Raw genomic sequence first — 115343 nt, 5'->3', positions numbered from 1 at the left:
GGTATTAACTATACAACCACAGAAACCATTTAATGGAGCTATCCTTGTTGCTAGAGGCGATAGTGTGGTATATTCTCATGAACAAGGGTATGCGAATTTTAGCAGCAAGAAACTTTTGGCGTTGACTGATCAGTTTGTGATAGGCTCTATTAGTAAGCAACTGACAGCTGTAGTACTATTACAAGCATATGATAAGGGATTGGTTAAATTGCATGTACCTATCCGAAGATATCTTCCGGAATTGACGCACTCTTGGGCTGACACTGTAACCATTCATCATCTGCTTACTCATATGCATGGTATTACAGCATTGGATAAGCCTGTAAAGTTCCCTGTTGGTACACAGTATGCCTATTCGCAGATTGGCTATAATCTGCTAGCTAGAATAGCTGAACAGGTATCCGGAAAGCCATTTGCTGAACTATCCAAAATACTTTTTCTTCAATGTGGTATGAGAAATACCTTCCATCCGGATACAAAAGGGTATCTGCATCTGGTTGAAGGCTACACTGAGCAGGCCAATGGAACGTTGGAAAGAGAAAAAGATACATTTGAGAATTATCCGGCTGCAGGTACATTTATCTCTACTGTACAGGATTTGTTACAATGGAACAGGTGTTTATATGGTGGCAAACTTTTGAAAAAGAAGACACTGGCATTGATGATGACTCCGCAGAAAGGAGCTGTGCGGCAACACCCATTGTTTGGCTTAACATTCTATGGATATGGTGTTACCATAGATCAGAAAGATAACATACGACAATATGGCTTAACAGGCTATGTGCCTGGTTTTATTTCAATGAATTTCTATTACCCTGACACAAAAACAAGTATCATTGCTTGGGAGAATACAGTGTATGATGTTGACGATCTGAAAAAGACTTTTCTTTATCATACAGGCATACTTCAGTCTGTCAGGAAATGGCAATCAGATAAGAAATAACAAGTTTATCATTATAAGTACATGAGTCACACCAATTTCTTTGTAGGTAGTCGTCAGCTTCAGATTCAGGATGAAGAAAATGGACTTTCCTATCCGGTTCTGGTACAGTATCCTACTTATACAGCCGCAACACCTACTTCTTTTGGCCCGTATGTAATGGAGGTAAGTGTTGATGCTGATATTGCAGAAGGAAAATTCCCATTGGTCATTATCTCACATGGCAATGGCGGTTCGCATTTGCTTTACAGAACCATCAGTATGCATCTGGTACGAAATGGATATATAGCAGCCATGCTGGAACATTATGGAAATAACCGAAATAATAATACGCTAGAAAATACTGCATTAAACTTGCAGTATCGGCCACGACATGTAAGCATGACCATTGAACAGTTACTTACTGAATCGTGGTTACAAGATTTTGTGGCACAGGATAAAATAGCTGTAATTGGGCATTCGATGGGAGGGTATACCGCTTTGGCTGTAGCAGGTGGAATACCTTGGTTGAAGGAAGGCGAGAAAATTGATGTAACATCCAATCCAAGAGTAAAGGCAATTGTATTACTAGCTCCTGGAACTGGGTGGTTCAGAGATTCATTGAGTAAGGTCACCATTCCGATTCTGATGTTTATGGCTGAACATGATCCGGTTACACCTGCATGGAATGCCGAAGTTGTATTGACCAGCATACCTGATGCCAGTCAGGTCATACATAAAGTAGTAGAAAATGCAGGCCATTTTTCGTTTCTTAGTCCATTTCCGGAAACCATGCGACGACCTGATTTTCGACCCTCTACAGATCCGCCGGGATTTGACAGAGACGCTTTTCATAAAGAGCTTCCTGTTGAAGTTCTGGCTTTTCTGGAGGATACTTTGAACAGAACTCCAAATGAAAAAAATAAAACAGACAACAAAATCGTCTCAAAGTAGTATCAGGTATTGTAAACTATTCACTCTTATTGCCTATGAATTTTACTACAGGAGATCTCTTTTATCTTCAATCAGACCAACAGTATCACCTGTATAAATTACTGATGGACGATGCCGCATTTAATTGCTATCATGTGTTAACCTATGCCCCTCTGGATCGGGTGCCCGTTCAGATAGATGTAGAAACACTGGATATCTGGATGTACCATTTGCCTATTGACAAAGAGGCATTTGTCAATGCTACGTTACTGACCAATCAGCCTATTATAGCAGAAGATTTAATTGGGTATCATGAGTATCTGCGTCAGACAAAAGCTCCGAAAGAATACATTCCTGTTGCTACTGCCTATTATAGAGACGGACTTCGTTTGACAGATGAAAAGAAGTATCCGGAAGCTATTGATGCCTATTCAAAAGCGGTTGATTTGTTTCCCCAATTTTATGAAGCAATTGATAACCGAGGTTTTTGTAAAATGGATCTTGGGTTATGGGAAGATGCTATCGACGACTTCCATCTGTCGTTAGAAGAAAACCCAAATAGTTTGCTAGCAGAGTTTTCTATGGGAGAGTGTTATTATAAAATGGGCGAATATGAAAAGGCGAAGCTGCATTTTGAAATAGCACATCAGATCGATCCCAATCATCAGGCACCTATACAGTTTTTAGCAAAAGTGAAGTCGATTCTAAATCAGTAAAGGTTTACTCTAAGATTTATATTTGGTTATCCAAACGTGAAAACTCTTTTAACAGTACACTACAGACTCTTACATCAGATTGTAATTGTACTACTCGGCATTGCGATTACAATAGACTTTTTTCATACGAATGAGTTTCTTCTGGAAGAGGTTTTTCTTGTTATGATATTAGTTGTACTCCTTATTCTTTTTATCAGGCAGTCTAATCAAAAGATCTGGCAAAAAAGGACATTAGGGCTTATTATAAATTTTTCACTGTTATTCTCTTCCATCTTTATCTTTTTTTTCCTGTTTCTGACATTTTGGGGGTATGGTTTTACTGGCCGTCACATACCTATAACCTGGTTGAGTGTAACCATATTGTATCTCGTATTTTTTATCCTTACTATAATTGACCTTTCAAAGTTTATTCTTGAAAAGACTCCACAGGTAGAAGATCAAAGTCAAAGAGGCTAGATGTGTTTTGCAACAATACAGTACATTTAAGTATAAAGAAAGAGGTTCAGGAAATTCCGAACCTCATATATCTCTTTGATTGTAAATAGCTTAGATTACTACGTTTACAATCCGTTTTGGTACTACAATCACCTTTTTCGGTGCTTTACCTTCCAGCCATTTCTGTACTGTTTCTTCTGCCAATACCGATTGCTCGATATCTGCCGGAAGAGCATCTGCCGGGAAGGTCATTTTGATACGTACCTTTCCATTGATAGAAATGGGATACTCAAAACTATCTTCTGTCAGGTAAGATGCATTGAACACCGGATAGGATGCCTTAGTAACGCTGGTAGCGTGTCCTAAGATAGACCACAGTTCTTCTGCGATGTGAGGTGCAAATGGAGACAAAATTACAACCAGATCGCTCAGAATAGCCCGTTTGCTGCATTTTTGAGAAGACAATTCATTCACACAAATCATAAAGGCACTGACTGTTGTATTGAATGAATAGTTTTCAATATCGTCGGCTACCTTTTTAATTGTTTTGTGCAGAGACTTTAGTTCTTCACGAGTTGGTTCTGCATCGGTTACAAGTAGATTACCATTATCTTCGTTATAGAATAACCGCCACAGCTTACGTAAGAAGTTATGTACACCACTGATGCCATTGGTGTTCCAAGGTTTGGCATCTGTCAATGGTCCCAGGAACATCTCATACATACGTAGTGTATCCGCTCCATAACGGGCTACAATGTCGTCAGGATTTACAACGTTGTAATAACGTTTTGACATCTTATCGATTTCCCAGCCACAAATATATTTTCCATCCTCCAGGATGAATTCTGCATTTTGGAAATCTGGTCTCCATTTTTTGAATGCTTCCACATTCAATTCATCGTTTTCAACAATATTTACATCTACGTGAATTGCAGTTGTTTCGTATTCTTTACGCAGATTATATGATACAAATACCGGGTTTTTTCCTTCTCCTTCAGAAGATTTCACACGATAGACATAATTGCTCCGTCCCAAAATCATTCCCTGATTAATCAGTTTCTTTGCATATTCCTTCTGCGGTACCATGCCCAGGTCATACAGGAAGTGATTCCAGAAACGGGAATATAATAAGTGTCCTGTCGCATGTTCTGAGCCTCCCAGATACAAGTCTACATTCTGCCAGTAGTCAACCGACTCTTTGGAGGCAAACTCACTGTCGTTCTGAGGGTCCATATACCGATAGAAATACCAGCTGGAACCAGCCCATCCAGGCATAGTACTTAACTCATATTCATACTGTCCTTTGTATTTCCAGTTCTCGGCTCTTCCCAGTGGTGGCTCACCCGTTTCAGTTGGAAGATACTTATCAATTTCAGGTAATAATAATGGCAAATCCTGCTCATCAATTAATTGAGGCAGGCCATCTTTATAATAAACAGGTACTGGCTCACCCCAATAACGCTGACGGCTAAATACCGCATTGCGTAGACGATATTGTACTTTGCCTTTACCCAAACCTTTTTCTTCCAGCCACTTAATCAGGGTAGCTGTAGCTTCTTTATACTCCATACCATTGATGATGTCGGAGTTGATATAGTGTCCCTCTTTGGTAGCATCTGCTTGCTTATCCATATCCTTTTGTGAATCCAGAATAGGAATAATCGGCAGATTAAAATGCGTTGCAAAGTTCCAGTCCCGCTGATCACCGGAAGGCACACCCATTACAGCACCTGTTCCATAGCCAGCCAGTACATAATCAGCGAGATAGATAGGTACTTTCTCTCCATTAAATGGATTGATAGCGTAACTTCCTGTAAATACTCCTGTCACCTTCTTTACTTCTGACATCCGGTCTACTTCTGAACGGGATGCTGCCCATTTTACATAGGTATCTACTTCGGTTTTCTGCTCAGGCGTAGTCAGGAATGACACAAACTCATGTTCAGGTGCCAGTACAATAAAGCTTACACCATAAATAGTATCTACCCTTGTAGTGAATACTTCAATCAGATTATCACTGTTTCCTTCAATCGCAAACTGTACACTCGCCCCCTGTGAACGGCCAATCCAGTTGCGTTGCTGTTCTTTGATAGAGTCAGACCAGTCAATCTCGTTTAATCCTTCCAGTAATCGATCTGCATAGGCAGTGATCCGCATAGACCACTGTTTCATCAGTTTACGCTCTACCGGATAGCCACCTCTTTCAGATACACCATCTTTTACCTCATCGTTAGACAATACACTACCCAGTGCCGCGCACCAGTTTACATAGGCTTCATCAGGCATAGTCAGACGATATTTAAACAACAACTCCTGTTGCTGCTTATCTGTCATTGCATTCCACTCTGCTGCTGTAAAAGCAGGCGTATCCTCATCACATACTGCATTAATGCCACTATTGCCCTGTTTTGCAAAGTGTTCGGTTAGTTTACTGATTGAAAGAGCCTTATCTGCATCCTTGTCATAGTAATGGTTAAACAGTTGCATAAAAATCCACTGTGTCCATTTGTAGAACTTAGGATCAGACGTACGTACTTCCCGGCTCCAGTCGTAGCTGAATCCTATTTTCTTCAGCTGACTGATATACGTATCAATATTATTTTCTGTTGTAACGGCAGGATGCTGTCCGGTTTGTATTGCATACTGTTCTGCTGGCAAACCAAACGAATCAAATCCCATCGGATGCAGCACATTGAAACCCTGCAGACGTTTATAGCGGGATACAATATCCGAGGCTATATAACCCAGTGGATGCCCCACATGCAATCCGGCTCCGGATGGATACGGAAACATATCCAGTACATAGTACTTGGGACGACTGGCGTCTACATCTGTACGATAGGTCTGCTGTTCTTCCCAGCGTTGCTGCCATCTTTTTTCTATTTCACGAAAGTTGTACTCAGACATACAGGTTATTTTCGGTTTAAGAGGTTCTAAACGAAGCGCAAAAGTAAGGATTTTTGCAGAAATGCAGGAGGGAGCAGAAAAATAACTGTACTTGCTATAAAATAGATTGGCTTGTATTAACAAATAAAGGCAATTTAGATACCGGATTCTTTGCCTGGGGTAAGATAAATGCGGAAGGTAGTACCTTTGTTTACTTCACTTTCAAGTTCAATACGACCTCCCAGAGCATCTACCTGTGTTTTGACAAGATATAGTCCCAAGCCTTTGCCTTCCACATGAAAGTGAAAACGTTTATAAAGCTGATATACATTTTTGCCATACGCCGTCAGATCTATGCCGAGGCCATTATCACTTACTTCCATGCCAATGGTTTGCTCCTGTTGCCAGGTTCGGATACGTATAATGGGTGTACGATCCGGATGTCGGTATTTGATCGCATTACTAATCAAATTATGGAGAATACTATCTATATAGGCTGGAATGGATAAAAACAGAAATGCTTCCGAAAAGTCTACTTGTAGTTCGGTTTCTGTATCCTGTATTTCTTTGGACAGATTAGCTTTTACCTTCTCAAGTTCATGGTAAAGATTGACTTCTGATAAAATTTTAGTGCTGTTCTTTTTGACTTCCAGAATTGCATTCAGGTCTTTAATGACTTGATCCAGATCATAGGCTGTTTTTATTAGTTTTTTTGTAATATCCTTAGGATCAATATCGGTCTGAGTTTCTGCCATTTCAAGCAAGGTACCCAGACCTTGGATACGGGCAACAGGTGATCGAAGGTTGTGGGCAGTAATAAAAGCGAACTGTTCCAGCTGTTGATTGTATTCTACCAGTTCCTGTGTACGTATGTCTACTTCTTTCTTCAGCGACTTATTGCGTTGTCGTATAGTTTTATTCTGCTCTTCTATGATCTGTTGAGCTTTTATGAGGTCCTCAAACTGGGCGCTTATTTTATCCCGTTGCATTGCAATCTCTTCCTGTTGCGAATGCAGTTCTTCGTTCTGAGCCAGTATCTCCTGGTGTTTATTCCAGATATCCTGCGTTTTGCTATCTATAATTTTGTTAAGCCGTAGTCTTTCGCGTTCATGTCGCCATGTATTTGCCTGCATAAGAATCCAGATCAACGCAATCAGAACAGCAAAATAAATACCATACGCCCAGGTTTGTTTATACCATACCTCTTCTATATGAAATGAGAATGTTAATGTAGGGCTCCAGTCATAACCACCTTTTCGGGCACGTATCTCTAGGGTATAATCTCCTGCTGGTAACATCTGATACGAAACGGTTTGTTGTGTACTGGGAGTAGACCATCTTTTTTCCAGATTGCGTAGTCGAAACCGGTATTCTATTGAGCCTGTAGGATAAGACAGGCTAACAAAGGCAGCTTTGAGATTTGTATGATAGGGAAACACAGACTCAAACGGAATAGTTTTGAATACTTTTTTATTGAAGCGTAGTTCCAGAAATAAAGGTTTGGGAGTAATAAGTGGTTTAGGTGCAGGTAAGAAAGATGCTGTATAACTTGTATTACTTCCCACCCAAAGTCGTTTTTGATTATCAATAAAAAGCCTGCGATACCAAAGTACGTTACTGGGAGGAGGTATTCCATTGTTAAGTGTATATCGTACAAATGCTCCGTTCCTAAAGCACAATAGTCCATAGGCATCTGTTGAAATCCAGATTTGTTTTCGATCATCCTGAATAATAGCCCGCATTTCTGCTGTAGTAATATAGGGCCCCAGTTCTACACGGGTAACATTATTTTTTACAGGATCATATTTTAACAAACCATGTGTGCTGGCCATCCATACATTCTCTTTTTCATCAATAATCAAGTCATGAACTTCAAAGTGGTTGATATCAAATGGAAGACGTTTACTTAGATTTTCAAAATAATCTTTGTCAGGATGGTATTTATATAAATAAGAATTATCTCCAATCCCACCCACATATATGGTTTTGGAAGAACTTTCTTTTACAGTGATGATACGACCTGTCAGACCTTTTTCTTTACCATAGTAATGTATGGAAAGGGTGGAATCTGTATAGGTGATTCCTGGTAATGGACTATGGGTATATACCTGACAGAACCAGGTTCTATGGCGAGAATCTGTGTAAATATTAAAAATAGGTCCACCACGATTACTCAGATTTAAGCCCGGGTACCAATGATCGTTTTCCAGATAGGATAGTTGTCCCAGACTACTACCAATCCAGACCCTGTTTCTGTCAGAAGCTGTTGTTGAGATTGAACCTCTGGGGAGCCGCATAACAGATATTGGGTTCTGAAAATGAGCGGATACCGGAAGACGTAATATCTCATTAATGGAACTGACATAGTAATTGCCGTTTTGTATTTGACAGATTGAGCCTAGCTCGTAGGGTAAAACTGCTGGATATGGATGATAGAAAAATTTAGGATAAAGCAGAGTTACTCCTTCTTTAGAAATAATCCAGATGGATGAGGCTTTGCCTTGGTAAAATTGTTTGACAGACTGGAAAGGAAGCGTATCAAATAAGGTGATCTGATTAGAAAATAATGTTTCTTCAAAATGATAAGGAGTTTCAGATAAATTTGTCCTCAATAGACCCCGATCGTTGGTTCCTACATATAGGTGATTATAATAATCCTGAAATAAACTGGTAATCTCACTTGTGGGAACATTCATTTTAGTGAGTTCAGCTTTTTGTTTTCCGGAGTTTAACAGCTTCATATCATATAGATCATGATTGGTTGCTGCCCAGAATGAATAGTCAGATCTTTGAATAACAGATACAAGACCTTTTAACTGAGGTAATTCATCTATCTGTTGGAAGGTGAGTTGATCAGATTGGATCTCAAATAGTTTTCCATCCTGTGACAATGCAGATATACCTTTTTGGGAGTTATTCCATAAAAATAAGGGTTGAGTGTGTGATGGCACCGAAAACAAAACGGAACGACCAAAAGTATGATGGAGAATATCACCAGATATCAATTGAATCCACCAGCCTGCTTTTGAATCTTCAAAGAAGCCTATAGGTTGCTGGCTGGATAATCGATTGTAGAATTTTATGGTATCTGGTAAACTGGTGATTTCATACACACCATGTAAGCCAAGTCCTAGTAGTTTGCCTGTATGTGTCTGAACAAGTTGAGTAAAGTAAGGTGCATGTCTTACTGGTGAGAATTCCAGTCCGTTAAAGCGGAATAAACCTTTATCTGTAAGAATCAGAACAAAACCCAGTGAATCCTGTACAACCGACTTAGGTGCAGAGCCTGGGGCAATCTGGTTGCTTGCATAGATTTTGAATTGTAGCTCCTGTGCTTGAGCAATGGAGGTAAAAATAATAGTCAATGAAAAACATACCAGAGCTTTGAAACAGAAATAACTACCTCTGTCCTTTATAAAGGGCAAAACCAGAATATTTTTGAAACATTTACTAAATGGAAAAAGCTGCTGTAACAGTTTCCTCATTCTGGTAGTAATTAAAAGAATATACAAGCCAACATATGGTCCATATTCTGCCAGTACTTTGCCAGATACCTTAGATTATGGTTGCTAACAACTATAGCGGAATGTACAAAATATAAATTACAAACATGATTTTTGCAATAAAAAATATTATTTTATAAACTGTAATGTGTATTGCTAACTGCTTGGAGACAAAAACAAAACCCCAAGCTAAGAAAGCTTGGGGTTTTGCACAAACGCCTAGTCTATAAAGTGCACTACTCTTATAACTCAATCTGGTTGATTATTTTACCATTAGCTTTCACCTCGAACCGATTTTTAGCTGATTTCATTTTACTTAAATCATAGGTTCTGATAAAGCTTCCTTTTTGTGTTAAAGTCTCAGTGTAAACAGGCAGATCAAACTGGTTATAGATTGTAACCTCAATAGATTCTGCCGAGCTACCTATCAGACGTAACTGATATTTATTGCTTTCCAGTGATTTGATCTCAGCCTTACGCACTGGGCTAAGCACTGTGTGAGCATAAGTCAATGATAATTCTGATTTGCCAGCTGCATCTTTTACTACCAGTGTGTAGCTTCCTGCAGGCATTGCTGTAAAGTTATATGGACGGATAAATCCTTTTTTATCTGATTCAATTTCCTCCTGCATTACAACAAGACCATCCTGATTTTTGATAGATACTGTTACCAGACCTGCTTTGGCAGAAGTATATACCAGATTGTAAACGGCTGCACGATTAGTTGTTGTAATTGTTGCTGAAGAAGTTTTTTTAGTGTCATCGATATTGTCCATGGCAAAAGCTGTAACTGAAAGAACAAGGGCAAGGGCGAATGACATTAGAGAGGTTTTCATAGTAATAATTGCTGATTGTTATTTTAGGTAATTTTTAAGATGGGTGATTTAAAGGTTATACTTTTATTGATTTGGTTTTGTATGGCTGATTGTGTAAATCAACGATACAAAGGTACGGCAGTTCTGTATTGAAAAAAGTACAATCATGATGTAATAATAGATTCGTAATAAAAGGGGAAAAAGCAAAAAAAAGCTGTTGAAAAAGTACTATTGGTATGTTTGAAAAGTACTATGAGCCAGAAAAAGTACAAAATATTGCATGCAGTTATCGGGAGATAACTGAAAGAGTACTCTCTTACATACTATAAGAAAAGTACAATATTTTTCGTGGTTATATTAAATAGGCGGGGCTTTTTATTGTATTATTCTGTGGCGATATAGATAATTAGTTAAGAAAAAAGCTATTATCGCTGCATTCAGAATATAAAAGAAAAATGAGTAATTGGACTTATGAATTTAATGGGTATTTAGTGAGTTAGGTGAGGAATTGGACTTATAGAAGCATGTAAGAAATTTGTGGGAAATTGCAGTTTTAATCTAAAAAAGAAAAAATATTTTTTTATTGAAAATAATAAGTAAAAATTTTATTAATTATAATATATTGACTTACAATTATTTATGCGAATTTTATACTTAAGAGAAGTATTCTGATGGACAATTTATGGATGTAAGAACTATTTTTAAGTATGTTTTTTAGTAATAGGTTCTATATTAGGTATTTACACTTTATATGCAATAGCGAATTTAAAGAAGCAGAGTGAAAGATTAGTTTTGTATGGATAAAAATTGGTTTTGAAAGTATGAGTTATTATTAAATGTTAATAGGATTTATTTTATAGGAAAATAGGATATTAGAGTTAAGAGCTGAAAAGTATATGAAATTATCTTTATTAGGCTGGAGATGCTGGACCTTTGTAAGCAATACGTAGGGCATTTACTGCATCATGTACTTTTCGGGTAGTTTCCGGAAGTCGATATTTGGTAATACATTTCTGCACTATCGTAACACTTTCTGCAAAGGTGATTTTGTGACCAGGAGATATGAATAGCGGTAGTGTGTTTCGCTTACTACGTAATACTATACCAATCTGATCCTGGCGATCCCATAATGGAGAGGTAGAACCTGGTTCATTATCTGGTAGGGTATAGGTACCTGTCAGCCGGCTTTTACCACAACCAATGGTGGGCATATCCAACGCCAGACCCAGATGGGTAGCAATACCTAGTCGCCTTGGATGAGCAATGCCATGACCATCTACAATTAAAAGATCTGGTTTAAAGGTTAGCTGTTCCCAGGCTTGCAGCAAAGCAGGAATCTCGCGAAATGACAAAAGACCAGGTACATAGGGAAAATGTGTTTCTGTTACAACCATAGAACGAGCTACTTCCTGCAAGGTTGTTAGGTCTAACACAACAATGCCTGCATATACAGTATCTGAGAATTTATTAAAGGAAATATCCGTACCTGCTACATATCGTATCTCTTTATCAAGAGGTGTGAGTTGTATTTGAGTACGTAGTTCTTTTTGTAACGCTATTGCTTCTGGTATACTCAGATCCCAGCTATGGTTTGCAATTGACATAATGGTATGAACAGGAATAAAGATAAAATAAGAAGTACATTACTGGCAGGTATAAACCTGTAGTAATGTACTATATAAATATAATGCCTGACTATTATTTGTTTTGAGGTTGAACAAGCCAACTGGCAGGAATGTCCTTAGGTGCTTCATTACCCAGACTGTACTGTAGTTTAAGCGCATAACCGCCCCCACCTTCAATAAAGTCAATCTCGATAGGCTGCAAGCCCTTTTTAAGCGCTACCTGTCCGCTTTTTTCAATAGCCGAATGCTGACCATCGTTATTGACTACTTCTCGACCTGCTACACGCAATACACCACCATCATCACATGTCAGATAGAAGCTATACACACCTGTTTCTGGTATGTTCAGATATCCTCTATAGGTTAGTCCAAAGCTACCTGCTGTAGCCTCCTGAGGTACAACTACTGTTTTAACTACAGAAGTACCAGCGGCATTCTTGGTTTTGATTTGAGTAGTATTCAGGAAATACTCAGGGTAGTAGGTACATTGTAGCCCCTGCACCGGATTGGCAACAGAAGCCGGTTCGGCGTACGTTTCCTGTTTGTAGGAAAGCGTGTAAATATCGCCACGGGATCCTGACTGAGTAAAGGCTGCTACTTTGATAGTAGAAGGTGTTTTAATGGTAAGAGAAGAAGGGAGTACAGAAGATGTCGCCTGAGGTAAGCTTCCATCTGTTGTATAGCGAATAGTTAACTCCTGAAGCGGTTTTTGAACCGTTAGTACAGCCTGATCCGTAAATACGTTTTCTCCTGTAAAACCTGTCAAATCCGGAATACGGTAGTGTACACCCATTGTTTCCAGTCGGCCGTAGTGTTGAATCAATCTGCTTTGATAAGACTTGTATAGATCCTTATGTGTCCATAGTACCTCTGCTAAGGCTGTCATACGAGGCATAAACATATAGTCAGCACGTTTTTCGGAAGGAATATATTCTGTCCACAGATTGGCTTGTGCACCTATGATTGCTTTTCCTTCTGCTTCACTTAGGCCTTTGGGTATAACCTGAAAATGATACACATTGTATACGGAATTTTTATCAGGAGGAGAGTCGAAATACAAAGGGGTGCCCGGTGTCATAATTACCTGATTTCCATTTTTGGCTGCTTTGATGGGTGCCTGAGGTACCCAACTGCGCCAGTACATCACAATCGCTGATGGATTAATTCCGCCTTCCAGAATTTCATCCCAGCCAATCAGCTTTTTACCTTTTGAGTGGAAGAATTTTTCCATGCGGTGCACAAAGTAGCTTTGCAATTCATTGACATTCTTGATTCCTTCTTTTTGCATAAGTTCCTTGCAAACATCTGCCTGTGCCCAACTGGTCTTTTCAACTTCATCAGCTCCAAGATGAACATATTCGCTTGGGAACAGATCTATGATCTCACTATACACATCCTGAGCAAACTGATATGTAGCTTCATTACAAGGACAAATAGGTGTCGAGAAATCTTTACCCCAGCCGGTATTTCCACTGCAACTCAGATAAGGATATGCCTTGATAGCTGCCATCATATGACCAGGCATGTCTATTTCGGGAATAATTTCAATGTGTCGGGCTGCAGCAAAAGCGATGATATCTTTCATTTGTTGCTGGGTATAAAATCCTCCGTACATTGTTTTTCCATCTTTTTGTACAATATGTTTCGTATCAATCTCAAAGTCAGGATTATCCTTGGCTCTTTTCATACAGGTTGAATCCTGGTTGTTGAATGTTCTCCAGGCTCCCTGTTCTGTTAGTTTAGGATATTTCTTGATTTCAATTCGCCAACCCTGATCATCTGTGAGATGCAGGTGCAGTTTATTCATTTTATAAAGAGCCAGCAGATCAATATATTTTTTGAGATATTCTACCGAAAAGAAATGACGTGAAACATCCAGATGCATTCCTCGCCATGTGTACAAAGGTTCATCTTTAATTTCTGCAGCGGGTATAGTAACAGATTGTGAAGATGAAGCTTTAACAGGCAATAACTGACGCAGTGTTTGGGTTGCCCGAAACATACCCGCCGGAGTTTTTGCTGTAATAGTTACTAGTTCTGGAGTAATTGTGAGGTGATATCCCTCTGGATTGGCAATGCCTGGGTCTTGCTGAAACAGGATAGCTGAGCCTCCTTTTGATTTTTTGGAAGACAACGTAATCCCTGTGGCATTTTTGATAATGTCTTTCAACTGGTTTGCTTCGTTGACAAATAAAGCTGCATTTTTAGCCAATGAAAGATTGGTTTTGGCCGTAATTGTAAATTGTCCTTCCTTCTCAACCAATGTTGTGGGGTAGGGAATAATGGGGTATTTCGTAGCTTGCGCCCAGCTGATCTGGCAGATGAGACCTGCTGTCAGCATGAGAAATACACGTTTTACTAAACAGAAACTCATTGAAATAAAGATAAATTAAATAAAACAAAACCGGATGATTCCGACAATCAAATGTAAGGCTAATATCGTTCTGATACATCCTGATTTATGCAGTTATTCGCATGCTAGCCAAAATGGGTTTGGATGTCAGTTAATTACTGTATATCAGATAAAAAACAGCTGTTTTTTCTGATAAACCCTATTTTGCTTCTTTTCTGCCAGTAATTTGTTCTTCTGCTGTTTGTGTAATTAATCCTGTCATTCTGAGTTGTTTATAAGTCTGTATAAGTGCTATATTGGAATAGTAAACCAGAAGATTAAACCTTGTGCAACTTTTGTGGTCTGATTGAATACAACTTTTAAACAAACGAATAATGAAAATAATAGTTTTTGCAACTTTACTGATAAGTCTGTTGACTTCAGTAGAGAGTGACTTGTTTGCTCAACGACATGCACACAGACGGGTAGAGCGGGTACGGGTTGTCAGAGCCAGACCTGTGCGTCGTTATCCGCGGGCTAAAGTAGTGGTAGTGAGGCCAAGACGTGTTCGAACTGTGACTGTTTTACCTGCTGGCCATGTAACTGTAGTATCCCGTGGACGTAATTACTATTATTACAATGGATTTTATCATACACAAGTCAACAATGTATATACCGTAATTGCTCCTCCCAGGGGTGTGCGTATTAGGGTTTTACCTGTTGGGTATACAAATATTGTTATTGGAGGTACTCCTCATTATTATTATCAGGGTGCTTACTACAAGCAGGTAGACAATGAGTATGAAACAATAGAGCCTGTAGTAGGTACAGTAGTACCCAATTTACCAGAAGATAATGTGGATGAAGTGACAATTGATGGAGAGAATTACTATGAGTTTGATGATCTTTTGTATAAACCTGTTGTGACTGCTTCCGGCACACAGTATGAAGTGGTTGGTAATCTGGATGATTAGACAATAACTTACAAAACAGAAAATGGTCAAACCTACACAATTGAAATTGCTGGTTTGACCATTTTCTGTTTTGTAATACTTTTATCAGGCAGACAGCTTTTCTGTCAGAAAGAAGCTTATAAGAAGTTCTTTATTAAGTGGTTTGGAGCAAAAATCAAGTACATTGGAAAACTGCATACCTTTTTCTTTGTCAACTTCACTGGTAGAAGAAGTTAGGATCAAGACTTTATAATCCTGTTTATTTTCTGCCTGCATCCGTTCCAGAAATGCCCATCCATCCATAACAGGCATGTTCAGATCCAATAAAATAATATCAGGATGGATCTCTTCAATTTGTTCATACGCCAATTTCGGACTTGTAAAATCATATACTTCTACATCACCCAAGGTATTCTGAATGATTTTTTTGGAGATAAAGTTTGCAATCTCCATGTCGTCTACTAACATTACTTTCTTCGGCATACCTTTGCTACGTTTATTTTAAGATCTCCCGATCTGTGAGCTGTATAACATTTTGTAAGGCAGAGTCCAGGTCTTGTGAGGATACCTGTAACATTGCCAGCCATTCTGGTTGAATTTCGTTACTATATATAAGTTCTGCTACCTGTATCAGTCCCAGTATCCTGGATAAGGGTTCCCGAACTGAATGGGCATTGAGCTTTGATAGCTCTAATAGTTTTTCGTTTTTTCTCTGTAACTCATGGGTTCGCTGCTGAATGATTTCCTCCTGTTTATGTACGAGATCTGAAACAATTCGGTTTTTTTCTTGTACATCTTCCAGTGCAATCAGCAAGTCCTGTTTTCGTTGGTCCAGTTCCTGAATCAGACAAATGGTAAAGATTCGTGAATATAGACTTTCAGATATAATCTTTAATACAGGAATATCTGCTTGAGAGAATAGTTTATTTTCTCCAGAAAATACAGATACTACCATTCCACTAGTCTTTCCAAAAGGAAAATGCCAGCCCCATATTTTATCACATATCTCTTTCAGTGGAATCGGATACGTTTCTGCTCTGACATCAAGATTGGAAAGGTTATCCAGCACAACCGGGATTTCCTGCTTTTGCAACATCCGTTCATGTTCCCAGAATAATTTTGTACTGCCTGTTTCCAATCGGCTTTCAGCCTTAAAGCCTGAATAGATAATATACTGTCCGTCCTGATAGTAGCCAAATCTGACCAATTGATAGTCAAAGAGATATTTCAGGTGCCTTTGCAAACAATGCTGTACCTCGTCGAGCGTTTCTGAATGATTCAGATGAGTAGTCAGTTTGGCCAGCGACTCATACACAAGACGATATCTGAATTCTAATGGGTTACTCAATGATCAGGAAATTAAACTTCGATTTCGAGTAATTCATTATCAACTTTAATTCCTGAGATATCAGCAATGGTATTAAGCATATTGACTAAATCAGCTTGCGCCATTAGTTCCTGAATTTCACCTGAATCAAAACCAGCTTCGTATAGTTCATCAAAGTCCTCTTGTCCGATTGTTTCCGGATGCAAAGCTCCTTTGGTCACAACCCGTAAAGCAGTTTTGTAACTAACAGGAATTATGTCGCTATCCAGGTTCTCTGTAATAATAAAGTCATTACCACCTATTGCTTTGCCCATCATATTGGCAAATATGGCATGTGCGGTAGCGCAGTATTCACATTTGCGTTTGCTGGATACATTATAAATAATCAACTGTTTTATAATATTGGGAACATTGCCCATGATCAATGTAGATCTAAGCTTTTCCCAGTTTCCTCTTAATAAGATGGCATTATTCCCCTGGCATTTAAACCAGTTAAGTACAAATGGAATTCCTAACTCTTTTTTAGTTTCGTCATAAATTTTTTGTACTTCAGGAATTGCTTCATTGTAAGAAACAATAGTGAATAACGACTTGCCTGCCATCTGTTTACTAATTTTTGTTTTTTTAAGATACGGCAAGATAGCATAGATATACTAAAGCATTCCGTAAATAGCTATACTGTTAATGTAATTTTACCATACTTTCATGGTGCTTTTATCGGAAAAGTGTGAGATCCATACGGTAAACTGTACGATTAATAACTATGCCTGTAACCTTTCTATAGGCGTAGCTCTATGTGGAGGCTTTTGTGTTAATTTGCTTTTGTAGAGCAGTTTGAGCTTTTTCAAAGTAAATAGGAGGTTATTGACTAACGTATTGTGTACTATTAGTAAAATGAAATTCATGTAGATAACTTACATGATAAGGTAATGTATAGATAATAGAAAAAATGTAAGTGCATGAACTTCTGTTTGTTTCTCTCCTATATAGCTTATTATTACATACTTAGTAAATAAGATATTTAATTGAAACTTATGATTGGAGTTTTGACTGTTAATATGGATTTTTCCGAGGTGAAGCGCGTTTAAGATTGTGAAAAATATTTTATTCTGTATTTTATTTGTTGTTTCGCTAAATAGTGAAAATATGAAAAGCAGATTAAGCAGGAGTTGATGCATGCCCGAAGAACTTTTTTATGGAAAGTGCTTCAAAATAGATGTAACCTCTGATCTGTAACGACAAAAAATAACCTGTTAGCTTACTGCATTCAATAGAGAAATAAAAAAGTCCCTCTGAATAGTCAGTAGGGACTGTGTAATTAACAAATATAAGGTATACTTACCAGCTTCCTCCCAGCGCTTTGATAAGAGCAACTGTATAAAGTGCTAGTTGTCCGTGAAGGTTAACTGCCTGACGTTGCAGATCCAATGCAGTGCGTTCGGAGTCTACAACATCCAGGAAAGTAGTAAGCCCTTTTACATACAATTCACGTGAGTAACTCCGTGTTCGTAACGCAGATTCAACAGCCTGTTGCTGACTTACATTTTGTTGAGTAAGTATTTGCAGATTAACCAGTGCTGTCTCTACTTCTTTTTTGGCTGTCAATACACGTTGCTGATATGTCGATGTTGCTGTTTGAACCTGTTGTTGGGCCAGTACTACATTGTTTCGGTTACGATTTCCTTCATAAATAGGAATCACAATGCTTCCGCCTACCATATAGGTAGCACTATTGGAACTAAGCAGCATATCGACTTTGCGTGAAGTTAATCCTGCCGACCCTACCAGATTTAATCTTGGGCGTAAAGCTGCTTTGTTGATTCGAACTTGTTCTTCTGCAATAGTTGTCATATAGGCAGACTGGATCAGGTCTGGTCGATGTAATGGTAATTCGTTAGCTGATGCTGCTGGAACAACTGGTAATAATTCTGCCAGTGTTTTTTCCGGAATGCTTAGCTGAGTCGGTTCTGCTCCTGTTAAGACTGCCAGCGAAAGTTCAAGTTCAGAACGAGTGCGCTGAATACTTTGTAACTGTATTTGTATAGTAGCTACTTCGGTTTGTGCACGTTGTACATCCATTTCTGTGGTAAGTCCTGCTTTATAACGGGCTTTGACTACCTGTAGTGTTGAATCCCGTAAACGCAAACCTTGTTCCAATACCCGTTTTTCTGTATCAGTAGTTTGCAAAAGTAGATAATTGCGTGCAATTTCTGTAGTAACAGTAAGCTGTACAGCCTGACGTTCTGCTTCAGTTGCCTGGCTTAACATCTGATTTACCTGTATCTGCTTTCTGTAACGTTGCCAGATATCTACTTCATAGCTTACATCTATTGGAAGCTGAAAGGTATTCATAATGAAGCGTTTTACCTGTTGATCCTGAACCTGTAAGGCCAGTGGACGATTCGGTGCAAGGTTTTGAGTAGAGGCGTATGGATCAAATCGCACAGATGGAACCCGATAGGATTCTGCCAGTTTGATACGGGTACGGGATTCCTCCAGACGATTCATTACAGACTTAATCTCTAAGTTGTTGGCAATGCCAACCTGAATCAGTGAGTCCAGTAAAGGGTCCTGAAAAAGCTGCCACCACTGATTGATAGCAGGCACAGGATCTTTTTGCTGTGTAGACGGCTGTATTTTATCAGACTCAGCAATCGCTGTTGTTGACTGAGCCATACCTGACAGGCTTATGATTAAAGCAATAAAGCCCGTCAGGTAGTTGGTGAATACTTTCATATAAAGCAAATTCCTTGTTTTCAGATGGTTATTTGGTCGAATTAGCAGGGACAGATGCGATTTTAGATACTACACGCTGTCCTTCACGCAGATTGTCAGATGGGTTGATTACCAGGTTCTCTCCACCTTGCAGACCCGTTCCTATCTCAACAGTAGAGCCGAAATCACGGGCAATTTCAACAGGTTGAACATGTAGTGTGTTGTCAGCTTTTACGACCATTACCTGTGGACCTGTAGATGTCATCCAGAGAGCATTAGCAGGAATTACAACCGGAGGCAGAGATTGTTTTAACTGGAAGTTTACCTGTCCGTACAAACCTGATACCAGTTCACGACCCGGATTAGGAATAAGTACTTCTGTTAACAGAGTACGAGATTGAGAACGAAGTGCTTCAGAGGTTCTTACTACTTTTCCTTTGAATGTTTTACCTGACAGTTCCGGTACACGAACTTCTACTGCTTGTCCTAACTGAATATATTTATAATAGGACTGTGGCACATCTGTATACACACGTAGAGTATCTAACTGAGAAACTGTAAATAACGGAGTGCTATTTCCTGCTGTAATTAGTGCTCCTTGTTCTGTAGTACGTGCAGTTACAATGCCATTAAAAGGTGCACGTATTTCCTGAAGACTTTTTAATACTTCAATGCGGCGCAGATTTGCCTGGTTCATATCATACAGTGCCTGACGATTGTCTATGTCCTGTTTGGATACAGCTCCAGGTAATGTAACGCTTTCTACACGTTCCAGATTGGTTTTTGCCAGTCGCAGATCTGTTTGCGCACGAATAATGTCCTGGTCCAGTTCTGGTGCATCCAGACTTGCCAGTAATTGTCCTCTCTTTACCGGACTTCCAATATCTACCAGACGTTTTTTCAGATAACCCTGAGTACGTGCATACAATTGGGTTTCCCGAAGCGGTTGAATCTGTCCAGGTAACGTAAGACTGGAAATGGAATCAGAACGGGTTGCGGTAGTTGTATTTACCTGGACAACCAGATTTTGTTCTTTTTGTACAGAAGCATGTAATTCCTGGCGGTTACGAACGTGGGGAAGAACGCCAACAAAGAGAAATAGAAGGATTAAGGCAACTGGAACGAACCAGATTAAGATTTTTGATTTCATGTTTACTATAGTTTTATGGTATAATGGTCGTGTGTTTATGCAGGCAGTGGATTAAGCCACTGCCTCTTTTACTTTTTTAGGTGCCAGATAGCTAAATACAACAGGTACAAACAACAGCGTTGTGAATGTGGCAAGGATCAAACCTCCGATTACGGCACGTCCCAGTGGCGCATTTTGTTCGCCACCTTCACCCAATCCAAGCGACATAGGTAACATACCAATAATCATAGCCAGAGCTGTCATCAGAATAGGACGCAGACGGGCTTTACCTGCTTCATAGGACGCCTGCCATGGAGAAAGGTCGCTTTCCAGTAAAGTATCTGAGGCAAAGTTTACCATCAGGATACTGTTAGCTGTGGCAACCCCCACACTCATGATAGCTCCCATAAGAGATGGGATACTAAAAGGTGTCTGGGTTAAGAACAACATCCACACCATACCACACATAGCTCCAGGCAGCGCTGTGATAATGATGAATGGGATACGGAATGACTGGAAGTTAACTACCATTAGCAGGTATACCAGTACTGCTGCAAATACCAACCCAATACCCAGGCGGGAGAATGCACTGTTCATACTCTCTACCTGTCCACGTAAAATGATCTTGTTACCAGGCTTCAGCTGAGATTGATATTCTCCTACGATTTTTTCCAACTGACTGGAAACAGACCCTAAATCTGTCTTCTCCACAGAAGCATACACATCATATACAGGCTGCGTGTTGACACGATTAATAATCATTGGAGCCATTTTGCGTTCAATACTCATCACATTGCTCAATAGTTGTGGGGTTGAAGCATCCTGAGTCAGTACCATAGGGGTTTGCAACAATTTATCCATTGTATTTAACCGGAATGGTGGCGTTTGCACTGCAATCAGATATGGAAAGCCTGTCTGTGGATCTGCCCAGAAGTTTGGTTGCACCTGTGTAGTACCACTCAATGAAATCATCATATTGGTCGCGATTTTTTGTTCACTAAGACCCAACTGGTGTGCTCGTTCACGATCAACATTGACAAACAACTCTGGTGCGTTCAAGACCTGATGTAACCGAACATCTACTGCACCTGGAATACTTGCTACACGTTGTTTGATTTCCTGTGCTACTTTCAGGTTATTAGCTCTGTCAAAACCAGCGATCTGAATATCAATAGGAGCCGTTAAACCAAAGTTCAAAATCTGGCTCACAATATCTGAAGGCTGGAAGAATACAACCAGTTCAGGCATTTGTTCGTGTAATACTTCACGCAGGTGACGAATGTAATCTCTGGTGGATTTTGTCTTTTCTTCAGACAAGGCCACCAGTAATTCCGCATCTGCAGTACCCAGCGAGGAGTTATCTGTAAAGGTCAGGTTATACCCTTCACTAGTCATCCCAATATTGTTAATAATGGTTTCTATTTCTTCAGATGGAATTTCTTTTCGGATAACAGCTTCTACCTGAGAGGCAATTCGTTCGGTTTCTTCCAGACGGGAACCGGATGGAGCCCGTACATGTAGTCGAAACTGACCTGCATCTACACTTGGAAAAAAGTCACGTCCGGCAAAAGGAATCATTACCCCTGTACCAATGACTACGATAAGGAAAATAACAAGCATCTTTTTCCGGTTATTCAAAGCCCAACTCAACATAGTCATGTAGTGGGACTGAAAACGTTCAAATGAGTTGTTAAATCCTGCATGCATACGAGCAAAGATATTTTTAGGCTTTGCTTCATGTCCTTCTGTATGATGATGCTCTTCTGCTCCCAGCATCAGATTTGCCAGCATAGGCACTAATGTTCTTGACAACAGATAGGATGCCAGCATAGCAAACACTACAGACATGGCCATTGGAGCGAATAAAAATCGTGCAGGGCCTTCCAGAAACAGTACAGATACAAACACAATACAGATAGTCAGAGTCGCTACCAATGTTGGAGTGGCAATCTGTTGAGCTCCTTGCAGAATAGCCTCTCGCAGAGGAAGGCCTAATTCCTGGTTTCTATGAATATTTTCTATGGTTACGGTTGCATCATCTACCAGAATACCAATTGCCAGTGCCAAGCCTCCCAAAGTCATGATATTTAATGTCTCACCTAACAGGTACAAGACAGTGAGCGAGAAGAGAATAGACAAAGGAATAGAAATAGCAACAATCAGTGTACTTCTCCAACTTCCCAAGAAGAGCAGAATCATAGCAGCTGTCAGTAATGCTGCAATCACCCCTTCCAATACCACTCCGTGAATAGAGGCACGTACGAAAACGGATTGGTCAAATAGTTCGGTGATTTTTAAGTTCTTTGGTGCTGCGGCACGTACCTGTGGCAGGATTTCTTTACGGATGCGATCTACTACAGCTGTAGTTGAGGCATTCCCAATCTTTACAATACTAAACAATGCACCCCGCACGCCATCCTGTTTTACTACGTTGGTTTGTATGGCAGCTCCATCGTGTACATTGGCTACATCCCGCATGTGAAGCGTTACACCATTGACCTGTTTTATAGGAATATCGTTGAGTGTTGACAGGACATCAGGTTTTGTATTCAGACGAACATTGTATTCCCGATCTCCGAAACGTGCTTGTCCACTGGGAAGAGTTAAGTTTTGTGCTGATACGGCATTGACAACATCTTCAGGAGTAAGTCCCTGAGCCAGTAACTTCTCCGGATCAAGATCTACCATAATCTGACGGGTTTTTCCACCAAAAGGCAATGACATCCGTGAGCCCTGCACAGTTGCAATCTGAGGACGTATCCTTGTTTGGGCATAGTCAGTCACCTGAGATTCTGTAAGGCTATCAGAGGAAAGACCTAGTTGCAATATAGGCACTTCCGTAGCATTGTAACGCACAATCAGCGGAGGCTGAGTTCCTGGGGGCATCCGTACCCGAATAGTCTGGGCAATGGAAGTCACCTGCGCCAATGCTTCTTCAATCCGAACGTCGGGCTGGAAGAAAATTTTGATAACGGCAATACCATTGTGCGTTTGCGATTCCATCTGTCGTATGTTACCTACGTTGTTTGTAGTGGCGGTTTCGCTAAAGTTGGTAATCATTTTTTCCATCTCATCGGTAGATAATCCCCGATACGTCCAGATAACGGTTATCACCGGAATGTTTATTCTGGGGAAGATATCCGTTGGCATCTGAACGATGGAAACGATACCCATGATTAAGATCAGAAGAGCCATTACAGCAATGGTATAGGCTCGGGTCAGGGCTAATCGTACAATCCACATAATTGTAATACATTACAGGAATACATAGTACTTCCTGTTTTTTGAGTTTAGTTGGTTTGATTAAGAAAACTGGTATATAAACAAGACGATAAAAACAAGTATCTGCCTGGATCTCTTATATCGATTGGTATTGTCAAAATACAAGAGCCTGCTTTGTAGATATCAGTTGTTTCTAAACGTCTGAATTTTCTTCTGAAAGGATAGCATCTGAGATCCATTCCCATGCATGCATTTCCTGTTGAAGCAAGTTTATTTTTTGGCGGATCGATTGTATGGCATCGTGTCCAATAATAAGATGCAATGGTGCATCTGGTTGATTGGCTACCTGCAGGATTGCTTCTGCTGTAGCTTGCGGATCATTTAATGTGCGGGTGTTGGTTAGATCTGATGCTCCGTTGGAAAAATTTCCTGCCTGCGTATATTCATCGATCACATTCTCTGTGCGGATCAGTGTACTTCCCCACCAGTCAGTACGCTGAACACCCATTTCTACCACAGTTACTTTGATGCCAAGGGGTTTTACTTCCTGTGCCAATGACTCCGACAATCCTTCAATTGCAAACTTGGTAGCGTGATAAGCTCCCAGTTTGGGTTGAGCTGTAAGTCCACCTGCCAGTGAATTGATGGTTAAAATATGACCCTGGCGAGCTTCCCGCATATAGGGTAATATGGCTTTTGTTACTTCCAGCATCCCAAAAAAGTTGGTATTGAACTGCTGTTTTATTTGATCCATAGTCAGTTCTTCTACGGCTCCTTGTAAGCCATAGCCAGCATTGTTAACCAATACATCTATTTTTCCAAAACGGTCTATCGCTTTGTTTACAGTTTCTGGGATACGGTGAAATTCTGAAACATCCAACTGCATTACTAGTGCATGTTCCGGATATTGTTCCTGTAAAGAGTAGAACTTTGCAGGATTTTTAGCTGTGATAACAGCTTTATTACCCTGAGCTAGTACTGCTTCGGCCAGATAGCGTCCAATGCCACCCAGACACCCTGTAATAAACCAGACTCTGGAAGAAACATCTGTATCTATAGTGAGAGAATTCATGATTATATTTTGAAGATATTTGTCTTATAAGAGCACATTTCTGTGCCATTTTGGAGAAATACAGAAATGTTTTGCTTTTGTGTGTTTAATGTATTGATTTTCAGTATTTTGTTTCTTTGGGTGGTTGCTTGGTGACTAGTTGGATAATGATACTATTGGAGAATAACTCCAATACTATTGGAGTTATTCTCCAATAGTATACATTTGTAGGGTTTTAATGCTCTATTGATTTTGGAGTTTATTTGTACAAGCTTATATTGATTGAATAATGGCATTGCAAGAGAGCTCACATTCTTTCCTAATGGACATGATTAAACTGCAGAAATTGCCTGAAGTGGTGGATTATCTGTATAAGTTTCAATCCGAATTGGGTTTTGTCCATATGCATCTGGCTCTTCCCAGAGAAGAGAATAAGCATTTATATATAGAAAAGACCAAGCCTGGCGGAAAGCTGACTTTTGCTCAGAATCAGGTAATTGAAAACCGTGTATTTACAGAACAAATCAAGATATCGATTGAATTGCCAGATGGATCTATATGGGTAGCAGTACCCATGTTTACCAAAGGCAAGTTACTGGGAGCTATAATTCTGTCATTTAATCAGGTAGCACCTATTGCAGAAACTACAGCCTGGCTCGAACAGCACAGTGAAGGACTGGCATTGGCCGTGGAACACACCTTGCATTGCGAAATTCTGGAGAAACAGCTTCGTGAAAAATCGATGCAGTTGGTGGTAATGAATGCCTTAACATCGGAAAAAGATTATGGACAGATGTTTCTGACTATTACTGCGGCCATCAACAATATGATTAACTGTGATCTGCTAACTATTCCTGCGTTTTCTCCCAAAACAGGTTTTGTATTAAGTGGATACAATGCAATGCGGCAAAATGGAGGCTTTACACTGATTAGTCGGGAAGAAATGCTGGAAATGCTTGGGTTGGATCTGGAAACCTATCGCCAATCGGCTTTTTCTCAACTGGAGATTTATTCCAGACCACATATTTTTACAGCAGAGGAATATAGTGAGCTAAGTCGGAAGCTGATTGTCTCGAATCGGTTTGCCACTGTGATGGGGGTGAAAGAAGCTTTGTTTGTTCCGATTGCCTTGCCTAATGATGCCTTTGCTACATTGATTGTTTGTAGCAAAAAAGAGAATTCGTTTTTTAGTAAAGATCTCCGGATTCTTATAGAGCTAGCTAAACAGATTACACATCAGATTGGACGGCTATTGACATTTGAGCAGAAAGAGGTACTGGAAATAAAATTGCGAAGAGAGAATACCTTATTGATTCAGGAACTTAATCAGGAACAAGCTTTTTCGGAAATCATAGGCCGTTCTCCTGCTATTAAAAAAGTACTGGAGAATGTACATAGAGTTGCCCCAACGGATTCAACAGTATTGTTACAGGGAGAGACTGGAACTGGTAAAGAATTAATTGCCCGGGCAATTCATAATATGTCCAATCGCAAAAATCGACCATTAATTAAAGTTAACTGTGCAGCTCTACCTGCTCAATTGATTGAGTCGGAACTATTCGGACACGAAAAAGGAGCCTTTACCGGAGCTACAGAACGACGTATTGGTAAATTCGAATTAGCCAATGGGGGAACGATCTTTCTGGATGAGATAGGTGAGCTTCCTTTGGAATTACAATCCAAACTATTACGGGTATTGCAGGAGTATGAAATTGAACGGGTAGGAGGGAAGCAAACTATTCAATTGGATATAAGAGTCATTGCGGCTACTAACCGCAATCTGTATCAGGAAGCTATTCTTGATAAGTTTCGGATGGACTTGTATTACCGGATAAGTACCTTTCCTTTCGTATTGCCTCCTTTGCGTGAAAGACGTGAAGATATACCTTTATTAGTGAGATCCTTTATTGAGAAGTATAGTCGTAAGATAGGGAAAGGCATTGAAGGTGTGACTCCTCAAATGATGGATTTTCTGCTGCACCATTCCTGGCCAGGTAATATCCGGGAACTGGAACATGTAATAGAACAGGCTGTTATCCTGGCTTCAGGTCCTCAACTAGATATAGTACCTGCATTTACAGCTTCTGCCAGTATGGCTACTCAAAAAGATATCCCTCGTTCACTTCCTGTTTATTTACCACAGGAATCAGCTAACCTTACAGAGATAGAAGACGGCTTTCTGGAAAGTCAACGACAACACATTTTGAAAATATTAGAAGAGACCGGAGGTCGTATTCGGGGTCGATTTGGAGCTGCCCAACGTTTGGGACTGAAGCCTACTACATTGGAAGCAAGAATGAAAAAGCTGGGTATCCGAAAAAACTTCTCGTCAGAGTAAATAAGTTAGTAAGGATTTAAGTAAAAATCCCATTCATTTTAAATAACTACTTGTCATTTGAAATGAATGGGATTTTCTTATTTATTTGACAACTCCTGCAAATCGCTGATAAAATGCAGTTGGGCTATTTTCATCTTTAGGCTCGTATTTTCCTGCTATAATGGGCACATAAATAACTCTTCTGCGACTTGATTCTCCTACAACTGATGATTTCTCTACTCTATGCCACAAACGTCCATCATGTACGGTAAGATCACCCGCTTCCGGTAGAACCGCTACTTCTTCTGCATCTGGTTTATGATCTAGGAAATGTTTTTTGCGGAACAATAATTGATACAGACCTTGTTTATGTGTACCTGGAATAAGTCGTAATCCTCCATTTTCGGGTTTTAAGTTGCTAAGATGAATACCCACATTGAGCATAGGGTTCAGCTTGCCCCCATGGAAGATATCTCTCAAACCGTCAACATGCCAGCCCATCTGACTAAACTTGCTTTCCGGGCCATTTACGTAATGGTTGAAAACCATTCCATCTTTTTCTGTTTTTCCCAAACGTGCTCCAGGGCCAATCAGATTGAGTAAGGTAGTGAAACGGGGATCTTCCAGAAATTCTCCTAATACGGGATGATGCTGATTGATAAAAGCAAAACGCTGTATAATAGTATCTCCATTAAGATCTTTTCCATATTTAATGGGTACACCATTTATTTTTTTTATGTCCTGTTCCAGCCAGCGTTTTTGAACCTCAAATGAGGCATCTGTAATGGTCTGGACTGTCTCAGGTTTGATAAAGTTCTTGAAATGAATAAATCCATTGGTATTGAAGAACTCAATTTGTTGAGCAGTAAGAGTTTCTCCTAAAGTAAATTTGGGATATTGAATGGCCATGATAGTGTTCTTTTACGGATAGATACTAATTGATGTTGTACTTAATAATTCTTGGGATAAGCAGTATTAGAGTCTGCTTAGTAGTTAGCAACAACATCGGTAGCCAGACAAAAAATGAAAAAATAAATTTATAGTATTTGCTTTCATAGTCTATTAACTTTATAGAGATTATGTGTAAATATAAATTACTTCAACTGGAATTTCATAACATATGCGTAAATTTTTTTTAACATACTGATAATAGCCACTCATAGATCGTGTAAGATTTCCTGTGTTATCGAAGTGAAGTGGAATTCAATTGTGATGTCTGTCCACTGCGCTTTTGTATTCTGCATTTTTCTGCTCTTGTCTATCAGTGTTCGTTTTAGTACATGATGTGTCCATTTTAGAACATCTCTACTGGGCCATTTTTCCAGAAAACTACTTTGAAGCGCTCTGGTGGGGTTTTATAGAATTGGCAAAGGATTTGATCAGCAAAAATGGAACAAATAGAAAATTCCGGAACTAATCATGAAAAGAACCTATCTGGGAGAATTTGAAGAGCTAGTACTTCTTACAGTAGCTTTACTAGATGCAACTGCCTATGGAGTAAGTATTACACATGAAATTGTTGAACAAACAGGTCGTTCAGTACGGCTAAACCAGGTGCATGCAGCCCTTCATCGATTGGAGGAAAAGGGTATGGTATCTTCAGAAATGGGGGAGGCTACAGCAGAACGGGGAGGAAGACGGAAACGCTTGTTTGTAGTTACTGCTTATGGCCGTCAGACATTGCAGGATATTCATTCTGTACGTAACCATCTTTGGAATCTACTACCAGATTCATTTAAACCTGCTACCAGTATATGAAAAGATTTTTCAGAATGGGAGCCTCTCCGCCTGTATGGGCAGATAGATTTCTGGCGTGGTTTTGCTCACCTGATAAACTGGAAGATATTCAGGGGGACTTGCACGAAGAGTTTTATTATCAGCTTGAAAAGAAAGGTTTACTTAACGCCCGTCTGAACTATTGGCGTGATGTACTGGGATTTATTCGTCCATTTGCCATTAAACATAAGCAAGATCGTTTTTCTTCACCTTTATTTTCTCCGGATATGATACGAAATTATTTTAAAGTGGCTTTTCGGAATCTGCAAAAGAGCAGACTATATTCCACCATCAATCTGATAGGTCTAAGTCTTGGATTGGGCGTTGCTATTGTATTGTTCTGGATTGTGCGGTTTGAGTATAGTTTTGACAGGTTTCATACAAATGTCGATCGCATTTATCACATTCGGTCTACGGATAAGTTTGGAGAGCGGCAATCACATACGCCACAGGGAGTGATCAAAACCTTGCAGGAGCACTTGCCTGGTGTAGAGAAGGCTGCTAATCTCTATGGAATGGAAGCTACTACGATTAAAGTAAATAACCAGGTATATCAGCAGAAAAATACATTTTTTGCCCCGCCAGAATTGTTAGAGATGCTGGATATAACTTGGCTGAAGGGTTCTCCTGGTCAGTCACTGAATGCTCCCGGACAGGTAGTAATTGATGATGAAACTGCTCAGCGGTTATTTAATGGGGATGCTATGAGCAAAGTGATTCGGTTTGAGAATGATGTAGACCTGATGGTTACAGGGATTATTCACAAAATGCCTGTACAAACGGGGTTCCCAATGCAGATGATTGTTTCCAGAGAAACATTAAAACAGCTTCAGCCTGAATTTAAGAATGATGATTATTGGGGTGGGGGAGATTCCATGAATCAGGGGTTTGTTTTACTTAAGGCAGGAACCTCTTCAGACGCGATTGCCAAAGAGCTTACAAAATTAGTTCAAAACTATCATAAAGGGTCAGACATTGCCTCATACGAATTACAGCCCCTCAGTCAAATGCACTTTGACACAACCAATGATCCGTTTAACTATGCTATGCCTAAGTGGACTCTATATACATTGAGTAGTATTGCTGGTTTTTTGGTGATAATAGCCTGTATTAATTTTATTAATCTGGCTACTGTACAGGCAGTGCAGCGAAGTCGCGAAATCGGTATTCGTAAGGTACTTGGAAGCAGCCGGATGCATATTATCCTGCAATTTTTTGGAGAAACTTTTGTGCTGGTATTTGCTGCTTTGATTCTGGGAAGTTTGATTGCTTCACAACTGGTACAGTATGCGGATCAGTTGCTAAATACCAAAGTAGCATTAGCTCCTGTCTGGAATATCAGTACGCTATTGTTTTTATTGGGTGGTGGCATTGTGATAACCTTTTTGTCAGGATTTTATCCGGCACTGCTGTTGTCTGGGTTTGAGCCAATCAAAGTATTGAAGAGTCAGTTCGTAATTATTAACAGACAGCGTTTTTCCTTACGGGAGTCATTGGTAGTAACTCAGTTTGTTATTGCTCAGGTGTTGGTGATTTGTATGTTTTTTGGGATAAAACAGGTACAATACTTTTATCAGAAAGATTTGGGCTTTGATAAAAGAGCCATCATTACAGTTCGAATGCCAGATCGTAAAGATGGTGTGATTCGGGAACGTTTTCGTCATCAGTTATTAGGACATCCGGAAATCAAAGACGTTACATTTGGGTTGACCACACCAGCCAGTCATCGGGATCATTGGTGGGGCAATGTATTATACTCTGGCCTTCCAAATGGTGAAGAGACTTTTCGATTACAGCATATAGATACCAGCTACTTCAGGTTCTTTAAAATTTCACTGGCAGCAGGTCGTTCCATTACCGCAACAGATACTGCTCAAGGTCATACTTCACCTATTCCGATTGTAATTAATGAAAAGGCAGCACATGACATGGGATTTCAGAATATGGAGAAAGTGCTGGGGCAACGGCTGGAGTTCTGGGGAATGAAAGCGGCTGTTGTCGGTGTCGTGAAAGATTACCATTCGGAAGATCTGCGGAGCAACTTACAGGCACATGCCTATTTTTATGCTTCCTGGAACTTCAAAACAGCAAGTATTCGTATTGATCCTGCTCAAAAGCAAGCTGCGTTACAACATATTCGTACCCACTGGCTGACTTTGTTTCCTAACGATTATTATGAACCCAAATTTCTGGATGACGACTTACGTGCCTTGTATGACAATGAACGCAAATTCTCTAATTTCCTGATTCTGTTTGCTTGTGTGGGTATTTTTATAGGCTGTTTGGGATTATTTGGTTTAGTGTCATTTGTAGTCACTCAACGTACCAAAGAGATGGGAATCCGTAAGGTGCTGGGCGCTACTATAAGCAGTCTGGTTGCGTTATTATCGAAAGATTTTCTGAAACTGGTGGTAATTGCCTTTCTGATTGCCTCTCCTATAGCCTGGTATGCCATGCATCAATGGTTACAGGACTTTGTGTATAAGATTGATATGGATTGGTGGGTATTTGTACTGGCTGGTGTGCTGGCTATGGCTATTGCCTTGTTGACTGTTAGTTTTCAGAGCATCAAAGCTGCTTTGGAAAATCCTGTCAAAAGTCTGCGCAATGAATAAATAGTAGGTTACAATATCCTTTCTGAAGATAGTAGAGTTGAGCTTTTTCATGACACGTAGTCTTTGATGAGGCGAAAAGTGGCATGGATGTCCACCATGCCACTTTTGAAAGCAGCGCATGCTTAATGCTATCAACTTAAGAAAATTTGTTTCTTGTCTTTTTATTTATTTTTGTCCTTCTGAAAGAATCTTGTGACAAATAGAACCATGTTTACTTTCTGAAAAAAACAGATACATCCCAAATCCACAGACCGCCGGTCTTGCCACGAGGTCCTTTCAGGAGGACAATAAGGGGTGTGGTTTCTGAGTGGTTTCCTTAAGCTAACAGCCTTTATCATTCGTGTGAACCAGCGTCTTCTTCCCCAGACTCTCAAAAATTAACAAATATAGAGGGCCGTATAATATTCTTGAGTAGGTCTATTCAAATAATCTGAATAGTTTTGTTGTTTGCAATGCCAGAAACCGAAATACCGAATGAAGAAAAAATACTCGTTTCGCAACTTTATTAATGATCTCCACCTCTGGTTAGGTATACCAAGTGCTCTGGTACTGGTAGTAATGTGTATAAGTGGAACTCTGTATGCCTTTCAACGGGAGATTACCCAATGGATTGATCACGACCGGTTTTATGTGAAAGGTTCAGAAGACAAAAATCCATTACCAGCAGATAGTTTAAAACGTATTGTAGAAAGGGAGATGAAGGGGCAGGTGACTACCATTCAGATACCTCAGCAGCCTGATCAGGCCTGGACTTTTACTCTTATACCCAAGGACAACAAACATCTGGAAGCAAAAGGGAAAGAAGAACATAAAACAAATCCTTCTAAAGAACCAAAGAAAGGAGAAGGGGAAAAAGAAAAGGCTAAAAGCTATCTGGTAAATCCCTATTCTGGAATTATTCAGGGAGATGCCAAAACACCTTCTGTTCAATTCTTTGCCAAAGTATTGCAACTACATCGATGGCTGCTGATTGAAAATAAAGATGTAGGAGGGGCTATTACCGGAACAGCCTGTATTCTGATGCTTTTCTTACAGATTACCGGTTTTATACTCTGGCTACCAGCCAAGGTATCAAGCTGGAAAAAATGGCATGCGTGGGAAATCGGATTTAAAATTAAAATGGATGCAAGCTGGAAACGGATCAATTTTGATCTGCATAAGACCTTAGGATTTTATGCATTCCTGTTTGTGACTATTATGGCTACTACAGGGCCTTACTTTGCTTTTAAGTGGTACAAAGAAGGTGCTCAGGCTTTGCTTCATGCTAAACCTTTTTCCAAAGAGAATACATTTTTGTCTGAAATTCAAGATAAAGAGCCGCTTAGCCTGGAGAGAATTATCTCACAGACGTCTACTCTGTATACTTATGCTGGAAATATGAGAATAACGTTGCCAAAAGATACAGAAGGATCTTATGCTGTTCAAAAATACCAGGATGGCTTTTTCACCTGCTCAGGTATTGACAGAGTAGTGCTGGATCAATATTCAGGAGCTGTGCTGGATCTAAAACCCTATTCGGATTTATCATTTAGCCAAAAACTGCTTTCTTCTGTTAAGGCGATTCACACAGGTGAAATCTTTGGGACATTTACCAAATGCCTGTACTTTCTGGCTTGTCTGATTGCCACAAGTTTACCTGTAACAGGCGTACTTATATGGCTCAGAAAAGGGAAGAAGGAGAAGAGAAAAAATACAACCACATCGAAAAAACGACCTGTACTAGCAGAGGTAATGAAGAGCGCATAAGGTTTGTTCATCTAATAAGCCAATTTGAGTTATTTTAACTTTTAGCTAGCCAATTGCCTGATTCATGATTGCCAACTTCAGGAGGAGCACTCTGCAACCCATTCTGTCCTTCTGGAAGAAACTTCTCGCCACTGCGGGACAAATGTGACAAATAGAGTGATTTGTGGTTTCTGAGAGATAAAAATACTCTGTTCCTACAACTTCCCGAAAAAGATATAGGACACAATAAGTCCTTATCTTGCGGTTTATTCACAGCAGGAAAAACTTTGCGGTGAATTCCGATCAGATTTTGTTTTTGCGGTGAACGATGCGCAAGACGAAAAAGTGATCGGAGTTCCGGTCAAAATAAAAATTGCCATGAATAAAACGCAATTTGTTCATTTACCAGACATGTTGCCGACTCATGGCTAAAAAATAGTTTGCTGCAAATTATGCGCAAAAAGAAAAGCCTTCTTGGGAGACAACCAGACCTTTACATGTAGCATAACTTAAGTTGTTTTTAGGTCTCTATTGTATCTACGCTCTTCATGATGTAGGATCTAAACATCCTATCTAAGTCTAGCTTCTCATAAGACTTTGTTGCCGAAGTATTTATCCCCTCTTTTTGACGAAAATACCCCTCTGTATCTTCTCTGTATCGTGTAATTTTGGATTATTATTTCATTTTATTGAATTATTGTTAGTAAAGCGAGCGCCTTACATACATTTTAAAAGCAGGTGATTTTTATCCATGTATTCATAATCCACGAATGCATACATCTGCCATGTGCTGTTCCGAATAGAAACCGGAGCAGGATTTTTAACACCTTTTTTCACCTAAACTTTTTCTTTATGAGTAGACGTATCTTTACAAGTGCACTTGTCATTCTATTGAGCCTCTATGGCAAGTATGTAACAGCTCAAAGTCCCAACCTGCCGACTAAGACTACATTGTCACAGGTTCTGCTTTCGAATAAAACTTTTTCACAGACTGCTCAAATTGATACAGTAGTCAAACAACGGCCAATTGCCAATGATTTTACTCTTGAAATAGCAGCCACTATACATGCAGCTACAGGACGTGGATTGGATATTGAGGCTCGGAATTCAAAACTAAAAGGATTTCGGTTATCACTGGATTCTGCATTGTTGAAATCTACATCACCATTGGCCAATGCAAAAACCTTATCTGCTGCCAAAAAAGATGAAGAACAACTGATCCGGGTTGCTGTCAAGAGTGATATTGCCTATATCTATCAGAATGGAGTGTTTATTCAGTCTCAACCTGTAGCAGCTGTTAAAGACATTGCAGGTGGGGTAGAAGTTAGCAATCTTCTGAATGTGGTAAAAGATTCTGTGAATTTGATGCCAAACTGGGCTGGGACATCTACCTCTACATCCGGTAAACCCAGTGATTATGGATGGACGCTGTTAGGCACTACTGCCAATTTATTTAATACCGCCAATGGTACTAGTGGATCTCGGTATATGGATGTAACAACCACTACCAATACACATACCTATAACAACAGTCCCTATACAGGCCGAGTACTATATATCCGTTGGGACAACAATGATTACAAAGATGCCTGGTATGGGTATAAAGTCACACTGGAAGCCAATACTACCTATGATTTTTCGATGTTGCATGCCTATGTATCCAATGGACAGAGTAGCAAGGCAATTACAGTAGGTATTGGAAAAACCAACACAGTGACAGGCCGATATGATAAACATGTATTTTATACAAGTGGTACACGTGTTCTAAATCGGGAAAACTACTTGTTTACTTCACAGGAAGCAGGTGATTACTATCTGACATTTACAGGTGACTGGGGATTGTATTCTATTGCAGAACTATCGTTTAACAAAGTAAATGTGCAGCCCCGATTCATTTTTGGTAAGAATTATCCCAATGGAGCTGTAGATATGGAGGTGAGATTTGTAACGTATGAAGAAGGTGCCTATGCCCCTTCAGAGATTGTAACACATCCCAAACAGGATGTGACACTGATTGGACAGGTAGTTAAGGTGCCCACTACGTTTAATACTAACTTCATTGTACCTGGCAAAACAGATCTCCATTTAACAGGAGAGGTTGTACCTATGGTTAATTCTACGGTGGCCCTAAATTCCAATGATGCCTGGCTTTTCTTTGACAATGTACGCCCTTCAGAGGTGATAGCCAACTGGCTTGACAAAGTTACGATCAATGCGGCTTCTGCTGCCAATAATCCGGCTGTTCGCATTGCCATCTATAAAAATGGAACTGTCATTATTCCAAATGGTAATGTCACCTCACAGGCTGCACTGGAAGTATTTACAGATCCAAATCTTGGGGGTGATACCCGATCATTTGAGATCGAAACGTATCATAAAAATCTGGGTACTTTTGACAATCAGATTCAGTCCTTTCGATTGAAACGGGGGTATATGGCTACACTGGCAACCAATCCGGATGGATCAGGTTTTAGTCGTGTATTCATTGCCAATGATGATGATCTGATTGTAAATACATTGCCTCAGGCATTGGATGCAAAGACATCTTTTATCAGAGTATTTAAATGGGAATGGGTAAGTAAAAAAGGTAAGGCTGGTGGTGGAACTCCACTGGATCTGACACAATCCACCTGGTATTATGACTGGAATATAGGCGGGCAGTCAACGGCCAACTATCATTATTCTATCATCCGTCAGAATGGGGGATGGCCTGCCTGGGAAGCACTGAATGGGAAACAGAATGTCAATCATTTGCTGGGATTTAATGAACCAGACCGCCCGGATCAGGCTAATATGACAGTAGCCGAAGCGATTGCCCAATGGCCTGAGATGATGAAGTCTGGCTTACGGTTAGGATCACCTGCACCTGCTTCCCCTCAGAACAGCTGGATTACAGATTTTATGAGCAAATGTAACGAACTCAACTACCGTGTAGATTATGTGGCTATACACTGTTACTGGGGTGGGTTGACTCCGCAACAATGGTATTCTCAATTAAAGAGCATTTATGATCGGGTGAAACGTCCACTCTGGATTACAGAATGGAACAATGGGGCTAACTGGACTACTGAGTCCTGGCCTGCCGATCCTCAGGCACAGTTTCAGAAGCAGTATAATGATATGATCGGCATTCTGAATGTACTGGATACAACCTCTTTTATTGAGCGGTATGCCATTTATGATTGGGTAGAGGATAAACGGGCTATGGTACTGGCTGATACGCTTACGCCTGCGGGCAAATATTATGCTTCCAACAAATCAAACTTTGCCTTTAATCCGCAACTGGAGTATATCCATACCTGGAAGCTGGCTTCTCCACAAATCTATAGTACAATTCATGAAGACAACTACTTCAAGACTACTCTTACCTGGAATGATCTGAATGGGGAACTAGGATCGAAGTATGTACTGGAACGAAAAATAGAGGGTATAAATGCTGATTTTCTGGCAATACAAGAGTTTACAAACTATGTGTATGGAGACACCATGAGTTATGTAGATGATGTACGGGCTAAAACTACCTATCGTATTAAGGCATACAATCTGGCTGGTGATCAGTTTGTGTTTTCTGCTTCACTGGATGTACTACGGGATGTTACTCCGCAACCTCCGGCAAGTCTTACCGGCCAAGTGCTCTCTTCTTCAAAAATCAGTTTGCAGTGGGCTGCTTCTACTACACTTGCCCGTTCTTATAATCTGAAACGTTCGTTAAATCAGACGGGACCATTTGATGTAATCTTGGGTCGTACCAATTCGCTTACTTATCAGGATGAAGGCCTGAGTCCTGCTACAACCTATTATTATGTGGTTACAAGTCTTAATTCTGCCGGAGAAAGTGTGAACTCTACTGTTTTGCAACTCAGGACAAATCCCTTGGTTGCACCAACAGGAGTATATAGTCCCTGGGTTGCTTCCGGAGATTCCCGTATTACACTTACCTGGAACTTTGTCCATGATGTGGTATATGAAATTCAGCGCTCCCAATTGCAAAGTGGACCTTATCAGGTAATTGCTAGCAATGTTGATGCGGTTCGGTACGAAGATGCAAGTGTACAAAACAATCAAACTTACTACTATAAGATTGTTGCCTATAACTCAATAGGAAGAAGTCCTGAATCGGTTGTACTAACGGGTACTCCTGTACAGGGACACTACCTGCACATAGGCTTTAACGAGAGTTCCGGAACAGTTGCAGCCGATGATTGGGGCGGGTATAACGGAACATTGATCAATGGCGTTACCTGGAGTGCGGGAAAGGATAGCTTATCCGGAGGAACAACAGTAAGTAAATCCCTGCAATCATATATTCAATTGCCACAGGGAGTTGTCAGTACCCTGAATGACTTTACCATTGCGGCATGGCTGAAGTTACCTGCTGATTTGGGTAACAATACACGGATATTTGATTTTGGAAGTGGAACAGGAACATTTATGATTCTGGCTCCTAAATCCGGGACAAACATTCGTTACAAAATAACTAGCCCTTCTGGTACATACGATCGGTATATTCCTTACGTATTACCTACTGGTCAATGGGTACATGTCACGCTTACCCAACAGGGAACAGATTTTAAATTATATGTGGATGGGCAGTTAATTTATTCTGATAACCAGGCAACGGTTAAGCCATCTGATATGGGTAGCACCACTCAAAATTATCTGGGTAAATCTCAATGGCCAAATGATCCGTATAGCGACCATATATACGATGATCTCAGAATCTACAACTATGCCTTTACAGGACAGGAAGTATCCGTTCTTGCAGATGCAGCTAACACAACTGCCCGACTGGCTACAGACAAGAACTCAACTATACGCAATCTGAATCCATATATGCTGTATCCCAATCCTACTGCATCAGATGTTAGCATTGAAGTACCCAATGCAAACACAACTCAAGTCAGTTTACAGGTATTCACTGTGCTAGGCCAGAAAGTAATAGAACAGAAGAATAGCCAGGTTCAAGCTGGACGTATCCATATAGATTTGAGTAAATTACCAGCAGGGACTTATCGGATTTTGGTAACAGATCAGACCTCTTCCTATACTATACCAGTAGTCAAATACTAAAATTATTCATTAAATAGTCTATAAACGAAAAAGCAGTACATCAATGTACTGCTTTTTCATTTTGTGAAAGATTATCAGACCTAGTTCCAACGATCTCTGTATGAGTCATATTGTTTTCTGGTCAGTATACTTCTCAGACCTTTTTCCCAGTCGTTCTGGATACGCTGCATTTCTTTTCTATACTTATATTCTGGCATTCCTCTCATTCGGTCCCGTCTTTCCAGATCCTGTTTCTCACGTTCAGTACGTAGTGCCAGCGCCTCTACTTTTCTTTGCTGACTACCACTTAAACGAAATCTCCGATCCAGTTCTTCGCTTTTTCGATGAGCTATCTCTTCTGGTGAAGCACGATAGGGCCTTGAGTTTCGCTCGTGCATGTAAGCAGTATTGCGATTATTGTCTCTGTCTATCCGTTGAGCAAAAACGTTGCTTGTCAGAATAAAACCTAAGGCTGCAAGGAATGCTAACTTTTTCATAGTTGTAATGAAATAAAGGGTTTATGATTTGTTTTTAATCTGCTCTTTTAGAGCTTCTTGCTGACTATATCGCAAAGCCAGTGCCAGTATAATTGGCAAATCTGCTGGTTTAGACTGTACGGGATTTTCTACCGACTGATAGCTTATTTGTATCGATACATAGTCTGGAAGCATGAATCAAGATGGAGATGTATGGCACAAATCCATTTGAAACTTAAAGTCTTTGCTCTGCTATTGTATAGGGGGAGATAGTTTCTTTGCGCTATAACTGTGAAACTCATCTATATACTTGGAATCCTTATTTGTAACCTGTATCTTTTCATTACCAATTAGTTAGCCCACTTTTTCTAGTAAAAAGGGCTACCAATACATCTCAATTAGTCTTTCACTCTAACATTCCTCGTATGAAAAAGACTATTATCTTTATGCATGGCATGTTCCAGAATCCTAAAAGCTGGGAAAAATGGATAGCCTACTTCACCGAACGCGATTTTAATTGTATTGCACCTGCCTGGCCTGACCATGTGGGTGAGCCTTACCAGTTGCGAGACAATCCGCCTGCCAGCCTTGGAGATCTGATGCTCGAAGAGGTAATTACTGCTCTGGAAGGGCCTATACGGGCCGCTGGAGGAAGCAGTCTGGATGTCAATGAGAAACCTATTCTTATTGGACACTCAGTAGGTGGTTTGCTTACGCAAATCTTTGTCAACAACAACCTGGCCTCTTTGGGTATTCCGATTTGTTCGGTAGCTCCCAACATGATGATGACCTTTGACTGGCCTTTCTTTAAAAATGTAGCCTCTATAACCAATCTCTTTAAGGGAGATCAGATATTCAGACAAACTCCGGAAAGCTTCCATCATACTTTTTGTAATACGCTTAATGCTGCTGACGCTCAGCAAGCCTACCTGCAGACTGCTACTCATGATAGCCGGAATGTACTCAGAGGCTGTCTGGGGTCGTCGGGTCATGTCGATCTGGATATGCCACATGTACCGCTCTTATTTATCGGAGCCAAAGAGGATCATATTATTCCGCCTGACCTGGTAGAGAAAAACTGTAGAGCCTATACCGATTCTGATAGCCAGACTTCCTGTCAGATCTTTTCCAATCGCTCACATTTTATTTGTGGAGAGCCAGGATGGGAAGAAGTAGCCTCATTTGCTTATGAATGGATAGAAACCCAACTGGCACAGGTAGCAGTTGTCTGAGCAAGTCTATACTTGCTGAGCTGAGGTTTTAGACAAACAATGAAAGGAGTTGGTTGCCACTAGTGCTGACTCCTTTATTTTTTTATTATATCTGGAGTCTGTTATAGTAACTATCAAAGAAAAGTGCCTATAGACCCAATGAAATCAAAATTACAGGTACGGAGTAAAGGAACGATGTTACCATACATGTGCATTTGGGTAAGCTGGGTAGACTTGGGTAACCTCTGGGTAGGATGTAATGAATTGATAATCAGGCTGGGTAAGATGGGTAGGATTTTTGGCTGGTAACTCTTCCGGAATAAGTGGGAATGATGGGTAAGTATACACTATATATAGTATTTTTTATAGTATTCTCTATATACATATATAAGGGAATCTTACCCAGCTTACCCAGCCCTTAGTATCAGTAAGTTAATCTTACCCAAAATCCTACCCATATCTTACCCAATCTTACCCACTTTTCATTATTTCTTATCAGCGCTTTTACGTAAATTCTTACTGACAGCAGGCCAATACTCTATAGCTATCCCGGAAAGATGTTTTAGAATGTGTAGCAAGCTCCCTGTATGTAGCGAAAGAACTGAGTTGTAATCATCTTCTCTATACCCTCCAAACAAAGCCAGTGAAACAGGGATTGGACGTCCTAATGAAGATTCAATCTGCTGGACTGTTCTGGCAAATATATGAGCACATTCCATCCACTCTTCTGTGTTTAGTTGATGCCCAATATCATCTTCTTCATGGCTGTCGGCTCCATGACAAAATACCAGATAATGTAGCTGTCCAGCCAGAAATCGTTCCTGTAGCAGGAGCATTCGTATTTGCAGATCCTGTAAATACTCGGTATGTTCAGTCCGGATATTGATGTTGCATCCAGGTGGAATGGCTTTATTCAGAGTTGGGGCAAAATAACGACTGTCTTCTATGCTATTTCCAAAATGTCCATCCAGATCAATAAATGCGCCACTTAATCCTAACTCTTCATATATTTTCAGCGCAGCAATGACCTGTCCCGAAAAAGCACAGAACAAAGCACCGTGTGCAGGTATGGAATGATGAAAGCCTGATGTAGGACTTAAATAAATCCGGGAAGGATTTTGAATCGATCCCCGAATGGCATGATACAAACTGGCATTAGTATAGCGTGTGCTGTCAGCATATTCCGGACTCCAATCAATACCAAGCAGGCCCTGCCCATTGCTATGTGGCAATTGTCCCTGAAAAAATCCATCTACATACTCCTGTGTATGAGCTATATAAAAATCCTGATTGGCAAATGGTGTAAATGTGCTGTCTATCTCAAAATAATCCATCAATTGCATCTGATCCAGGTACTCTAGTAGCAGACGAGGTTTCAATGGACTTTTGGACTCACTACCTTCTCCTAAACTAGCAGGACACATTTCCTGACGATATAGTACACGTATCCTGTCGCTCTTCATAAATAGTTTTACGTCTTTTCTGATTACTAGTCATTTATTCTTTTATCCTACTATAGCGTTTCCTCAAAGATAACTATATGTCGTTTCAGGCTATGATACTAAAAGAGAATTCAGTAGACCTTATTAGGGCGTTTTGAGCAGATATACTAAAGGTTTTTAACCTTTTATTGTTCTTTATCAGGTAGTTAGATCTGTGCCGATTTGTTTTGAAAACAGCAACTATAGGTATAAACAATCAGTTGTGGTCAGAATACTTACATACTAAGACTTTTCTTAGAAAGAAATGTTTATTGGCAAATACAGTGTTTCTCTCTCATGATAAATTGAGACTAAAGCTTTATTTAGAGGTTTTTAAGTTTGTTAGAGAATATAATTTAAAGTTTTAGTGGATTTATGACAAGATACGTATGGTAATAAAAAAAATAAAAAGTAAGGGGTATACTAAGTAGTTCAAACAGGTACAATAGTAAATCAGAGCAAAAATGACATGGGTATTTAATTGATTCTTAACTTTTTGCAGGTCGTTATGCCTCTCTGCATCTTTGTATCCGGAATAAATAGATAAAGCCAGATATACCAAATAAAATGGAGCACAGAGAATGAGAGCGTGGAATAGGGCAATAACAGGTCACCTACAAGGGCAGGCGACAAGAAGTATAAGCGCAAAACAAAGGAATATTAACATATTTCAGAATATGTTTAGTAGAGGGCGCTTTGTGAGGTCTTTGAGTTTATATGTGATGACTGCCGGGTTATGGCTGACTTGTATTTCTGTATCTTATGGACAGAAGATAGTTTCCTTGCAGAAGATGTATTGGTTCCGTTATTATAATCAGCTTACTATCAGTGAAAAGTTTATCTGGCACAATGAAATCGAAAACCGGAGAAGATTTGACGTTGGTACTGAAAACCAATTGATTGGTCACTCGCATCTTCACTATAATGCAGGTACCTGGGAACCTGCTGTGGGAGTAACTCTTTCCCGTCAGCAATCCTACAATACTTCAACAGGAGTAACTTCCCGATTAGCTGAAGTTCGTCCGTTTCAGGAAATAGCACATAAACTAAAGCTATCCAAAAAGGCTTCTTTACAAAATAAGCTTCGCGTAGATGAACGGTTTTTGCATAGAACGGTTTCAGGAGAGGCCACTGCTGAAGACTCATTTGTGTTACGTCTGCGCTATCGTATCCAGCTAAACTATCAGATCAGTACCAAAGGATCTTTAAAAGTAAGTGATGAGTTATTTGTGAATACAAACAATGGTGTATGGTATGACCAGAATCGATTCTATATTGGATACGAACAAGCCTTATCCAAAACGTTTGGACTTGAGGCCGGCTATATGCATAACTACTGGCAACGGAAAGAGAATACCTATCTTGACAGACATATTGTTCGCATCACATTATCACACCGGATTCGATTATAGAATCGGTTTTAGAGAGTAGTATATTAATTGTAGGAAATAAATGGAGGTATAGTATGAGTATTTTTAAGCTAAGCCAGCATATCCGAGATTTTTCGCTGAAAAAAATTATTCCCAAGATTGGGGTAATGATTGTGTTGTTTCTAACTATTCTGACAGGATATACAATTGGTATCTATATTCAGAATAAGAAATCACTGGAAGTTGTGAACCGTATAGAAAATGTACGTATTCCTGTTAGAGCTGTTGTCAATGAGATACTTATAGGTACAAGTAAGCTGGCTGCCAACCAAAGAGGCTATTTTATGTCTGGTGACACCAAATACAAAGGAGAGCGTCTTGAAATATGGGAGAAAGAGGTAGAATTTCAGGTAAAGCGTCTGCTGGAATTTCAAAAAGATCTTTCAGCCACAGATCAGGAAAATATAAATGTAGTAATTGTAAAGCTTAACCAGTATAAGGTAGTTCAGGATGAACTGGAACAGTTTTATGATGAAAACATCGCTCCAGTACAAAATCGTATTCAGTTAGCACAGGCTTCAGATACAGCTTCTAAAGATGCACTTCTGGCAGATCTGCTTCAAAAAGCTAAATTAGATCATGAATTACATGAGTTGATTTATAATAAATCACGTAAGCTTCGTCATGACTATCAAAAGATGCTGCAGACAATCAAAGATACACAGGAAAAGGAACTGCATGCCGAAACAGAGCAAATCAATGCTGAAATTATGGTTACCAACAGTGTCATGATTAGTGCGTTGATTATTGCTGCTATTGTATGGGCAGGGTTAGGGTATATGGTTTCTAAATCTTTGAAAAAGTCTATCCAGAAACCTGTAGATATGCTTACTAAATTGCAGGCAGGAGAATTGCCAGATGATATACAACCTTCCGAAGACGAGTTAAATGCGATTATTGCAGCTGGTAATAAGGTGATACATAACATGAAAAGTGCCAGTCTATTCGCCAAAAATATAGGAGAAGGTAATTTTGACCATACTTTTCATGTGTCAGGTGAAAATGATGTGTTGGGTAATTCACTGATACAGATGAGAGATAAGTTACAACAGGTGACACTGGAAGATAAGAAGAGAAACTGGATCACACATGGATTAGCAGAACTGGGAGATATTTTGCGTAAAACAGAACATATGTCTGGTGACTTTTATGCCACTATCGTCAGCTTTATTGTCAAATATGTGAATGCAAATCAGGGAGGATTGTTTGTTACTCAGAATAACCAGCTGGAGTTGATGGCTTGTTATGCATTCAATCGCCGAAAATACCTTACTAAGACTGTTCAGCCAGGTGAAGGCTTGGTGGGACAAGCTTATCTGGAAAAAGAATTTATCTTCCTGAAGGAGGTACCTGTGGAATATCTTCGGGTTACTTCGGGTCTTGGTGATGCTCCCCCTCGTTGTATTCTCATCTGCCCATTAGTATTGAAAGATCAAGTATATGGTATTCTGGAACTGGCTTCGTTTACTGTATTTGGAGAGCATCAGATCGAACTGGTAAAGAAATTGTGTGAACAGTTGGCTTCTGTAGTATCTACTGAACAAATTAATCAGCAAACTGCCCGATTGTTACTTGCTTCACAACAACAGGCAGAAGAGTTGAGAGCTCAAGAAGAGGAGATGCGTCAGAATATGGAAGAACTTGCTGCCACTCAGGAAGAAATGTTCCGTAAAGAGCAAGAATATCTGAACCGTATTCATGAGTTGGAAGAGAAAACAGTGTAATAACTAAAAATATCCATACAAATAAATGCCAGTAGGTGAGCTATTCACTTGTCTGGCATTTTTTGTAATAGAAATCTGATTATTTTATAGAGAACCTGATTTGTGTATTTGTATGGATAAAATCTATTTGCTATCTAGCTACCTGAGTAACCTTACAAATAGAAATCCGTAGAAGTTGCAGTACAATAGCTGCAGCAAGTAGAGTGGTAATCACAAAATATATAACAAAGCTGTATGATCAAGATAAATGTAAAATATAACGGAAAGAATTATTCTAGTGAGCAGACTGGTAAACAGATTTTGCTGGATGCTAAAAAAATAATTGTAGACAAGGTAAAGAAACATGCAGAAGATACACTGCTGGAAGTAACTACACCCTTACATCCCATGATTGCCAGAGAAAATGGCTCGTTTGAAATATTGCTGGAAGATCGTGTTGGTGAGATAGGAGTGGCATTCGAGTCACATGGGTTCTCTCCTGAACTGACACAGCAAATTGCAGAGGCTCTAAACAGAAAAATAAAGCAATAGGCGAAGGCTGGATTAGACTGTCGTTAGTGGGCTTATAAAAAAGTGAAAGCAGCAGAAATGAAGCAGACCTAAGATTTTGATCAGTTTAATTTTTTCTATATCTGTACCAAATCCGTATTTAAAATCAAAGTGTAATGAAAGGCAGATAGACCTCTTCTAAATGTGCTGAAACCCATATTTAATTTTGTGGAACTAAGATGGTGTGGGAACATTGTGTAGAGAAAAAGTGCACGTTGAGATTGATCTTTTTTAATGTAGTTGCCTGATTATTAAATATTTATTGATTAAAAATTTTTCTCTTTACATATTACTTATATCTTTGTGGCATAACTTAAAAAAACACACGTAGTAAATGCAATCAGGTACAGTAAAATTCTTTAATGAAACGAAAGGATTCGGCTTCATTAAATCAGATAGTTCGAATGAAGATATCTTCGTCCACGTTTCAGGCTTAATTGACAAAATTAAAGAAAACGATCAGGTTACTTTTGAAGTAGAAAAAGGCAAAAAAGGCCTTAATGCAGTTAATGTTCAATTAGCGTAATTTTTAGACTAGATATATCTTTATAGATTATATACTATCCAAAAGAAAAGCTCCCGACTGAGAGCTTTTCTTTTTTGTATCTATACAATGACAGTATTGAGTCTATTTGGACAAGGCAGACGCCGAATGTTCGGATGTTTGAGGCTCATAGTGAAATCCTGAAAAGAAGTGAAGCCACAACACTCTTGAAAAGCGAAAAGAAAATGGGGTCGCCATAATTAACGTTGGGATAATTACGGCAAAAAACAACCATAATGGAGGTTCGTTGACAAACAGCAGTATTGCCCAGAACAAAGTGATAATCAGTGCAATGCTAAGTCCATAGCTGACAAACATAGCTCCCCAGAATGTACCTGGCTCTTTTTCATAGCGCAAGTTACATACCGGACAGTTTTCATGTGTAGCAGAGAAACGAGATATATCTTTAGGTGAATATACGAAAATATTGCCTTCACGACAGCGAGGACACTTTTCATGAAGAATGGCAGACAATTGTGAGTGTGACATAAAATTCAGAATAAATTATAGTCTACTTTATGAAGTTACATCATCTGAGTTGAAGTATTTCTCTGTCAGATGATGTAACAAAGGTAGTACATCCCATTACAAAGCTATGGTACTAAATCCGGCTTTTGTGGTATATTTTATTCTGTAGATTGAGCTACTATATCCCGAATCATAGCACGTAACTGTATACTTGCTGCATTGCTGATTTTATGTTCTGTTCGGGTAAAAATGATACCTGCCAGTTTATGTTTGGGATCTTGCCAGGGATGTGTGCCAAATAATCCCGGACTACTGGTTTCCTGAATTGTACCTGAGACATCAACTATATCCAGCCAGTTGCCGATACCATATCTCACTGAAGCAGAAGGTTGACCAGAAGTAGGATTTGTCGGATAGGGAGTGTTTTCGATAACAGCTCCATTTGTCTGATCTTTTTGCATCTCTGCAATGGCGCTTTCACTCAAGACGCGTTTATTTCTGAATACACCTTTATTTACAATCATCTCTAAAAAGTTGAGATAGTCACGAGCTGAGGTACGCACACCACCTGCTATCAGTGGATTCTTGGGGCTTGCCAGGATATATTGAGCCTGCATCGAACAGGGTATGGCAATTTTTTCATTAAAGATTGTTTGCCATGCCTTTCCTGTTACAATTTCTGCTATGCGTCCTGCAATATGCATACTGGCACTTCCATAATTAAATGTTGTGCCGGGAGGATGTGTCAGTGCTGTATGTATTGCCAGCGAATCTACTGCCTGTACCAATGTCAGATCATTACGATATTCATATTTCTCTGGTGAGTCACCTGGAAAACCAGATGTATGAGAAAACAATTGCCGTATGGTAATGCTACCCTTATGGTATTGAGTAAACAGCGGTAAAAATTTACCTACCGTATCATTCAGGGATAATTTGCCTTCGTCAACCAAGGTTAGTATTAGCGCGCCAGAAAGCCACTTTGAGGCTGATGCAATTACTCGTTTATCATTCATAGTCAGATTAATCTCTTTCTTATATATAAGCTGACCATTTTGTGATACCAACACTACTACATTGTCTTTATAGACAGAGACATTATTTTTAATAAATGCATCCACTGTTGAGAAGTTATACGGACTATCAATTGGATTGACTGCATCCGTACAACAGGAAAATAGAAGTAGTATACTCACATAGGTGAGTAGTGTTTTTGCTTTCATAGTTGTTGTTGTGTTGATTAGTATACTACTGATTGAAAGTATTATTGTTTACGTCTATTTTCTTTGAATTCTTCTTTCATCTCTTTCTGAAATGCTTCATAGGTCTTATACTGTTCTTTATCAAGTACAGCTTTCATCTGTCTATCTCTTGTAGACTTTATATCCTTGTATTTACGATATTTTGAGAGCTTGGAATCATCGGAATTACGTAATGTGGCAAGCTGTTCAAAATAGGTCCTGTTAATGCTTTCTACTTTTACAAATTGATCCTCGGATAAGTTGAGCTTTTCTTTGTAAGCTTCATAGCGAGCCTTCAATTCCTGCTTTTGTTCTTCTGTAAGTTTTGATTGAGCAGACACTTGTCCAACCGATAGCAGAGTCAATAGTACAAGAGAAGAGATAACTAGATACTTTTTCATCATTGTGTATGGGATAAATTGCGAAGGATATGTTTATAGTAATACCATTTCCTGGTTAGATAGATAAGAATAGTGTTGGTTTAAATTGTATGAGTTCAGACTTCATAAATTTTTCTTTCTATCTGAATTGAAGAGCAAGACTATCTTCAGTGTTTCGCCGGACTACATGTTCTGGAAAGTGATTTCGCTACCGGAAGATTAATGAGAGAGATAGATATAGTAGCTGAAGGATAGTAAATGGTTGACAATCAGTAGGTATAATGTATGGAAATGAATAGAGCTACATAATTTGCAGGCACAGAGTGAAAATTATGACGTTTTATATTTGTCGGATAATCAGTTAGTTAGCTAAGTGTGGGTAGTCAGTGATATAAAAGCCCTATAATGGAAACATTTTGTAACAAATGGGACATTTTCGCTGTAGAAAATGTTATATGTATGAAAGTCAGTGAATTGTGACTTTACAAGTTATATGATTGTAGTACCTTTGTATTGTAAGTCAAGCAGACATATCCTCAGACACCAGGTCTGATCATAGATATAAAAATAAAATTTAGGTTGTAAGTGGTTTGTTACTAAAATTCCTCGGTGGTTTCCGCCGGGGAATTTTTGTTTTTACACGTGTAAACAGCCAGTAGCAGCCAAGTCAGTTGATAATGTAAAGAAAGAAAGTGGAAAAAGAGTTTTTTACTATGCAACGTCATGAGTATTTCTCTATTCCTCAGAATGAGATGAATACAAATCACAGTATTGAGCAAACTCCTAATTAGTAAGCTTATGTTCTATTTTTTATAAAGTTAAAATCCTTATACAGAGGTTTATTCAACCCTTGTCCACCTTTTTGTCACAGCGTTTTTTTCATACAGCAGATAGTAAATGATATGTTTACTAAATCCATATCTCTTGATTGGAAGACACCTGATTGAAAATGAAATACTTTGTGCATAACTCTTTTGAAGTAAGTAGTTTATCTATGAACTCATTAAATACGAAACTATATACATCCTTCTCAAATGCACTTGTTATTGATGATGATGTAGTGGATTCTCAGATCACCAAAATAGTCTTAACCAAATCCGGATTTGCCAAAAATGTAATCGTATACAATTCCATTCCCACTGTTATTGAATATCTTGGAGTTGTATCTTCAGAAGAATATCCTCAGAGTGTATTTCTGGATATGGACATGTCGTATCAGAAAGGTTTCGACTTTCTTCGCTTTCTGGAAAATTATCCTTCTTTCCTCAAGGAGAGTTGTTATCTGTATGTACTGAGTAGTTCATTTACTATGATGGATATAAAACGACTATATAGCTTTTCCCGTGTTCGTAAGTTTTTGCAAAAGCCTATAACAAGGCAATTGGTTTGGAAGCTCATGGATTCTTTGGAGTCCTGAAAAATTCTGTCTTCCTGTGTGATCACTTACAACCTGACTGATTGAATGGTTCCTTTATTCTTGTCTACTGTTTTATTATTTGTTTCTTTATCTCTTATTAGTCTGCTGATCTTCCTGTTATGCGCTATAATGCTGGAAGGAAAGTTCTTATATCCTTCATTGCTTACCAAATGGCTGGTGAATAAGAAAAAGTATGAAGGTATGGATGAGCAGTTAGCTATATCTGATTCTGTGTTTGGGGTGGATGATCACGTTTTTATAGAAAGTTCTTCTCAACAGATTGTATTACCACAGGGAGAACAACAAACAAAAGCTTTACTGGATTTGTCTCTCCAGTTAAATAAAGACATATATAGCCTGGAAAAGGTTTGTTATGAAACACTTGAGTTTTTACTGCCCTATATATCTGCTTACCGTTGTACTATTTTTGTTCCTGCATCTCCAACCGATTCGCTTGCAATTCAGGAAATTTCTACTCTTGAACTAAAAGCCTTAGCTTTTTTTGATGAGATGGTATCTGTAGACAGTACATGGGTAGACAATAAATGTATTATCCATACTTCACTTATTGGGCAGGCCTACCACTCCGGCAAGAATATAGAATTGAACCTTACCAGCATTCTATCCAGACTACAGGAGATGGATTATACTGAGACTTCAACTAATCCGGATGCTGATTTATTCACTTTTTATGATCCTTTATACGAAGCCTTATTAAATAAGCCTTTGTGCGTAAACGGCTTGAAAGAGAAAGTGACAGAAACGAATTCTTTAAAAGCTTGTTTCCTTCTGATAGTTCCTTTCAGGCAGGCTAATCAGACAGAGGCTGTCCTGGAATTGCGAGGGTTTGACAGCTTTAGTACTTCTCAAACTGTATTCATAGAAAAAACCGGTGAGTTGGTAGCTACCTTACTTGCTGGAAGAAGAACTCTTTTTCAGCAGGTTAAATCTTCTATGAAACAAGTCATGGCACTACATAATGCTGCTGAGATGAATATAAAAGCAGAAATTATTCAAAAAGAAATAGAGCATCTAAAATATCTGCAGAAGGAATTGATGGGTGATCTTCAGGCTGCCCGTAAACTTAACAATGAAAATACAGATAAGCTTTTGGTCTTAACTATGCAGAATGAGCTTTTAGCTGATCTGGTAAAAGATTTGAGTGTGAGAGAATCGGAATTATTGCATGCGCTATTGCTAAAAGAACAACAGTTAAAAGTATACTATGAGTACAAGCCCCATGATAACTAATCTATATTGTTTTACTCCCTGATGATTCTGCTAGTTATGATAGCATAGTGTCAGGTTTTCAAAAATCTACTATAAAGTCTCCTATAACCTCTTCCGGAATACTATCCACTATTAACCCATAAAACACATTTCTTATCAGATTTACCCAGACAACTGATTGTAACATTGCCTATTGTGCTTCCCGCCTTTATGTTTAATTTTAGTTACTTTTCTACTAGGAGATACAGACTAGCTCTCTATAAACAAGATTACGTCTTGGGATAACTTTTATAGTGCGGCTTGTCTGTTGTTAAATGAGTATAAGCAGTTGTATATACAGTTCGTCTACTGTATTGGATGGTATATCTGACAGATAATTGAAGTATACAATGACAGCCGCAAAACAGTTTATCCGCAAACAGGCTCTCTTTCTGGGAGTTGTTATCATTATTATTCTACTTCTGTTAAATATAGTATTTACATATCGCAACAACAGAATTATGCAGGAGAATAGACAGTTGCAAAAACAAGCAGAAGAGATAAAGGTAGCGGTATCTCAGGCAATTTATATCATACATAATGCTGACCTTGCTTTGCGGGGATATGCTTTGTTTAAAGATACCAGGTATTTACCCCCTCTCTACTTTGCCAATGAAGACAAAGATTCTATCTACCTGACAATTGAACAGCCTTTGCGGAAGCAAAATTATCCACTTACAGAATTTTACCAATTGAAAGATTCTATTAATGCCTATGTTCATTTATGTATGGACATGAAAGTGTTGTTTGATCAGAAAAACTATCGTGAATTTGAACGTTTGGCCAATCTGGATAAGGGATATCATTTATGGCTTCAATATGAAAGGTTTATGCGAACCATTCATGGCTACGAGGATACTATCAATCTCAATTCACAACGCCGATATGATGAGGCTGAGAAAAGGATCTATCTGGTGCAGTTCCTCCTGCTTCTTTTGTGTGTGCCTACATTGCTCTTTACTGCTTTTCATACTCATAAACGGCTCATAACGGCTGAGCGACTTAAGGAAGTTAGGGAGGAAAATGCACGTTTACTTGCTGAACAGAATATGACCTTGGAAAAAGTGGTTGTAGAACGAACTGCAGAGATTGCCAGACAGAATAAGGAACTTAAAGAGAAGCATCAGCAAATTATTGTACAGAATATAACATTAAGGGAAACACAACGGCAAAAGCTGGAAATATACACACAGACAATACTTGAAAAAAATCAGATCATTGAAACTATACAGTATGAACTGGAAGAATTAAAAAATAATCGGTCTGAAAGTGAGGGCTCTGTTGATACTGAAATTGTTGAAAAGATAAAGGTTATCTTACAATCCCGAATCCTTACAGAGGAATCCTGGCAGCAGTTCAGAACAGACTTTGAAAGTGTATATCCTCTCTTTTTTGCTACTTTACATTATCACTATTCTGATATCACTCAGGCAGAGCTTAGACTTTCTGCTTTAATCAAACTTAATTTATCCCTAAAAGAGTCTGCAACTATTCTTGGAATTGCTCCTGAGAGTGTAAAGAAAGCCCGGCATCGGCTTAGAAAAAAATTACAGGTAGAAGAGGAGGAAACACTGGAGAAGTTTATTCAGACATTAGCCTGAACTATTGTGTGAAGTTACATACTATGGAAGACTGTACAATCTTATCATTGTATAACACAAAGCTGTACTTATCTTTTTTACTACTCCAATTTGTGGTACTATTATTTCCAGAAATAGATTGATAGTTAGAAAAGCTAATCCCAACGATTGTTTCCAGTATTGCAATTGGACTCCACTTACAAAATCAGGTTTACACAGACTCCTCCATTAAATTAACCTCTCATGAAGAGACTCTTTATCATAGTAAGTATGTGTATGTTTCATATATACACAGGTGTTGCAGGCATTATTCAAGCTCCTGTTCTTAACAAAACATCATTTCAGCAGTATGAGAAGGCAGAACTAACCTTTCAGATTAGTCAAATATATAGCAATCCCTATGATCCGGATATTGTAAAAGTAGATGCTGAAATAACAACACCCGGAAATAAAACTGTAGTGGTACCCTGCTTTTATTACATTCCTGCCATATTCACTGCTAACTCAGCTACCGAAAGTGCTGCAGGAGCGTCCTGGAAGCTTCGTTATACACCTGTGCTGGCAGGCAGTTATCAAATCAGGATAAAGATTGTGGATGGCACAACGACTGTGTCTGATCCTATATCTTTTACTGTGACAGCAGGTAGTGCAAAAGGTTTTGTTCGGATTGATGCTGGTAATAAACAGTTTATGCGTTTTGATAATCAGACACCCTATTATCCTATTGGATACAACCTGTGTTGGAACAACGGAAATCTGGTAGATTTTTATCACACCTGGATTGCACAGCGTATGAGTCCTAATGGGGTGAACTGGATGCGATACTGGCTTACAGACTTTGCCCGGCAAGCACTTGAATGGAAGACTGATCATTGGTCGGGGTGGTACAATGGATTGGGAAAGTATAGCCAGTCTGCTGCAGGTATACTCGACTCAACAGTAGCATTGTGTGAGGCTAATGGCGTGTATATGCAGCTGGTATTACAACATCATGGACAGTACTCAACCAAGGTCAATCCAGAGTGGGATGATAACCCATACAATACAACCAATGGCGGTTTTCTTGCCAATGCAGGTGATTTTTTTACCAACGCAGACGCCAAAAAGCAAACACAGAAAATGTATCGTTACATTGTGGCGAGATGGGGATATTCGCCTGCTATTATGAGCTGGGAGTTGTTTAATGAGGTAGAATATTCAGACGGCACAAATACCGCAATCGATAGCTGGCATGACGAAATGAGTCAGTATCTTAAATCCGTTGACGTAAACCAACATATTGTCAATACCAGTAGTGGGAAAGATAATTCTACTCTTCCTTTGTTGAATGACAATGTTGCCATGGATCAGCTTCAGTGGCATACCTATTCAGGTAGTATTGATAAGGTTGTGTATAACCAGATACAAACATTTATTCCCTATACCAAATCCATGATGAATGGAGAGTTTGGCAGTGGAACTGAATATCCGCAGAATGGCTCACACCCGGATAACTGGGGAGATCATGTACGCAAAACCATGTGGACAAGTATGATGAGTGGAGCACCTGCTATGTTTTGGTTTTGGGATACCTATATCGAAGCCAAAGGATTATACAGTATGTATAAGCCCTTTAGCCAGTTTATGAATGAGATAGATATTGTACATGAGACGGATGGGGTATCACGTACAATTCCGTTTGCCAATAATCCGGCCATAGTAGGTACAGTCAATGTGGCTCCCGGAGTGTCAGACTGGTCAGGAACAAACAGTCCAGACCCATTTACCAGCACTATTGATGCCTCAGGTAATGCCTCCAGCACAACCACTTTGACAAATTATATTCACGGCTCCTGGCAGAATCGTAACCGGGACCTTCAATTTACAGTTACCTTTCAAGGTACAGGCTCTGTTACCTTGCAGGTCAACGACCTATCCGGTTCCGGAAACAAGACAATAGAGGTCTATGTCGATAATACGCTGAAAACAACCTGGAATGTTACAGCTAAAGGAGTATTTACGATAGGCTCTCTCCCTGCCGGACAACATGTGATTCGGCTATTTAATTCTGGTCAGGATTGGATACAGTTTGGTCAGATTCAGTTTAGCAATGTGGCTATTCGTCCGTTGGAGGCATTTGGGTTTACAGGTACTAAAAAGGCCTATGGGTATGTGAACAATACATCCTATGGTGAGTGGGCTGACTCTACAACTATTACCGTAATCAGTAGTGCTTCCCTAAAGATTGGAAAGATGGAGAGAGGAATCTATGATGTTTCATTTATGAATCCAGTAACAGGTGATTTGGTAGGCCAGAGCCAGATTACAGCAACAACAGATTCTCTTACTGTCCTTTTGCCTTCATTCCGAAAAGATCTGGCGTATAAGATAGCCTACATATCTCCTGGACCTACTGCTACAGAGAAAAATACAAGTACCTTCGGATTATTGTACCCTAATCCTACTGGCAATTATTTAGTTATTGAGGTGGAAGATGCAACAACAATTCGTTCAGTAGTGGCATATACGCTGTTAGGTACTTCCTATAAGCTCCCCTATACGGCACAAGGTAACAAATGTTATGTGAATACATCTCAGCTGCCTTCAGGTCAATACTGTCTCACTTATACAACACACAACGGGCGAAAAGCTTCATCCCGTATTATCAAGCAGTAGCATGGTGCATGTTATTCAAAAATGATTCAACCTGAATTTCAGATAAAGGCTTACCAGGTCTGATATATATTCTCAGACCTTTTTTCGTGTCTCTCTACAATAGTTATAGCAAGTCTTGTTCTTGCGTTTTATCTAGGACGAAACTTGCTTTGCATATAATTCACCGCATTGATCAGAGTGATCGGAATTCAAGGCAGTTGGTTGTTTGCGGTGAATTCCGATCAGATTTTGTTTTTGCGGTGAGTTATGCGCAAACAAAAAATTGATCGGAATTCTGGTCAAAATAAAAATTGCCATGAATAAAACGCAATCTCTTTATTAATCAAGCCGACTGCCTTACCTCCACTAAAAAATAGTTTGCCGTGAACTATACGCAAACCGGGAAACCTCCTTTAAAGCTTGTTACATCCTCTTATTTAAATTTAATGAATCGGGTTTATATAAAAAAAGAATTGATGATCAATAAGATGGACGATATGAATATCTGTTTTTGATATTTTTTTATTGAAAAGTATTGTTGTTTGTTATTTTTGCTGACATGAAAGAGTGCATGGCTGTTTGTTAGTATTCTTTTTTTATCATTTAATGACTTGTTTATAGCTTTTTTTAGTGTAATGGATATGGAGTAGTAATTGATTGTATTGTTTTTGTATTGATTCGTCAGGGCTTATACTGAGGCTATTTCATTTCAAAAGGTCTGGGTTATTTTCATTATCGTTTACATACTTGTTTTCTATGTCTCAAAACCGCGCTATTCGTTTATCAAAACTTCGTCGACAATCTGGCCTTACTTTGCGGGAAGTATCTGAAAAAATAGGGCTATCCCACGGTCGTATTGATGCGTATGAATCTGATTCTTCTATTAAGATCAAACGCCATATTCTGGATGCACTGGCAAGTTTGTATCATACCACTGTAGATTTTATTGAAGAAGGAATAGAACCCGAAGGAGCAGAGACTCATACTCGAGAAGTCAATATTGCAGAAATAGATCGTTTGAATGACAGACAGATAAAACGTCTCCGAATTCCTATCATTCCTTTGTCTGTGAGTGCAACCTTTCTGGAAAATGTAGATGGTAGTTTTGTCTATGACTGGAAAGAACTTTCCAATCTGGAGCAGGAGAGTGTCGTAAAAGAGCCAGGTGTACGGTATGATGGAAAGACTGTCGTTTTTAAGGTAATCAACTATTCCATGTATCCTGCCATCAAGCCGGGGTGTCGCATTTTGTGTACCTGGGTAGAAGATGGTAACTGGCAGTATGCCCAGGGAGTTCATGTACTATCCTTGCGAACAGGCATGCTGATTGTAAAGCGGGTTCGTAAATATGAAGAAGGGCGTTTATTGCTGGTAAGTGATAATCCGGACCATGGAGAAATGTGGGTAGGACTCAGTGATGTGATTGCTATCTGGAAGGCTGAATACAAAACATATGAACTGATTGAGTAGAGTTGGCATTGTACCATTTTATTTTCAGGGTTTGCAAGGGAGTATTTTCCTGTAAACCCTGATTCATTTTAAATAGGTGTTTGTGCTTACATTCGAGGTGCTTTTCTCTTATTATTATAACGAATCTTTCTTCGTCTTTTATGCATTAGCAACATGAAACCTGGAGGTGTATAAAAGCAAATGATGAAAAGACTTATTTATACTCTGAATAGTATGCATAATATGAGAGAACGTCTGATTTGTAAGATTGTATATCTGAGCCTGAGTGTTGTGGCTATCAGTTCTGTCTCTTTTTCTCAAAACAGGTCGGGAGTTCGTTCGGCAGATTATTGTGCACCTGCTCTTAGTTATACATATGATACACTGTACTTGCCTAAAGCCAATATCGAATCAATCCTGAATGAAGATACAAGTCTGGTCCGGCGATTTTCCCGACACGATCTTCTGGTAGCCAATGCAGTTGGAATTATACCCATGCTGCAACAGTGGATAAGAGCAAAGAAAAATGTTACAACAGATACCCGATTAGAACAAATTATTATACAAAGCAAAATACAAAGTCGTTTGCATCTGGCCTCTACAGAGATTGCAAGTCTGGCTGCCGAACTGGATTGTGCCGGAGAACATGCCGATCAGCTGGCAACTTACCTGGATCAGAAAGATGAAAAACGAATCAGAAAGCTAACCATATTATCTATTGTTACTGGAGCTGTCACTACAGGCGCGACTGCTTTGGTTGATAATGAACAAACAAACAAAGTAGTAGGCATTGGAGGTGGACTTATAAGTGCTGTATTGGGAGGGATGGCTGCATTTTCATCGCATAAAACCTTGTTTGTAGAACATAAACGCAATCTGCTTACAGATATCTGGAACGAAAACCATAACCATAACTCTTCTATCTATTCTCCTTTTGTATGGTATATGTTAAATGAGAAATCATTTAGCAACACTGCTCAACTATCTGTCATTCAAAATATCCGGAAGCGATGGCAGGCGTATGCATTGAATGGGATGAACAGCCGGGAAGTAACCTTATATTTTGGCCCTGGTGGAGAGTATCAGCAAGATGATCTCCATACCAGAGCCAATATGTTAAATCAATTGCAGTCCTCTGTACGTTCCATTAACCAGGATTTGCAAAGCCTTATGTTAGCTCTCTCAGGCTGGTAGTCTATTGTAGAACGCACTAAGTTAATAATGTCACCTCTCCATTAGCTAGTTAAGTGCTTTGGGAACTTCTTCTTCTACAGGCTTATTGGATTTGGGATTGCCAATGATGAGACGTATACCTTTATCATAACTTATATAACTCCATATCCAGTTAAGAAATACAAACAGGCGGTTCCGAAAGCCAATGATTGATATCAGATGGACAAACATCCAGATAAACCAGGCAAACCAACCCTGCATTTTATATTCCTTTTTACTGATTTTCAGATCTGCAACAGCCCGGTGACGCCCAATAGTAGCCATAGATCCCTGGTCTTTATAGTGAAAGGGCTTTAAAGGTTTGCCGGTGAGGATACAGGTTAGATTTTCACCTAATAGTCTGCCTTGTTGGATAGCAGGTTGGGCCATCATGGGATGTCCCTGAGGATTGTCAGGTGTAACCATTGCTGCAATATCTCCAATGGCAAAAATATTGTTATACCCAACAACTTTGCTGTATTCGTCTACCTGTATACGTGATCCTTTGAGAATACATTTTTTATCCAGTCCTTCAATAGGGGCTCCGGATACACCTGCTGCCCAGATAAGCGTGCGAGTAATCAGTTTCTCACCAGAATCGAGCACTACAGTGTATCCATCATACGATTCTACCCGTTTGTTGAGCCACACCTTTACATTCAGCTTCTCTAAAAATTGCAGTGCTTTCAGTGATGCTTCCTCTGACATACCATTTAATATACGTGGACCACTCTGGATGATATGGATGTCCATTTTCAGAAAGTCCAGTTCTTTGTAATCATTCGGAAATACATGTTTACGCAGTTCGCTTAGTGCTCCTGCCAACTCCACTCCGGTAGGGCCTCCACCAACGATTACAAAATCAATCAGACTGTTTAACTGTTCATCATCTTCAATTTGCAACGCTTTTTCAAAGTTAGAGAGAATCGTATTTCGTAGTGAAAGGGCATCAACGATATTTTTTATAGGAATGGAATTCTTTTCAATCTCTTTGTTCCCATAAAAGTTAGTAGTAGCTCCTGTGGCAATCACCAGATAGTCGTATCTCAGAAAGCCAATAGAGGTTTCTACAACTTGAGTCTGTGTATCAACAGAAATCACCTGAGCCAGACGAAAAAAGAAATTGGGCTGTTCATCAAAGATCTTTCGGAAGGGGTAAACAATAGATTCAGCTTCCAGTCCGGCTGTAGATACCTGATACAAAAGAGGCTGAAAGGTATGGTGATTGGTTTTATCAATCAACACTACCTGTACATTTACTCCATTCAGCGATTTTGCTAGCTCTATACCTGCAAATCCGCCACCAACGATTACTACACGTGGATTTTCGGAGTCTGGAATTCTGGCTTTATTACCCATGTACTTTTTAGGAAAGATATGTCAAATGTAGAAATACAAGAATAAAAGCAAGGCTAAAAATAATTGGACCTGAATATAACTAAAGACTACAGACAGATTATCGTCTGCCTGCAAAAATATATGTCAGATTTATGTAATATTTTTTTCGGAAATCGCTTACTTTTTCTAATCGAAACGGATATAAGTATAGTATTACGAAAGACTGTTACGGAGTTACAGAACTTTGGCAGGTCAGATTAGCAATATGAATAGTGTGTAAGTATTTATTTACGTTTTACAAATTTTATCTTTATCCATACCATGAAAACTACTTATATCAACCTGGTGACTTTGTTGTCTTATTCTTTTTTAAAAAATAAAACAGTTGGTTGGGTCTTCTATTGCAGAGTGATCCTGATACTATTAGCTGTATGTTATTTTACAATTTATATGTAAGATGCCAACAAGAAGTCGTTTATACTTCTTGTTCTGACATAATAAAACAAAAAAAGACGCTGATGTAATCAATTACACCAGCGTCTTTTTTTGTTTTAGAAAATACATTCCTATCCGTTTTTTTCAAGTGCTTGGCGGCAATATTCTACACACTTGGCAACTTCCTTTACTGCTGTAGAACCTTCAGGTATCTGGTATTCCAGTTCAACAGTTCCCGGAAATGTGTACTTGTTTTTCCGCATAAGTTGTAATATATCTTTAAGGGGTGTGTCTCCTGTGCCCCAGGGGAGATTTTCTTTTCCATGAGCAGGATTTTGTCTATCTTTCAAATGGGCGCTTGCAATTCGATCATGTTTAGCCTCGAGTAGCTCCAATGCATTGTGTCCTGCTGCGGTGTAATGTCCCAGATCGCAGTTTAGGGCATTGTATTTAGATTGTCCCAAGGCTACATCCCATAAGGTAGGAGTTTGCTGAAGGTGTCCATGGTAAGCAACCAGGACTTTATGTTTCGCTGCTATATTTGCCAGGCGCTGGGTTTGAGCTGAATCTGTTGGCATTTCCAGAGTAACGTGGGTGGCGCCCAATGCTTTTGCTGCTCGCAGGCCATAGTCGATTTCGCTATCTGTATTGTTAACTCCAAATGCATTAGGCTTATATGCATATATGCTTACTCCTGCAGCTTTATATAGGCTACGAAGCTGTTCAAACTTGTCCATAGCAACTTTTGCCCGCCAGTCTGCTATGTCTTTGGCCTTGGCTGCCTGTTCCGCTTTTTGCTCAGGTGTTAGTTCTGGTCGTTGACCTGGAGTTCCTCTGAAAGGCTGCATCGGCTCTGTAGAAGCATGGGGTGCTCCTGCAAACGCTTCAGCTACGTTGCCCATCAATTCAATGGCGCTGATATTACACTCAATACAGTATTGGAGAATTTGTTCGGCATTGCTGGGTAAACTTCTGAATGAGTATGTGATGACACCTATCTGAACTCCATTGAATTTTGAATTGGGTTTACCCAGATTTTTCAAAATCGCAGGAGCACTAAAAACAGATTGTGGCAAAAGAACTGCTCCTGTTAAGGCTGTTGTTGCCGTTTCCAGGAAATTACGTCTTGTGAGTAGTGGCTGTTTCATACACAATGGGAGAGAGGTGAATAACTATACTATTGACAGTATATGGTTTTCAAAGACTTTATTACGGGTAAAGTAAATCTAAAGGATAAAATAGTTTATTGTGTTTAGGATAGAGACATCCTGATAGGATGAGTTCTTATTTATAAAGTACAAAGATTTATTAGACTCTTGCAATTGATTTAGGCTTTTTATACTTTATTTTCGACAGGCAGGTCGTTTTTACCTACAATTGGTCGTTATAAGTAGTCTGGTTATGAGGGAGTAACTAGAAGAAGTGAGAGTAAATAGTCTAACTTCAATGGCAAATAGTGAGATAAATGTATCTAAAGAACAAGAGGGTACAAGCTGATACTTGTACCCTCTTGTATCTATTCTCCGTCGGCCTCTTCCAGTTCATCTATATTGATTTTTTCAAGATTGCTACGTGCTGGTCCTGTCAGGAGTTCGCCATCACAGGAAAAACGAGAGCCATGACATGGGCAATCCCAGCTTTTTTCAGCACTATTCCAGGCTACAGCACATTTAGCGTGAGGACATGTTGGATTTACAGCATGTATTTGTCCGCGTTCATCTTTATACATAGCAATGGAAGTTCCTTCGTATTCTACCACTCTGGCTTCATCATGTGCCAGTTCGGCCAGTTCTTTCAGATCGCTTTGAGAAAACCATTTACTTGCAAATTCTTTAATTACGTCTACTTGTTCTTTTACAAAAGAAGTAAATCCAGCTACAGGTTTCACCCGACCAGGAGCAAACAGATCCTTATAAGAGCTTTGACCTGTAGTTAGCAGATCAGTAAGTACAATGGCCGCTACTGTACCAAAGGTCATTCCATTACCACTATAGCCAGTGGCAACATACACATTGTCGGAAGCACCTGGTAAGTGACCTATATACGGAAGTCCATCCGTAGTTTCAAAATATTGTGATGACCATCGGAATGCAATCTGATCTACTGCAAAATGCTGTCTTATATGGCTTTCCAGGTTGCGGAAACAAATCTCCGTATTTTCCATATGAGCAGTTTTATGATCTTCGCCTCCTACAATCAAATAACGTTGGCCATTTATTTCCTGTGTACGGTAATAATGATAAGGGTCTTCCATGTCATATACCAAGCCATCAGGATACTGCTCTTCGTTGTGTAATGTTACGGCCAGTACATAACTTCGATAGGGTGCACAACGAAAATGAAGCAAATTTACACCCGGTGGTATATGGGTAGCATATACGAGTTTCCTTGCCTGAATAATGCCCTGTGAAGTAGTTACCTGAATACTATCACCTTCATCGATGTTGGTAACCTGACAATGTTGCAATAAAGTTCCTCCCATTTTCTCAAACGCTTGTGCTAAGGCAAATACATATCGGGTGGGATGAAACTGCGCTTGTTTGTCAAACACTACTGCTTTTGGGTATGTAACAGGTAGTGGAATCTGATCTGTATACTCGATAGAAATCCCAACCTTACGAGAAGCTTCAACTATTTTGTCTAAATACTTTGCCTGCTCTTCATTTTGGGCAAACAGATAACCCGGTACTTCTTTAAATGCACAATTTGCCTGATAGTCAGAGGCTAGTCGCTTGATCGTGTTAATAGCTTCTAGAGTAATACCAGCTACCATTTGAGCACTTTTCTCTCCAAAATCATTAATTAAGGTGTGATAATCTGTATCAAGCATAGTGTTCAGATGGGCTGTTGTTCCTCCTGTAGTCCCAAACCCAATGGAGTGGGCTTCTGCAACTATACAGTTCTTACCAGATTTTTGTAATAGAAGAGCTGTCGTTATACCTGTGATTCCTCCTCCAACGACCAAAACATCATAAATTTTATCAGATTTCAGAACTTGATTTTCAGACTTATAATCAGGCATCTGATCTTGCCATAGGCTGGTTGTTTTTCCATCTCTTCTCATCGCTAGTTAATTTTATAGGGTGTATTACCTATAGATAAAAAAGAATGCCTATGGGACAGACATGAGTATTGTATATGTAGCTATACTTCCACACTTATTTTTCAAAGTGTGGAGTGCACAATTTTTATGCTGTTTAGCCATATTTTTGCTGTAGAATTTCTCAGGATCTTACAATAATCCTGTCCTGGTCGTTCATAGGAGGTGCTGATCCTTCATGATTTAGTAGTCCTTTAGTATCTCTTACCTGATCATCTACTTGTCTATGGATGTCTAGTTGCAGAAGAACGCTTTCAAGTTCTGCCGCAGGGCTGTCAACGATCTGCATGATATCATTGGCAAAGGACCTGTAGGACAGATTCTGTGTTATATAAAAATGTAATAATTCGTGACTGGCCTCATATAGATGCCTCATCAAAGTGAAGCTTTCCTGAAGGTCCTGATTCTGGAGATTGTCAATTTGTTCATCACATCCATTCTGATAGTGTATCGCCAATTGGAGATGATAGACAAACATATTCTTTAATTCTGAGTCCTTCTGCACTTTATTGAGCAACCATTGAAGGTTTGCTGGTTGTGAGTAAGTCATTTGCATAAAGCCTCCTTTCATTTAGTTACCCGTATTCCAATAGATATTCAGAGACCTGTATAAACATCGCAACAGTCCAAATATCTTTATATAGAATGTAAAAGATGGTGCCTCCGCTAACAGGTACATGTTAAATCTGGGTAACCAGCTTTAAATCTATAGCTGTAAGAGGTTTTAATAAGCAATCTTTAACAAGTGGATATTGCTGTGCACGCTGAAGATCATATTGATTTACATAGGCTGTAAGCAGGCAAACGCCTACTTTGATACCTGTGTCTTTGGCACTGGGAACAGTTCTGAATAATTCCATTAGTTTATCCAGAAATTGCCATCCATCAATACCAGGCATAATAATATCAAGAAATATCCAGTCTGGTAAAGAAGTATAATTACCCAAAAGGAAGTGCTTGCGAATAAGAGTAAGAGCAGAAACAGCAGAAGAAAAACTTTGTAGCTTTACTTTTGCCTTTGATTGTGTATCTGTTGGAAAGAGCTCAGCTTGTTTGTTACTTTCTGTATCTGATGTGTATAGTGGATGGGTGTATTCAACAGGAATAGAAAGAAGCTGATTTTTACCGACTGTTTTTTCGAGTTGTTTTTCAAATATTAGTCGGGAGGTTTCGTCATCGTCAATTAAATAGTATAGCATAATTTATAAGACTGTTTTGTTTGAAACTATGCACCATCCTGAATATTATTCAGGGAAATTATCTGAAAACAACTGTCAATAAACAAAACAGGATATAAAGAGAGTATAAAAAAAGACATTTGTTTAACTCTCAAAAAAAGCATGCCCTTACGAAGAATGAGCAGAGATTTCAGATAAGACTGAAATAGATTGTAATGAGGATAACAGGAGGGATTGGAAGGATGCTTATTCTTCTTTTTTGATCCTTCCTGCAAAAGAGAGGTTTTTACAGGAAGGATTTAGCCATTCTTTTATAGAAGAGTTGTAGGGCAGACATACTCTGTTAAAGGAACTTTATTAACAGACTTAATGGCAGAAAACCCACCTTTTACATCTACCAAATTTTGAAAGCCACGAGCTTTTAATATAGAAATAGCTGTCATAGATCGATAGCCACCTGCACAATGCACATAATATGTTTGTTCAGGCTTAATTTGTGACATGTATTGATTAAGAAAGTCTAAAGGTAGATTTTCAGCACCTACAATGTGCTCAGAATCGTATTCGCTCTTTCTTCGCACATCCAAAACTGCTAGCTTGGATTTTTCAATAAGTAGTTCCGAGAATTGTTCTGCTGAAATGGATTCTATCTGATCCGTTTCCATCTGAGCTACTTTCCAGGTTTCAAAACCACCCTCCAGATAACCTATACAGTTATCATACCCTACACGTGCCAGACGAGTAATCGTTTCCTGTTCTTTTCCTGATTCTGTGACCAGTAAAATCGGTTGTTTCAAATCGGTTATCAGTGTTCCTACCCAGGACGCAAACTGCCCGTCCAGACCTATATTGATCGAATCAGGAATGAATCCTTTGGCAAAAATCTGTGCGGGTCTGACATCCAGTATAATGGCGTCTGTTGTGTTTGCTATAGCTTCAAATGTACCATGAGAAAGTGCCTTATTACCTCGTTCAATAACCTTATCCAGCTTTTCATATCCTTTTATATTGAGTAATACATTATATGGAAAATAACCAGGAGGAGGCATTAATCCATCCAGAACTTGCTGAATAAATTGTTTTTTGGTAAGGTTGGGATTTAGTGCATAGTTGTGTTTTTTCTGATTACCGAGAGTATCAGTCCTTTCGTTGCTCATTTTCTTACCACAGGCACTGCCTGCTCCATGACCTGGATAAATAATAATGGTATCAGATAAAGGAAGTATTTTGGTATGCAGAGAATCATATAGATGTCCGGCAAGTTTTTCTTCTGTTAGTCCGCTGATTACATGCTGCGCCAGATCCGGACGTCCTACATCTCCAATAAAAAGAGTGTCTCCGGTAAATATAGCTACTTCTTTCCCTTGTTCATCCAATAAAAGATAACACGTAGATTCCATGGTGTGTCCAGGTGTATGAATGGCCCGAATACTGATTTTTCCTATTCGAAACTCTTGGCCATCTTTGGCAATAAGGGCTGGATAGGCAGGTTGTGCGGATGGTCCAAACACAATCTCTGCTCCGGTTTTTTCAGCCAGATCCAGATGCCCTGATACAAAATCTGCATGAAAGTGTGTTTCAAAAACATATTTGATTATGACATTATCCTGGTTTGCCCGTTCAATAAAAGGTTGGATATCCCGTAGTGGATCTATGACAGCAGCTTCTCCGTCTGAAACAATGTAGTAGGCAGCTTCTGCTAGGCAGCCTGTATAAATTTGTTCGACTTTCATGGTTAGTAGTTGGTTTCTAATGAAATTCTGAATACTGTACGATACAAAAATAGGATCTCTGAACTATGCGTTATGTAATATTTAGTACACTAAAAGATGATTCTTGTCAGATTTTCAGCAAGACAGAATGATACTTTATGAAATGAGATACTTTCTCTATCACGAGTTTGAATGAGCAACCCCTTTTTAGTAGGATAGTACCTTTCATGCCTTATTTTTGTGAAAGCAACTACTTCAACACAATGAAATATACAATTCTTGGATTACTCGTTTTCTCATTATTTGGAAATGGGGTATCTTCTGTAAAGCCTTCTACTCCCCAAGAAGAAGAAATTACTATTGCGGCTGCTTCTGATCTGCGATTCGCAATGGATTCACTGGTGACAGTCTTTAAAAAAACGTATCCATCTTATAAAGTGACTGTTATCTATGGTTCTTCGGGTAAGTTCTTCCATCAGATTTCCAATGGGGCTCCCTTTGATATATTCTTCTCTGCTGATAAAGAGTATCCCCTTCAATTACAGGAAAAAAAGCTTACTGCCTCCTCTGTGAATCTCTATGCTATTGGAAAACTTGTGCTATGGAGCAAGAAACTTAATCCAGTGACCAAAGGAATGAATACAGTACTTGATCCTTCAATCAACAAAATTGCGATTGCTAATCCGGAACATGCTCCTTATGGGAAGAAGGCTAAGGAAAGTCTCATTCACTACAAATTGTATGATAAGATAAAGTCTAAACTGGTATTGGGTGAAAATATCTCACAGACTGCACAATACATATCTGTTGGCGCTGCTGATATTGGGATTGTTGCCTTATCATTGGTGATGAGTCCTGAACTTCAGAATCAGGGAAAGTATTATGTTATTCCAGATACTACACATACTCCTCTGGAACAAGCGTATGTAATTTTAAAGCGTGGTAAAAAGAAAAAAGGGACACAACTATTTTCTACTTTTATAAGCTCTCCCTCTGCTAAGTCCCTATTACAAAAGTTTGGCTTTTCTCTTCCTAAGTAGCATATTAACAGGTACAATTGGATTTATGGAAGAGTATCTTGAAACGTTGTTGCTGACATGTCAGCTGGCTTTTTGTACAACCTTTATTTTAGTGATAGTAAGTATTCCTTTGGCTTATGGTCTGGCCTTTTTTCGTTTTCGGATCAAGCCCATTATAGAAGCCCTGATTAGTTTACCTCTGGTATTGCCACCTACTGTATTGGGGTTCTATCTATTGGTTACATTCAGCCCTGAGAATATGTTGGGACACTGGTTGGAGAAGTATCTGCATGTTTCACTTAATTTTACCTTTTCGGGCATTCTGATAGGCTCAACAATATATAGTTTGCCTTTTATGGTACATCCTATACAGGCAGGTTTTGAAAATTTCCCCTCTATTCTACTGGATGCTTCCTATACTCTAGGCAAATCGCGGATGACTACTCTATGGAAAGTGATTTTACCAAACATCAAACCTTCTCTGCTAAGTGGTATTGTACTTGCCTTTGCACATACTATGGGAGAATTTGGCGTGATTTTGATGATTGGAGGCAATATTCCCGGTGAGACGCGTGTTGCTTCGATTGTAATTTATGATCTGGTAGAAGATCTGAAATACAAACAAGCTAATCAGTATGCGTTGGCTTTATTACTGTTTTCCTTTGTATTATTGATTGCTTTGTATCGACTCTCCAGACGAACTCAATCTCATACACTATTTTAAAAGAAAAAAAATACTGTCGTTTATTCATATCACCTATGATTGATCTCCAACTCTCTAAATATATCCATACCTCAGAAGGGGATCAAATGCTTACGATAGAGATGCAGATTGAAACCGGATCCGTTGTGGCTTTGTATGGAAGTTCGGGTGTTGGAAAAACTACCTTGCTTCGGATGCTGGCTGGCTTAACAAAACCTGATGATGGACATATCGAGGTAAACGGACAAATCTGGTTTGATAAGAAAAAAGGCATTCATGTAAGTCCACAAAAGAGAGGGGTTGGGATGGTGTTTCAGGAATATGCCTTGTTTCCCAATATGACAGTACGACAAAATATTGAATATGGCTTGGCTGATCATAGAGATAAACGATGGGTAGATGAACTTCTGGAACTGACTGATCTGACTCAACTATCTTCCCGAAAGCCGGGCACATTGTCTGGCGGACAACAGCAGCGGGTAGCTTTGTGTCGTACCCTGGCGCATAATCCTTCATTGCTTCTTTTGGACGAAGCTTTTTCGTCTCTGGATCAAGCAACCAGAACTCGTTTACAGGATGAAACCCTTCGGTTACATAGACATTTTTCTCTTACAACTATTCTGGTAAGCCATGATATAGAAGAAATTCGTAAGATGGCCGATGTTGTAATAAAAATAGAACAGGGAAAAATAATAAAGCAGGGGAAGCCCGCAGATCTATTATATGCTCCCAAAAAATATCATCATATAGAATTAACAGGTATTCTTATTAAAGTCGAAACAGTAGAAGGAGGCTGCATTCTTACTATCCATGCATCTGATAGCACCCATCGGATCTTTCAGGATAGTGGTGCTTCAACAGTACAAAATCCTACTCAATGGCAAGTCGGAGATAGCATTGTTATTACACTTCCTTATGAATCATCCTCAGTTCGCAAATTGTAAGTAACTAACTCATTACCAGAAATTAAGAGAATTTGAAAGAAAATATTATAAGATATGGCCTGTATGGGTAAGTAATGTCTGTAGATAAAATGTTGTGAGTGAGTATGTTGCTGAGGTTAAAGCTATATGTAAATAAGAAGAATGAACAAATTCATTACATTCTGGTAAAATCTTCTCCCAACTCCCTAAATAATTGATTCTGAAAAAAGAATTATCTTTAGGGGAAATTACACCGTCAAACATGTTTTTATTTTAAAACATATTAAACACTTTATGAAATATACATTACACTCAATTTTCTGTTTTATTTCTTTTTTCAGTATTACACAAATTTCAGTACATGCACAGGATTACAATCCCAAACAGGCAGGTTCTTATATGACTTATATAAGTCAGCAACATCGGGAGATTACAAAAGACTTTCTTAGTTATACAAGTGCAGTTGGCCATGGCAAAAGTGCCCGGAAGATTGAAAATCGCCGAAAGGAACTGATTAAAACCGTAGCAGAAGCCCGTCAGAAGGTAAGTTCAATGCCTGCTTATGAAGGCGATAAGACATTACGCGATTCAACAGCCAACTATTATTTGATTACCTCACACATCCTAAATGAAGACTATGGCAAAATTGTGAATCTGGAGGATGTGGCAGAACAATCATATGATGCTATGGAGGCTTATCTGTTGGCTCAGGATCTTGCTAGTGAAAAAATCGAACAGGCCAATGACCGTCTTCAGCTAACTGAGAAATTGTTTGCCAAAGACCATAATGTTCAACTGGTTGATACAAAAGATGAGTTATCAGAGAAAGCTGCAAAAGCTGGAAAAATAACAGATTATCATAGAGTGGTATATCTTATTTTCTTCAAAAGCTATAAGCAGGAAATGTATTTGAGTGAAGCAATTCAGAAGAAAGATATCAATGCTATCGAACAGAGTAAAAATACTTTATTAAAATATAGCCAGGAAGGGATTGAAAAATTGAAAGCCACTCCTGCCTTATTTGGTGATAATACATTGGAAAATGGATGTCGGCAGGCACTGCAATTCTATATTCAGGAATGTAATACACAGATTCCGGTAATGACAGATTTCTATTTGAAAGAGGAAAATTTTGATAAAATCAGAAAGGCATTTGAAGCAAAACGTGAAAAAGAAAGAACCAAAGACGATGTTGCTCAGTATAATAAAGCGGTTCAGGATATGAACAAAGGCATTAATGATTTCAATAGTGTAACTACTCAGTTAAATAATGGACGCAAGAAAGCAATAGAGGGGTGGAATAATGCTTCTTCGAAGTTTCTGGATGTACATACACCTAAATACAGATAGTATCTAATTACTAAACAGATGGTTACCTTATTCTTTTAACCATCTGTTTAGATTGGTATTGAGTAGTTCGGTTACCATAGGATCGTTGAGATTTTCTTTAGTCACTATGATAATACCAGTATCGATATGTTTTTCGAAAGGCTGATTTTTTAGTATCGCAATAGCTGTTTTTACTCCTTCATATCCCATCTTGAAAGGGTCCTGTATAGCAAGTCCATGTAATTTGTCCTTTTTCAGGGCGTCCAGCAACGTGGTATTGGAATCAAAACCCACAAATTTTACCTGACCTGCTTTTCCCCGCATCTCCAGAGCCTGTAACATACCTTGAGTTGTGAGTTCCGTTGGCGTAAATATACCATCCAACTGACTACAGCTGTTTAATAAGTTCAGAGAGGCATGGACAGATTTTTCTATTGTGACACCTGCATAATGATTGCTTGATACCAGTTCGATTGACGGTCCATATTCTTTTAGGCCTTCCAGAAAACCATCTTCCCGTGCCATGGCGCTGGCCGATCCTTCATGATAACGTAGCATGGCTACTTTTCCTTTACCCTCCAGCAGCTCACATAGACGTTTTGCACAAAGCTTGCCTGCCAGTTTGTTATTAGTAGCAATAAAAGAATGAAAATCCTGTGAGTCTAAATCTGAGTCAATGATAATAACAGGTATATGTTGTCTGGAGGCCGAGGCTACTGAAGGTGCCAACGCATGTACATCAATGGGGGCTAACACAATAGCATTTACTGACTGCGATGTAAAGTGTTGTACTGTTTGAATTTGACCCTGCTTGTCATCTTCTTTTTGAGGTCCCTGCCATATCAGTTCCACTCCTAGTTCCTGGGCAGCTTTTTCCGCCCCTGCATGTACAGCCAGCCAGTACGAATGAGTAGTGCCTTTGGGTATTAATGCAATACGATATGTTCCATGCAGTGCTTTGTTTTCGTCGGCACTACTATTTTGTTTGGTGCTGGTACATGCAATCAGACATAAGCCAAGAAGTATTATGAAAAGAGAGGGCTTTGACATTATCAGAATCAATATTTCAGCTTTGTAAACCTGTATTTGCGGGCTGTATTTTAGATTAAAACTGTTTTTTATTGTATTGCGCTGTGGCAAGATATGGCATTTTGCTTCATCTTCCAACTGTAAGGGAAAATGACAAAAACTCTTGTTCGGTCAATCACCTGTCTTGAAAAAAGACAAGAGTTAGTAATCAGATTGTTAGATGTCCGACCTATAGTTAAATATACAGTATTTTTGTTTTTGAAAAATATATGGGATTATAAAACAGTGTGTTTCAGTATGGATGATCTATACTAATCTTCAAAAGTATGTTATAAAAAAACATCCTCACTGTTATACATAAAGTAAAACGAATGAGGATGCGAAGATTGTATTCTAAAAAGATCTAATTATGCCAGCTGCTGTTTCACTGTGCTATTACGTTTTTTATAAATGACAAGACCGGTGAATGCTGCTATCAGAAACAGCGGGATGATTGTTATATATTGTAAAGTTTGCATACCTGCTTCCAGTTGTGCGGCATCTGTACTAAGACCAGAAGCAACTTTAGCTTCTTGCAGATTAGCATAGATATCTCCAATAATTGGAAGCGCAAAGGCTTGTGCCAGCATTCCGGCACCTCCCATTACTGCGAGTCCCAGGGCACCCGTTTTAGGTATATTTTCTGATACAAAACCTAACATAGTAGGCCAGAAGAAGCTTACTCCTGCTCCAAAAACCAGCGAAGCAACAAAGGCCAGGTTACCAGACGTTTTACTGATCATCCAAATACCTAATGCTGAGACTACAGCTGAAAATAATAATACCCAGGCATTCTCGAATTTATGGATGAAATTCCCTGCAAATGCCCGGCAGATAACCATCACCAGTGTCGTACCTGTTAAAAGCAAAATAGATGGGACACTACCACCTTTCAGAAAGGTTGGTATCCAGTTGTTGGGGCCAAACTCCGTAGTAGCTGTAAGAAACATGCAGATTACCATAAAAATAAAGAGAGGAGAGATAGAAGCTTTTACCATCTCATTATTACTTACACCTGCTGCTACTCGTTCGGTAGGAGGAAATTCCTGTCCCCAGAACATAATACCATAGGCAATATTAGGAATCAGCATAGTTGCAATCTGTACCTGCCATCCCAGATTTAATATATTGCTGAGCAGATACACAATCAAGGTACTTATCAGGATGCCACCTGGAAACCATAGATGGAACTGATGAAGTTTTTGAGTTTTGTTATTGGTATAAAGAGAGGTAACCAGAGGATTACAAACTGCTTCAACTAATCCGTTTGCCACTCCAACAAAAAGTGTGGATATATAGAAAGACCAGAAACTGGTTGAGAAAATAGTCATGATGATACCTATCAGGTGGCCGAAAAACGCCAGATAGATTAGCCTTTTCATACCTACAAAGTCACAAAGTGGGCCTCCAAAGATAATTCCCAGGGTGAATCCCCAAAAAGCAGTTCCTACAATATAACCTAGCTCCAGCGGAGTGATACCATATTGCGTACCAATCTTATCTAAAACTCCTGCTCTGATACCAAATGCCATCGCTGTTGTAATAAGAGCCATACAACTGGCTATAAACAAGCGATCTTTATTAATCGAAGTGCTCATGATTGTGAAAGTTTGTGTGTTATTTTTTTAACAGGTGAGATACTAAAAAATAAGCCAGGCCAATAATACGGCATTTAGCTAAGATAAGCTAGTTTTTCGAATGGTTTTTTCTAAGAAAAATGATATTTATTATTGAGTTAGATATAAAAATGGTTGGTGCTTAAATTGAATACTCTGATTTAGAGAGAGAAACTTTACTAAAAGAGGTAGTGTAACACCTTTATCTTTAAGAGTCGAACCTGAATTCTAAAAGGTGGTATAAGAAACAGAAAAGGTAACCACTTCATATCCTATAATATCCTATAATATCTTACACCTGAGTGAATGTAGTATGTTTCGCGCATTGTCTGCCATAGGTTTTTTCCGTAAGTTTACGAACTGTATCTGTTTAGATAGTAAGCAATTAGGTATAGTTTATTTATGAAATATTTTTACGTTGTCTGTATATTTTTTGTGTCTTTTATATCTCAGGCACAGGTGCTTACGCCTAAGTATAGCAATGAGTTTCTTGCAATTGGAGTAGGAGCAAGGGCACTGGGTATGGGACGTACTCAAACAGCTGCTGTAAATGATGTAACTGCTGGTTACTGGAACCCCTCTGCTTTATTGGATATCCGCACTAAGTACGAGGTCTCTCTTATGCATGCGGAGTACTTTGCAGGTATTGCAAAATATGATTATGCTGCTTTTGCTACTCCTATTGATTCTGTAAGTCATTTGGGTGTATCTGTTATCCGATTTGCTGTAGACGATATTCCTGACACCCGATTCTTGTTTGATGCTAACGGAGCTATCAATTATGATAATATCCGGTTTTTCTCTGCTGCAGATTATGCCTTTTTATTATCCTATGCCCGAAAATTTCCAAAGCTCAAAGGACTGAAACTGGGTGCTAACGTAAAAATCATTCATCGGGTGGCGGGTTCGTTTGCCAATGCCTGGGGATTTGGATTGGATGTCGGAGCTATGTGGGAACGAAAAAACTGGCGTATAGGGATTGCTGCACGTGATGTAACAAGTACATTTAATACCTGGTCAGTGAATACAGCATTACTTGAACAGGTGTATGGGCAAACTAATAATACTCTCAGAGGAAATTATACAGAACTTACGCTTCCCAAACTTTCGATAGGAATAGCACATAGCTGGCGTATTAAAGAAACGTTTGGGGTATTGGCTACTTTGGATGCTGACTTTACGTTTGATGGCGAGCGAAACGTACTTGTGAAATCTGGCTTTACTTCAATAGATCCTCGCATAGGTTTGGAATTTGATTATAAGAAGGTTGCCTTTTTTCGGGCAGGCGTTGGTAATATTCAACAGGTGAAGGAAGTAGATGAGCAAACAAATCTATATACAAAAACCAGAACCACATTTGAACCCAATATGGGTGTAGGTGTTCGAATTAATAAATTTCAGATCGATTATGCACTTACCAATATAGGAGATCAATCCGAATCTCTTTATTCCAATGTATTTTCTATTAAGGTCGGCTTCTGATTCTTAAGTGACATACTATTCTCTATCGCATTTGTATTTACGAAACTACCTTGATCCGTGATCATCAATAAAAAATTTCTGCCAAGTATTCATCACTTCTTTTTCTCCAATATGTTTTGTAAAAGAAGGGGCTGGGGGATTTTGACTGCTCTTGCCATCATACTTCTGACAAGTCTGCAGACCTCTGCTCAAACCTATGGCAACGAGTGGATTAACTATGCCCAGCAATATTATAAGATTCCTGTTACACAACAGGGAATATACCGGTTAACGTATCAGGACCTAACACAGGCGGGACTCCCTTTAACAACCATTGATCCCCGACGAATTCAGATTTTTCACAGAGGAGTGGAGCAATCTATTTTTGTCTCAGGTGAATCAGATGCCTTTTTTGATGAGGCAGATTATGTGGAGTTTTATGGGAAAGGAAATGATGGAACACTGGATGCTGAATTATACCGTCCTGCAGAGGCTCAACCACATAAGTATTACAATCTATATTCTGATACTACATATTATTTCATCACCTGGCGGCTGGATAATGGATTAGGAAAGAGAATGTCGGTAGTAAACGAATCAAACACCAACAATCTCACTGTAGAAGCATTTCATTGGGCCGAAAGCATTTTGGTGCTTAAAAGTGAATATGACCATGGAAAAGTATATCCTGAATATATAGGTAATGCAGAAGGAGAGCACAGTTTTTATGATTATGGAGAAGGGTGGACTGGAGCCTATACAAGTAAGTTTATAAGTGTTGATTATACCTTAGCCAATCTAGGGACGATTGTAAATACGTCTTATAAACCAAAACTAGAGGTAGTTGTAGCTGGGAGAAATAATTACTCTCATGTGGGAGAAATATTTGCCGGATCTTCTACTAGTTCACTGCGATCATTAGGAACAGTTAGTTTTAGTTATCACAATACACGTAAATTGAGTACCACTATTGAAACTGCGGACTTATCTGCAAGTGCACTTTCTGTACGCCTGAGGGTAAATGGGACTTCAGATTCCAATCCGGATGCCATGTCTGTTTCGCTGATTCGGCTGATATATCCTCAGGCCTGGGATATGGCTGGAAGTATACAAAAAACCTTTACCATAGAAGCAGGATCTACTTCTCAGCATTATTTTGAGATTAACAATCCGACTACAGGTACCTTACTGTACGACATTACTTCAACTGATTCACCCCGGCGCATAACTGCTACTACCGTCAATGGAAAGTTAGCTGCTACTCTTTCTAATGGTACAGTTGTATTCGCTAATGCCAATGCATCTTCTATTACAGGGACTATCAAAAAAGTATCCTTTCGCAACTTTAGTTCTGTAAAGCCGAACTATCTGATTGTGACAAATTCAGCACTCCGAAAGCCTGTTAGTTCAGTGGCTGATCCTGTTCAGGCTTATGCAGAGTATCGGGCCTCTACAGCAGGTGGAGGATATGATACCCTGATTGCAAATGTTGATCAGCTGTATAATCAGTTTAGTTATGGCGAGTATACACCCGTAGGAATTGCCCGGTTTGTAAAGTGGATGTATAACAATAGTAAACCAGGCTATTTATTTATTATCGGACGGGGAATTTCTCCTGAGATGGTACGTAACGCTCCTGGCAGAGCCACCAATTTTATAAATGTGGCTAAAACTATTTATGATTACGTTCCTTCTGATGGCAAACCGGGATCTGATTACCTCTTTTCCGATACATTAAGTGGTATTTCTTTGGTTCCTGGTCTGGCTACAGGCCGTATCAGTGCTCTTGAGCCACAACAGGTATATAATTATCTGGTTAAGGTAAAAGAACATGAAGCTCTATCTCCTAATGAAGTCTGGCGTAAAAATATAATCCATCTTTCCGGTGGTCATACTGCTGCAGAGGTAAGTAATTTTAAATCTTACATTGATAGTTATAAATCTATTATTGAGGGTGAATATTTTGGAGGAAAAGTGCAAACACTATCCAAACAAACAGGTAATGAAGTAGAGCAGATCAACATATCTCAACAGTTGAATGAAGGAGCAAGTTTGGTAACTATGTTTGGCCACTCAGGTAGAACGGTAAATGATATAGAAATTGGTTATGCAACTGATGAAGCACTAGGATATAAAAATCAGGGAAAATATCCGCTTGTTTTGGTAAATGGATGTCAATCCGGAGACGTGTTCAATAACCAATACACGTATGCTGAAGATTGGGTTATGGGAAGATCAGATCGGGGTGCTATTGCCTGGATTGCACATTCTTCTGCTGGCTATGCCAGTGAGTTACATGCCTATTCCACACTATTTTATCAGACTGCTTTTGCGGATAGTACAATGTTAGGGAAGTCCATCGGCAATGTACAAAAAGAGACTATCCGTCGGTATGTTACACTAATGACGAACTGGACATTAGGGCTAACACATGCTGAGCAGATGGTTTTACAGGGAGACCCAGCTGTGGTATTGGTGCCATTCAGTAAGCCCGATTATGCTATTACAGAAACCGGAATTTTTGCCCAATCTTTTGATGGCTCACAGCTTACTGCCGCAGTAGACTCATTCCGGATAGGGGTGGTAGTGACTAATTATGGTAAAACGCTGAATAAGAAATTTGGTGTAACGGTAACTCGTCGGTTTGGAGATGGTACTATTCAACCATCTGACACAACCTATTTTAATCCAATCAGTTTTACTGATACTGTGTATGTAACTATTGCTAATACACAGAAATATATAGGAGGTACACAGACATTTACTGTATTTGTAGATCCTGCTAATCAGATTGATGAAAGTAATGAACAAAACAATCAGGCATCCAAGGAGATAGATATTCCAATAGTAGGTGCAATTCCTTTGTTTCCAAGAGAATATAGTATTGTAAGTTCTCAACCTGTAAAGTTTGTAGCCCAATCAACGATAACACCCCTGGAGACCAGATCTTATAAAATAGAACTGGATACTTCAGCTACGTTCTCAAGTGCTGCCAAAATAGAAACTACTGTATCGGGTAGTTTACTGGTGAACTGGGAAACCGATCTTCTCAGCAAGACAGCCTCTCATGATAGCACTGTGTATTACTGGCGTATTAGTTTGGCAGACAGACCGATTGGGAATGATAATAGCTGGATGGAAAGTTCCTTCATCTATATAAATAAAAGCCCGGAAGGATGGTCGCAAACTAAATTTCCTCAGTTTTCGAAAGCTGGTTTATCTTCTGTAAAACGTAACACAGAAACATTGAAGTGGGAGTTCACCGGAAATACAATGGATATATCTGTTAAAACATATGGCTACCAGAATCAGACAGATGCCTACAAACAGGTAGAGCTACTTTTGAATGAAGGCCCAGTTGTAACAGGTGGCAGATGTAGTCCTGCCTCAGATCCCAATACGTTGATTGCTGTAGCATTTCATAGAGGAAATGTACAGCCCTATAGTGTAGTTGCTTCATTGAATTGTGGTCGTGAACCTTTTGCCGCACATTATCTGACCAATAGCTATATTGCTGGTGGTGGTTTGGCCGATTTTATCAATCAGGTAGGTAGCAATGACTATATTTTATTATTCACTGCCGGTTCTGTAGATTTTACCAACTGGTCAGCTGCTACCAAACAACTCCTGGTAAGTATAGGGTCTGATGTGTCAAAGATTAACAACCTGAAAAGTGGTGACCCGTATATTATTATAGGACAAAAAGGGGCAACAGCTGGTTCGGCAACAGAAATCTATCCGGATTATAGCGGAAGTATAGAAGGCTCACAGCAAGCAATAGCCTTGGCTTATACGTTACAGGGACGTGTAGATAATGGAGTTATCACTTCCTCTCTGATTGGACCAGCTTCTTTGTGGGGTACTATGTATCATACTATTCAGGTTTCTGAAAAACCAGTAACAGATCAGTGGCAACTTGATATTGTGGGAGTGAATCTGCAGGGGGCAGAAACGGTAGTTGCTACGGATGTGAAAACAAGTCCATTGTCTATTGATTTTATCAATTCTCAGCAATATCCATACTTGAAATTACGACTTCAGGCTAGAGATGAAACAAATCTAACTCCTCCGCAGCTGAAAAAGTGGCAGGTAATTTATGATGGAGTACCAGAAGGTTTAATTAATACAGGCATGGTAGCTTCCGATGCGTATACGATACCAGAGCAAATGGCTGGTGGTTCATTTGAGATTCCTGTCGTATTTCAGAATATTTCGCCTAGAGCCTTTACAGATTCCCTGACAGTGCAGTATACAATTCTGAATGCAAAAAGTAAGAAGACCACACGAGTCACTTTTAAAGCAAGACCATTGGCTGCCAATGGCGATACCTTAGCCTTTAAGATTCCTGTACGGACTGACACACTAAGTGGAAATAATGAATTACAGGTGTTTGTCAATCCTCGTATACTTCCTGAGCAGAATTATGCTAATAATGTACTTTCTATACCATTTGTTGTAAATACAGATAATTTGAATCCGATTCTGGAAGTAACCTTCGATGGCCAGAAAATCCTGAATGGAGATATTGTTTCACCTACTCCACAGATATCGATGCGTTTGAAGGATGAAAATACCAAACAAATTCGCACAGATACATCAGGTATTCTAATCTACATCAAGAAACCGGGCAGCAGCAACTTTGAACGTATCTCAGGAGGTGCCTTTAGCTGGGCAGCGGGCAATGGGGATAATGATTTCAGAATGGAATGGAATCCTGAAAAACTTTCTGATGGTGTTTACACTCTAAAAGTTTTTGCTTCTGATTTGTCAGGTAATCAGGCCGGAAGTGAGCCGTTCCAGATTAGCTTTGAGGTGGTTAATGAATCAACGATTACTCACTTTTATCCTTATCCAAATCCTTTCTCTTCCGGAACCCGATTTGTATTTACATTGACTGGAGCCTCTCTACCTGATCAGATTAAGATTCAGATTATGACTGTGTCCGGTAAGGTGGTTCGGGAAATTACGCAGGATGAGCTAGGCCCTATCCATATTGGTAACAATATTAGTTCGTATGTGTGGGATGGTTCGGACGAATTTGGAGATAAGCTGGCTAATGGTGTCTATATCTATCGGGTAGTTACCCGAATGGATGGACAAGCCATTGAACATCGTGCAACCAGTGCAGATAAAGCATTTAAGAAAGATTACGGAAAACTTTATATTCTTCGGTAAACTTTTGATACTAAGCATACTAAAAACCTCTGCAAAGAAATGTGGAGGTTTTTGTTTTAGAATAGTATAGAAAACGAACTTTGGCTTATTTTTTGCGGTTTTACTAGAAAAAGAAGACTATGAGCAAATATCAAGCTACCATCCACTTTGAACTGAGTGAAGCCTTTATGCGTAATGTTCCTGCACATCGTAATTATATCAATAGATTGATTAATAATGGTGTAATAGATCAATATGCTGTCAGTATAGAATCTGGCAAGGCATGGATTACACTCAGTGCGGAATCAAGAGAAGAGGCAGAAGCTTATCTGGAGAAATCTCCACTGCATCAGTTCTGGCAACTGGAGGTTGAAGAATTATTTGTTTTAGATAGCCATGCCTATCGATTTCCAAAACTGGTCATGAATTAAGACATATATTGTAGTATCTTTCCGGACCATTTCTGTTTTTAGAAATGGTGTGGTTCTCTGTATTACATATTACTCTGCCTGTGCCTTTATCTGAGAAACTTACCAATTTTTGTAAGGTCATTGATTTTGTTCAACAACATGAGTTTGCCAATCCTCAGGAGTTGCTCCTGAAGAAGCATAGATATCCTGATATTCCTGTGCAGGAAGCTGCCCTTCAAATACAGGCGCGACAAAAAGCAAAAAGCAAACTTCCTTCCTGGTTTGCTATCCCAACTATCTGTTATCCCTCACTACTTTCTCTGGAACAGTGTTCATCAGAGAGTACTGCCCTATTTAAAGCCCGATTGCTGTCAGGTAATACTCTTATGGATCTCACCGGAGGAATGGGGGTAGATACTGCTGCTTTTAGTCAGCAGTTTGAAAAGGTTTTCTACATTGAACAGAATCCGGAACTATGTGAAGTTACTCGATATAATTTTGAGCAATTGGGCATTACCAATGTACAACATATATCAGCCACCAGCGAAACCTGGTTGTCATCCTTTTCACAACATGTGGACTGGATATACATAGATCCTGCCAGACGTAATGAGGCAGGTGGCAAGGTAGTTCGGTTACAGGATTGTGTACCAGATATTTTGGGTTTGAAAGATATCTTGTTTAGTAAAGCTTCCCATCTGTTACTAAAGGCATCACCTATGCTGGATATTGACGTGGCCACCAATGAACTTAAAAATGTTGTCAAGGTATATGTTGTAGCAGTAGAGAATGAAGTAAAGGAGTTGCTCTTTCATTTGATGGAAGCATTTAACGGAGAACCGGAAATTGAAACGGTAAATCTGAATAAGAGTGGGGGCACTATTTCTTCATTTCAATTTTATCGCAGCCTTGAAGGAAATAGTGAGGTGTCTTTTACTTTGCCTCAGACATATCTATATGAGCCCAACGTAGCCGTTCTTAAAGCGGGTGCTTTCCGAAGTGTTGCCAGTTCATTTTCTATCAATAAGCTACATAGCAATAGCCATCTGTATACCTCAGAATCTCTGCAGACAGATTTTCCCGGACGTATTTTTAAAATAGTGGCTATAAGTAAATTGGATAAGAAAGAACTTCAGTCCTTTTTACCAGAAGGAAAAGCTAATATCAGTGTACGAAATTTCCCAATGAGCGTGGAAGATATTCGTAAAAAAACAGGTATACGAGATGGTGGAAATATATATTTATTTGCTACCACAGATTGTCAGAATCGTAAGATTGTTTTGGTATGTGAGAAGATAGATACTATACAGGAATAAATTCGCTGTTGTTCTTTCCATTTTTGTTTTCATGCAAACTGCCTTTGTTAAAAAGAAGCCCCGATCCCATTACAAACGATGGGTACTAGGATTTTTTTGTTTTGTAATTCTGATAGGTTTGTGTATACCTGAGAAGCTTATTATTCCTGTAGAGAAAGCTTCTGAGCGAGACTGGAACCACCATACTTTCTGGTATTATCCATGGGGCAAATCCGGAGTACACAAAGGTGTTGATATTTTTGCACCTCAAGGAAGAAATGTTGTTGCTGCGACTGGAGGATGGGTAATCTGGAAAGGGACTTTCGGAAGAGGAGGACGGGCTGTTATTATACTTGGACCTCAATGGCACTGCCATTATTATGCACATTTACAGGATTATTATACGCATTGGGGCTCATGGGTAGTTCAGGGTAAGACTATTGGTTCCGTTGGTACATCTGGCAATGCAGCAGGAAAGTCTCCTCATCTGCATTATTCTGTATCTACACTGATTCCATATCCCTGGCGATGGGATTCCAGTAGACAGGGATGGAAAAAGATGTTTTATCTGAATCCAGATACTTTATTACGGTGAAGAATATGTGGTATGTATAAACTTGTGAAGTTGAGGATTATACCCTAATGATTATCCTTGTATCATTATGCTTTTTTCAGTATAATAAGTTTCTTTATTCCATAGGGTATATAAGCCTATAAGAAGAAGTGTTAAAATTTCTGCCAGTGAACGGGATAGCCATATGCCTTCTAAACCCATTCCAAAATGTTCTGGCAATAAAAGTATGAACAGGGCAATAAAAACAACCCCCTTTAATACATTAATAAGTGTAGAAATGATTGATTTTCCTATACTCTGTAGATAAGCTGATAAAATATAGTTGGGACCAGCTGCAAAGAATAGGAGAAAATAAAGAGCAATAGCCTGACTGGCTATTTTTTTGAATGATATAGTAGAGTTACTGGAGAATATATCTATTAAAAAGTCGGGTACTATCCAACCTAGTGCCACAATGGCATTTCCCAATATAATAGTAAAAAGAAGCGAAAACCGGAATGTTTCCAATACTCTATGAGGCAATCTGGCACCTATATTGAATGAGAGTATAGGGAGAGAGGCAATCATTGCTGCTGTAAACAAACGGATAAATAAAAAACTGATATAGTTGACCAGACCAAATGCAGATACTGCCAATGGACCATAAGGTACTATATAGTGACTGATCAGTAAAAGACCAGAAGAAAAGGAAATTTCAGAGGCAAAAGAAGGAGTACCCAGATGCACTAGCTCTCTCCATTCGGTGAGTTGTAATGTAAATCGAAAGCCATGAAAACGGAAATGTCCTTTTTGTTTCCAGATATAGGTGAACTGATAGGCTACAGCTGCGACCATAGAAATAGCTGTTGCTATAGAAGCTCCTTCTACCCCCATGTGAAGCACCGCAATAAAAAACAGATCTAGTACAATGTTGAGTGATACTGCAAGCAGAGATGCATTACGGGAAATCTGAGGGGCATTATCATTGCTGATGAAGTTGCTCCATATCATGCGGAGAAAGAAAAAAGGCATTGCCAGTAACTGCCAGAATATATAGTGAGATGTATTGTTCAGTAGTACTGTATTCTCAGCTCCTGTCAGAAAGGTAGCAATAGTAGTGGTGAGGAATGGTGTAAGTATTGCTACACAACCTCCGGCAACCAGAGCGAGGGTAGTACCAAACTCAAAGATTTGTTGTACTTTGTCATAACGGGTTGCCCCACTGTTTTTTCCTATCAGAATACCTCCGCCAGTCATAATCGGCAAGGTGAGAGCAATAAATACAATGGTCACAGGTCCATATAAGCCTACTGCTGCCAAGCCTTCTTTGCCCACCTGCTGTCCCAATATAACACCATTGATAAGCTGGTGGAGGGTTGAAGAAAGAATACCTGTAAGAGCCGGAATGTAATACTTAAAAAATAGTGTGTTAATAGGTGCTTTCCCCAATGGATTGGATACACTCATAGGAAATGTGGTGAAGTGGGGTAGCGAAGGTATACTTTATTTCATTATTCTGTCTCTGTATTTGTTTTGAAAGGTTGTTTTTGAGTTTTTTTGGAAATAAGTAAGTAAATGTGTCCGTACTCGTAATTTTCGGATGTACTGTTTCCAATATAAGATAAATATGAATGATCCTGAGTTTTGAGGAAAAGGATCTTACCTTGGAACTATATACATAGTGAAGCATAATATAGAAGCTACAAAGAGGATTGCCTTCACTTCAATCGCGAAAGTTGACGTAGGTGCGTGAGGATAAAAATTCCGCGGGCCTAGCGTTAGCCCTGTGGGGCGAAGCTTTGGAATTTTTTGCCCTTTTTTGGCTCACACACAGACTGGCTCACCAAACTCTCGTTTGGTGCCCCTCTTTTGGGCAAGCAAAAAAGTAACAGGGCCATAAGAAGAGAAATGCTCTGGAATATTAACCTACTCTGGATACTAGTAAGGAAGAAATGAAGAAGCCACCAGACGAAGAAAAATCAGGGCTATAAATCAGCTCAACAAGAAAGATTTCTTAAAAATGAATCCAAGCCCACACTTTCAAAAATATAGGCTTGGGTTTTACTCCTATCCAAAATTCGGAATGATTCATCTTTATGGGTTTACAGCTCTGTATATTCAATATTGCTACAATTGGAGCAATACATACTTTCAGGTTGAAAATCAAGTTGCATGGAACTGGTAAACTGACTGTTGTATATAGATCTGTCCCGTAGCTTGAGCGGTTTATCGCCAGATGCAGACTTATACACTGCAGTTACAGTATAACGACCCATAGGTACATCTACCAATTTGGAATAATTATCTGAGCGGGGTAATCCCGGTTTTAACTTCAATGTTTGTCCTGTAGATCCATCGATAAGAGGGCCTGCTGGTGTAAGAGTAAATTCAACGTTTTCAGAGTCATAGATAGAGCTGTTTATGTCTTTCTCAATTTGAATCATACCTCCATAATATCCCAGACCGCTTGGCTTTTCTCCTGTTAAACGCCATTGAAAGTTCCGAACTCCACCTTCCTGTGTAAAGGCATCTGTATTTTCGGGATGAAGCTCCATTTCAAATTGTTTACCATTGTACGTTTTCTTCAATGTCGCATACGCCACATAGGTGCTGGCAACATTGGGAAGTTTTACGTTATAGGTTCCATCCTGACCTGTATTAGTCAACAGGTTAGAGTCATATAAATAGGTGTTGTCAATAACAACCTCTACACCTGCTAACGGGGCGCCTTTTGTGTCAGTTATTCTCCCTTTGGCGTAACCCTTCTCTTCTGTGATGGGATCTGAATGATTGTCATCAGTACCCGGGCATCCGGTAAGAACCAGCAGGGACGCCATCATCCCTGCAACTAGAAAATAAGAAGTTTTCATAAGTTGTATTATAGTGTAGTGTTTGAAAATAAGTTTTTTGCACCTGTGTTTTTGTGTGCTATCTGCTGTGTAGCAGATGAATAACTTGTACAAATCTCTTATTTAAAGGGTTGATATACAATCCCAAGTAATCAGTAATTTATTCTCCTTATAAATGAGGAGATACTTCCGGGAGGCTATTTGAGAGGATGTAACTGCTGAATCAAATAGAATAGGAGAGGGCGCAATAACAAAAAAGGAGTGATCTGAGATGACCACTCCTTTTTTGTTTCATATGTATTAGGTTTATCTTTCAACTAAGATCTTTGAAGTCTTATGATAGTTACTACCTGATATGATCACGAAATAAGCACCCGTTGGATAACCTTGTGTATTGATTTCCAACTCCTGGACCTGAGATACATTTTTACGATATACTTCCTGTCCCAACGTATTGGTAATCACAACCTGACTGACCTGTATTCCTTCTGCAAAGGTAAGCCGCAGAATGTCGTCTTTGACAGGGTTAGGTGATAGTGTAACTTCTGAATTAACTCCCAGTACAGTTACTGTTGCGATTCGTGAGTAACTGAATTCTTCATTGTAATCTGTTTGTTTTATACGGTAGTAAGACGTTCCCTGGTAAGGATTGTTGTCATAGGCTGTATACCCCAATGCCTGATTACTATTACCTGCACCATTTACAGTAGTTACTGTTTCCCAATCCTGACCATTTTGTGATCTCTCAACTGTAAAGTGACTGTTGTTTTCTTCTGAAGCTGTATACCATTTCAGTGCTACTTTACCTGCCTGTTTAGTAGCATCAAAGCTGATAAACGTAACAGGAAGAGGGGTTGTAGATACATCATTAGTTGCTAATGTAAAGAAAGCACCATCATAATTGCCTACATTATTTACAGTAAAGGACACAAGTCTATTATTGCCGGAAAAGTTAGGCGAAGGGCTAGCGACAATAGTTGTATTATTTGTGGGACTACCAAAATTTCCGTCGCTATCTATTAATAGACGTAGTGACCCATAATTAGTAGCAGTGATAGTTGGTATACTGGATACATCAAATGTAACAGTAATAGTACCTACATTGTTTGTAGCATCAAATCTCCATAATCTGGAAAGGCGTTGCCCATTACCAAAAAAACTGGCTGGCACATTAGAACTTAATATATTAAGAGGAGTTCCATTGTGTCCCCAGAACAAATAATCTCCATTATCTAGGTTATTAGTGTTGTTGAGAGTTACTCTTAGCATACCTGTTCCAAGTGCATCTGTCTGTGTTGCGTTCCCTGATCTACCAATACCGGCTACATCATTACCATAATAATTATTACCATTATTACCAGTGTTATCATAAGAGAAATAATCATTATCTATAGGAATATTGTATTTGGATGATAGATAATTGTCGAGAATATTTCTTTCTGCCTCATTTAAGGAACGCCCAAACTGGATAATCTCTGCCACATCCATATTTGAATATGAATTATTATCACCCGTTAGTGCACCAATAGTTACAGGAGATGTACTATTATTGAGAGTTGTAAAACTATGATTAAAATATTGTGGATTGTCATACGGATCATAGAGTGCACCTCTATTATTAACAATGTTGTTTCCTTGGTTGCCATCAAAACGGAAGCCAATGATATAACTTTCGTTATTACCATAATCCAAATTAAAATTATTCTCAACATCTCTATTATTTCCATTCACTACATCATAGAACAAATCATTAGGTTCTAGGTATAAATCGTATGCATAATTGCTATTGACAGTGTTTGATGCTCGCTTGCTGATAATTCCCCTTGTTGTATTATTATTCAAATTATACATTCTAACAACTGCATAGTAAGTAAGAGCATCATAGTTAGAACCTGTATTACCATTCAGAATATTACTAGAAGTAATGGTCATAAGATCATTACTTCCGTCAAAACGAACAGCAGGTTTACTGCTGATACCACTGTTGGAAATATAAGTAGGACGATTGACAGTTGTAGCTTGAGTTGCATTACTTCCTCTTCCGGAAGCATCAGCCCATGATGAGATGGTGGTTCCTGTAGGAGTATTCGTAATGTTATCAGCCCGTAGCCAGAGCCCGATATTGCCAGAGGCTCCAGTCTGGCCTACACCACCCGGACCTGTTTGGGCAGTAAGTGAACAATAGGAAAAGAGCAGGAAAATTCCTGATAAGAAGTAGTTTTTTACCATATAAGTGGATTATTCAAAAGACGGTACAGATGTAGTTTTTATGCAGATTTCACATTTGTACGCCAAGATATTATTTGGTAACCACATTGTAAAAAATATTTTTTTACATATAAGTAAATATTAAATTGTATAATGTGTTGATTTTCAGTTGCTTGTTAAAAATGGGTTTTGTGTAAATGATTGATATACAGTTTATTGTGAATTGTAGTAGGTTTATATAAAAACTTATTTTATTTATATTGTTGAAAAGTTAAAAATGATTGAACCATAAAAATAGATACAATTAGGGTGTAGGATTCATATTTTATCAGAAGTAGTGGCCTCAATAAGCTACAATAACAAAGTTATCTTGCTATGTATGATATTGCGCTTCAATGAAAATCTATATGAAAAACACCAGACTCATTTACTCTTCATTGATCATTGCATTAATTGGTGGAATAATTTTATGGAGAAATTTTAGACTAGAGAAATGTACAGGAATAGCAGACGGACTTACAACTATTTTTTTGTGGATACTAAGTTTGTTGTTAGTAAGCCTTATTCTTCCAGGGGCTTTTCAACGGTATAAAGAACAAAAAGATCCAGTGGAACTACTTCCAATTGGAATGGTAGTTTTTTTGTGTGGATGTTATATGATTTTATCGCTGTTGCGTCTCAGCACAGATAAAGCTTTTATGTATGCTGAAACATACTATGGTAGTTCACTTGCGTTATGGAATAATGGCACATACCTGTTGGAACAAAAAGCAACAGACTGGGGATGTAGCTATTCGGGAAGCTACCTGCTTCAACGTGATACACTAATCCTGGAAGATGTCAGACAGACTATTGATTCTATATTTTATAGGAAGTATATCATTCGCAAACCCTATCTGATCCCTATGTTGATGAAGGGATTTCAAAGGATTCTCTCCTCTATCTGAAAATTGTCCCCGAAAACTAATCATAACCAAGTCTGCTTATTTCACAGGCTTGAGCATTTCTGTCTTAACCAGCATTCCATTGGCAATAAAACTATCCCCATTTTCCAGTTCAATGGTATAACTAAGTTGTGATTCTTCTATAATTTCCATCTCCTGAACAGTTGTATACTTGTTTGCCTGTGGCAACCATATCTTGTCTCCTATAGCCAGTTGCTGAACTGCCTGATTTTGCAGATAACTATCGTTTGATCTTTCCGGATTGACAGATGCCCATTGTTTGTTTTCTACCCAGAACGGATGATCTTCTGTCACAATAATTTCTCTATCTGAGAATGCGATTTTTGTCATGCGTGTATGTCTGGCAGTAATAAGTCTGGTTACTTTGGCTGAGATTAATGTATTGCGATTGGTATCAAATGACAGTACATAGTCACCTGATTTGATTGACTCAATAGCTTGTGTGGAATGATCTGCCATTGTAATCTGTGTTCCTGCTGCAAAACAATGTACGTCCAGCCCTTCAAAGTTAATTTCGCTGATAGCCAGATCGGAATACTTACTTCCCTTGTAGATTTCCAGCACTTCCAAAGTAAGGATAAGGTCTTTTGTATGATCTATTGACTGAATAGGTTCAATCCCAAAGGTCTGACAGTTTGTAACATCCTGGAGTTCCAGAATAGCTTTGGGTTTATTATTAATATATAGCCTTAGTTTTTTGGCACGGGCATTGGCTTGCCAGAGATCTTTGTTTTTGATATATCCATTGTAGATATAAAGTGTAGTTACTCTGGGAGAAAAAGGCTTAAAATAGAAATGGATCTTTGCTCCAATGACTTCTTTCTGCGTATCAGGCACCCAAGCCGTAAAAAGGTCAAAATCATGAATATTCTCTACTTGATAGGTGTTTTTTTCATCCGCTTTTAAACTGGAAGAGGAGGTAAGTTTATAAGGACCGCCACCACAGTACCAGCTACAGCCGACACCTTCGGTATGTGGGCCCTCGCCCATATCCAGTTCGTCCATCATTTGTTGATCTTTTTGAGAGACTGTCTTATAGTCAAGCTTGCCTGAATTAACTTTCTCATACTGATCTAGCACTTTTGACCAGGCTGCTTGTTCTGCTTTAGAATAGTCATTGCTGCTACCTACTTTAGGTTTAAGTACAGGAGTGGATTGTGCGTATCCCAATAAGCTATTGAGGCAAAGGAGTAGGGTAGGGATTATCTTGCGAATGCTAAAATATGTCATTGAAAGTTGCAATTTTGAAAGAAACTATATCCGCCTGTATGCTTACCCTTCAGAGTAAGTTCGATTTTTTCACTATGAAGCAAATAGTCTCTGATCACTAATTTATTCAATGTTTTGAGAATTTCGTCTTTTGATAGCAATTTGTTAAATTTTTCCTGTAACTGTAAATAGGTGATTTGGCCACCTTGTGAATGGATAAATTCAAAAAAAGCATTATCTCTGCAAGTTAGGTTTTTAGCAATAATGATAACTATTTCTTTTTCCTCTTCGATGCAGAATTGGGTTATATCTCTCCAATAGAGAAGTTGTTCCAGCCTATGTTTGATGGGATATATACTGCCAGTGCTGGACGGGGACAGTTTATAGGTTTGATCCTTGTAATGAATAGTGACAGAACGATCAAGTTTAGATGAAGTGTTTTCTAGGTTAGATTCTATTTCTGTTGATTGATACAATATAAATAGTTCTTCTTTTTGTTTTTCCATGAAGTAGTGAAGTTTCTCTAATTCCAGACCTTGTATAAGCATCAACTCATCACTCAATAAAATATTTTGGGACATACAGTACTCTTCCCAAAAAGTAAGCAGGTCAAGTCCAAAATTAGAATCTCTAGGGTAGTAAGAGTAATACACACAGGCAAATTCGCTTTCATTACCATACGAAATAGTAAAGGAATCACCAGATGGAATATCCTGTACAATCTCTCTGCGTAAATGGCAGGGATAACAGATATCTTTAGGTCGATGAGACATATCTGATGGGATAAACAATTTTTGGCAATCTTCACAATGAATGCCCTTATCTTGTTCCCACCATGTCGGGCAATCATCATCTACTTCATTCGGTGAAGGAAAGTAAAAGGGTATGTCAAATTTTTGAGCAAAGTATTTACCCAATAGTGGAATGATTGCTGACTGAGATTCGCCCAGAGAGTATACCATATCTGCTTTATAATCGGTAGGGTGGGAATATACAACCCAAAGACACAAGTGTGCTTCCGTTTCTCTTGTGGGCCAGATAAATGCTTCCTCATCCCATAATGCTTGAATTGCCAGTGGTTTAGATCCTATTTTCCTGATCTTTTCCCAAATTATTGGAATCAATGGTTTCGTAGAGTCAGGAAGTGAAGCTTCCTCTTCAGGTGATAGGGGTGGCAATGCAGTTAACAGAACTTGTTCCAAAAGTTCTGTTTGCTTCTCTTCTACATCAATTTCTTCTGAAGTATGAGTGACAGAAGTTTTAGAGAATCGTGATTGAAGGAACTGTCTGATTTTTGTGAAAAGATGCATAGAAGAATAGATGCTATAGACTTTGTTACAGTGGCTAAAAGATGGGATGATAGAATTTTTTGAATGCACATGTGCTTGTAATCCAGGATATATTCTTGTGTTTTTATAACTAGCGACATACCCAGATAGAATAACTATCCTGGTTTTTAACTTTTGTGTTCCAACACCTTCCAATCTGTTTCTGTTCCTCAAACGTACGGTAAACCACAGGCAAATATATACCTCTTAACATAAATCTGCCCTTTTACCTCATTTGTAAGAAGTAGACATAGAATGCATTGGCTATCAGGCATATTTTCTGGTCTTTTACTTCGCGATTGCCTGATGTTTTACTTTATGTTTTCACAGGTATAAAACGACTTTTACTAACTATGCTGGCTATGAGACACTATATACTTTTTTTTCTTCTGCTGCTTTCGTTTGTGGCTAAGGGACAAAGCTCACTTTGGTTTTATGACGACTTTGTAGACAATCATCATGGATGGCCTGTCAGTGAATCTGCAGACAATCGGTATGCTGTAGGCAATGGTGTATATACTATGGAGGTTAAGAATGGGAATGTATACTGGATGTGGAAGTATGTACATGTGAATGATGGCAAAGATTTTATCTATGAGGTTATAGCACGCAAAAAGACAGGGGATGAAGGTGCTGATTTTGGCATTACTGCATTGGGAAAAAATAGTACAGTTTATCAGTTTCGTATTAATCCAACTACACAAAAAAGCTGGGTTGGTTCCTATAAAAAGGAGTGGAAGTCTATTGTCAATAATGAAACAAAGGCTTTTACTAATGAAGATTACAAAGCCAGCAGCAGTGTCAAAAAAGATACTGCATTAAACAAGCTAACACTGCAACGGAAGGGTGATGAAATTAGCTTTCTTGTGAACGATGTAGAAGTATTCAGAGGAGGGTATTCTAAACTATTCGAACGATTTGATGGAAATTTTGGGTTTATCGTGGCAGGTAAGATGACAATGGAGGTAGAGAAAGCTTCTGTGAAACAGGACAATGCAGTGAATACATTTCCGAACATGCCTGCTTACCTGAAGAAAGAGAATCTGGGTCCTGCTGTAAATACTACCTATGATGAGGTAGTTCCCCGCATTGCCCCGGATGGAAAAACGATCTATTACAGTATAAAACAACATCCTGATAATACAGGCGGTACTTCTGATTCGGATGATGCCTGGTACTCTGAGCTAGGTAAAGATGGCAAATGGGGACCTCGTAAGAAACTGTCTGCACCTCCCAATGGTCCAGGATCTACCTATGTAGTGAGTCCATTGCCAGATAATAACACACTGGTAATGAACTGTAAGTATGATGAAAATATGAATATTATTCCGGAATGGGGATTGTCTGTGGTTCAGAAAACAACTACCGGATGGAAGCTACGTGAAAATATTGATATCCCTGATTTTTATAGCAAGGCCAATATTCTGGAGCTGGCCGTATCTGCTGACCAGAAAGCCATTCTGGTGACTTTAAAAAGACAGGATAGTTATGGCGAACGGGATATCTATGTAAGTTTAAAGGGTGAAGATGGCAAATGGAGTGTTCCTTTTAACATTGGGAATGTAGTTAATACAAAAGGAGATGAGTCTTCTCCTTTTATGGCTGCTGATGGCGTGAGTCTATACTTTGGATCAGATGGACATGCGGGGTATGGCGCTTCTGATATATTTGTGTCCCATCGGTTAGATGATACCTGGAAAAACTGGTCTCCACCAATGAACCTGGGGCTGGCGATTAACACACCTGGCTGGGATGGTTATTATACAATTCCAGCTTCCGGAGACTTTGCATATCTGACCAGTGACCAGAATAGTATCGGCAAACTGGATATTGTTAAACTAAGTATTCCGGATGTGGCAAAGCCTAAACCTGTAGTGCTTGTCTATGGGACTGTGTTAAACAGCAAGACAAAACAACCTGTACAGGCTGACATTACCTATCGGGATCTGAGTAACAATAAGGAGTTGGGTACAGCTACTTCTAACCCTGTAGATGGTTCATACAAAATTGTCTTACCAGCGGGAGTTGTTTATAGTTTCCTGGCACAAAAAGCTGACTTCTATGCTGTAAGTGAAAATATTGATCTGAAAAAGCTCAATAAGTATCAGGAGATCAAACGGGACCTATATCTGTCTCCAATCGAAGTGGGCCAGACAGTACGACTGAATAATCTTTTCTTTGACTCTAATAAATTTGAATTGCGAAACGAATCCAAAGCAGAACTGGATCGTCTGATTGCTATTTTGAAAGAGAATGCACAAATGAAGATCAAAATAGAAGGACATACTGACAATGTGGGAGATGCCACTTCTAATATGACTTTATCAGGTAACAGGGCTAAAGCGGTTGTTGCCTACCTGACAAGTAAAGGAATAGAAGCTGGCCGACTAACTTCTCAGGGATATGGAAAAGGCAAGCCTGTTGGTGTGAATACTACTGAAGAAGGCCGTCAGAAAAACCGTCGTGTAGAATTTGTGATTTTGAGTAAATAACAGAGCAGTTTTGTAAACATACTAAAACATCCTGTCCAAATCTGGCAGGATGTTTTACTTTTAGAGATTGCCAGTTGAGCATAGTTTGTCTCATGATTGGCTCATGCGTATAATTCTATGCATAAGGCAAAAGAAAGAAGCGGTTTAGTTTATCTGGAAGAAAACAATTTTTGCTCGGAGTTTACCGCAAATTTGCTGATGCGTTTAATTCACCGCAAAAAAAGTTTTTGCATAGAATAAACCGCAAGATGAGTATCTGATCGGAATTCACCGCAAAAAAAATCCTATGCATAATTCAGGTCAACAAATGTTTTTGTATAGAACTATGCACAGGATAATGGTACAGCAGGATTTCATTTTTAACGATACAAAATACTACCCTTCAAACTCATAGATCCAGTCCATCTCCATATCAAACCACCAGTATCTGTCTACATTTGTGAGATTGTAGTCTCCACATTTTATCCATTCTATTTTCAACGTGTCATTGACGATTCTCATTTCTGCATAAAATGGGTCTTGCCCGGTTTTGTTGATTTCGTATTCAGGAGGTGTGTCAAGCCAGTAGATGATTCCCCAGAACTTTAGTAATCCATCTTCTTCTACAATCACTTGTTTGGCTAGTATATCATCTGCACAGAAAGAGTTTGCATTTTTATTGTCTTCTATGGTGATCTTATACTCTAGCAAGCTTGCCAATAGCGATGAAGTTTTATTAGTAATGTCATAATGAGATAGATCTAACTTACCTTTAAAATTGAACCAAGGCTTTATCGCTGGAAATAGCTTATCTATCAGATTATTATAGTTTTTTTTAGCTAACTCTATGTCAATGTGACTTGTCTTTTTTATTCCCATTCGGATAGTTTAGTATGAATTCTGAAGTAAAGTTTTTTACTATATGGAGTTATGTAGTGATCAGCCTCTGTAAATCACTCATTACCTCTGAGTATACAGTAGTTGGAACCATACCAAAAGGAATCAGACGATTGTCTTTTTCGTCATGCACTTCCCAGATAGTAGTAGAGCGTGTACGAACAAAATAGGCTTTTCCCAGTGTTGCTTCCGGATTATTGTAATAACCTATCCCAATGCCTTCTGTCTCAATAATTGCTATTATTTCCAGTTCAGAAAAAGATCTTTGATAAGAAGCTATTGCTCCACTATCTACTACTGACCCTCTCGCCCAACCTGTTTTTTCTAAGCCGAAAATCTGATAACCATTTACTTTTTTATCCTGGAATGATGTGTCCATGCGCTGAGTCTTTAATTCCTCTGGCACTGTAATGAGTGGACGATGTAACTGGGCAAAGGGTTGAGTGAGATCTGACTCGTAGAACTTCTGTTTCCAGTGTTGCAATAGTGTCTCTTCAAGTAAAATAGGATGGACCAGACCCACAAAGCTGGATTCATTCAGCACTATTTCTTCTTCGTGAACATTGAGTAAACTACCATCTTCCTGGCAGACAAACGTCTGTTTTAAGAGCTTATTGGCATCGTATTCACCCCAGACCAGACGCATGGCATAGGCAAATAGAATGGGATTACCCTGAAATAAATCACTCCATGTGGTAGCGGTACGTTTGGTTTGCAGAATCATTTCATTGGTCAGACGGGCGTTCTGCATTTGAGTGATTCCCTTGATTTCTTTGTTGATTTCTTTAAACTCACTCTGAAGTTCTTTTGGTGTGTTTTTAGGGAATGATTTTAGAGGCTTTCCTTCTTCATTCTGATAGGCTAGTTTAAAGCTCATGTCAATGTAAGCCCTGTAGGTTTGACCCTCTACGTCAAAATATCGGAAAGACCCCTCAAAACCAAAGTCAGGCATCAGACGATCTGTGAATTGTTCTTCTGTAAGACCTTGCTTCTCCGCTGCTCTACATATAATAGCCGTTGCAGCTTTGCCTACATTTCGTTTCTTGGTTTTGTACTTCTTGGCAAATTCGTAGATTGTCCGATAAGATTTGGGTGTCCCCCAGGTAGTAAAGATATCCAGTGCTGTAATGGCTAGCTGTAACCGCATCTGGCGTTCTACCCAGTCCGTAATTTGTTTTTTTACAATGGGGAGCATGGATTCATTACCCAACTGAGATACAAGTATCAGGCAATATTTTTCTTTGTTGTCAGATCTGTTTTGTACAAACAGTTCCAGTACTTTCAGGGCAAATTCTACACTTCTACTCTTGTCAATCTGATCCAGTACCAGATTGGCCTCATCCGGAATTTCCCTTTTCATCTTGCTAAGGTGATAAAACAAGAATTTCATAGATAGGGGATCTACTGTATTCCCTGCCAAGGTGTATAAAGGTGGTAGCATCGCATCATCCCACCAACTAATAAGTGGCTTGTCTAATTTGCCCGTTTTTTGCAGAGCAGCAATGCTTTGCTGAAGTTTTGCCTGAGCATCGGAAGACGAGGTAATTTCCATAGACTGTATCTGGGTCGTTATTGTGTTAGATTGTATGGTAAGATAGCATTCTTTTTACCTAACAGGTAAACGATTTCTAGAAAAACAATCCCTTCTTTTTCTTTCGCTCCAGACGGGATAACTCCAGATGGAGGGTATCATTGTTAAACGTGTAGTCAAGTACCATAGATTGAGATGTTCGTTGTGAAAGAGTAGCTGCAATAGAATCTTGACCAGTAAATATGTTTGGATATCTGATTAGCAGATGATTGGTTTTGGGATCAAATGTATAGAGTCCATGTAAACCGTGCACAGGATTATATACCTCCGGACTAGGGCTAAAGTCACAGGTTTCCATAAAAAAATATATCCGGGAAACAATCGTAGAGTCCTGCTGCCAGGCATTGGCAGAGGCAACTTGCCCATTTCGTACAAACTTTCTGACTTGCCAGGTCCCTGTTAGTTCATGGTCAGTCTGGTCAGTAGAAATAAAATAATAGATCATTGCAAATGCGGCTGCAATAGGAATAATTCGGAGGACATGTTTGGTATACCCTAGTGATATAGCCGGAACTTTTTCTGTCAGATCCCAGAATACTGCTTTGAGCTTTTGAAAGTCATTAAGGAGCAAGTAAAGAAGTCCTATTGTGAAAAGAACCGCATTGATAAAAGCTCCTATATCAATACCAAAGAACATATCGATTAAGACAATATTAACCATTACTGGTAATAAAAGAAATGTTCCCAGCAAGGTAGTTCTGCGATAGAGTAGAAGTATACTGCCTCCAATCTGAAAGAGAGCTATGATTACCGCTAATGTATACGAATAACCGAAGTAATACCAGGTAAGTCCAAATCCTGATATTTCACCTAAAGGAGTATCCAGTTGGTATTCAGGTGTCGTGAACTGAGTCTTGAGAATTTTAGCAAAGCCATAGGTTGAAATGCAAAATGCTAGCCAATAACGTATTATACCCTGTAACCAAGCCCTATGTAAACCCAGGTCTTTCTGTTGATGCATTTCCTGTCGGTGCCACCAGACGCTATAACTACCAGATGTAATCAGTATTATCAAAGGTATGCCTACTAGTATCCAGTTCGTGAATCCTGGTATAGTTTGAAGCCAACTACTTAGATACGTTATCAGAATCATAAGTACCACATTGACTATACCTGTAACGGCTAGCAGACAGGTCCTAAATTTGAAAAAGAAGGATGTAGTATGAGTAAGGGTAGAGACTGGCATAACAGCAAGATTCAGTAATAAAAAAATCCTCAAATGTGAATCTGAGGATTTTAAGAGGAAATTGCAATTATTTATTGCCTAAGGTTACTGTCTGAAAATTAGGAACTCCTGTTTGCCATAATCCAAAGGAATAGACATCTGCCAGGTTCTCAAACTGTTTTTGTTTGGCGTCTCCAATGCCATGACCCGCTTCATAATCTGTAAGGAAAAGGATGGGTTTGTCTGACTTGTTACTGGCCATCAGACGGGCGGCAAACTTGGCAGGTTGCCACGCAATGACACGCGGATCATTGAAGCCAGCTGTGATTAGTGTTGCCGGATATTTTATACCTTCTTTGATATGAAGATAGGCATCCATTTCAATCAGGGCTTTGCATTCATCTTCTTTCTTTACAGTACCAAACTCTGGTACATTCACCGGACCGTTAGGTGATTCTTCCATGCGGACTGCATTCAGACAACCTACTTTCGGAATGGCTACAGCAAACAGGTCCGGGCGTTCTGTCATAGCACGTCCTATCAGGATACCACCTGCGCTGGCTCCATAGATAGCTATCTTCTGAGGGCCTGTGTAGTTATTTTTTATCAAGTATTCCGCACTGGCAATCAGATCTTTCCATGTATTAGGCTTAGTCGCTTTTTGACCAGCCTTATGCCAGGCTTCTCCCAGTTCGCCACCCCCTCTTACGTGGGCTATTGCCAATACCCCATATTGTGCCCATAATAGAAAGCTCGGTGAGAATGCGGGATTTACAGAGGTAGAATACGCACCATATCCGTAAATAAGTACAGGGGCTGTTCCATTCTTAGGTGTCCCCTTCTTATAGATTAACGATACCGGAACTTTTACACCATCATGAGAGGGAATCATCACTTCTTCAACTACCATATCCGCATATTCCGGATATTCGGCTTCTGTAGACAGAGGCTGAGACGTAAACTTATGGCTCGCCAGATCAAAATAATAGCGTTTGGCATCTGTGGTCCATCCTGAAATAGTGACCCATAGCTCTGAAGACTTTGGAGATTTTGCCAGTAGATTTATACTTCCAGCAGCCTGAGGAAGTTCGATTTTTTGTGGTTCACCTCCAGTTCTGGGTACAAAGTATAACATAGCCTCTACTCCGTTTTTGGTTCGTACAAAGTAGATACCATCTTTGGTGATCGTAAGCTTTTGATCATCAATAGCTTCTTCAGGGTTCTCTGCTACTACTACCTCTGCTTTATTTACATCAATAGCCGACAATGGCATGCGCATAACCTTCTGGTGAGGCGCATCTTTGGAGGTGATGAAGTAAATATGTGTACTATCGGAAACAAAGCTGGTAATCTCTTGTTCGGGTGAAAACAGGGGTTGCCACATAACAGGAGGAAGGGTTAGCTGACTTGCCGGAGCATAGTATATTTTAAGGTATCGGCTCACCGTATTTAACCTACCATACACTAACTTTGTATTCCTGTCATAATTTACTTTAGGGTATTCTTCCGGATGGATGCCCATTGAAGGATAGCTGGTAGAGGAGAGCGCATCTTTATCTTTATTCTGAAAGGTACCCAGGGTATGTAGCATGGCTTTGGTATTGAGCCGTGCATTGGGGTCTTGTACATTGTGGCTATTAGCAGGCGTGTAGGAAAAGGTTTTGTTGTCAGGAAGCCAACTACCATTAAACCATGCTCTGTCTAATCGTTCAGGATAGAGGGTCTGGGTTTGGGTATTGATGAAGATGATCTGTCCTAATTCAGCTCCTTTCTCAGAAACACAAACAGCTACTTTGGAGCCATCAGGAGAAGGTGAAAAATTGTTCAGTGAATAAGCCTTCTCTCTATTGTATTTTTCCGGATCAAATAACAGCGTTTCCTGCCCTTTATACCCATCACGATAGTATAACTTAGGCTGCTGATCCTGTGGACGTGTTTTCAGATAGAAATATCGATCTGTTTCCAGGATCTTGAGACTGGTAATACGTGCAGCACGTCGCTGATCAAATTCATTCATTTTATCAATCAGACCTTGTCGGCCAGGTATAGCATCCAATGTATTGCGGGCTTGCTCTGCCTGTGCTTTCATCCAGGCTTTTACTTCCGGATCTTCTAGGTTCTCTACATTACGGTAGGGGTCTGTAATTTTCACCCCAAAGTATTCTTCTGTAACGGGTTTGGGGGCAATGACGGGGGGCGCCGTTTGTCCAAACAGGGGTAGCTGCAGCCCTAGAAGTAGAATAACTATTAAACATTTTCTCATGCTGTATGGGATTTGAATATATAAATATATTGATTGTCAGCTTTATGAAAAATATTTTATTAACTAAACGAGAAGTGAATACCCAAGGAAATTTCTGAAAACTTCTTGTTGAAGAGACAAGTCATCGGGTCAGTTTCAACTATTCGAATGCTATTCAAATACATGGACAACAAACCGGGATCATTCGTTTGCTGATCGACATAAAAAACAAACAGAGTTTAAGTTACTTTGGTATTTAACTGGAGCTCCAGTTGTTTCTTTGAATTATTCAAATTCTGTTCATCTTTCCGTCTGACCGGAATTCTGGTCAGACTAAAGAAATATTCAAACTATGATCAGTTTCTGGAAGTATCGGAATAGCGGTCATATCTGAGCATTATCAGTATATTGATGGTTTGTTTACCGGAATTTCGATTCGTTAGTTGCTGGATGTTTTTTACAGAAGTGTGGGTAGAGACTGGTACGTAAATAGAGGATAATATGTTTCTGTCAAAATAATTTTTATCAAAGAGTTTATGTTAAAAAATAAACTCTTTGATGACTTTCCACTCCTTGCCATCTATCTGTTCGATGAGGCTGATTCTGGTGAAATGTATGGATTGAGGAAAGGGTGCTGCTGAGATTTGAATAAATATCTCGTCTGTGCAGGTAGAGTTGCGGGGATGCATCAGCGTAATGTGTGGTTCAGGACGTTTCGGTTCCTGTATTACATTTTGCAGAATATACTTTCGCAGTGTATAGAATGTTTCGTTCTCGCCCTCTGCTGGTAGAAATACTCCTTTGCCTTCTGCAAAACGCACAGGCTTTCCAAATCTGATTTCAACACCTGGAAAGTTTAGGTTGTTTAAGTTTTTGACTACTTGAGTAAGATCTTCCAGTTCGCTTTCCCTGCAAAGGGTTACGTGGGCTTTGATAAGGTTGTATTGCTCCGGATTAAACTGGTGGCGAACTTTCTCTATTGTCTGGGATACTGTTTCATCAACAAACAGCGTAAGTTGTAGGCGTTTGGAAACCATTATAATGAGTAATAGGCTGAGCAATTTTCCTCTAAAGTAGTGACTAAATGGATTATACTCAGCCTTTATTTTCAAACAGTAGCTACTTGTGTGGCTCTTTTGTAGATCGGCTATTTTGTGTCACAGGGCAGCTGTTTCTTCCATTCCTCTGTAAAGTGATCCTCCCAAACCCACTGCGTTACAGTGCTATCACAGTTAACTGTTGCTTGTTCGTTCTCTGTATGTGTAAACCGAGAGATTGCCATTTGCCGTATCCGTAATGTATCATGCGAAGGCTTTCTGTTGGACTCTGTAAAATAGCCTATCTGAAATGTAGTAATGTCTTCACTTGAATCTGAGAAGGCTTCTTCTTCATAGGCTCCACCTCCATTTCTTCCAACAGGTAGCCAATCCGTAATGGACTGAGTAGCTTTATTCCATACCAGCAGATAGGTTCCGCTTTCACTATAATCGCCCAGTTCTGCTATATATATTGCTGTAAGCATAGTATATTCTCCTTGCTGAAACTGGTATTGAGCTCTAAGACTACCACTACTGAGAAGGGCGTGGAGTGGCATGTGTTCTGTTGTATTGGTATCCGGCTTGGGAAACAGTGCTAGAAAAGCTGTATCCAGTAGAGAGCTATCTGATTCAGAAGACACTTCTTCCCATTCATATAATCCCTTGGTAGTGGGCGCGATCGGTGTAAACTTTTGTAAAAAGCGTTGAGCTAAAGGTGAGAGGGCTGAAGGTTGGTCGGAATGTGTAACAGATGTACAGGCTGCCAGTCCCAGGAATAGCAGGAGAGTACAAAAATGGTTTTTCATGGTTGCTCGTTAGATAAAAAATATACGTACTAAAATTGAGTGGTAAGCCAGAAGAATACGAAAGAGCAGGCCACAAGGTTTGCCTTATGGCTTACAATATTATTTACTACTTTTTAGCAGATTTTCTTACACGTATTAAACCATCGTGGTCTGGCTACGTCAAAGACATGTACTAATTTTTTAACCAGATACCATACAATGCGATTACTCACACTTTTACTGATTTTATTGTTTACCGTCTCATGCTCTAAAGACGATGATGTTACCGGAACACCCTATGTGGATGATGATCTGGCCGGACCTATTTCAAGACCTTCCTCTGGATATGGTGCTGATGGTTCGTATACAGTTGCTAAGGTTAGCTTTGCCAGTCCATTGTATAGTGGCAAGATGGTAGATATTTTCTATCCACAAGGCATTACTTCTCCCAGACCTGTTATTTTCTATTCACATCCTTTTGGTGGAGAGAGTAGTGAGTACAACATTGGACTATTTAACTTTATCGCTAAAAAAGGATATGTAGTGGTTTTTGCACCCTATCCAACTACAGGTGCTTCTGTTGATGAACGGTATAATACTTTATGGGAAAGCTTTACTAAAGCAGTAAAGGATTATCCCAATCTAATTGATACTAAAAAGGTTGGTTTTATGGGACATTCTTTTGGTGGAGGAGCCTCTTTTGCGTTAGCTTATAAAGGATTTGTAGGACAAGGTTGGGGAGAGAATGGCCGGTTTATATTTTCTATGGCACAGTGGTATTCGTATCAGATTACTACACAGCAACTGCAATCGTTTCCTTCTAATACCAAGCTGATTTCCCAAATCTATGATGATGACGATACCAACGACCATCGCCTGGCTATCGACATGTTCAAACACATCAACATTGCTGATTCTGAGAAGGATTTTATTCTGATTCGCAAAAGTGTAGTGGGAGGATATACCTATGTAGCTGATCACGTGTTGCCTAATACCCGTAGTGCCTTTGATGCATATGATTACTATGGGATATACCGACTGCTGGATGCTATGATTGATTATAGCTTCAATAACAATGCAGCAGCCAAAACAGTAGCTTTGGGTAATGGTTCTAAAGAGCAAGTAACTATGCCTTCTTATAATGGACAGTCACTGGCTCCACTGGAGGTAACAGACACTCCAACACCACAATACCCACAAAATAAATACGAATTTCCATGTAATTCCTCCACCAATCCACGTCCGGAATATTGTCAATAATGGCAGTTGGATTTGCGAATAGAATATGAAGATATGGGACAGAACATAGTTCTGTCCTGTTTTTTATTCTACTATCCCTACTATCACTCCAAAGTTGCCATCTGTTTGCCGGACATCTTTCTCAGGAAGATACATACGGGATACAAAGCCGTCCAAAAACAAAGCATTGGCACAACCTTGCTGTTGAAAATACAATGCAAAGTCATAGAAATTTATGGGGCTACGGGAGATAGCAAATAATACCTTACCACTGGGTAGTATGCCTACACCACTTCGGATAACCTGATTGGGTGATCCTTTTTGAAATACAGGATGAATGGCTCCATTGACTACCAGCATAGGACCGGACTGTGTTGCCCACTGAATCTGTTTGGATAAACTAAACTTATTCGTTTCAATCACAAAAGCTTTGCCTGCTTTATCAATATAAAAAACACCATTGGGTTTTAAATAGAAGTTAGGTATGGAAGATCCATTCTTCAAAACTTCTTTTTTATTGAGAGGTTCTATTACCTTTCCATTCTGAATAAACAATCCAACAGGAGTGCCATCTGACTCATACATCCCTCCATTGGTTGCAAAGATGAGTTTTTTATGTTGGGAAGTTATCCAACTCTCCAGCCTGCTAATACTCCGAAGATGCTGGTCTTCACTATCCTTCCAGAAAAGCTGAATCTTCGCTGGATCAGCTGTATAGGTAATTAGTGAGTCTTCCTCATAGTGTGGTGTTGTCCATGATATGCACAGCAGAAAAATCACCAGGTAGTAGATAAGTCGCATAGAGGTAAAGTTATTCGTTAACTCAAACTATTTTGTAGGAAGTAATGATAAAAGCAGGTGTTTTTCACTTCTCCTGCTTCTCAATTACATATACCATCATCTCCCGGCGGGTTTCAAATCCCAGTTTCTTATATACCTTATAGGCACCGATATTATCTGCGAACAAATGCAGAAATGGGATACGGGATTCAGCGAGGATACTCCGTAACTGATGATTAACCAGGTGGGCCGCATACCCTCTGCCAGTGTAGCCAGCATCTGTACATACTGCACTTACTTCTACATAAGGCCCTGGTTGCATACGCCGACCTGTCATGGCTACCAGTTGGTCTCCGTCAAAAATGCCATGATAGCCTCCAAACTCAATAGTACGCGCAAAAAATGGCCCCGGATTGGTTTTGGATGTTATCTCCAGCATAGCGGGTACATCTTTGGTTTGCAGAGGGACTAGTTCCGGACCATCTGCTAGCTGACTGATAGTAGGTTTCTCACATACCATCTGCAGCAGGTCTCTTTTGACCAGTATTTTCCAGCCTGCCGGAATAGAGATCTCGCCAGGTGTAAATAGGATAAAGTGAATCGGAGAGGAAACCAAACTATAAAGTTCGTCAAGATCTGTCTCTCTATTGTTCTTCAGTCCGGCAAAGGCTGCAATTTCCCGGTCAAAGTATCGGACGTTGTCATTTCCTGTAGAGATGTTGTGGTTGTGAGTCGTTAATGCATTCCAAATGGGGTTATCAAGTATATGTGTCATAGGGTGGTTTGATGGTAGTAAGTTTTGTATACAGTGAACAAGAGGTCATTCATTCGTCTGTCATGCAAAATTGCCTATTTTTTTGTTTTGCTTCATATAGTTTATTTCAACAGAGTTACTTAAAATCAAAAAAATAGTTAGTAACAGATAGTACTACACTATGTTTTTAGTATATCTTTAGTAAGATATATAGTCACAGCAAATTAACTCGTGTTGATCTATGCAAGGCACTCTGATTATTTTGAGTCTTGCCGGTATTCTGATACTAAGTATTGGCAAGGTACATACAGATAGTACGAAGATATTGTATGAAACGGATCAGGAAAAGTATTTTTTACAGCAGAAAACTACCCTACGCACCGAAGACAGGCAGCGTGACAGCTTGCAACCTGTCCTTGTACTACTAGCTCAGGCCCGCGTCATTCCAGAAGGCTATTCCAGAGAGAACGTCCTGCTTTTACGAAATTACAAGCTTGCAAACGGATATCTTTCATGGATTAAATTAAAACTCCCTATCTGGAACGAGGTGACAGATTGCCTGCTGATTCATGATTTTCGGAAATTGATCCGAAAGAAAGTAATACATTCTACTACCAGCCATGATTTTACCTTTCGATTCCAGCAAGATGGACTGTTTGTTTTTACTGCCTATATCACCCTTACTGATCTGGTAGATTATGAGGAATATTATATTGTAGATAAAAACACAAGCCGTCTCTTTCTTAGTGACCGCTTTGAAACGGCTGACAGTTTGTATGCTTCTTCCATTTTTCGCCATAAGCGCATCTGGTCAGGCCTGAATCTGGAAACTCAGCAACCTTTTGAGAAGATCATTCATCCTCTGCAATGGGATGTGTTTTGAAGATGGAACTTGTTTAAGTAGAAATATTTTGTGGAAAAGGATTATGATAATATAAAGTGAACTTTTGGCATCTAACTAATCAATTTGAGGTAGTCAGGGGAACTTATAATATATTATACACCCGCTTGCTTTTAAAGCAGGTGTATAATACTAATAGGCTGTTTTCTCTGGATTATGGCTGATAGAAGCTTGCCATATATTCTGCCGAGATTTTTTTGTTATACTTTTCAAAGTTCTGAGAGCCACAACTTGTCTCATAGTCTTGTACGATTTTCATTAAATCGTCTGCTTTATTGGATTTAATATTATATGTTCCACTATTAATCTTTTTAGTTACATCTGGGCAGGATTTGAAGATTTCTACCATTTTCTTCTTATAATTAACCATATAGGCGGCAGCATCTCCCAAGTCAACACTTGGATACTCTCCAATAGTATTGCTTTTGTTAAATAAAAATAACCAGGCTTTATTTACAGTAAGATATACTAATTCAATATCTGGAGATTTGTAATATCTTCTGCAGATAGCTGTTGCAATAATTTCATACGAAGCACCTGCAGCGGAGAATGCTTGTAGGTCAGTAGGTTTAAATATTTGCTTTGGCTTTCCAGTTGGAATAAATTCAATTTGCCTTTTTTGAATATTTACATCAATATCCAGAATTTCACCATGTAATGTATCGCCTTTTGCTGTTACAACAAAACCTTTTTGAATAGCCTGCTGATTTAGTGCATCCTGACCTGGATTAGTATTTGATATTCCCAATAGATTGTTAACCGTTGCTTTTTGCTTGTCTACAGGTGCGGTTGCAGAGGAACGGTATATACTTGTTTTGCCACTTGCCAGATTTTCTTTGAATGTATCATGCTCTGTTTTCCAGCGCTTACGTTTTTCTATTTCCTTCTTCAACTGGTTTCCCCATAAATCTTTTACGTCTGACTTATCCATTAATGCTGCATATTTCTCTGCATCGGCAATATTGTAAATCAATGTGTTTATCAAAGCTAGATTATAAGTACAAACAAAGTATAGATTTTTCTGTTCTTTTTTAGTTGGGTCTAGTTTGTCTTTTTGTGTGTCCCAATAATTTAATGCAGGTTGGATACTTGCTTTAAAGGCCTGATCATTAGGCTTCCATATATAATCAGTTGCTGTATTTTTGACATCGGCAAAAGCTTTTTCAAACCCTATATAATCATAGGTTGCTTCATCATCTTTCTTAAGATGGGCAAAGAAAAAGGTACCCTCATTGACAGCATAATCATATGATTCATGGATAGAGTATACCATTTCATCGATAGCGTTATATACCGCTCCCTTAGGAGTGACAATGGTATTTGGATAGCTTGCTCCTTGCGTAGAGGATTTCTGGATATTATCTTTCTTTAAAGTCCTTCCTTGATTATCAAGGACTTCATAAGAAAGGTTGATAGTAACTATAACAGGCTGTGATTCTGAGTCTGTCTTTGTTATTTTTGCATTAATGGTAAGGTCAGCTTGTCCTTCTACCGGCTGAAAACTATCAAATTTGATTTTACTTTTGAGTTCTTCCCTGGTTAAACTTAGAGGTTTTAACCAGTTGTCACTGGCATCTAGTTTCACAGAGTAGGTTTTAAAATTTTCGGGTAATGGAGTAACCGGGTATATAAGGCTACGAACAGGTATATCCGTAAATTTTACTTTTTGCGCATAACTGCTGACACTTAACAATAGAAAAACAAAGAGTAAACTTTTTTTCATACAAATGAGTATTTTATGGGGTAATAAATATGTAATGGGTATTTTGGTTTTTATAATAATTGGTCACTATTGATTTCAGGATATCAAGCTGATACTTTGTGGAAAGGGTTTCTCCATTCTGTTGTTTCATGCGCAGTTCCCACGTTTTGCGTTGTACCTCACTAGTCTCTTTTTCAAGTTTTGCTATAAGTTGATTGTATTTCTGCTCACACATACCAATCTGGCTATCTATCAGATTGAGATAAGAGACAGCCGTTTGGTAATCTTTAACTAAAAATGCATTTTGGGCTTTTAAAAGGTTTGTCTGACAATTTTTTTGTTGGTAGTTCTGATAGGTCTCTGCCAATAGTATATTTACTTTTTGCTGACAGGTATTTCCTTCTGGTATTGCATACAAGACAGTTAGGGCAGATTCGAAATCCTGTATCTGTATTTTCTTTTTGGTTAGGGCAATGAGTTGTGTACATTGTTCACTATAATGGTTTTCTATTTTTCGTATGGTTTCGTTGACAAATTGTATTGGCGAAATGTGTTTCGGATTAAAATGTGACAAAGCATTTTGTATGGCATCTGCTGATGATTTACCACTCCCTGCTAGAGCTTGGGTATAGGTAGCAAATGTGTTCTGATAAATACGGTTTTTAACATATAGTACTAGGTCTAACTTCACAGTAGTTAGTTTTTGCATACCATCTACTGTTTGCTGATCGTTTATATTTACCTTAGGTACTATGATAAATGCGGCAGCATTGCTTATTGTCAGGTTTGCGTTGGTCAGAAGTGTTGAAAGTTTTGCATCCAGTACATTAATAGAATTTTGTGAAAGAAGACTGTCTGGTGCTGGAAGAAAAGGGCGAAGAGAAACCGTACTGTTTCCATTGGTTTGTGCACATAAAAGATGGCACATAAAAAACAGTGCTATGCCAGCTATTTTCTTCATAATGGAGATAAACATTAAAATTGTATTCAGTATAGATATACTTTTGCTGACGAAGTGGATGTTATATAGGTATTCTATGTTAGTAGGATATACTATTCGGCGAAATAACTAGGTAGTAGTAGCCTTACTGTATAGTGACAAAAAGCTTACTGCCAAGAATATCTCTTGTGGTTTCTATGCCAAGGGATTTAAGGTATGTTCTAAAATTTGCCAAAAATCGGCTTGGGCGATAGTTGTTGTTTGTAAATTCTTCTTTTAGAGGAACCCGTACATCATCAATAATCATTTTGGAGGCTGTAATCCCTTGAATATGGTAATATTTTTTATAGGCATTCTTTTCCAGCCATGTTTCAACGACATCTGACAACAAGGCATGATCTGAGCCTATCTCACTGTCCATGTTCCATTTGGAGGTTGTGGTAAATGTAATACTTAAAGATAGTGTACGTCCATTGGCGATTATACCTGAAAATTTCTGATTCATTACATTCAGAAAGTCGTCAATACATGCATTTACAGCCTTATCTGTAAGCTTGGCTATATCATTAGTATAAAATTTAGGAGATGTGCTTACTTTATTTGCCAGTGATTGTCCTGAAAAAGCATCGTATCCGTTGAGTATAACAGTGACAGAATTACCCGTTGAGTTGTAATTTACATTGACATCTGTTTCAACATAAAAATCTGCTCCCGAAAGTTCAATCAGTTGTTGCTTTAAAGTCGTCTGATTTTCTATTTCAAATGCTTTGTCTGTTTGGGTTTGTTTAAGCTTGGCTCTAAAGTCTATAGTAGAAAAACCGCGTGTATCAAAACCTTCCTTTACCCGGGTAATTGCAATACGTTTGTTAGGATCTGCTTCCAATACAGTACGTATATCCTGATGCTCCTTTACAAAAGGTATGACCATGATGGTTGGTTGTATAGTTACTGCATCCGAAGATATATTCTGGTTTGTTTGGGCAGACAATGGAAAACAGAAGAATAGAGCAATACATGTTAAGGAGATGTAGCTTTTAACTCTATTCTTAATACCTTTCGTACAATTTATTTTAGTGGTCTTTTGGTTAGGGAAGACTGTTATTGTATACATTTTATTATGTGATAGATTACTGTGTTGAAACAAGGAAGATATCATGTAATACATCAAACATTGTATAATTGAGATCTGTTTGTATTTGGGAAAAAGGTCAGAAACCGAATTTCTGAATCACACCTTGTTGTTCCATATGCTGGCGGAGTGCTACAATATTAATTTTAATTTTCACAGACATGCGTTTTTGCCCAGCCTTGTGACTCGCTCTGGCAATTGGTTCTGCCTGCATCAAAAAAGATCGGTAATGTTCATTTGTCAGAAGATCCTCAAAGTACCTCGCATGTTCCTGTCTTGCCTGAGTCTCATTTTGTACTAATGGTTGAGTCTGTGATGAACCTGGCACACCTCTGAATAATATCGTTTCAAATGCCATTTTTTCTGCTTTCTGTAAGGCCGCTTTTCCCCGTCCATAGCTTGTTACATTCAGTACCACCGTACCTGGTTCAGACTCACCTGCATAGGTAACTTCAGCAGAAAAAGGAGTTTGTCCGAGTATTGTTATAAGAAAGCTCCAGTATAAACCTATCGCGAGTATATATTTGTTTCTCCAATTCATCTTTTCTAATCCAGTAGCTTACGTTTGATCCGAACTTCCATTGGCTTGCCTGTTTGCATATTTTGATATATAACTTCTTCACCACTACGTACCTTGCAGATAGAAATCACATCGCTTTCCACTTTTTTGAGTATAATCTCTCCAATTTTAGTTGTTCTTTCCAGTATTTTACCATCTACCTGTTCCTGTGAAATTTCAAATACTTCAAGTGGAGTCCCTGCCAGTGCATTGAGAGTGGAAAATGTAACAGGCAGATGTAATCCACTTCCACTGCCTCCATTAATGACAACCTGTTTGGCTTTTTGTTTACTGGAATCCGTAATTTCAAGGATCTGAAATTTTGCAGGAAAATTTTGAAACAACCACCTGTTCATCTGAATTTGTAAGCTATAGAGCGCATCAGCTATGGCATTTTCAGGAGTACCTCTTGATTTAGAAGTTACAGCATTACCCTGAGTAATTGAAAATGTTTCAGACGATATTATTTGTCCTGTAGCTACATTGATAAGTTGCATATTGGCTCTTACATTGGCATATACACCTGTTGGAGCCTGCAGGGAACTCTCTTGTTTGTGTGAAAAAGCCCTACATTCAAATGCTTCACCGACTAGCAGAAAGTCTGCACCTATATTTTTTCCTTGTGCAATTACAGCACTTTGAGAAAGTTCTGCTTTTTGAGCTTCTTTATCCTGTTTTAGTACTTCCAGATTATTTCTTTCCAATAATCTGAAACGTCCGTGTGTCATAACACTGTTTAATGTCATTGTTTCCAGCATTTGACTATCTTCTGCTGAGATTCCTTCTTTACGTTGAAAGGGCATCATTGCAATAGAATATTCTTGCTGTGCTGTGTTGTTTAAACCCTTGGTATAAGTTGAAGCAAACAGTGGTTCCTTTGCTTCGTAAGCTTTTTTCAAAGCTTTTTTACCTGTCCATATTTTCAGCTCAGTAGTATTAGAGGTGGTATTTTTTGCTACAATCCCATTGGCCAAGGTAATATACCGAGTTATTGATTTTCCTGCCTGTGTTAATTTTCGGATTGTGTATATATAACAGTTAGTGTTTTCTTTAAAACTGAGCTCTTTTCCATAGGCTATATTTACCCTGGAAATTCCATTTTCTGACTGTTCAATGATATTTTGTACAGGTATCTGCAATGGAAAAACACCTCCAAGGTAATTAATAATGGTAGATGCTATTTTGTCCTGAATGTTCTTTTGTACCATTTGCATGCCGAGAGTTATAGCTTCATCCATGGTGCGTCCTCTTTCCAGATCCTGTTCATTCCCTACCATACAACTAAGCATGTCCCGAACACGTATTTCGCTGGTTTCTGCGTCATATACTGTTAGAGTAATCATCATAATTCCTTTAGATTCAATATAATCACGTCCACGATCTATTGAACTTGTGGGATTGATAACTTTACGAGCAGAAGTCGTGCGATAGGATAGAAAATTAATGGACATCATGTAATTAGCAGGGAGATAACCTGCATTTTCAGGATTTTTTCCCTGTCGTTCTGCATAATTAAAACGAATATTGTTTTGCAAAGCCTGAACAATCTTTGTATTAGTCAACTCCACAAGATCAGCAGGTACTTTTTTAGTATCAAAACTATAAGGTAGCAGTCCTAGTTGTACTTTTTCTATTGTTTGACCATATGTAAACTGAGCAAACAAATAACTCATAAATAGAAGGCAATATTTAATTATCATTTTAATCAATTGGTATACAGAATAATTTTGTCCCTTTTTTTATTTTTTCAGTAATAAGCTTGGTTCCATCCTCAAGAGATGCTACAGAAAAAAACTCGTTTTCAACCTCTGATATCTTTACTTTTCCGAGCACAATATCCCTTTCTATTTGCTTTCCATCTACTTCTTCATATACTTTTTCTTTTATCAGAAATTGCTTCTTTCTGGTAATTCCATCTTTACTACCTGCTGCAATCAGAAGTTTCTCTGCACCTTTTTTGCCTTCTTCAAGAATGCGGACAACTTTAATGGATGGCAGGGGAAAATATTTATATAAAAACTGTTTGTTAACAATCTTTACCATTATGTCATTGAGATCACTATGAGAAAGAACTCCATTGTCAAGAAGCACTTCATCCTCAAAGTTTATAATATCTGTTCCAAGCAGATTACCAGCCACAACATCATACAGTTTTACCGTCACCAGGCGTTGAGAAGGATCTCCACTTCCTGTAATAATATAGTTAGCTCCAATACTAATGCCTTGTTGAATAATTTTTCCATCAATGAAATTCTCTGTTTTTTGCAATTCTCTTTCCTTGTCAATAACGCTCAGGTTGTCTCTTTCCAGAACAGTAAACCGCTTATCTTTTAGAAACGTCATTGAGACATAGGTCTGGTAGTTAATAATTCGTTGATTGGCTCGTTCGGTTGATGCCCCTGTATTTGAAAACTTTACAATGGCTATTGTTGTATTGCCTTCCTGAGCCAGAGCAGATACGAAACGCAGGCATACAAAAACTAGAGAGAGAAGAATCTTACCACTATCCATATTGCTCATATATTATCTATAAATGCAGAAAGTGAATACCTTTAAATGAGACTATAGAGCGGTAAACGTAATAAAGTATGTGAAAAGAGAGGTTTCAATCGGCTGGTTATAATAATTATTGCATAAAAGAAAGTTTTTATACGCATTACAAATGATGTTGAAAATACTCCAAATCGCCGTAACTCTGTTCAAATGCTATGAATGGAAGGTATTAGCTGTATACCAATATCTTACCAACTATGTATGTTTTCTTAGAAGTTCAACCAAAAATTGGGAGGATGATTATTACTAAATTTAGGGTAGGTAATTAATCTGTAATTTACTCTACCTAAAAAACAAAAAGGTTGAAATTTGGAGCGACCAAGCCACCAAACCAACCTTTGAGGATGAAAACAATCATCGGAGAGCAAGTTATTGAAATTTTGGATACCGTTCCGTTAGCAAAGAATTTAGCCTGTAAAATATTTATTTCTTCGTTTGTCTTAGGCTGGATTGAGAGTCGAAAAGTACAGTTCCGGGAAGTTGATCTTCATATGGAATCCAAGTCAAAAGTTGATTCTGCCCAACGAAGAATACAGGCTTTTTTTTAAGAATATGTATTTGATTATCAACAAGTATGCCTTTTGTTGACCTTGTTTTTACCTAGAGGTAAATTGTGTTTATCCATCGATCGAACCGAATGAGACTTTGGCTCCTATCAGTGCAATATTCTGATGATAGTAGCTTATAATAGAACACAGAAGAACACATTCGTAGAGAAGAACACATCCTATTTTGTATCTGTATGTCACCCTTTAAAGCCCACAAGGTATCGGTCAGTGAGGTATTAAGCTTTATCCCCGAAGCGTTATTATCTCATCTTTCCATCACTACCAAAGTGGATCATTATGCCAAAGTTTTGCATGCCAAGAAAATGTTTTATCTTTTGCTGTATTCTATCTTAGACAATGACAGGCTAAGTCAAAGAAGCTTGGAAGATACCTTCAACTACTCAGGTTTTAAAGCTGTTTTTAATCTGGATTCGGCTGAAACAGTGCCAGAAAGCTCATTGCTAGACCGATTTTTGAGTATTGCTCCTGCGTATTTTAAAGAAATCTTTGACTATATATATGATCGGTTTAGTGAGCGGTATAGCTAAAGCGAAAGAGAAAAGTATCATTTGATGCGGGTAGATAGTAGCCTTTTCTCTGAAAATCTTCTGAGAAAGCATACATGTATAATAATGAGTGTATTATGACTTTACAAATGGCGTGATTGTAGTACCTTTGTATTGTTAGTCAAGCAGACATATCCTCAGACACACGTCTGGTTTAGATATAAAAATAAAATTTAGGTTGTAAGTGGTTTGTTACTGAAATTCCCCGAAGGTTTCCTTCTGGGAATTTTTGTTTTGTATGCCTGTCCTCCGTTACTCTTTATTTACCTTCCATCCGACCTTTCTTACCTTACCCACTACAGGTTACTAGAACTCATAATAGATCAAAATCATAGCTGGAAAAAACTACTATCTATAATTCTGATCCAGAAAAATTACCCTGGAAGCTAGCCTGCACTGCAGACAAATTCAGGATGTCATCAAGATGCCTCAACCATTTTTGGTATAAGATATTGAGCAGGTTGCCATACAAACAAAAAAGTTTAGTTACTGCTAATAACCATGTAAAATGGTTTAAATTTGTTTTCTATTCAAAAAAGCTGAATATCATTTGTATTCGCCTGTACAGGGCATATATAAGTGGTAATTTATTTGCTAACCACGGGTTTGGGATATGCTTATCATCAGAATTGTATAGGTATTATATGTTTTAAAACTCACAATTATATAGTATACTATGAAAAGATGGGCTCTAGAGGGAATGTACGAAGGTGCAATATTTAATCAATGGTATTTGATCATAAGTGCATGGGTCTTTTCTTTTATACTTTTATTTACAATTATAAAGTTGTGTAAGGCTTTGGGTTTTTTCCAGTATAGTGATCCAAAAAAGCAAGAAGCATATGTGGAGTGGTTGGACACTGAAGGAATGTTTTATGCTCGTCTCTACTTTCTGGCTGCTTTAATTGTAGTTTTCCAGCTTTTCATGACCTGGAAGAAGATTGATACAAAAATATTAGATACCCCACCTCCCTATTCTGAATACAATTAAGTATATATACAACTATCTTCTTCTTGGTATAAGAGAGGCTACTTGTTAAATGAAAACAAAGTCTCCCGAATAATGGAGTTTATAAGCTATCCGGACTTACGTGTACTACTACACGAAACTTTTCCCAGGTATCCTCTGGACAGACTGAATAAATACGATATCACACCTGCCACCTTTGAGAAGATAGCGGAGTTGTATAATCTTCCTTTAGCCTATAAAGAACTTCCGGAACTACTGGCTTTTAAAGAAGAGACAGAGAAGCTTCATGCAAAACTGTTTGGAGAGCTCTGTGGTGAGGATGGTAAGCAGATTGTCATTACAGATGAATTTATTAAAGAAAAGAAATTTGCTGTAATGGGGAGTAGTTATCTTCACACATTCATACATGACTACTATCCGGAAACATATAGAATGAGCCTATTTCAGCCATTGGATGTAGTATTCTGGTATGTTGATCAGAAGCTATTGTTACTAGTTCATCATAAAGGATATTATGCTTGGCTATCATACAATTAGTGCAAAAGAAGTATGAGGTGAGTCTGAATCGAAGCAATGTTCCCATCTCTCGGTTTACCATCTACTATCACTGAGGGTCTGCCATTATAGAATGGATTGCAATGGCCTGATTACTTTATCCTGTATTTTGCCTTAGAGAGGAAAATTACCCATCTTACCTACAGTTTTCAATAGAAATACATTTTGGTTGTGAACCCTCCATTTATTGTATGAGACTTTTATATGTTATTCCTGCTATACTTCTTATCATTATACTCCTGTTATTATCCTGTAAAAAATCAAAGCGTTCTTCTTTAAGGAATAGTATAGAAAACTGGATTCAGACAGATCGAAATCCGGATACTTTCGTCAATCCTATTGATGATACTACTGATCTGAAGATGATAGGCAACCAGATTTACCAGGCTAACGATGGTAAGGTGTATCTGCGGACTCTATATCCACATAGGTATAAAAGAGATCACTACGTGGAATATCTGAAAGACATTACTGATTTTTTGAACATAGCTGATTACAGAGAGTTAGATAAAGGATACTTTACCACAAAAGGAAAAGTGTATATGTGGTGGAGCAATGATGGAGGACATTATCCTGTAGAAGTGAAAGTAGCTGATCCTGGAACGTTTGTTCCTTTTGACTCAATAGCAGGTGGTAAAGATAAAGCACATGTCTTTTATGGAGGCCCACCAGGCAATATGGATACGCTGCCTGGTGCAGACCCTGCTACTATTCGTGTAATGAACCCCAAGAGAGGCTGCTGGAATTGTGGTGATTGCTATTTTGTGGATGCTAAACATGTGTTTTGGGGCTTACAGCCAATACTAGAAGCAGATTCTAAAACATTTCATCTGGTAGATAGTGAAGCTGTGGATGCAAGAGACAAGTATAGAAGCTATTATAATGGTCGTCCTATAAGGTAAGATGCTGAATTACGTCACTTGTAAGTCTGAAGGGAAAATAATTTAGCCTTCTTTAAATGGTAGTAATAAGTAAAATTACTTGCAAAACTAACATGGGTATGATATCTGTCGGGGGTGAAGGGCGTCTATACGAATCACCATGAATACAAACTATAAATGGAGGTGATACGCACTTTGTTTGATGAGGCGTGTGGTTGATATAAATTTTTATGTTGTTGCTGTATTTGTCAGATAATCAGCACTTTTGTTGGTGTGTTTATAAGTGAGTGTGATGAATTTTTTACGTGGTTAGTGTTACTAGTGTATAATTTTTATTTTCTATCTGCTCAATCTGTGTATTTTCTCTGCCACAAGGGATATGTCCTGTTGTACTTATAAATAATCCAATAGATAGCGCTTTTTTTAAGCCTAGCTCTTGTATTTAGGAAATATTTCGTCGAAGACCTTTGGCAATTTGGGGTGCTGAATGCATAGTGGTGGTTAGAGGCAACTTCTGTTAATCAAATAGAGATAAATCAATCCTTACATTCAGTATGGTTCCTACAGGAATGCTGACTATTACCTGTTTCCACTACAGTGTATCTAGGTATGTAAATGCTAGCAAAATTGTTTCTTGAAAAGTTGTTTCTATGTGCGTGCAGTCAGTATCAAAAATAACTTCTTGAAATTAACAAAAGAAAGATATAACTCATCCCCTTAACGTATTCAATCATGAAAAAGTCTATATTTCTCTCTTCACTCGTAATTGTACTGATCTTCTCTGGAAATGTAGTATTTGCTCAGAAGAAGAAAAGCTCTACAGCTACTAAAACATTGGCATCAAACCAGACAGTAGCTCTGGCCAATTCATCTGTTCCGGATAAAAAAGAATATGTTGCCGAACAGATGACAGATGAACAGGCATTGGAAATGGTTACTCAGCAACTGGAGGCAGCTACAACTACACAGCCAGCGGCTGAAGAAGTTCCTCAGATGGATGAAAACCGGATTTATACTGTGGTAGAGGCTTCTGCACAGTTTCCTGGTGGTGTTACTGCACTAAATCAGTTTCTCACTGCCAATATTCACTATCCTAAAGAGGCGAAAAAGGATAACATTGCCGGAAAAGTATATACCAAGGTTTTGATTGAGAAGGATGGAAGTGTTTCTGATGTACAGATTATAAAAGGACTAGGCCATGGCTGTGATGAAGAGGCTGTACGGGTCATTAAAACTACTTCCAATTGGAAACCTGCACGTCAGCATGAAAATATTGTTCGGTCTTATTATATGTTACAGGTTAATTTTGTCCCTGCCAATTAGTATTTACTATAATCTTCTGTTTAATTCCTGTTGGGTAAAGCGTTTGAACACCTTATGTTCAAACGCTTTACTTTTATAGTAAAGATATCCTGTCAGGTTTTTTGTATCTATATCAGCTTGCAAATAGCTTGCGCATACATACACTTTCCTCTATATCCTGATACGGACCATAATTAGGAATGCGGGTAAAACCAGAAGTCTCGTATAGACGGATGGCTTCAGGTTGCTTGATTCCAGTTTCCAGTATGGCTGAAGTATAGTGCTGTTCTGATGCCCAACGTTCCAGTTCCTGCAAAATCATTCGGCTGATACCTTTTCCTCTAAAGGCCGGATGAACAAACATCCGCTTAACCTCTATTTCAGTAGAAGACGAAGTAGGACGGAAGCCTCCACAGGCTACAGGCTGTCCTTCTGAAAAGGCTACTACTACCTGTACTCGTTCATCCAGTTTATTGCTAGGGGCAAATATACCTTGTTTATCAGGATAACGTGCCCACAGGTCTTTGTCGAGCATGCTGACCAATTCCATAAAGGCCGGATCTGTAACCGTTGTTCGTTTTAGTGAGATCATTATACTAGGTAAAGGTGGTTAGGAGGGAAGCAAGATACTGAGAGATAAGAATATATTTCAGATTTAGTCGTCTGTCATTTTTTACTTTTCTATACAATGAAGTTGTTTAGTATTTATTAAGAGGTTGGATTTTACGTAAAAAACGAATAGAGAAAGCCATATAGAGAAATGCAGTCCAGTTAGGCGCCTTCTTCTCAAACCGAATTAATAAGACTTTGAAACT

At 39.0% G+C, this 115343-nt stretch carries 86 protein-coding genes (1 of these 86 running past the window's edge); 39 read left to right on the top strand and 47 right to left on the bottom strand.

From position 1 onward, the window contains the following. The 3 genes in view from QNI15_RS27060 to QNI15_RS27050 are tightly spaced (at most 35 nt apart) and all read left to right on the top strand, a layout consistent with a single transcriptional unit that may run on beyond the window. On the top strand, positions 1-943 hold the 3' portion of the coding sequence (locus QNI15_RS27060) for a serine hydrolase domain-containing protein (RefSeq protein WP_314001562.1). It extends 131 nt beyond the left edge of the window; the window shows 943 of its 1074 coding nt (coding positions 132-1074); its start codon lies off the left edge, out of view; its stop codon occupies positions 941-943. Between the two features lie 21 nt (positions 944-964). Continuing rightward, the gene (locus QNI15_RS27055; protein WP_314001564.1) at positions 965-1873 is read left to right on the top strand and encodes an alpha/beta hydrolase family protein; all 909 of its coding nucleotides are present in this window, start codon (positions 965-967) and stop codon (positions 1871-1873) included. 35 nt (positions 1874-1908) lie between these two features. After that, positions 1909-2568, top strand: coding sequence for a tetratricopeptide repeat protein (locus tag QNI15_RS27050; protein ID WP_314034739.1), 660 nt, complete (start codon positions 1909-1911; stop codon positions 2566-2568). A gap of 546 nt (positions 2569-3114) precedes the next feature. Here QNI15_RS27050 and leuS read toward each other — a convergent pair. From leuS to QNI15_RS27025, 5 genes are all read right to left on the bottom strand, one after another. Then, positions 3115-5910, bottom strand: a complete 2796-nt coding sequence (leuS, locus tag QNI15_RS27045; RefSeq protein WP_314034737.1) for a leucine--tRNA ligase — start codon at positions 5908-5910, stop codon at positions 3115-3117. A gap of 134 nt (positions 5911-6044) precedes the next feature. Then, complete coding sequence (locus QNI15_RS27040) at positions 6045-9374, bottom strand: ATP-binding protein (RefSeq protein WP_314034735.1); 3330 nt, start codon at positions 9372-9374, stop codon at positions 6045-6047. A gap of 260 nt (positions 9375-9634) precedes the next feature. Continuing rightward, on the bottom strand, positions 9635-10228 hold the full coding sequence (locus QNI15_RS27035) for a hypothetical protein (RefSeq protein ID WP_314001572.1): 594 nt from the start codon (positions 10226-10228) through the stop codon (positions 9635-9637). An 890-nt stretch (positions 10229-11118) separates the two neighbouring features. Next, positions 11119-11811, bottom strand: a complete 693-nt coding sequence (nfi, locus tag QNI15_RS27030) for a deoxyribonuclease V (protein ID WP_314034733.1) — start codon at positions 11809-11811, stop codon at positions 11119-11121. 94 nt (positions 11812-11905) lie between these two features. Further along, positions 11906-14206 carry a family 20 glycosylhydrolase gene (locus QNI15_RS27025; RefSeq protein WP_314034731.1) on the bottom strand — a complete coding sequence of 767 codons (2301 nt, stop codon included), beginning with the start codon at positions 14204-14206 and terminating at the stop codon, positions 11906-11908. A gap of 353 nt (positions 14207-14559) precedes the next feature. Here QNI15_RS27025 and QNI15_RS27020 point away from each other — a divergent pair, with 353 nt between their 5' ends. After that, positions 14560-15138 carry a DUF6515 family protein gene (locus QNI15_RS27020; protein ID WP_314034729.1) on the top strand — a complete coding sequence of 193 codons (579 nt, stop codon included), beginning with the start codon at positions 14560-14562 and terminating at the stop codon, positions 15136-15138. Positions 15139-15222: 84 nt separating this feature from the next. Here QNI15_RS27020 and QNI15_RS27015 read toward each other — a convergent pair whose 3' ends face one another. From QNI15_RS27015 to QNI15_RS26985, 7 genes are all read right to left on the bottom strand, one after another. After that, positions 15223-15600: a response regulator gene (locus tag QNI15_RS27015; protein WP_314034727.1), complete on the bottom strand. Its 378-nt coding sequence runs from the start codon at positions 15598-15600 to the stop codon at positions 15223-15225. 13 nt (positions 15601-15613) lie between these two features. Continuing rightward, positions 15614-16465: a hypothetical protein gene (locus tag QNI15_RS27010; protein WP_314034725.1), complete on the bottom strand. Its 852-nt coding sequence runs from the start codon at positions 16463-16465 to the stop codon at positions 15614-15616. An 11-nt stretch (positions 16466-16476) separates the two neighbouring features. Next, a complete protein-coding gene (locus QNI15_RS27005) occupies positions 16477-17046 on the bottom strand; it encodes a carboxymuconolactone decarboxylase family protein (RefSeq protein ID WP_314034723.1) in 570 nt (189 codons plus the stop codon). Positions 17047-17782: 736 nt separating this feature from the next. Further along, positions 17783-19180, bottom strand: a complete 1398-nt coding sequence (locus QNI15_RS27000) for an efflux transporter outer membrane subunit (RefSeq protein ID WP_314034721.1) — start codon at positions 19178-19180, stop codon at positions 17783-17785. Positions 19181-19208: 28 nt separating this feature from the next. Beyond that, positions 19209-20309 (bottom strand): efflux RND transporter periplasmic adaptor subunit, encoded by a 1101-nt coding sequence (locus QNI15_RS26995; protein WP_314034719.1) that lies wholly within the window; start codon positions 20307-20309, stop codon positions 19209-19211. 51 nt (positions 20310-20360) lie between these two features. Beyond that, entirely contained in the window at positions 20361-23531 is a 3171-nt protein-coding gene (locus tag QNI15_RS26990; protein ID WP_314034717.1) for an efflux RND transporter permease subunit, read from the bottom strand. Between the two features lie 172 nt (positions 23532-23703). Continuing rightward, on the bottom strand, positions 23704-24582 hold the full coding sequence (locus tag QNI15_RS26985) for an oxidoreductase (protein ID WP_314001589.1): 879 nt from the start codon (positions 24580-24582) through the stop codon (positions 23704-23706). A 307-nt stretch (positions 24583-24889) separates the two neighbouring features. Here QNI15_RS26985 and QNI15_RS26980 point away from each other — a divergent pair, with 307 nt between their 5' ends. Continuing rightward, entirely contained in the window at positions 24890-26899 is a 2010-nt protein-coding gene (locus QNI15_RS26980) for a sigma-54 interaction domain-containing protein (RefSeq protein WP_314001590.1), read from the top strand. 81 nt (positions 26900-26980) lie between these two features. Here the strand turns inward: QNI15_RS26980 and QNI15_RS26975 are convergent, their stop codons facing one another. Further along, positions 26981-27787, bottom strand: coding sequence for a phytanoyl-CoA dioxygenase family protein (locus QNI15_RS26975; protein WP_314034715.1), 807 nt, complete (start codon positions 27785-27787; stop codon positions 26981-26983). A 510-nt stretch (positions 27788-28297) separates the two neighbouring features. Between QNI15_RS26975 and QNI15_RS26970 the strand changes: the two genes are divergently transcribed. The 4 genes from QNI15_RS26970 (at position 28298) to QNI15_RS26955 (ending at position 38064) form a co-directional block, all read left to right on the top strand. Continuing rightward, the gene (locus tag QNI15_RS26970) at positions 28298-28636 is read left to right on the top strand and encodes a PadR family transcriptional regulator (protein WP_314034713.1); all 339 of its coding nucleotides are present in this window, start codon (positions 28298-28300) and stop codon (positions 28634-28636) included. Next, positions 28633-31269 (top strand): FtsX-like permease family protein, encoded by a 2637-nt coding sequence (locus QNI15_RS26965; RefSeq protein ID WP_314034711.1) that lies wholly within the window; start codon positions 28633-28635, stop codon positions 31267-31269. The genes QNI15_RS26970 and QNI15_RS26965 overlap by 4 nt, the downstream gene beginning before the upstream one ends. A gap of 474 nt (positions 31270-31743) precedes the next feature. Next, positions 31744-33015: a PepSY-associated TM helix domain-containing protein gene (locus tag QNI15_RS26960; RefSeq protein ID WP_314034709.1), complete on the top strand. Its 1272-nt coding sequence runs from the start codon at positions 31744-31746 to the stop codon at positions 33013-33015. Positions 33016-33846: 831 nt separating this feature from the next. Then, on the top strand, positions 33847-38064 hold the full coding sequence (locus QNI15_RS26955; RefSeq protein WP_314034707.1) for a glycosyl hydrolase: 4218 nt from the start codon (positions 33847-33849) through the stop codon (positions 38062-38064). Between the two features lie 80 nt (positions 38065-38144). Here the strand turns inward: QNI15_RS26955 and QNI15_RS26950 are convergent, their stop codons facing one another. Together QNI15_RS26950 and QNI15_RS26945 are read right to left on the bottom strand one after the other, a co-directional pair. Continuing rightward, entirely contained in the window at positions 38145-38540 is a 396-nt protein-coding gene (locus QNI15_RS26950) for a hypothetical protein (RefSeq protein WP_314034705.1), read from the bottom strand. A gap of 21 nt (positions 38541-38561) precedes the next feature. Next, positions 38562-38714, bottom strand: coding sequence for a hypothetical protein (locus QNI15_RS26945; RefSeq protein WP_313987375.1), 153 nt, complete (start codon positions 38712-38714; stop codon positions 38562-38564). A gap of 230 nt (positions 38715-38944) precedes the next feature. Between QNI15_RS26945 and QNI15_RS26940 the strand changes: the two genes are divergently transcribed. Continuing rightward, positions 38945-39751 carry an alpha/beta hydrolase gene (locus tag QNI15_RS26940; RefSeq protein WP_314034703.1) on the top strand — a complete coding sequence of 269 codons (807 nt, stop codon included), beginning with the start codon at positions 38945-38947 and terminating at the stop codon, positions 39749-39751. 464 nt (positions 39752-40215) lie between these two features. Here the strand turns inward: QNI15_RS26940 and QNI15_RS26935 are convergent, their stop codons facing one another. After that, positions 40216-41193 carry a hypothetical protein gene (locus QNI15_RS26935; RefSeq protein ID WP_314034702.1) on the bottom strand — a complete coding sequence of 326 codons (978 nt, stop codon included), beginning with the start codon at positions 41191-41193 and terminating at the stop codon, positions 40216-40218. 695 nt (positions 41194-41888) lie between these two features. Here QNI15_RS26935 and QNI15_RS26930 point away from each other — a divergent pair. From QNI15_RS26930 to QNI15_RS26915, 4 genes are all read left to right on the top strand, one after another. Further along, on the top strand, positions 41889-42623 hold the full coding sequence (locus QNI15_RS26930; protein WP_314034701.1) for a DUF2490 domain-containing protein: 735 nt from the start codon (positions 41889-41891) through the stop codon (positions 42621-42623). A 53-nt stretch (positions 42624-42676) separates the two neighbouring features. After that, positions 42677-44365, top strand: coding sequence for a GAF domain-containing protein (locus tag QNI15_RS26925; protein WP_314034700.1), 1689 nt, complete (start codon positions 42677-42679; stop codon positions 44363-44365). Positions 44366-44599: 234 nt separating this feature from the next. Then, the gene (locus tag QNI15_RS26920; RefSeq protein WP_314001612.1) at positions 44600-44896 is read left to right on the top strand and encodes a hypothetical protein; all 297 of its coding nucleotides are present in this window, start codon (positions 44600-44602) and stop codon (positions 44894-44896) included. Positions 44897-45248: 352 nt separating this feature from the next. Further along, complete coding sequence (locus tag QNI15_RS26915; RefSeq protein ID WP_314001614.1) at positions 45249-45440, top strand: cold-shock protein; 192 nt, start codon at positions 45249-45251, stop codon at positions 45438-45440. 102 nt (positions 45441-45542) lie between these two features. Here the strand turns inward: QNI15_RS26915 and QNI15_RS26910 are convergent, their stop codons facing one another. The 3 genes from QNI15_RS26910 to QNI15_RS26900 all read right to left on the bottom strand — a co-directional run bounded on the left by QNI15_RS26910 (position 45543) and on the right by QNI15_RS26900 (position 47571). After that, positions 45543-45947, bottom strand: a complete 405-nt coding sequence (locus QNI15_RS26910) for a DUF983 domain-containing protein (protein WP_314001616.1) — start codon at positions 45945-45947, stop codon at positions 45543-45545. Between the two features lie 137 nt (positions 45948-46084). Then, positions 46085-47149, bottom strand: a complete 1065-nt coding sequence (locus QNI15_RS26905; RefSeq protein ID WP_314034698.1) for a serine hydrolase domain-containing protein — start codon at positions 47147-47149, stop codon at positions 46085-46087. A gap of 41 nt (positions 47150-47190) precedes the next feature. Beyond that, positions 47191-47571, bottom strand: a complete 381-nt coding sequence (locus tag QNI15_RS26900; protein ID WP_314034696.1) for a hypothetical protein — start codon at positions 47569-47571, stop codon at positions 47191-47193. Positions 47572-48496: 925 nt separating this feature from the next. Here QNI15_RS26900 and QNI15_RS26895 point away from each other — a divergent pair. The 6 genes from QNI15_RS26895 to QNI15_RS26870 all read left to right on the top strand — a co-directional run bounded on the left by QNI15_RS26895 (position 48497) and on the right by QNI15_RS26870 (position 57090). After that, complete coding sequence (locus QNI15_RS26895) at positions 48497-48964, top strand: response regulator (RefSeq protein ID WP_314034694.1); 468 nt, start codon at positions 48497-48499, stop codon at positions 48962-48964. A 45-nt stretch (positions 48965-49009) separates the two neighbouring features. After that, on the top strand, positions 49010-50215 hold the full coding sequence (locus QNI15_RS26890) for a hypothetical protein (RefSeq protein ID WP_314034693.1): 1206 nt from the start codon (positions 49010-49012) through the stop codon (positions 50213-50215). A 368-nt stretch (positions 50216-50583) separates the two neighbouring features. Continuing rightward, positions 50584-51834 carry a helix-turn-helix transcriptional regulator gene (locus tag QNI15_RS26885; protein WP_314034692.1) on the top strand — a complete coding sequence of 417 codons (1251 nt, stop codon included), beginning with the start codon at positions 50584-50586 and terminating at the stop codon, positions 51832-51834. 255 nt (positions 51835-52089) lie between these two features. Beyond that, the gene (locus QNI15_RS26880) at positions 52090-54468 is read left to right on the top strand and encodes a DUF5060 domain-containing protein (protein WP_314034691.1); all 2379 of its coding nucleotides are present in this window, start codon (positions 52090-52092) and stop codon (positions 54466-54468) included. A 735-nt stretch (positions 54469-55203) separates the two neighbouring features. Next, positions 55204-55917, top strand: a complete 714-nt coding sequence (locus tag QNI15_RS26875; RefSeq protein WP_313987327.1) for an XRE family transcriptional regulator — start codon at positions 55204-55206, stop codon at positions 55915-55917. A 213-nt stretch (positions 55918-56130) separates the two neighbouring features. Next, positions 56131-57090, top strand: coding sequence for a hypothetical protein (locus QNI15_RS26870; protein WP_314034689.1), 960 nt, complete (start codon positions 56131-56133; stop codon positions 57088-57090). 45 nt (positions 57091-57135) lie between these two features. Here the strand turns inward: QNI15_RS26870 and QNI15_RS26865 are convergent, their stop codons facing one another. The 6 genes from QNI15_RS26865 to QNI15_RS26840 form a co-directional block, all read right to left on the bottom strand. Further along, positions 57136-58467, bottom strand: a complete 1332-nt coding sequence (locus QNI15_RS26865) for an NAD(P)/FAD-dependent oxidoreductase (protein WP_314001635.1) — start codon at positions 58465-58467, stop codon at positions 57136-57138. Positions 58468-59012: 545 nt separating this feature from the next. Next, the gene (locus QNI15_RS26860) at positions 59013-60029 is read right to left on the bottom strand and encodes a sugar phosphate isomerase/epimerase family protein (protein ID WP_314001637.1); all 1017 of its coding nucleotides are present in this window, start codon (positions 60027-60029) and stop codon (positions 59013-59015) included. Between the two features lie 368 nt (positions 60030-60397). Beyond that, entirely contained in the window at positions 60398-61945 is a 1548-nt protein-coding gene (locus QNI15_RS26855) for an FAD-dependent oxidoreductase (RefSeq protein ID WP_314034687.1), read from the bottom strand. A 160-nt stretch (positions 61946-62105) separates the two neighbouring features. Continuing rightward, on the bottom strand, positions 62106-62531 hold the full coding sequence (locus QNI15_RS26850; protein WP_314034685.1) for a hypothetical protein: 426 nt from the start codon (positions 62529-62531) through the stop codon (positions 62106-62108). 130 nt (positions 62532-62661) lie between these two features. Next, complete coding sequence (locus QNI15_RS26845; RefSeq protein ID WP_314034683.1) at positions 62662-63180, bottom strand: response regulator; 519 nt, start codon at positions 63178-63180, stop codon at positions 62662-62664. A 290-nt stretch (positions 63181-63470) separates the two neighbouring features. Beyond that, positions 63471-64892 carry an MBL fold metallo-hydrolase gene (locus QNI15_RS26840; RefSeq protein WP_314034681.1) on the bottom strand — a complete coding sequence of 474 codons (1422 nt, stop codon included), beginning with the start codon at positions 64890-64892 and terminating at the stop codon, positions 63471-63473. A gap of 242 nt (positions 64893-65134) precedes the next feature. Here QNI15_RS26840 and modA point away from each other — a divergent pair, with 242 nt between their 5' ends. The 4 genes from modA (at position 65135) to QNI15_RS26820 (ending at position 68866) form a co-directional block, all read left to right on the top strand. Then, positions 65135-65911, top strand: coding sequence for a molybdate ABC transporter substrate-binding protein (gene modA, locus QNI15_RS26835; RefSeq protein WP_314001648.1), 777 nt, complete (start codon positions 65135-65137; stop codon positions 65909-65911). 25 nt (positions 65912-65936) lie between these two features. Beyond that, entirely contained in the window at positions 65937-66614 is a 678-nt protein-coding gene (gene modB, locus QNI15_RS26830) for a molybdate ABC transporter permease subunit (RefSeq protein WP_314034679.1), read from the top strand. A 35-nt stretch (positions 66615-66649) separates the two neighbouring features. Beyond that, positions 66650-67537, top strand: a complete 888-nt coding sequence (locus tag QNI15_RS26825; RefSeq protein ID WP_314034677.1) for an ABC transporter ATP-binding protein — start codon at positions 66650-66652, stop codon at positions 67535-67537. Positions 67538-67810: 273 nt separating this feature from the next. Next, positions 67811-68866, top strand: coding sequence for an LIC11966 family surface protein (locus tag QNI15_RS26820; RefSeq protein WP_314001654.1), 1056 nt, complete (start codon positions 67811-67813; stop codon positions 68864-68866). Between the two features lie 27 nt (positions 68867-68893). On the opposite strand, the gene QNI15_RS26815 is transcribed toward QNI15_RS26820, so the two are convergent. Further along, positions 68894-69895: an ABC transporter substrate-binding protein gene (locus QNI15_RS26815; protein ID WP_314034675.1), complete on the bottom strand. Its 1002-nt coding sequence runs from the start codon at positions 69893-69895 to the stop codon at positions 68894-68896. Between the two features lie 386 nt (positions 69896-70281). Next, complete coding sequence (locus tag QNI15_RS26810) at positions 70282-71511, bottom strand: MFS transporter (protein WP_313987299.1); 1230 nt, start codon at positions 71509-71511, stop codon at positions 70282-70284. Between the two features lie 420 nt (positions 71512-71931). Between QNI15_RS26810 and QNI15_RS26805 the strand changes: the two genes are divergently transcribed. The 5 genes from QNI15_RS26805 to QNI15_RS26785 all read left to right on the top strand — a co-directional run bounded on the left by QNI15_RS26805 (position 71932) and on the right by QNI15_RS26785 (position 80444). Beyond that, on the top strand, positions 71932-73011 hold the full coding sequence (locus QNI15_RS26805; protein WP_314034673.1) for a putative type IX sorting system protein PorV2: 1080 nt from the start codon (positions 71932-71934) through the stop codon (positions 73009-73011). Positions 73012-73122: 111 nt separating this feature from the next. Beyond that, complete coding sequence (porU2, locus tag QNI15_RS26800; RefSeq protein ID WP_314034671.1) at positions 73123-78165, top strand: putative type IX secretion system sortase PorU2; 5043 nt, start codon at positions 73123-73125, stop codon at positions 78163-78165. Positions 78166-78284: 119 nt separating this feature from the next. After that, on the top strand, positions 78285-78575 hold the full coding sequence (locus QNI15_RS26795; RefSeq protein WP_313987292.1) for a hypothetical protein: 291 nt from the start codon (positions 78285-78287) through the stop codon (positions 78573-78575). 44 nt (positions 78576-78619) lie between these two features. After that, a complete protein-coding gene (locus QNI15_RS26790) occupies positions 78620-79870 on the top strand; it encodes a class I SAM-dependent methyltransferase (RefSeq protein ID WP_314034669.1) in 1251 nt (416 codons plus the stop codon). A gap of 31 nt (positions 79871-79901) precedes the next feature. Further along, on the top strand, positions 79902-80444 hold the full coding sequence (locus QNI15_RS26785; protein WP_314001663.1) for a M23 family metallopeptidase: 543 nt from the start codon (positions 79902-79904) through the stop codon (positions 80442-80444). Positions 80445-80495: 51 nt separating this feature from the next. Here the strand turns inward: QNI15_RS26785 and QNI15_RS26780 are convergent, their stop codons facing one another. From QNI15_RS26780 to QNI15_RS26770, 3 genes are all read right to left on the bottom strand, one after another. After that, positions 80496-81869 (bottom strand): MATE family efflux transporter, encoded by a 1374-nt coding sequence (locus QNI15_RS26780; RefSeq protein WP_314034667.1) that lies wholly within the window; start codon positions 81867-81869, stop codon positions 80496-80498. A gap of 635 nt (positions 81870-82504) precedes the next feature. After that, positions 82505-83272 (bottom strand): carboxypeptidase-like regulatory domain-containing protein, encoded by a 768-nt coding sequence (locus QNI15_RS26775; protein WP_314034665.1) that lies wholly within the window; start codon positions 83270-83272, stop codon positions 82505-82507. A 285-nt stretch (positions 83273-83557) separates the two neighbouring features. After that, a complete protein-coding gene (locus QNI15_RS26770; RefSeq protein ID WP_314034663.1) occupies positions 83558-85480 on the bottom strand; it encodes a T9SS type A sorting domain-containing protein in 1923 nt (640 codons plus the stop codon). Positions 85481-85866: 386 nt separating this feature from the next. On the opposite strand from QNI15_RS26770, the gene QNI15_RS26765 reads away from it, so the two are divergent. Beyond that, a complete protein-coding gene (locus tag QNI15_RS26765; RefSeq protein ID WP_314001671.1) occupies positions 85867-86406 on the top strand; it encodes a hypothetical protein in 540 nt (179 codons plus the stop codon). Positions 86407-86442: 36 nt separating this feature from the next. Here QNI15_RS26765 and QNI15_RS26760 read toward each other — a convergent pair whose 3' ends face one another. Together QNI15_RS26760 and QNI15_RS26755 are read right to left on the bottom strand one after the other, a co-directional pair. Continuing rightward, positions 86443-87654, bottom strand: coding sequence for a Hint domain-containing protein (locus QNI15_RS26760; RefSeq protein ID WP_314001673.1), 1212 nt, complete (start codon positions 87652-87654; stop codon positions 86443-86445). Continuing rightward, positions 87651-88943: a hypothetical protein gene (locus tag QNI15_RS26755; protein ID WP_314034661.1), complete on the bottom strand. Its 1293-nt coding sequence runs from the start codon at positions 88941-88943 to the stop codon at positions 87651-87653. Before QNI15_RS26755 ends, QNI15_RS26760 begins: the two co-directional genes overlap by 4 nt. A gap of 380 nt (positions 88944-89323) precedes the next feature. On the opposite strand from QNI15_RS26755, the gene QNI15_RS26750 reads away from it, so the two are divergent. Continuing rightward, on the top strand, positions 89324-91453 hold the full coding sequence (locus QNI15_RS26750) for an OmpA family protein (RefSeq protein ID WP_314001677.1): 2130 nt from the start codon (positions 89324-89326) through the stop codon (positions 91451-91453). A gap of 375 nt (positions 91454-91828) precedes the next feature. On the opposite strand, the gene QNI15_RS26745 is transcribed toward QNI15_RS26750, so the two are convergent. The 6 genes from QNI15_RS26745 to QNI15_RS26720 all read right to left on the bottom strand — a co-directional run bounded on the left by QNI15_RS26745 (position 91829) and on the right by QNI15_RS26720 (position 99170). Then, entirely contained in the window at positions 91829-92311 is a 483-nt protein-coding gene (locus tag QNI15_RS26745) for a hypothetical protein (RefSeq protein ID WP_314001679.1), read from the bottom strand. A gap of 49 nt (positions 92312-92360) precedes the next feature. Beyond that, on the bottom strand, positions 92361-93881 hold the full coding sequence (locus tag QNI15_RS26740; RefSeq protein ID WP_314001681.1) for a DUF4132 domain-containing protein: 1521 nt from the start codon (positions 93879-93881) through the stop codon (positions 92361-92363). Positions 93882-93957: 76 nt separating this feature from the next. Next, positions 93958-95106 carry a hypothetical protein gene (locus QNI15_RS26735; protein WP_314001683.1) on the bottom strand — a complete coding sequence of 383 codons (1149 nt, stop codon included), beginning with the start codon at positions 95104-95106 and terminating at the stop codon, positions 93958-93960. Between the two features lie 67 nt (positions 95107-95173). After that, positions 95174-97348, bottom strand: a complete 2175-nt coding sequence (locus QNI15_RS26730; protein ID WP_314034659.1) for a prolyl oligopeptidase family serine peptidase — start codon at positions 97346-97348, stop codon at positions 95174-95176. Between the two features lie 518 nt (positions 97349-97866). Then, positions 97867-98364: a 2'-5' RNA ligase family protein gene (locus QNI15_RS26725; protein ID WP_314034658.1), complete on the bottom strand. Its 498-nt coding sequence runs from the start codon at positions 98362-98364 to the stop codon at positions 97867-97869. A 110-nt stretch (positions 98365-98474) separates the two neighbouring features. Further along, positions 98475-99170: a hypothetical protein gene (locus QNI15_RS26720; RefSeq protein ID WP_314034657.1), complete on the bottom strand. Its 696-nt coding sequence runs from the start codon at positions 99168-99170 to the stop codon at positions 98475-98477. Positions 99171-99368: 198 nt separating this feature from the next. Between QNI15_RS26720 and QNI15_RS26715 the strand changes: the two genes are divergently transcribed. Next, on the top strand, positions 99369-100409 hold the full coding sequence (locus QNI15_RS26715) for a hypothetical protein (RefSeq protein WP_314034655.1): 1041 nt from the start codon (positions 99369-99371) through the stop codon (positions 100407-100409). Positions 100410-100472: 63 nt separating this feature from the next. Here the strand turns inward: QNI15_RS26715 and QNI15_RS26710 are convergent, their stop codons facing one another. Both QNI15_RS26710 and QNI15_RS26705 read right to left on the bottom strand, forming a co-directional pair. Next, positions 100473-101189 carry a phosphodiester glycosidase family protein gene (locus QNI15_RS26710; protein ID WP_314034653.1) on the bottom strand — a complete coding sequence of 239 codons (717 nt, stop codon included), beginning with the start codon at positions 101187-101189 and terminating at the stop codon, positions 100473-100475. Positions 101190-101253: 64 nt separating this feature from the next. Continuing rightward, entirely contained in the window at positions 101254-101943 is a 690-nt protein-coding gene (locus QNI15_RS26705) for a GNAT family N-acetyltransferase (protein ID WP_314034651.1), read from the bottom strand. 220 nt (positions 101944-102163) lie between these two features. Here QNI15_RS26705 and QNI15_RS26700 point away from each other — a divergent pair, with 220 nt between their 5' ends. Then, entirely contained in the window at positions 102164-102805 is a 642-nt protein-coding gene (locus tag QNI15_RS26700) for a hypothetical protein (RefSeq protein ID WP_314001702.1), read from the top strand. A gap of 172 nt (positions 102806-102977) precedes the next feature. Here QNI15_RS26700 and QNI15_RS26695 read toward each other — a convergent pair whose 3' ends face one another. From QNI15_RS26695 to QNI15_RS26670, 6 genes are all read right to left on the bottom strand, one after another. Beyond that, positions 102978-104546 carry a hypothetical protein gene (locus tag QNI15_RS26695; protein WP_314001704.1) on the bottom strand — a complete coding sequence of 523 codons (1569 nt, stop codon included), beginning with the start codon at positions 104544-104546 and terminating at the stop codon, positions 102978-102980. A gap of 13 nt (positions 104547-104559) precedes the next feature. Beyond that, a complete protein-coding gene (locus QNI15_RS26690; protein WP_314001706.1) occupies positions 104560-105486 on the bottom strand; it encodes a hypothetical protein in 927 nt (308 codons plus the stop codon). 124 nt (positions 105487-105610) lie between these two features. Then, complete coding sequence (locus QNI15_RS26685) at positions 105611-106393, bottom strand: DUF6175 family protein (RefSeq protein WP_314034649.1); 783 nt, start codon at positions 106391-106393, stop codon at positions 105611-105613. A gap of 280 nt (positions 106394-106673) precedes the next feature. Further along, positions 106674-107135 (bottom strand): hypothetical protein, encoded by a 462-nt coding sequence (locus QNI15_RS26680; RefSeq protein ID WP_314001710.1) that lies wholly within the window; start codon positions 107133-107135, stop codon positions 106674-106676. Between the two features lie 5 nt (positions 107136-107140). Then, the gene (locus QNI15_RS26675; RefSeq protein ID WP_314001711.1) at positions 107141-108826 is read right to left on the bottom strand and encodes a CsgG/HfaB family protein; all 1686 of its coding nucleotides are present in this window, start codon (positions 108824-108826) and stop codon (positions 107141-107143) included. A 28-nt stretch (positions 108827-108854) separates the two neighbouring features. After that, positions 108855-109673 (bottom strand): CsgG/HfaB family protein, encoded by an 819-nt coding sequence (locus QNI15_RS26670; protein ID WP_314034647.1) that lies wholly within the window; start codon positions 109671-109673, stop codon positions 108855-108857. Between the two features lie 377 nt (positions 109674-110050). On the opposite strand from QNI15_RS26670, the gene QNI15_RS26665 reads away from it, so the two are divergent. The 6 genes from QNI15_RS26665 (at position 110051) to QNI15_RS26640 (ending at position 114549) form a co-directional block, all read left to right on the top strand. Then, positions 110051-110254 carry a hypothetical protein gene (locus tag QNI15_RS26665; RefSeq protein ID WP_314034646.1) on the top strand — a complete coding sequence of 68 codons (204 nt, stop codon included), beginning with the start codon at positions 110051-110053 and terminating at the stop codon, positions 110252-110254. 194 nt (positions 110255-110448) lie between these two features. Then, the gene (locus tag QNI15_RS26660; protein ID WP_314034645.1) at positions 110449-110802 is read left to right on the top strand and encodes a hypothetical protein; all 354 of its coding nucleotides are present in this window, start codon (positions 110449-110451) and stop codon (positions 110800-110802) included. A 694-nt stretch (positions 110803-111496) separates the two neighbouring features. Next, positions 111497-111811, top strand: a complete 315-nt coding sequence (locus QNI15_RS26655; RefSeq protein WP_313987235.1) for a hypothetical protein — start codon at positions 111497-111499, stop codon at positions 111809-111811. A 72-nt stretch (positions 111812-111883) separates the two neighbouring features. Further along, positions 111884-112327, top strand: coding sequence for a hypothetical protein (locus QNI15_RS26650; RefSeq protein ID WP_314034644.1), 444 nt, complete (start codon positions 111884-111886; stop codon positions 112325-112327). A gap of 209 nt (positions 112328-112536) precedes the next feature. Then, positions 112537-113247 carry a DKNYY domain-containing protein gene (locus QNI15_RS26645; protein ID WP_314034642.1) on the top strand — a complete coding sequence of 237 codons (711 nt, stop codon included), beginning with the start codon at positions 112537-112539 and terminating at the stop codon, positions 113245-113247. 711 nt (positions 113248-113958) lie between these two features. Further along, positions 113959-114549, top strand: a complete 591-nt coding sequence (locus QNI15_RS26640; protein ID WP_314001723.1) for an energy transducer TonB — start codon at positions 113959-113961, stop codon at positions 114547-114549. Positions 114550-114661: 112 nt separating this feature from the next. Here QNI15_RS26640 and QNI15_RS26635 read toward each other — a convergent pair whose 3' ends face one another. Continuing rightward, positions 114662-115120, bottom strand: a complete 459-nt coding sequence (locus QNI15_RS26635) for a GNAT family N-acetyltransferase (RefSeq protein ID WP_314001725.1) — start codon at positions 115118-115120, stop codon at positions 114662-114664. Positions 115121-115343: the final 223 nt, after the last annotated feature.

It is taken from the genome of Xanthocytophaga flava, assembly GCF_030068545.1.
GTDB classification, from domain to species: Bacteria; Bacteroidota; Bacteroidia; order Cytophagales; family 172606-1; genus Xanthocytophaga; species Xanthocytophaga flava.
This window is presented reverse-complemented; position numbering and strand designations above follow the sequence as displayed.

Bases quoted from the DNA above. Each gene is read 5' to 3' on its own strand.
- QNI15_RS26950 (WP_314034705.1), bottom strand. From the start codon at position 38,540: ATGAAAAAGTTAGCATTCCTTGCAGCCTTAGGTTTTATTCTGACAAGC.
- QNI15_RS26650 (WP_314034644.1), top strand. From the start codon at position 111,884: ATGGAGTTTATAAGCTATCCGGACTTACGTGTACTACTACACGAAACT.
- QNI15_RS26635 (WP_314001725.1), bottom strand. From the start codon at position 115,120: ATGATCTCACTAAAACGAACAACGGTTACAGATCCGGCCTTTATGGAA.
- QNI15_RS26820 (WP_314001654.1), top strand. From the start codon at position 67,811: ATGAAATATACATTACACTCAATTTTCTGTTTTATTTCTTTTTTCAGT.
- QNI15_RS26795 (WP_313987292.1), top strand. From the start codon at position 78,285: ATGAGCAAATATCAAGCTACCATCCACTTTGAACTGAGTGAAGCCTTT.
- QNI15_RS27040 (WP_314034735.1), bottom strand. From the start codon at position 9,374: ATGAGGAAACTGTTACAGCAGCTTTTTCCATTTAGTAAATGTTTCAAA.
- QNI15_RS26640 (WP_314001723.1), top strand. From the start codon at position 113,959: ATGAAAAAGTCTATATTTCTCTCTTCACTCGTAATTGTACTGATCTTC.
- QNI15_RS26750 (WP_314001677.1), top strand. From the start codon at position 89,324: ATGAGACACTATATACTTTTTTTTCTTCTGCTGCTTTCGTTTGTGGCT.
- QNI15_RS26755 (WP_314034661.1), bottom strand. From the start codon at position 88,943: ATGCATCTTTTCACAAAAATCAGACAGTTCCTTCAATCACGATTCTCT.
- QNI15_RS26815 (WP_314034675.1), bottom strand. From the start codon at position 69,895: ATGTCAAAGCCCTCTCTTTTCATAATACTTCTTGGCTTATGTCTGATT.
- QNI15_RS26975 (WP_314034715.1), bottom strand. From the start codon at position 27,787: ATGGCCATTCAATATCCCAAATTTACTTTAGGAGAAACTCTTACTGCT.
- QNI15_RS26775 (WP_314034665.1), bottom strand. From the start codon at position 83,272: ATGAAAACTTCTTATTTTCTAGTTGCAGGGATGATGGCGTCCCTGCTG.
- QNI15_RS26730 (WP_314034659.1), bottom strand. From the start codon at position 97,348: ATGAGAAAATGTTTAATAGTTATTCTACTTCTAGGGCTGCAGCTACCC.
- QNI15_RS26770 (WP_314034663.1), bottom strand. From the start codon at position 85,480: ATGGTAAAAAACTACTTCTTATCAGGAATTTTCCTGCTCTTTTCCTAT.
- QNI15_RS26740 (WP_314001681.1), bottom strand. From the start codon at position 93,881: ATGGAAATTACCTCGTCTTCCGATGCTCAGGCAAAACTTCAGCAAAGC.
- QNI15_RS27050 (WP_314034739.1), top strand. From the start codon at position 1,909: ATGAATTTTACTACAGGAGATCTCTTTTATCTTCAATCAGACCAACAG.
- QNI15_RS26760 (WP_314001673.1), bottom strand. From the start codon at position 87,654: ATGACATATTTTAGCATTCGCAAGATAATCCCTACCCTACTCCTTTGC.
- nfi (WP_314034733.1), bottom strand. From the start codon at position 11,811: ATGTCAATTGCAAACCATAGCTGGGATCTGAGTATACCAGAAGCAATA.
- QNI15_RS26720 (WP_314034657.1), bottom strand. From the start codon at position 99,170: ATGAAAAACCATTTTTGTACTCTCCTGCTATTCCTGGGACTGGCAGCC.
- porU2 (WP_314034671.1), top strand. From the start codon at position 73,123: ATGTTTTGTAAAAGAAGGGGCTGGGGGATTTTGACTGCTCTTGCCATC.
- QNI15_RS26965 (WP_314034711.1), top strand. From the start codon at position 28,633: ATGAAAAGATTTTTCAGAATGGGAGCCTCTCCGCCTGTATGGGCAGAT.
- QNI15_RS26885 (WP_314034692.1), top strand. From the start codon at position 50,584: ATGACAGCCGCAAAACAGTTTATCCGCAAACAGGCTCTCTTTCTGGGA.
- QNI15_RS26710 (WP_314034653.1), bottom strand. From the start codon at position 101,189: ATGCGACTTATCTACTACCTGGTGATTTTTCTGCTGTGCATATCATGG.
- QNI15_RS26850 (WP_314034685.1), bottom strand. From the start codon at position 62,531: ATGACTTACTCACAACCAGCAAACCTTCAATGGTTGCTCAATAAAGTG.
- QNI15_RS26780 (WP_314034667.1), bottom strand. From the start codon at position 81,869: ATGAGTGTATCCAATCCATTGGGGAAAGCACCTATTAACACACTATTT.
- modA (WP_314001648.1), top strand. From the start codon at position 65,135: ATGAAATATACAATTCTTGGATTACTCGTTTTCTCATTATTTGGAAAT.
- QNI15_RS26870 (WP_314034689.1), top strand. From the start codon at position 56,131: ATGCATAATATGAGAGAACGTCTGATTTGTAAGATTGTATATCTGAGC.
- QNI15_RS27020 (WP_314034729.1), top strand. From the start codon at position 14,560: ATGAAAATAATAGTTTTTGCAACTTTACTGATAAGTCTGTTGACTTCA.
- QNI15_RS26960 (WP_314034709.1), top strand. From the start codon at position 31,744: ATGAAGAAAAAATACTCGTTTCGCAACTTTATTAATGATCTCCACCTC.
- QNI15_RS26715 (WP_314034655.1), top strand. From the start codon at position 99,369: ATGCGATTACTCACACTTTTACTGATTTTATTGTTTACCGTCTCATGC.
- QNI15_RS26985 (WP_314001589.1), bottom strand. From the start codon at position 24,582: ATGAATTCTCTCACTATAGATACAGATGTTTCTTCCAGAGTCTGGTTT.
- QNI15_RS26920 (WP_314001612.1), top strand. From the start codon at position 44,600: ATGATCAAGATAAATGTAAAATATAACGGAAAGAATTATTCTAGTGAG.
- QNI15_RS26695 (WP_314001704.1), bottom strand. From the start codon at position 104,546: ATGAAAAAAAGTTTACTCTTTGTTTTTCTATTGTTAAGTGTCAGCAGT.
- QNI15_RS26855 (WP_314034687.1), bottom strand. From the start codon at position 61,945: ATGAGAAGAGATGGAAAAACAACCAGCCTATGGCAAGATCAGATGCCT.
- QNI15_RS26875 (WP_313987327.1), top strand. From the start codon at position 55,204: ATGTCTCAAAACCGCGCTATTCGTTTATCAAAACTTCGTCGACAATCT.
- QNI15_RS27005 (WP_314034723.1), bottom strand. From the start codon at position 17,046: ATGGCAGGCAAGTCGTTATTCACTATTGTTTCTTACAATGAAGCAATT.
- QNI15_RS26645 (WP_314034642.1), top strand. From the start codon at position 112,537: ATGAGACTTTTATATGTTATTCCTGCTATACTTCTTATCATTATACTC.
- QNI15_RS26890 (WP_314034693.1), top strand. From the start codon at position 49,010: ATGGTTCCTTTATTCTTGTCTACTGTTTTATTATTTGTTTCTTTATCT.
- QNI15_RS26895 (WP_314034694.1), top strand. From the start codon at position 48,497: ATGAAATACTTTGTGCATAACTCTTTTGAAGTAAGTAGTTTATCTATG.
- QNI15_RS26990 (WP_314034717.1), bottom strand. From the start codon at position 23,531: ATGTGGATTGTACGATTAGCCCTGACCCGAGCCTATACCATTGCTGTA.
- QNI15_RS26660 (WP_314034645.1), top strand. From the start codon at position 110,449: ATGTCACCCTTTAAAGCCCACAAGGTATCGGTCAGTGAGGTATTAAGC.
- QNI15_RS26930 (WP_314034701.1), top strand. From the start codon at position 41,889: ATGTTTAGTAGAGGGCGCTTTGTGAGGTCTTTGAGTTTATATGTGATG.
- QNI15_RS26970 (WP_314034713.1), top strand. From the start codon at position 28,298: ATGAAAAGAACCTATCTGGGAGAATTTGAAGAGCTAGTACTTCTTACA.
- QNI15_RS26745 (WP_314001679.1), bottom strand. From the start codon at position 92,311: ATGGGAATAAAAAAGACAAGTCACATTGACATAGAGTTAGCTAAAAAA.
- QNI15_RS26945 (WP_313987375.1), bottom strand. From the start codon at position 38,714: ATGCTTCCAGACTATGTATCGATACAAATAAGCTATCAGTCGGTAGAA.
- QNI15_RS26665 (WP_314034646.1), top strand. From the start codon at position 110,051: ATGAAAACAATCATCGGAGAGCAAGTTATTGAAATTTTGGATACCGTT.
- QNI15_RS26670 (WP_314034647.1), bottom strand. From the start codon at position 109,673: ATGAGCAATATGGATAGTGGTAAGATTCTTCTCTCTCTAGTTTTTGTA.
- QNI15_RS26725 (WP_314034658.1), bottom strand. From the start codon at position 98,364: ATGGTTTCCAAACGCCTACAACTTACGCTGTTTGTTGATGAAACAGTA.
- QNI15_RS27015 (WP_314034727.1), bottom strand. From the start codon at position 15,600: ATGCCGAAGAAAGTAATGTTAGTAGACGACATGGAGATTGCAAACTTT.
- QNI15_RS27000 (WP_314034721.1), bottom strand. From the start codon at position 19,180: ATGAAAGTATTCACCAACTACCTGACGGGCTTTATTGCTTTAATCATA.
- QNI15_RS26935 (WP_314034702.1), bottom strand. From the start codon at position 41,193: ATGAAGAGCGACAGGATACGTGTACTATATCGTCAGGAAATGTGTCCT.
- QNI15_RS26900 (WP_314034696.1), bottom strand. From the start codon at position 47,571: ATGATGAAAAAGTATCTAGTTATCTCTTCTCTTGTACTATTGACTCTG.
- QNI15_RS27035 (WP_314001572.1), bottom strand. From the start codon at position 10,228: ATGAAAACCTCTCTAATGTCATTCGCCCTTGCCCTTGTTCTTTCAGTT.
- QNI15_RS26905 (WP_314034698.1), bottom strand. From the start codon at position 47,149: ATGAAAGCAAAAACACTACTCACCTATGTGAGTATACTACTTCTATTT.
- QNI15_RS26700 (WP_314001702.1), top strand. From the start codon at position 102,164: ATGCAAGGCACTCTGATTATTTTGAGTCTTGCCGGTATTCTGATACTA.
- QNI15_RS26925 (WP_314034700.1), top strand. From the start codon at position 42,677: ATGAGTATTTTTAAGCTAAGCCAGCATATCCGAGATTTTTCGCTGAAA.
- QNI15_RS26790 (WP_314034669.1), top strand. From the start codon at position 78,620: ATGGTGTGGTTCTCTGTATTACATATTACTCTGCCTGTGCCTTTATCT.
- QNI15_RS26910 (WP_314001616.1), bottom strand. From the start codon at position 45,947: ATGTCACACTCACAATTGTCTGCCATTCTTCATGAAAAGTGTCCTCGC.
- QNI15_RS26840 (WP_314034681.1), bottom strand. From the start codon at position 64,892: ATGAAAGTCGAACAAATTTATACAGGCTGCCTAGCAGAAGCTGCCTAC.
- QNI15_RS26765 (WP_314001671.1), top strand. From the start codon at position 85,867: ATGAAAAACACCAGACTCATTTACTCTTCATTGATCATTGCATTAATT.
- leuS (WP_314034737.1), bottom strand. From the start codon at position 5,910: ATGTCTGAGTACAACTTTCGTGAAATAGAAAAAAGATGGCAGCAACGC.
- QNI15_RS26860 (WP_314001637.1), bottom strand. From the start codon at position 60,029: ATGAAACAGCCACTACTCACAAGACGTAATTTCCTGGAAACGGCAACA.
- QNI15_RS26880 (WP_314034691.1), top strand. From the start codon at position 52,090: ATGTTTCATATATACACAGGTGTTGCAGGCATTATTCAAGCTCCTGTT.
- QNI15_RS26865 (WP_314001635.1), bottom strand. From the start codon at position 58,467: ATGGGTAATAAAGCCAGAATTCCAGACTCCGAAAATCCACGTGTAGTA.
- QNI15_RS26735 (WP_314001683.1), bottom strand. From the start codon at position 95,106: ATGCCAGTCTCTACCCTTACTCATACTACATCCTTCTTTTTCAAATTT.
- QNI15_RS26785 (WP_314001663.1), top strand. From the start codon at position 79,902: ATGCAAACTGCCTTTGTTAAAAAGAAGCCCCGATCCCATTACAAACGA.
- QNI15_RS26805 (WP_314034673.1), top strand. From the start codon at position 71,932: ATGAAATATTTTTACGTTGTCTGTATATTTTTTGTGTCTTTTATATCT.
- QNI15_RS27025 (WP_314034731.1), bottom strand. From the start codon at position 14,206: ATGAGTTTCTGTTTAGTAAAACGTGTATTTCTCATGCTGACAGCAGGT.
- QNI15_RS26685 (WP_314034649.1), bottom strand. From the start codon at position 106,393: ATGGTCATACCTTTTGTAAAGGAGCATCAGGATATACGTACTGTATTG.
- QNI15_RS26690 (WP_314001706.1), bottom strand. From the start codon at position 105,486: ATGAAGAAAATAGCTGGCATAGCACTGTTTTTTATGTGCCATCTTTTA.
- QNI15_RS26845 (WP_314034683.1), bottom strand. From the start codon at position 63,180: ATGCTATACTATTTAATTGACGATGACGAAACCTCCCGACTAATATTT.
- QNI15_RS26675 (WP_314001711.1), bottom strand. From the start codon at position 108,826: ATGAGTTATTTGTTTGCTCAGTTTACATATGGTCAAACAATAGAAAAA.
- QNI15_RS26655 (WP_313987235.1), top strand. From the start codon at position 111,497: ATGAAAAGATGGGCTCTAGAGGGAATGTACGAAGGTGCAATATTTAAT.
- QNI15_RS26915 (WP_314001614.1), top strand. From the start codon at position 45,249: ATGCAATCAGGTACAGTAAAATTCTTTAATGAAACGAAAGGATTCGGC.
- QNI15_RS26995 (WP_314034719.1), bottom strand. From the start codon at position 20,309: ATGAAATCAAAAATCTTAATCTGGTTCGTTCCAGTTGCCTTAATCCTT.
- QNI15_RS26980 (WP_314001590.1), top strand. From the start codon at position 24,890: ATGATTAAACTGCAGAAATTGCCTGAAGTGGTGGATTATCTGTATAAG.
- modB (WP_314034679.1), top strand. From the start codon at position 65,937: ATGGAAGAGTATCTTGAAACGTTGTTGCTGACATGTCAGCTGGCTTTT.
- QNI15_RS26825 (WP_314034677.1), top strand. From the start codon at position 66,650: ATGATTGATCTCCAACTCTCTAAATATATCCATACCTCAGAAGGGGAT.
- QNI15_RS27055 (WP_314001564.1), top strand. From the start codon at position 965: ATGAGTCACACCAATTTCTTTGTAGGTAGTCGTCAGCTTCAGATTCAG.
- QNI15_RS26810 (WP_313987299.1), bottom strand. From the start codon at position 71,511: ATGAGCACTTCGATTAATAAAGATCGCTTGTTTATAGCCAGTTGTATG.
- QNI15_RS26955 (WP_314034707.1), top strand. From the start codon at position 33,847: ATGAGTAGACGTATCTTTACAAGTGCACTTGTCATTCTATTGAGCCTC.
- QNI15_RS26705 (WP_314034651.1), bottom strand. From the start codon at position 101,943: ATGACACATATACTTGATAACCCCATTTGGAATGCATTAACGACTCAC.
- QNI15_RS26940 (WP_314034703.1), top strand. From the start codon at position 38,945: ATGAAAAAGACTATTATCTTTATGCATGGCATGTTCCAGAATCCTAAA.
- QNI15_RS26680 (WP_314001710.1), bottom strand. From the start codon at position 107,135: ATGAATTGGAGAAACAAATATATACTCGCGATAGGTTTATACTGGAGC.